Annotated in this window: 102 protein-coding genes (2 of these 102 only partly in view); 64 read left to right on the top strand and 38 right to left on the bottom strand. The window is 67.1% G+C overall.

Features of this window, described 5'->3' with window-relative positions; all coding sequences use genetic code 11:
* On the bottom strand, nucleotides 1–1,942 hold the 5' portion of the coding sequence (gene glnE / locus ACODSU_RS00765) for a bifunctional [glutamate--ammonia ligase]-adenylyl-L-tyrosine phosphorylase/[glutamate--ammonia-ligase] adenylyltransferase (protein WP_488839337.1). It extends 824 nt beyond the left edge of the window; only the first 1,942 of its 2,766 coding nucleotides appear in the window; its start codon is at nucleotides 1,940–1,942; its stop codon lies off the left edge, out of view.
* Nucleotides 1,943–2,085: 143 nt separating this feature from the next.
* Here glnE and ACODSU_RS00760 point away from each other — a divergent pair, with 143 nt between their 5' ends.
* From ACODSU_RS00760 to ACODSU_RS00745, 4 genes are all read left to right on the top strand, one after another.
* Entirely contained in the window at nucleotides 2,086–6,243 is a 4,158-nt protein-coding gene (locus ACODSU_RS00760; RefSeq protein ID WP_488839335.1) for a YhdP family protein, read from the top strand.
* Nucleotides 6,240–7,055 (top strand): carbon-nitrogen hydrolase family protein, encoded by an 816-nt coding sequence (locus ACODSU_RS00755; protein WP_488839333.1) that lies wholly within the window; start codon nucleotides 6,240–6,242, stop codon nucleotides 7,053–7,055. The genes ACODSU_RS00760 and ACODSU_RS00755 overlap by 4 nt, the downstream gene beginning before the upstream one ends.
* The gene (locus tag ACODSU_RS00750; protein ID WP_060984530.1) at nucleotides 7,034–9,118 is read left to right on the top strand and encodes an ATP-binding protein; all 2,085 of its coding nucleotides are present in this window, start codon (nucleotides 7,034–7,036) and stop codon (nucleotides 9,116–9,118) included. The genes ACODSU_RS00755 and ACODSU_RS00750 overlap by 22 nt, the downstream gene beginning before the upstream one ends.
* An 85-nt stretch (nucleotides 9,119–9,203) precedes the next feature.
* The gene (locus ACODSU_RS00745; RefSeq protein WP_110960800.1) at nucleotides 9,204–9,833 is read left to right on the top strand and encodes a response regulator transcription factor; all 630 of its coding nucleotides are present in this window, start codon (nucleotides 9,204–9,206) and stop codon (nucleotides 9,831–9,833) included.
* A 35-nt stretch (nucleotides 9,834–9,868) separates the two neighbouring features.
* Here the strand turns inward: ACODSU_RS00745 and ACODSU_RS00740 are convergent, their stop codons facing one another.
* Together ACODSU_RS00740 and ACODSU_RS00735 are read right to left on the bottom strand one after the other, a co-directional pair.
* On the bottom strand, nucleotides 9,869–10,519 hold the full coding sequence (locus ACODSU_RS00740) for a YiaD family glycine zipper/OmpA-like lipoprotein (protein ID WP_110960801.1): 651 nt from the start codon (nucleotides 10,517–10,519) through the stop codon (nucleotides 9,869–9,871).
* A gap of 204 nt (nucleotides 10,520–10,723) precedes the next feature.
* Complete coding sequence (locus ACODSU_RS00735; protein ID WP_015016247.1) at nucleotides 10,724–10,870, bottom strand: hypothetical protein; 147 nt, start codon at nucleotides 10,868–10,870, stop codon at nucleotides 10,724–10,726.
* Between ACODSU_RS00735 and mltA the strand changes: the two genes are divergently transcribed.
* Nucleotides 10,803–12,026 (top strand): murein transglycosylase A, encoded by a 1,224-nt coding sequence (gene mltA / locus ACODSU_RS00730; RefSeq protein WP_291441838.1) that lies wholly within the window; start codon nucleotides 10,803–10,805, stop codon nucleotides 12,024–12,026. The two genes, ACODSU_RS00735 and mltA, sit on opposite strands and share 68 nt — an antisense overlap.
* 80 nt (nucleotides 12,027–12,106) lie before the next feature.
* Here mltA and ACODSU_RS00725 read toward each other — a convergent pair whose 3' ends face one another.
* Complete coding sequence (locus ACODSU_RS00725; RefSeq protein ID WP_015016245.1) at nucleotides 12,107–12,589, bottom strand: Lrp/AsnC family transcriptional regulator; 483 nt, start codon at nucleotides 12,587–12,589, stop codon at nucleotides 12,107–12,109.
* Nucleotides 12,590–12,777: 188 nt separating this feature from the next.
* On the opposite strand from ACODSU_RS00725, the gene ACODSU_RS00720 reads away from it, so the two are divergent.
* From ACODSU_RS00720 to ACODSU_RS00700, 5 genes are all read left to right on the top strand, one after another.
* Nucleotides 12,778–16,347, top strand: a complete 3,570-nt coding sequence (locus ACODSU_RS00720) for an indolepyruvate ferredoxin oxidoreductase family protein (protein ID WP_488839330.1) — start codon at nucleotides 12,778–12,780, stop codon at nucleotides 16,345–16,347.
* Between the two features lie 300 nt (nucleotides 16,348–16,647).
* Nucleotides 16,648–16,983 carry a preprotein translocase subunit YajC gene (gene yajC / locus ACODSU_RS00715; protein ID WP_015016243.1) on the top strand — a complete coding sequence of 112 codons (336 nt, stop codon included), beginning with the start codon at nucleotides 16,648–16,650 and terminating at the stop codon, nucleotides 16,981–16,983.
* A 106-nt stretch (nucleotides 16,984–17,089) separates the two neighbouring features.
* Nucleotides 17,090–18,973, top strand: a complete 1,884-nt coding sequence (gene secD / locus ACODSU_RS00710) for a protein translocase subunit SecD (RefSeq protein WP_110960803.1) — start codon at nucleotides 17,090–17,092, stop codon at nucleotides 18,971–18,973.
* 92 nt (nucleotides 18,974–19,065) lie between these two features.
* Complete coding sequence (gene secF / locus ACODSU_RS00705) at nucleotides 19,066–20,016, top strand: protein translocase subunit SecF (RefSeq protein WP_015016241.1); 951 nt, start codon at nucleotides 19,066–19,068, stop codon at nucleotides 20,014–20,016.
* 17 nt (nucleotides 20,017–20,033) lie between these two features.
* The gene (locus ACODSU_RS00700) at nucleotides 20,034–22,433 is read left to right on the top strand and encodes a DUF1631 domain-containing protein (protein WP_488839328.1); all 2,400 of its coding nucleotides are present in this window, start codon (nucleotides 20,034–20,036) and stop codon (nucleotides 22,431–22,433) included.
* A 125-nt stretch (nucleotides 22,434–22,558) separates the two neighbouring features.
* Here ACODSU_RS00700 and dprA read toward each other — a convergent pair whose 3' ends face one another.
* Complete coding sequence (dprA, locus tag ACODSU_RS00695) at nucleotides 22,559–23,725, bottom strand: DNA-processing protein DprA (RefSeq protein ID WP_488839326.1); 1,167 nt, start codon at nucleotides 23,723–23,725, stop codon at nucleotides 22,559–22,561.
* A 79-nt stretch (nucleotides 23,726–23,804) separates the two neighbouring features.
* Entirely contained in the window at nucleotides 23,805–25,007 is a 1,203-nt protein-coding gene (locus tag ACODSU_RS00690; protein ID WP_488839324.1) for a LysM peptidoglycan-binding domain-containing protein, read from the bottom strand.
* A gap of 199 nt (nucleotides 25,008–25,206) precedes the next feature.
* Between ACODSU_RS00690 and def the strand changes: the two genes are divergently transcribed.
* The 12 genes from def (at nucleotide 25,207) to ACODSU_RS00630 (ending at nucleotide 35,297) form a co-directional block, all read left to right on the top strand.
* Nucleotides 25,207–25,716, top strand: a complete 510-nt coding sequence (def, locus tag ACODSU_RS00685) for a peptide deformylase (protein WP_056067873.1) — start codon at nucleotides 25,207–25,209, stop codon at nucleotides 25,714–25,716.
* A complete protein-coding gene (locus ACODSU_RS00680; protein WP_488839322.1) occupies nucleotides 25,716–26,222 on the top strand; it encodes a hypothetical protein in 507 nt (168 codons plus the stop codon). Before def ends, ACODSU_RS00680 begins: the two co-directional genes overlap by 1 nt.
* A 62-nt stretch (nucleotides 26,223–26,284) precedes the next feature.
* On the top strand, nucleotides 26,285–27,259 hold the full coding sequence (fmt, locus tag ACODSU_RS00675) for a methionyl-tRNA formyltransferase (protein WP_488839320.1): 975 nt from the start codon (nucleotides 26,285–26,287) through the stop codon (nucleotides 27,257–27,259).
* Nucleotides 27,256–28,080 carry an AzlC family ABC transporter permease gene (locus ACODSU_RS00670; protein ID WP_015016234.1) on the top strand — a complete coding sequence of 275 codons (825 nt, stop codon included), beginning with the start codon at nucleotides 27,256–27,258 and terminating at the stop codon, nucleotides 28,078–28,080. Before fmt ends, ACODSU_RS00670 begins: the two co-directional genes overlap by 4 nt.
* Nucleotides 28,077–28,412 (top strand): AzlD domain-containing protein, encoded by a 336-nt coding sequence (locus ACODSU_RS00665; RefSeq protein WP_488839317.1) that lies wholly within the window; start codon nucleotides 28,077–28,079, stop codon nucleotides 28,410–28,412. Before ACODSU_RS00670 ends, ACODSU_RS00665 begins: the two co-directional genes overlap by 4 nt.
* An 83-nt stretch (nucleotides 28,413–28,495) precedes the next feature.
* Nucleotides 28,496–29,695, top strand: coding sequence for a phosphoglycerate kinase (locus ACODSU_RS00660; RefSeq protein WP_343735527.1), 1,200 nt, complete (start codon nucleotides 28,496–28,498; stop codon nucleotides 29,693–29,695).
* A gap of 216 nt (nucleotides 29,696–29,911) precedes the next feature.
* On the top strand, nucleotides 29,912–30,598 hold the full coding sequence (locus ACODSU_RS00655; protein WP_056742898.1) for a hypothetical protein: 687 nt from the start codon (nucleotides 29,912–29,914) through the stop codon (nucleotides 30,596–30,598).
* Nucleotides 30,595–31,152: a FlgO family outer membrane protein gene (locus ACODSU_RS00650; RefSeq protein ID WP_116748286.1), complete on the top strand. Its 558-nt coding sequence runs from the start codon at nucleotides 30,595–30,597 to the stop codon at nucleotides 31,150–31,152. The genes ACODSU_RS00655 and ACODSU_RS00650 overlap by 4 nt, the downstream gene beginning before the upstream one ends.
* Nucleotides 31,153–31,339: 187 nt before the next feature.
* Nucleotides 31,340–32,164 (top strand): orotidine-5'-phosphate decarboxylase, encoded by an 825-nt coding sequence (gene pyrF, locus ACODSU_RS00645; RefSeq protein ID WP_488839314.1) that lies wholly within the window; start codon nucleotides 31,340–31,342, stop codon nucleotides 32,162–32,164.
* 106 nt (nucleotides 32,165–32,270) lie between these two features.
* Complete coding sequence (locus ACODSU_RS00640; protein ID WP_422848079.1) at nucleotides 32,271–33,167, top strand: LysR family transcriptional regulator; 897 nt, start codon at nucleotides 32,271–32,273, stop codon at nucleotides 33,165–33,167.
* A 166-nt stretch (nucleotides 33,168–33,333) separates the two neighbouring features.
* Entirely contained in the window at nucleotides 33,334–34,308 is a 975-nt protein-coding gene (locus ACODSU_RS00635) for a Bug family tripartite tricarboxylate transporter substrate binding protein (RefSeq protein ID WP_488839312.1), read from the top strand.
* Entirely contained in the window at nucleotides 34,305–35,297 is a 993-nt protein-coding gene (locus tag ACODSU_RS00630) for a M14 family metallopeptidase (RefSeq protein WP_488839310.1), read from the top strand. Before ACODSU_RS00635 ends, ACODSU_RS00630 begins: the two co-directional genes overlap by 4 nt.
* Nucleotides 35,298–35,345: 48 nt before the next feature.
* Here ACODSU_RS00630 and ACODSU_RS00625 read toward each other — a convergent pair whose 3' ends face one another.
* The gene (locus ACODSU_RS00625; protein WP_488839308.1) at nucleotides 35,346–36,317 is read right to left on the bottom strand and encodes an EamA family transporter; all 972 of its coding nucleotides are present in this window, start codon (nucleotides 36,315–36,317) and stop codon (nucleotides 35,346–35,348) included.
* Nucleotides 36,314–36,754: an acyl-CoA thioesterase gene (locus ACODSU_RS00620; protein ID WP_488839306.1), complete on the bottom strand. Its 441-nt coding sequence runs from the start codon at nucleotides 36,752–36,754 to the stop codon at nucleotides 36,314–36,316. Before ACODSU_RS00620 ends, ACODSU_RS00625 begins: the two co-directional genes overlap by 4 nt.
* 320 nt (nucleotides 36,755–37,074) lie before the next feature.
* Here ACODSU_RS00620 and ACODSU_RS00615 point away from each other — a divergent pair, with 320 nt between their 5' ends.
* Entirely contained in the window at nucleotides 37,075–39,045 is a 1,971-nt protein-coding gene (locus tag ACODSU_RS00615; protein ID WP_488839304.1) for a methyl-accepting chemotaxis protein, read from the top strand.
* Between the two features lie 101 nt (nucleotides 39,046–39,146).
* Here the strand turns inward: ACODSU_RS00615 and ACODSU_RS00610 are convergent, their stop codons facing one another.
* Together ACODSU_RS00610 and exaC are read right to left on the bottom strand one after the other, a co-directional pair.
* Nucleotides 39,147–39,524 carry a DUF779 domain-containing protein gene (locus tag ACODSU_RS00610; protein ID WP_488839302.1) on the bottom strand — a complete coding sequence of 126 codons (378 nt, stop codon included), beginning with the start codon at nucleotides 39,522–39,524 and terminating at the stop codon, nucleotides 39,147–39,149.
* Nucleotides 39,525–39,704: 180 nt separating this feature from the next.
* Nucleotides 39,705–41,228, bottom strand: a complete 1,524-nt coding sequence (gene exaC, locus ACODSU_RS00605; RefSeq protein ID WP_137749392.1) for an acetaldehyde dehydrogenase ExaC — start codon at nucleotides 41,226–41,228, stop codon at nucleotides 39,705–39,707.
* Between the two features lie 313 nt (nucleotides 41,229–41,541).
* On the opposite strand from exaC, the gene ACODSU_RS00600 reads away from it, so the two are divergent.
* A complete protein-coding gene (locus tag ACODSU_RS00600; protein WP_488839299.1) occupies nucleotides 41,542–43,500 on the top strand; it encodes a sigma-54-dependent Fis family transcriptional regulator in 1,959 nt (652 codons plus the stop codon).
* 123 nt (nucleotides 43,501–43,623) lie between these two features.
* Here ACODSU_RS00600 and ACODSU_RS00595 read toward each other — a convergent pair whose 3' ends face one another.
* Nucleotides 43,624–45,009, bottom strand: coding sequence for an ATP-binding protein (locus ACODSU_RS00595; protein WP_488839297.1), 1,386 nt, complete (start codon nucleotides 45,007–45,009; stop codon nucleotides 43,624–43,626).
* Nucleotides 45,006–45,770, bottom strand: coding sequence for an osmolarity response regulator transcription factor OmpR (gene ompR / locus ACODSU_RS00590; protein ID WP_488839295.1), 765 nt, complete (start codon nucleotides 45,768–45,770; stop codon nucleotides 45,006–45,008). The genes ACODSU_RS00595 and ompR overlap by 4 nt, the downstream gene beginning before the upstream one ends.
* 257 nt (nucleotides 45,771–46,027) lie before the next feature.
* Between ompR and ACODSU_RS00585 the strand changes: the two genes are divergently transcribed.
* Entirely contained in the window at nucleotides 46,028–46,600 is a 573-nt protein-coding gene (locus tag ACODSU_RS00585; RefSeq protein WP_488839293.1) for a hypothetical protein, read from the top strand.
* Nucleotides 46,601–46,637: 37 nt separating this feature from the next.
* Nucleotides 46,638–47,621, top strand: coding sequence for an alpha/beta hydrolase (locus tag ACODSU_RS00580; protein WP_488839291.1), 984 nt, complete (start codon nucleotides 46,638–46,640; stop codon nucleotides 47,619–47,621).
* Nucleotides 47,622–47,627: 6 nt separating this feature from the next.
* Here ACODSU_RS00580 and ACODSU_RS00575 read toward each other — a convergent pair whose 3' ends face one another.
* Nucleotides 47,628–48,329, bottom strand: coding sequence for an aspartate/glutamate racemase family protein (locus ACODSU_RS00575; RefSeq protein WP_488839289.1), 702 nt, complete (start codon nucleotides 48,327–48,329; stop codon nucleotides 47,628–47,630).
* A 76-nt stretch (nucleotides 48,330–48,405) separates the two neighbouring features.
* Nucleotides 48,406–49,332 (bottom strand): LysR family transcriptional regulator, encoded by a 927-nt coding sequence (locus ACODSU_RS00570; protein WP_476017998.1) that lies wholly within the window; start codon nucleotides 49,330–49,332, stop codon nucleotides 48,406–48,408.
* A gap of 140 nt (nucleotides 49,333–49,472) precedes the next feature.
* Here ACODSU_RS00570 and ACODSU_RS00565 point away from each other — a divergent pair, with 140 nt between their 5' ends.
* Complete coding sequence (locus ACODSU_RS00565; RefSeq protein ID WP_488839287.1) at nucleotides 49,473–50,270, top strand: SDR family oxidoreductase; 798 nt, start codon at nucleotides 49,473–49,475, stop codon at nucleotides 50,268–50,270.
* 178 nt (nucleotides 50,271–50,448) lie between these two features.
* Here the strand turns inward: ACODSU_RS00565 and ACODSU_RS00560 are convergent, their stop codons facing one another.
* On the bottom strand, nucleotides 50,449–51,432 hold the full coding sequence (locus ACODSU_RS00560) for a LysR family transcriptional regulator (protein ID WP_488839941.1): 984 nt from the start codon (nucleotides 51,430–51,432) through the stop codon (nucleotides 50,449–50,451).
* Nucleotides 51,433–51,589: 157 nt separating this feature from the next.
* Between ACODSU_RS00560 and ACODSU_RS00555 the strand changes: the two genes are divergently transcribed.
* Entirely contained in the window at nucleotides 51,590–52,501 is a 912-nt protein-coding gene (locus ACODSU_RS00555) for an oxidoreductase (protein ID WP_488839285.1), read from the top strand.
* A 100-nt stretch (nucleotides 52,502–52,601) separates the two neighbouring features.
* Here ACODSU_RS00555 and ACODSU_RS00550 read toward each other — a convergent pair whose 3' ends face one another.
* Together ACODSU_RS00550 and ACODSU_RS00545 are read right to left on the bottom strand one after the other, a co-directional pair.
* Nucleotides 52,602–53,138 carry a hypothetical protein gene (locus tag ACODSU_RS00550; RefSeq protein WP_488839283.1) on the bottom strand — a complete coding sequence of 179 codons (537 nt, stop codon included), beginning with the start codon at nucleotides 53,136–53,138 and terminating at the stop codon, nucleotides 52,602–52,604.
* A gap of 51 nt (nucleotides 53,139–53,189) precedes the next feature.
* Complete coding sequence (locus ACODSU_RS00545) at nucleotides 53,190–53,918, bottom strand: NIPSNAP family protein (protein ID WP_488839281.1); 729 nt, start codon at nucleotides 53,916–53,918, stop codon at nucleotides 53,190–53,192.
* Between the two features lie 136 nt (nucleotides 53,919–54,054).
* On the opposite strand from ACODSU_RS00545, the gene ACODSU_RS00540 reads away from it, so the two are divergent.
* Nucleotides 54,055–55,035, top strand: a complete 981-nt coding sequence (locus ACODSU_RS00540) for a helix-turn-helix transcriptional regulator (RefSeq protein WP_488839279.1) — start codon at nucleotides 54,055–54,057, stop codon at nucleotides 55,033–55,035.
* An 11-nt stretch (nucleotides 55,036–55,046) separates the two neighbouring features.
* On the opposite strand, the gene ACODSU_RS00535 is transcribed toward ACODSU_RS00540, so the two are convergent.
* Together ACODSU_RS00535 and ACODSU_RS00530 are read right to left on the bottom strand one after the other, a co-directional pair.
* Nucleotides 55,047–56,729, bottom strand: a complete 1,683-nt coding sequence (locus tag ACODSU_RS00535) for a methyl-accepting chemotaxis protein (protein WP_488839277.1) — start codon at nucleotides 56,727–56,729, stop codon at nucleotides 55,047–55,049.
* Between the two features lie 359 nt (nucleotides 56,730–57,088).
* Nucleotides 57,089–57,754: a TetR/AcrR family transcriptional regulator gene (locus ACODSU_RS00530; RefSeq protein ID WP_488839275.1), complete on the bottom strand. Its 666-nt coding sequence runs from the start codon at nucleotides 57,752–57,754 to the stop codon at nucleotides 57,089–57,091.
* A gap of 111 nt (nucleotides 57,755–57,865) precedes the next feature.
* Here ACODSU_RS00530 and ACODSU_RS00525 point away from each other — a divergent pair, with 111 nt between their 5' ends.
* The 6 genes from ACODSU_RS00525 to ACODSU_RS00500 all read left to right on the top strand — a co-directional run bounded on the left by ACODSU_RS00525 (nucleotide 57,866) and on the right by ACODSU_RS00500 (nucleotide 63,057).
* The gene (locus tag ACODSU_RS00525; protein WP_488839273.1) at nucleotides 57,866–58,294 is read left to right on the top strand and encodes a VOC family protein; all 429 of its coding nucleotides are present in this window, start codon (nucleotides 57,866–57,868) and stop codon (nucleotides 58,292–58,294) included.
* A 44-nt stretch (nucleotides 58,295–58,338) separates the two neighbouring features.
* The gene (locus tag ACODSU_RS00520) at nucleotides 58,339–58,998 is read left to right on the top strand and encodes a glutathione S-transferase family protein (RefSeq protein WP_488839271.1); all 660 of its coding nucleotides are present in this window, start codon (nucleotides 58,339–58,341) and stop codon (nucleotides 58,996–58,998) included.
* A 32-nt stretch (nucleotides 58,999–59,030) separates the two neighbouring features.
* Nucleotides 59,031–59,519, top strand: coding sequence for a DUF1579 domain-containing protein (locus ACODSU_RS00515; protein ID WP_488839269.1), 489 nt, complete (start codon nucleotides 59,031–59,033; stop codon nucleotides 59,517–59,519).
* Between the two features lie 156 nt (nucleotides 59,520–59,675).
* A complete protein-coding gene (locus tag ACODSU_RS00510; protein ID WP_488839267.1) occupies nucleotides 59,676–61,121 on the top strand; it encodes an MFS transporter in 1,446 nt (481 codons plus the stop codon).
* 227 nt (nucleotides 61,122–61,348) lie between these two features.
* Nucleotides 61,349–62,428, top strand: coding sequence for a pirin family protein (locus ACODSU_RS00505; protein WP_488839265.1), 1,080 nt, complete (start codon nucleotides 61,349–61,351; stop codon nucleotides 62,426–62,428).
* A gap of 152 nt (nucleotides 62,429–62,580) precedes the next feature.
* A complete protein-coding gene (locus ACODSU_RS00500) occupies nucleotides 62,581–63,057 on the top strand; it encodes an FKBP-type peptidyl-prolyl cis-trans isomerase (RefSeq protein ID WP_056067938.1) in 477 nt (158 codons plus the stop codon).
* Between the two features lie 136 nt (nucleotides 63,058–63,193).
* Here the strand turns inward: ACODSU_RS00500 and ACODSU_RS00495 are convergent, their stop codons facing one another.
* The 4 genes from ACODSU_RS00495 to ACODSU_RS00480 all read right to left on the bottom strand — a co-directional run bounded on the left by ACODSU_RS00495 (nucleotide 63,194) and on the right by ACODSU_RS00480 (nucleotide 66,004).
* On the bottom strand, nucleotides 63,194–63,415 hold the full coding sequence (locus ACODSU_RS00495; RefSeq protein WP_488839263.1) for a hypothetical protein: 222 nt from the start codon (nucleotides 63,413–63,415) through the stop codon (nucleotides 63,194–63,196).
* Between the two features lie 174 nt (nucleotides 63,416–63,589).
* Entirely contained in the window at nucleotides 63,590–64,564 is a 975-nt protein-coding gene (locus tag ACODSU_RS00490; protein ID WP_488839940.1) for an IS5 family transposase, read from the bottom strand.
* Between the two features lie 110 nt (nucleotides 64,565–64,674).
* A complete protein-coding gene (locus ACODSU_RS00485) occupies nucleotides 64,675–64,980 on the bottom strand; it encodes a hypothetical protein (protein WP_015016202.1) in 306 nt (101 codons plus the stop codon).
* An 85-nt stretch (nucleotides 64,981–65,065) separates the two neighbouring features.
* Nucleotides 65,066–66,004 (bottom strand): LysR family transcriptional regulator, encoded by a 939-nt coding sequence (locus tag ACODSU_RS00480; protein WP_291441876.1) that lies wholly within the window; start codon nucleotides 66,002–66,004, stop codon nucleotides 65,066–65,068.
* Nucleotides 66,005–66,121: 117 nt separating this feature from the next.
* Here ACODSU_RS00480 and ACODSU_RS00475 point away from each other — a divergent pair, with 117 nt between their 5' ends.
* Both ACODSU_RS00475 and ACODSU_RS00470 read left to right on the top strand, forming a co-directional pair.
* A complete protein-coding gene (locus ACODSU_RS00475) occupies nucleotides 66,122–66,763 on the top strand; it encodes a glutathione S-transferase family protein (protein WP_488839261.1) in 642 nt (213 codons plus the stop codon).
* Nucleotides 66,760–67,761 (top strand): pyridoxamine 5'-phosphate oxidase family protein, encoded by a 1,002-nt coding sequence (locus ACODSU_RS00470; protein WP_488839259.1) that lies wholly within the window; start codon nucleotides 66,760–66,762, stop codon nucleotides 67,759–67,761. The genes ACODSU_RS00475 and ACODSU_RS00470 overlap by 4 nt, the downstream gene beginning before the upstream one ends.
* On the opposite strand, the gene ACODSU_RS00465 is transcribed toward ACODSU_RS00470, so the two are convergent.
* The 4 genes from ACODSU_RS00465 to ACODSU_RS00450 form a co-directional block, all read right to left on the bottom strand.
* Nucleotides 67,725–68,645, bottom strand: a complete 921-nt coding sequence (locus ACODSU_RS00465; protein ID WP_488839257.1) for a TIGR03915 family putative DNA repair protein — start codon at nucleotides 68,643–68,645, stop codon at nucleotides 67,725–67,727. The two genes, ACODSU_RS00470 and ACODSU_RS00465, sit on opposite strands and share 37 nt — an antisense overlap.
* A 15-nt stretch (nucleotides 68,646–68,660) precedes the next feature.
* On the bottom strand, nucleotides 68,661–69,944 hold the full coding sequence (locus ACODSU_RS00460) for a putative DNA modification/repair radical SAM protein (protein ID WP_488839255.1): 1,284 nt from the start codon (nucleotides 69,942–69,944) through the stop codon (nucleotides 68,661–68,663).
* A 136-nt stretch (nucleotides 69,945–70,080) separates the two neighbouring features.
* Nucleotides 70,081–70,926 carry a class III extradiol dioxygenase family protein gene (locus ACODSU_RS00455; protein WP_488839253.1) on the bottom strand — a complete coding sequence of 282 codons (846 nt, stop codon included), beginning with the start codon at nucleotides 70,924–70,926 and terminating at the stop codon, nucleotides 70,081–70,083.
* 119 nt (nucleotides 70,927–71,045) lie between these two features.
* Nucleotides 71,046–71,396 carry a protocatechuate 4,5-dioxygenase subunit alpha gene (locus ACODSU_RS00450; protein ID WP_488839251.1) on the bottom strand — a complete coding sequence of 117 codons (351 nt, stop codon included), beginning with the start codon at nucleotides 71,394–71,396 and terminating at the stop codon, nucleotides 71,046–71,048.
* Nucleotides 71,397–71,469: 73 nt separating this feature from the next.
* Here ACODSU_RS00450 and ACODSU_RS00445 point away from each other — a divergent pair, with 73 nt between their 5' ends.
* Nucleotides 71,470–72,423: a LysR family transcriptional regulator gene (locus ACODSU_RS00445; RefSeq protein ID WP_488839939.1), complete on the top strand. Its 954-nt coding sequence runs from the start codon at nucleotides 71,470–71,472 to the stop codon at nucleotides 72,421–72,423.
* Here ACODSU_RS00445 and ACODSU_RS00440 read toward each other — a convergent pair.
* Nucleotides 72,406–73,281, bottom strand: a complete 876-nt coding sequence (locus ACODSU_RS00440; protein ID WP_488839249.1) for a gamma-glutamyl-gamma-aminobutyrate hydrolase family protein — start codon at nucleotides 73,279–73,281, stop codon at nucleotides 72,406–72,408. The two genes, ACODSU_RS00445 and ACODSU_RS00440, sit on opposite strands and share 18 nt — an antisense overlap.
* Before the next feature lie 293 nt (nucleotides 73,282–73,574).
* On the opposite strand from ACODSU_RS00440, the gene ACODSU_RS00435 reads away from it, so the two are divergent.
* The 3 genes from ACODSU_RS00435 (at nucleotide 73,575) to ACODSU_RS00425 (ending at nucleotide 79,622) form a co-directional block, all read left to right on the top strand.
* Nucleotides 73,575–77,144 (top strand): TonB-dependent receptor domain-containing protein, encoded by a 3,570-nt coding sequence (locus tag ACODSU_RS00435; RefSeq protein WP_488839247.1) that lies wholly within the window; start codon nucleotides 73,575–73,577, stop codon nucleotides 77,142–77,144.
* A gap of 10 nt (nucleotides 77,145–77,154) precedes the next feature.
* Nucleotides 77,155–79,137, top strand: a complete 1,983-nt coding sequence (locus ACODSU_RS00430) for a CHASE2 domain-containing protein (protein WP_488839245.1) — start codon at nucleotides 77,155–77,157, stop codon at nucleotides 79,135–79,137.
* A gap of 128 nt (nucleotides 79,138–79,265) precedes the next feature.
* Nucleotides 79,266–79,622 (top strand): HPF/RaiA family ribosome-associated protein, encoded by a 357-nt coding sequence (locus tag ACODSU_RS00425; protein ID WP_488839243.1) that lies wholly within the window; start codon nucleotides 79,266–79,268, stop codon nucleotides 79,620–79,622.
* A gap of 135 nt (nucleotides 79,623–79,757) precedes the next feature.
* Here ACODSU_RS00425 and ACODSU_RS00420 read toward each other — a convergent pair whose 3' ends face one another.
* Together ACODSU_RS00420 and ACODSU_RS00415 are read right to left on the bottom strand one after the other, a co-directional pair.
* Entirely contained in the window at nucleotides 79,758–80,723 is a 966-nt protein-coding gene (locus ACODSU_RS00420; protein WP_488839241.1) for a PDR/VanB family oxidoreductase, read from the bottom strand.
* Nucleotides 80,720–81,775, bottom strand: coding sequence for an aromatic ring-hydroxylating dioxygenase subunit alpha (locus ACODSU_RS00415; protein ID WP_015016190.1), 1,056 nt, complete (start codon nucleotides 81,773–81,775; stop codon nucleotides 80,720–80,722). Before ACODSU_RS00415 ends, ACODSU_RS00420 begins: the two co-directional genes overlap by 4 nt.
* 251 nt (nucleotides 81,776–82,026) lie before the next feature.
* On the opposite strand from ACODSU_RS00415, the gene ACODSU_RS00410 reads away from it, so the two are divergent.
* The 8 genes from ACODSU_RS00410 (at nucleotide 82,027) to ACODSU_RS00375 (ending at nucleotide 89,768) form a co-directional block, all read left to right on the top strand.
* Nucleotides 82,027–82,803 (top strand): GntR family transcriptional regulator, encoded by a 777-nt coding sequence (locus ACODSU_RS00410; RefSeq protein ID WP_488839239.1) that lies wholly within the window; start codon nucleotides 82,027–82,029, stop codon nucleotides 82,801–82,803.
* Nucleotides 82,804–82,948: 145 nt separating this feature from the next.
* Nucleotides 82,949–84,133 (top strand): ABC transporter substrate-binding protein, encoded by a 1,185-nt coding sequence (locus ACODSU_RS00405; protein WP_015016188.1) that lies wholly within the window; start codon nucleotides 82,949–82,951, stop codon nucleotides 84,131–84,133.
* A 318-nt stretch (nucleotides 84,134–84,451) separates the two neighbouring features.
* A complete protein-coding gene (locus ACODSU_RS00400; RefSeq protein ID WP_108497911.1) occupies nucleotides 84,452–85,324 on the top strand; it encodes a branched-chain amino acid ABC transporter permease in 873 nt (290 codons plus the stop codon).
* The gene (locus tag ACODSU_RS00395) at nucleotides 85,324–86,319 is read left to right on the top strand and encodes a branched-chain amino acid ABC transporter permease (protein WP_488839237.1); all 996 of its coding nucleotides are present in this window, start codon (nucleotides 85,324–85,326) and stop codon (nucleotides 86,317–86,319) included. The genes ACODSU_RS00400 and ACODSU_RS00395 overlap by 1 nt, the downstream gene beginning before the upstream one ends.
* 1 nt (nucleotide 86,320) lies before the next feature.
* Nucleotides 86,321–87,094: an ABC transporter ATP-binding protein gene (locus ACODSU_RS00390; protein WP_488839236.1), complete on the top strand. Its 774-nt coding sequence runs from the start codon at nucleotides 86,321–86,323 to the stop codon at nucleotides 87,092–87,094.
* The gene (locus ACODSU_RS00385) at nucleotides 87,087–87,812 is read left to right on the top strand and encodes an ABC transporter ATP-binding protein (protein ID WP_488839235.1); all 726 of its coding nucleotides are present in this window, start codon (nucleotides 87,087–87,089) and stop codon (nucleotides 87,810–87,812) included. Before ACODSU_RS00390 ends, ACODSU_RS00385 begins: the two co-directional genes overlap by 8 nt.
* An 8-nt stretch (nucleotides 87,813–87,820) precedes the next feature.
* Nucleotides 87,821–88,801 (top strand): tripartite tricarboxylate transporter substrate binding protein, encoded by a 981-nt coding sequence (locus ACODSU_RS00380; RefSeq protein WP_488839233.1) that lies wholly within the window; start codon nucleotides 87,821–87,823, stop codon nucleotides 88,799–88,801.
* Nucleotides 88,802–88,853: 52 nt separating this feature from the next.
* Nucleotides 88,854–89,768: a DUF1932 domain-containing protein gene (locus tag ACODSU_RS00375; protein ID WP_488839231.1), complete on the top strand. Its 915-nt coding sequence runs from the start codon at nucleotides 88,854–88,856 to the stop codon at nucleotides 89,766–89,768.
* Nucleotides 89,769–89,891: 123 nt separating this feature from the next.
* Here ACODSU_RS00375 and ACODSU_RS00370 read toward each other — a convergent pair whose 3' ends face one another.
* Nucleotides 89,892–90,857 (bottom strand): LysR substrate-binding domain-containing protein, encoded by a 966-nt coding sequence (locus tag ACODSU_RS00370; RefSeq protein WP_488839229.1) that lies wholly within the window; start codon nucleotides 90,855–90,857, stop codon nucleotides 89,892–89,894.
* A gap of 292 nt (nucleotides 90,858–91,149) precedes the next feature.
* Here ACODSU_RS00370 and ACODSU_RS00365 point away from each other — a divergent pair, with 292 nt between their 5' ends.
* From ACODSU_RS00365 to ACODSU_RS00330, 8 genes are all read left to right on the top strand, one after another.
* Complete coding sequence (locus ACODSU_RS00365; protein ID WP_488839227.1) at nucleotides 91,150–91,809, top strand: substrate-binding domain-containing protein; 660 nt, start codon at nucleotides 91,150–91,152, stop codon at nucleotides 91,807–91,809.
* A gap of 35 nt (nucleotides 91,810–91,844) precedes the next feature.
* Nucleotides 91,845–92,879 (top strand): amidohydrolase family protein, encoded by a 1,035-nt coding sequence (locus ACODSU_RS00360; protein WP_488839225.1) that lies wholly within the window; start codon nucleotides 91,845–91,847, stop codon nucleotides 92,877–92,879.
* Between the two features lies 1 nt (nucleotide 92,880).
* On the top strand, nucleotides 92,881–93,564 hold the full coding sequence (gene ligK, locus ACODSU_RS00355) for a 4-carboxy-4-hydroxy-2-oxoadipate aldolase/oxaloacetate decarboxylase (RefSeq protein ID WP_209816900.1): 684 nt from the start codon (nucleotides 92,881–92,883) through the stop codon (nucleotides 93,562–93,564).
* Between the two features lie 98 nt (nucleotides 93,565–93,662).
* Nucleotides 93,663–94,667, top strand: a complete 1,005-nt coding sequence (locus ACODSU_RS00350; protein ID WP_488839222.1) for a Bug family tripartite tricarboxylate transporter substrate binding protein — start codon at nucleotides 93,663–93,665, stop codon at nucleotides 94,665–94,667.
* Between the two features lie 34 nt (nucleotides 94,668–94,701).
* A complete protein-coding gene (locus ACODSU_RS00345) occupies nucleotides 94,702–95,631 on the top strand; it encodes an amidohydrolase family protein (protein ID WP_488839220.1) in 930 nt (309 codons plus the stop codon).
* Nucleotides 95,632–95,635: 4 nt separating this feature from the next.
* Entirely contained in the window at nucleotides 95,636–96,076 is a 441-nt protein-coding gene (ligA, locus tag ACODSU_RS00340) for a protocatechuate 4,5-dioxygenase subunit alpha (RefSeq protein ID WP_060986128.1), read from the top strand.
* 2 nt (nucleotides 96,077–96,078) lie between these two features.
* Nucleotides 96,079–96,945 (top strand): class III extradiol dioxygenase subunit beta, encoded by an 867-nt coding sequence (locus ACODSU_RS00335; RefSeq protein ID WP_015016174.1) that lies wholly within the window; start codon nucleotides 96,079–96,081, stop codon nucleotides 96,943–96,945.
* Between the two features lie 24 nt (nucleotides 96,946–96,969).
* Entirely contained in the window at nucleotides 96,970–97,923 is a 954-nt protein-coding gene (locus ACODSU_RS00330; protein ID WP_488839218.1) for a Gfo/Idh/MocA family oxidoreductase, read from the top strand.
* An 80-nt stretch (nucleotides 97,924–98,003) separates the two neighbouring features.
* Here ACODSU_RS00330 and ACODSU_RS00325 read toward each other — a convergent pair whose 3' ends face one another.
* The 3 genes from ACODSU_RS00325 to ACODSU_RS00315 form a co-directional block, all read right to left on the bottom strand.
* Nucleotides 98,004–98,603 (bottom strand): ATP-dependent Clp protease proteolytic subunit, encoded by a 600-nt coding sequence (locus ACODSU_RS00325; RefSeq protein ID WP_488839216.1) that lies wholly within the window; start codon nucleotides 98,601–98,603, stop codon nucleotides 98,004–98,006.
* A gap of 68 nt (nucleotides 98,604–98,671) precedes the next feature.
* Nucleotides 98,672–99,988: a flavin-dependent oxidoreductase gene (locus ACODSU_RS00320; RefSeq protein ID WP_488839214.1), complete on the bottom strand. Its 1,317-nt coding sequence runs from the start codon at nucleotides 99,986–99,988 to the stop codon at nucleotides 98,672–98,674.
* A gap of 123 nt (nucleotides 99,989–100,111) precedes the next feature.
* A complete protein-coding gene (locus ACODSU_RS00315) occupies nucleotides 100,112–100,465 on the bottom strand; it encodes a FlxA-like family protein (RefSeq protein ID WP_209816906.1) in 354 nt (117 codons plus the stop codon).
* Between the two features lie 136 nt (nucleotides 100,466–100,601).
* Between ACODSU_RS00315 and ACODSU_RS00310 the strand changes: the two genes are divergently transcribed.
* The 3 genes from ACODSU_RS00310 to ACODSU_RS00300 all read left to right on the top strand — a co-directional run bounded on the left by ACODSU_RS00310 (nucleotide 100,602) and on the right by ACODSU_RS00300 (nucleotide 103,174).
* Nucleotides 100,602–101,420 carry a sigma-70 family RNA polymerase sigma factor gene (locus ACODSU_RS00310; RefSeq protein ID WP_488839212.1) on the top strand — a complete coding sequence of 273 codons (819 nt, stop codon included), beginning with the start codon at nucleotides 100,602–100,604 and terminating at the stop codon, nucleotides 101,418–101,420.
* Nucleotides 101,421–101,488: 68 nt separating this feature from the next.
* The gene (locus ACODSU_RS00305; protein WP_488839210.1) at nucleotides 101,489–102,097 is read left to right on the top strand and encodes a YdeI/OmpD-associated family protein; all 609 of its coding nucleotides are present in this window, start codon (nucleotides 101,489–101,491) and stop codon (nucleotides 102,095–102,097) included.
* Nucleotides 102,098–102,154: 57 nt separating this feature from the next.
* Nucleotides 102,155–103,174, top strand: coding sequence for an aldo/keto reductase (locus ACODSU_RS00300; RefSeq protein ID WP_488839208.1), 1,020 nt, complete (start codon nucleotides 102,155–102,157; stop codon nucleotides 103,172–103,174).
* A gap of 67 nt (nucleotides 103,175–103,241) precedes the next feature.
* Here ACODSU_RS00300 and ACODSU_RS00295 read toward each other — a convergent pair whose 3' ends face one another.
* Both ACODSU_RS00295 and ACODSU_RS00290 read right to left on the bottom strand, forming a co-directional pair.
* On the bottom strand, nucleotides 103,242–104,162 hold the full coding sequence (locus tag ACODSU_RS00295; RefSeq protein ID WP_488839206.1) for an OmpA family protein: 921 nt from the start codon (nucleotides 104,160–104,162) through the stop codon (nucleotides 103,242–103,244).
* A gap of 122 nt (nucleotides 104,163–104,284) precedes the next feature.
* Nucleotides 104,285–104,662, bottom strand: a complete 378-nt coding sequence (locus ACODSU_RS00290; protein ID WP_488839204.1) for a DUF4398 domain-containing protein — start codon at nucleotides 104,660–104,662, stop codon at nucleotides 104,285–104,287.
* A 374-nt stretch (nucleotides 104,663–105,036) separates the two neighbouring features.
* Here ACODSU_RS00290 and ACODSU_RS00285 point away from each other — a divergent pair, with 374 nt between their 5' ends.
* On the top strand, nucleotides 105,037–106,140 hold the full coding sequence (locus ACODSU_RS00285) for a mechanosensitive ion channel family protein (protein WP_422848027.1): 1,104 nt from the start codon (nucleotides 105,037–105,039) through the stop codon (nucleotides 106,138–106,140).
* A gap of 107 nt (nucleotides 106,141–106,247) precedes the next feature.
* On the opposite strand, the gene gap is transcribed toward ACODSU_RS00285, so the two are convergent.
* Both gap and tkt read right to left on the bottom strand, forming a co-directional pair.
* Nucleotides 106,248–107,246 (bottom strand): type I glyceraldehyde-3-phosphate dehydrogenase, encoded by a 999-nt coding sequence (gap, locus tag ACODSU_RS00280; RefSeq protein ID WP_015016165.1) that lies wholly within the window; start codon nucleotides 107,244–107,246, stop codon nucleotides 106,248–106,250.
* Between the two features lie 88 nt (nucleotides 107,247–107,334).
* Nucleotides 107,335–109,416: a transketolase gene (gene tkt / locus ACODSU_RS00275; RefSeq protein ID WP_488839202.1), complete on the bottom strand. Its 2,082-nt coding sequence runs from the start codon at nucleotides 109,414–109,416 to the stop codon at nucleotides 107,335–107,337.
* Nucleotides 109,417–109,539: 123 nt separating this feature from the next.
* On the opposite strand from tkt, the gene speD reads away from it, so the two are divergent.
* The 3 genes in view from speD to ACODSU_RS00260 are tightly spaced (each overlapping or abutting the next) and all read left to right on the top strand, a layout consistent with a single transcriptional unit that may run on beyond the window.
* Entirely contained in the window at nucleotides 109,540–109,929 is a 390-nt protein-coding gene (speD, locus tag ACODSU_RS00270) for an adenosylmethionine decarboxylase (RefSeq protein ID WP_488839200.1), read from the top strand.
* Nucleotides 109,926–110,702, top strand: a complete 777-nt coding sequence (locus tag ACODSU_RS00265) for a nucleotidyltransferase family protein (RefSeq protein ID WP_488839198.1) — start codon at nucleotides 109,926–109,928, stop codon at nucleotides 110,700–110,702. The genes speD and ACODSU_RS00265 overlap by 4 nt, the downstream gene beginning before the upstream one ends.
* A protein-coding gene (locus ACODSU_RS00260; protein WP_488839196.1) for an aminopeptidase P N-terminal domain-containing protein crosses the window boundary here: on the top strand, nucleotides 110,699–111,632 show its 5' portion. 464 nt of this gene lie beyond the right edge of the window; 934 of the gene's 1,398 nt are visible here — the first part of the coding sequence; it begins with the start codon at nucleotides 110,699–110,701; the stop codon falls past the right edge of the window. The genes ACODSU_RS00265 and ACODSU_RS00260 overlap by 4 nt, the downstream gene beginning before the upstream one ends.

The raw sequence follows: 111,632 nt of genomic DNA, 5'->3' as shown, positions 1-111,632 counted from the left end.
TCCAGCACCACTGGCTGGTGATGCGCAGCACGCTGTCGGCCAGCGCGCTGAGGTCGTCGGCCACCTGCTCCACCGTGATGCGGCGCTCCACGTCGCGCGCCAGGGTGCGGAAGGTCTCGGCATGCTGCGCACGGCGCAGCAGGTTGAGCAGGGTTTCGTCGTCGTCCTCGCCGGTGGAGCGCAGCGACGCCAGGCGCATGCCCAGCTCGCGTTCAAAGTCGGCCACCACAAAACGTTCGGACAACAGTGAGTCGCCCACCAGCTCGTCGATCACACCGGGGTGCTGCAGCAGGTACCGCGCGGGCCACTTGGCCGCGCCCAGCAGGTGCAGCAGCTGTTCGTGCACCGACGGCCGCTCCAGCAACAGCGCCAGATAGCTCTCGCGCCGCAGCAGCGGCTCCAGCCAGTTGGCCAGGCGCACGGTCGCCTCTTCGGTGACGCGTCCTTCCTTGAGCCACTGGGCGGTGCGCTGCACCAGGCGGAACAGGCGCGCGCGCGCTTCGTCACGCAGACCGGCAACGCGCGGGTGGTTGCGCCACTCGGCCACACGCTCGCGAAAGCCCGGTGGCAGCTGCTCCAGCAGGCCTTCCAGTTCCGGGGGCGGCGGTGCCGCTGCCCGGGGGCCGCCACAGCCGCCGCCGCTGCATTGTTTTTTGCCGTTGCCACCCAGCAGGGTGTCGAACTCCTGGGCCACCAGCTCGCGGTGTGCGTCCAGCTCGTGCAGGAAGGCGCAGCAGTCCTTGTAGCCCAGGGTGCTGGCGATCCAGGCCAGATCGTCGTCGCGCGTGGGCAGCACGTGGGTCTGCTGGTCATCCAGGTACTGGATGCGGTGCTCCACCCGGCGCAGGAACACATAGGCCCGGGCCAGCGCGTCGGCGGTTTCCTGGGGCATCAGGCCCGCGTGGGCCAGGCGCTGCAGCGCATCGAGCGTGGGGCGGCGGCGCAGCTCGGGGAACTGCCCGCCGCGCACCACCTGCAGCAGCTGCACGGTGAATTCGATCTCGCGGATGCCTCCGCGCGAGAGCTTGACGTCGTTGGCGCGCTCGGGGTGCCCGGCGCTGCGTTTGGACGCATGGTCCCGGATCTGGCTGTGCAGCGAGCGCAGCGCGTCGAACACGCTGTAGTCCAGGTAGCGGCGGAACACAAACGGCAGGACCACGCCGCGCAGTGCTTGCACCTCGGGGCGGCCAATGCAGTCGCGCGGGGCCACCACACGGCTCTTGAGCCAGGCAAAACGTTCCCATTCGCGGCCCTGCACCTGCAGGTATTCCTCCAGCGCGGCCAGGGACACCGATGCGGGGCCCGAGTTGCCGTTGGGCCGCAGGGCAAGGTCCACCCGGAAGACAAAGCCATGCTCGGTGGTGTCGCCCACCAGGCTGTAGATGGCCTTGACGGCGCGCGCGAAGTATTCGTGGTTGGAGATGCGGCCCCGGCCATCGGGCATGCCAGCGGTTTCGCCATCGTGCTCATACACATAGATGAGGTCGATGTCGCTGGAAACGTTGAGCTCGCGGGCGCCCAGTTTGCCCATGCCGATGATCCACAGCTGCACGGGCTGGCCCTGCGGGCCGCGCGGTGCGCCATGGCGTTCGTCCAGCTCGCGGCGCGCCTGCTGGCAGGCGCGGTCCAGGGCCAGTTCGGCCAGTTCGGTCACGGCCCGGGTGATGTCGGCCAGGGGTGTCTGCGCCTCGCAGTCCAGCTGGATCAGCCGTTCCATGACCAGCTGGCGCAGCACGCGCAGCGCGGTGCCCGTATCGCAGCCGCGTGCGCACAGGGCGTCGTAGGCCTGGCCCATGGTCGCCAGCACAGGGACGCCCGGGGGCAGCAGCGGAAGGTCGTTGGCGTAGCGGCGGTGCAGGCGCTGGTAGAAGCGGGAATGTTCGGCCAGGGGGCCCTCGGGCAGGGGCTGGTGGCAGCGGGGGTCAGACAGAGAGGGATGCATGGCAGCCACAGCCGGATGTAGGACGGGGAGCGGGGTACTGGTGTGCGGGCCCGACGGCATACAAAAGCTCACTGGGCACTCGGGTCACGAGTGAACCCACGCCAGGGCTGCGGGTCATAATTCCTGCCACTTTCCATCTCACCATGATCGATCCCACCTCGCACCCCTCACGCCTGCTGAAAATAGTTGCAGGTTTTGCGCGGTGGTCGCTGGGCTTGTTGCTCGCGTTCTGGCTGCTGCTGACCATCGCATGGGGGGCTCTTCATGGCTGGATTGTGCCGCGAATCGGTGAGTTCCGCCCACAGTTGCAGGCGCAGGCCGCACGGGTATTGGGGGTTCCCGTGCAGATTGGCGCCATCGTGGCCCGCACCGAGGGGTTGATCCCGTCCATTGAGCTGTCTGATGTCGCGCTGCTGGATGCCTCGGGCCGCACCGCGTTGCGCCTGCCTCGGGTGGTGGTGGCGCTGTCGCCCCGTTCGTTGTTGCAGTGGGGTTTTGAGCAGCTTTACATCGAAGGCCCGGATCTGGATGTGCGCCGCGCGAGCGACGGGCGCATCTATGTGGCGGGGCTGGAATTTGCCCAGAACCAGGGCGACAGCAGCGCGGCGGCCGACTGGTTGTTCTCGCAGGGCGAGGTCTATATCAAGGGTGGCACGGTGCGCTGGACCGATGAGCAGCGCGGCGCCCCCGAGCTGGCGCTGGAAAAGGTGGACCTGGTTCTGCGCAACGGCAACTGGCACCACAACCTTCGGGTGGATGCCACACCGCCGCCGGAATGGGGCGACCGTTTCAGTCTGGTCGGTCTGTTTCGCGCGCCGCTGCTGCGCGCCCGTGATGGCAACTGGAAGCACTGGAGCGGCCAGGTGTTTGCCCATTTCACGCGGGTCGATGTGTCGCACCTGCGGCACCACGCCGATGTGGGCATCGAGGTGGCGCAAGGCCGGGGCGCGCTGCGGGCCTGGGCCGATGTGCGCAGCGGGCAGGTGGTGGGCGGCACGGCCGACCTGACGCTGGCCGATGTGAACACCACGCTGGCGGCCGATCTGCGCCCGCTGGTTCTGCCGTCCATCCAGGGCCGGCTGGGGGGGCGACGGCTCACCGGCGGCTTTGAATTCTCGACGCAGGCGCTGCAGTTCCAGACCGACGACGGCCTGACCTGGCCCGGCGGCAACTTGCGGCTGGTGCACACCGATGCCAACGGCAAGGCCCCGGCGCAAGGCGAATTGCGGGCCGACCGGCTGGACCTGGCGGCCCTGGCGCAGGTGGCCAGCCGTCTGCCGCTGGGAGCGGCCGCCCACGACGCCTTGCGCACCTACACGCCCCAGGGGCTGGTGGACGAGATCCAGGCCACCTGGAAGGGGCCGCTGGATGCGCTGCAGCAGTACCAGGTCAAGGGGCGCATCCAGGGGCTGGCGCTGGCCGGTGCCACTGATGGCGCGACCCCCGCCCACCTGGGCCTGCGGGGCGCTAATGTGGACATCGACATGACCCAGGCAGGGGGCAAGGCGGCGCTGACCATGGCGTCGGGGGCGCTGGTGCTGCCGGGGGTTTTTGAGGAGCCCGTCCTGCCGCTCGACCGGCTCAGTGCCGATGTGCGCTGGCAGGTGGACGGCGGCCGCATCGCCGTGCAGGCCAACGATGTGCAGTTTGCCAATGCCGATGCCCAGGGCGATGCCCGCGCCACCTGGCATACCAGCGACCCCTCCAAGGCGCCCCACCGGTCGCGTTTTCCGGGGGTGCTGGACCTCACTGGCACGTTGCACCGCGCTGACGGCACACGCGTGCACCGCTACCTGCCCCTGTCGATTCCCGCCGAATCCCGCCATTACGTGCGCGATGCGGTGGTCGCTGGCAGCGCCAGCAATGTGCAGTTCCGGGTCAAAGGGGACTTGCACGACCTGCCCTTCAATGACCCCAAGCAGGGCGAGTTCCGCATTGCGGCGCGCGTCAAGGACGTCACCTACGCCTACGTACCCACCGCGCTGCAACCCGCAGGCACCCTGCCCTGGCCTGCGCTGACCGATCTGGGGGGCGAGCTGATTTTTGAACGCTCGTCCATGCAGGTGCGCGGCGCTAGCGGCGGCTTTGCGGGCAGCAAGGGCTTGCGCCTGTCCAAGGTTGAGGCGCGCATTCCAGATTTGGCGCATACCGTGGTCGGCGTGAGTGCCGATGCGCGCGGCCCGCTGGCCGAGCTGCTTACGCTCATGACCACCTCGCCGCTGGGCCGCATGACGGGCAATGCGCTGGAGCAGGCCAGCGGCACGGGCAACGCCGACTTCCAGCTGCGGTTGAGCCTGCCCATCAGCGACATCAACAAATCCAAGGTGCAGGGCAGCGTCACGCTGGCGGGCAACGAGCTGCGCATCACCCCCGACACCCCTGCGCTCACCCGCGTGCGGGGCGCCGTGCAGTTCAGCGAGACCGGGTTTTCGCTGTCCAATGTGCAGGCCCAGGCGCTGGGCGGCCCCGTGCGACTGGAGGGCGGCATGCGTGCGCTGGCGGCCAATGCCCCGGCCACCGAGTCGGCCGTGCAGATCCGTGCCCAGGGCACCGCCACGGCCGAGGGGCTGCAGCAAACCCCGCAGTTGGGCATGTTGTCGCAACTGGCGCGGCGGGCCACTGGTAGCGCACCGTACACCCTGGCCCTGTCGTTTCGCCGCGGGGTGCCTGAGCTGCAGGTGAACACCAGCTTGCAGGGCCTGGCCTTGGCCTTGCCGCCCCCGTTGGGCAAGGCTGCGGACAGCAGCCTGCCCTTGCGCTTCGACAACCAGGTGGCGCGCGAATCGTTGGCGGGCTTGGCGAACAACAACGGCAACGGGAGCAATGCCCCACCGCTGCGAGACCAGATCACGCTCGACCTGGGGCCGCTCGGATCGGCCACCTATGTGCGCGACCTGAGCGGCCCCCAGCCCCGCGTGCTGCGCGGCGCCATCGGTGTGGGCCTGAGCAATGGCGAGTTCGCCCCCATGCCTTCACAAGGTGTGGCCGCCAACATCAACCAGGGCAAGCTGGACGTGGATGCGTGGGACGATGTGCTCACCCGGGCCACTGCCGCCGAGTCCACCGCGCGCAGCGCTGGAGCGACCGCCGCACCGGCGGGGCAGGCCATGGCGCAGGACTATCTGCCCACCACGCTGGCGCTGCGTGCGCGGGAACTTACTCTGCAAGGCCGCACCTTGCACAACGTGGTGGCTGGCGCGCTGCGCGAGGGCACCACCTGGCGTGCCAACCTTGATGCCACCGAACTCAATGGCTATCTGGAATACCGCCAGCCCGGATCGCCCGAGTTCAGCAACGGCCGCTTGTTTGCCCGCCTGTCGCGGGTGAACATGCCGCAAAGCGATGTGACCCAGGTCGAAGAGCTGCTCAACGAGCAACCGGGCAACTTGCCCGCGCTGGACATTGTGGTGGACGACTTTGAGCTGCGGGGCAAGCGGCTGGGGCGGGTGGAGATGGAGGCCCAGAACCGGGGCGGTGAGGGCGTGCTGCGTGAGTGGCGCCTGTCCAAGTTCAACATCACCGCGCCTGAGGCGGCATTCACCGCCAGCGGCAACTGGGCGGTGCTCAACGCCGCTGCGGCCGGCCCCCGCTCTGCAGAGCGGCGTACGGTGCTGAGCTTCAAGCTCGATATCCGCGATTCGGGCGACCTGCTGGCCCGCCTGGGCATGGCCAACGTGGTGCGGCGCGGCAAGGGCCGCATGGAGGGGCAGGTGGGCTGGATTGGTGCACCGTTCAGCCCTGACTACCGTAGCATGACCGGGCAGATCAACCTGAATGTCGAGTCCGGCCAGTTTTTGAAGGCTGACCCCGGGCTGGCCAAGCTGCTGGGCGTGCTCAGTTTGCAGTCGCTGCCGCGCCGGCTGACTCTCGATTTTCGCGATGTGTTCAGCGAAGGTTTTGCATTCGATTTTGTGCGGGGCGATTTGCGCATCGAGCGCGGCGTGGCCACCACCAACAACCTGCAGATGAAGGGCGTCAACGCAGCCGTACTGATGGAAGGCAGCGCCAACATCGACCAGGAAACGCAGGACCTGCGTGTGGTCGTGGTGCCCGAGATCAATGCCATGACCGCCTCGCTCGTGGCCACGGCCATCAACCCGGTGATTGGCCTGGGCAGCTTTTTGGCCCAGGTGTTTTTGCGTGGCCCGCTCATTGAGGCGGCCACGCAGGAGTTCCGCATCGACGGTACCTGGACCGATCCCCGGGTGGTGCGCGTGGCGCGCCGCGCACGTGAAGCGAGCCCTGCCACCGAAGCGGCGCCCCGCGCCAGCCCACCCCCCAAGACCGGAGAACCTTCATGAAAGTCGCTGCCATCCAGATGGTGTCTGGCACCGCGCTGGACGACAACCTGCGGGTTGCGCGTGAGCTGCTGGAGCAGGCTGCGCTGGGCGGCGCCGAGCTGGCGGTGTTGCCAGAGTATTTTTGTCTGATGGGATACAAGGACACCGACAAGCTCGCCTTGCGCGAGACCTCAGGCGCCGGGGTGATCCAGCAGTTTCTGGCCGACACCGCACGCGCGCTGCAGATATGGATTGTGGGGGGCACCCTGCCAATGGCCACCGATGCGCCGGACCGGGTGCGGAACACCACGCTGGTCTTTGACCCGAAGGGGACCTGCGTTGCGCGCTACGACAAGATCCATCTCTTTCGCTTCAGCAACGGCGCTGAACAGTACGACGAAGGCCGGGTCATCGACGCTGGCGATACCCCGGTGCAGTTTGACTTGCAAGCCCGCATTGGTCAGCGCTGGCGCGTGGGGTTGTCCGTGTGTTACGACCTGCGCTTTCCGGAGCTGTACCGCGCGCATGCCCGAGCGGGGGCCGACCTGCTGCTGGTGCCCAGCGCCTTCACGCACACCACGGGCCAGGCGCACTGGGATGTGTTGCTGCGTGCCCGCGCGGTAGAAAACCTGGCCTATGTGCTGGCCCCCGCCCAAGGCGGGGTGCACGCCAACGGTCGCCACACCTGGGGCCACAGCATGCTGGTGGACCCCTGGGGCAGCATCCTCGCGCAGCGCGATCAGGGTGCTGGCGTGGTGGCCGGCGAGCTGGATGTGCAGCGCCTGAGTGCCGTGCGCGCGCAGCTGCCCGCATTGACCCACCGCGTGCTGTGAAACCCACTCCCGTCAAACGCACCCTGCTGCAACGCTGGCGCGGCGCCTGGCGGCGCTGGTCGTTGTGGACCGCGCTGGTGCTGCTCGTGGTGTCCATGCTGGCCACCATGGTGTGGCTGGCCGGGCGCTACGAAGCCAGCCAGGTGCAGACGCGCCTGGAGCGCGACACGGCCGATGCAGTCTCGGACATCCGCACGGCGTTGACGCACAACCTGCAAAGCCTGCAGGCGCTGCCCAGTGACAACCCGAGCCACCTCGCCTGGGAGGTCGAGGCGTCCGACCTGCTGCGCAACCGGCGCGAGCTGGTGCGCATTGAGTTGCGCGATGCCAACCTGCGCATGCGCACCCACGTGCAGTCGCCGTACCGCCCGGTGGCCTGGGACATGCGGCTGCGTGACAGCGGCCAGTCGGATCTCACCATCGCCTGCGCCAACGCGCGTCGCCTTGGGGGGCCGGCGTATTCCAGCAGCTACTTCCAACCCCATGGCGACGGCCTGGGCTCGGAGATGATGGAGCTGTGTGTTCCGCTGTCGGCCAGCGGCCGCCCCCTGGGGTATCTCGTCGCGACCTATGCGCTGCAGGACATCCTGGCGAATCTGGTGGGGCACAACCTCACGCGCAGCCAGGAAGCCTCCTTCACCGAGGCCGACGGCACCCGGCTGGCGGTGCTGGGCGCGGCGCGTCGGGGGTCGCGCATGTTTTCCGCGCAGCACCTGCTGGACTTGCCGGGCAGCACGCTGGTGCTGCGCATGGACAGCTGGCACAGCGCGCCCAGCCTGTTCCCCAATGTGCTGACGGCCCTGGTGACGGCCATGTCGATTGCGCTGGTGACGGTGATGGTGGTGCTGGTGCGCGACAACCGCCGCCGCCTGCGCGCCGAGCGCGACCTGGCCGATGCGCTGGCCTTTCGCAAGGCGATGGAGGACTCGCTGGTGACCGGGCTGCGCGCGCGCGACCTGGAGGGGCGCATCACCTACGTCAACCCGGCCTTTTGCGAGATGGTGGGCTTCAGCCCTCAGGAGCTGCTGGGTCTGAGCATGTCGGCCCCCTACTGGCCGCCCGAGCGTGTGGAGGAATACCGCCAGCGTCAGGCCATCCGCTTTGCGGGCACGATGCCGCCGCGCGAGGGGTTTGAGTCCGAGTTCATGCGCAAGGACGGCACGCGGTTTCCCGTGCTGATCATCGAGGCGCCGCTCATCAACGCCCAAGGCCAGCACACGGGGTGGATGAGCGCGTTCCTGGACATCAGCGAGCAGCGCCGGGTCGAGGAGCTTTCCCGCGCCTCGCAGGAGCGTCTGCAGGCCACGGCACGGCTGGCCACGGTCGGCGAGATGGCCTCGTTGCTCAGCCACGAACTCAACCAGCCGCTGGCCGCCATCTCCAGTTACGCCAACGGCTCCATCAACCTGCTGGAACATGCCGCGCCCGCCAGTGTCAGCGCTGTTGCCGGTGCTTCCTCCCCCGAGCAGGATGCCCTGGAGGATGTGCGCATGGCCATGCGCCAGATCGCCCGCCAGGCCGAGCGCGCGGGCCGCGTGATCAAGAGCGTGCACGACTTTGTGCGGCGCCGCGACCAGGCCCGCGAGGCCGTGCATGCGCAGCAATTGCTCGATGCCATCCTGCCATTGGTGAGTCTGCAGGCCCGCAAGCTGGGGGTGCGCGTGAACACCTCCATCGAGCCCGGCCTGGCGCCCGCGCTGTGCGACCGCACCATGGTGGAGCAGGTGCTGCTGAACCTGGCGCGCAACGCCATGCAGGCCATGGATGACCCTGGTGTGCGCAATCGTGTGCTGGATATCCGGGTGCGGCGTGCAGCCTCCAACCCGCACAATGGCTGGATTGAATTTGCCGTCACCGACGTGGGAACCGGGATTCCTCCCGAAGTCGCGGAAAAGCTGTTCACCCCGTTTTTCACCACCCGCCCCGAAGGCATGGGCCTGGGGCTGAGCATGTGCCGCACCGTCATCGAGCAACACGGCGGTTTCCTCGGATTTGCGCCGAATGAACCCCGTGGTACGGTATTTACCTTCACGCTGCCTGTGAACAATGGCGCCACGTCCTGAGGTATATGGCATGAGCCTGTGCCGAGCCCTGGCGGTTTCATCGTGTGCGCGTGACAGATATTGCAATGGACCACTGAACTGATTTATGGAGCCCATCACCAACGCCACCGTGTACATCGTTGACGATGACGCCAGCGTGCGCGAGGCGCTGGCCTGGCTGCTGCGCTCGCGCAGGTTGCCCAGCGAGTCTTTTGATTCGGCCGAGGCCTTCGATGCCATGCTGCAAAAGCGGCCGCCCCAGCGCCAGCCCTGTTGCCTGCTGCTGGATGTGCGCATGCCCGGCATGAGCGGGCTGGCACTGTTTGACGTGCTGGCCGCGCGCGGTGACTTGGCCACCATGCCGGTGATCTTTCTCACCGGCCATGCGGACGTGCCCACCGCCGTGGACACCGTCAAGCGGGGTGCGTTCGATTTTTGCGAGAAGCCGTTCTCCGACAACGCCCTGGTGGACCGCATCGAACAGGCGCTGGCCCAGTCGTCCGAGCGGCTGGCCCAGGTGCGCGAGCGCAGCGACCTGCAAGTGCGGCTGAGCGAGCTGACCGAGCGGGAGCGCGACGTGATGGACCTGGTGGTCGCCGGTCTTCCCAACAAGCTCATCGCTGACCAGCTCGATATCAGCGTGCGCACGGTCGAGGTTCACCGCTCACGGGTTTTCGACAAAATGCAGGTCAAGTCCGCCGTGGAACTGGCGAACCTGCTGCGTGCGGGGCAGTGAGCCCGTCCCTTTGGCGAGGTTTGGTACCGGGCTGATCAACCCCGTGGTCGCTCGCCCACAAAAATCTCGACCCGCCGGTTGCGCGCACGGCCTTCAGCAGTGTCGTTGGTGGCAATGGGGTAGCGCTCGCCCATGCCTTCGATCACGATGCGGCGGCCGTCCACTCCGCGCGCCGTGAGGTAGTTGCGGGTGCTCGCAGCGCGGTCCATCGACAGCGGGTTGTTGATGGCGTCGCTGCCGGTGCTGTCCGTGTGCCCCACGATGCGCACGTCGGTGTTGGGGTTGTTGCGCAGGCCGGCAGCAAACTGGTCCAGCACCGGCGCGAAGTTGGGCTGGATGTCCGAACGGCCCACAGCAAAAGAAATATCGCTGGGGATATTGAGCTTGAGCTGGTTGTCCGCCGTCTGCGTCACGGCGATGCCGGTGCCTTGGGTGGCTTGTTCCATTTCGCGCTTCTGGCGCTCCATGTTCTGAGACCAGATGTAGGTGCCCAGTGCCCCGACCCCGGCACCCACCACGGCGCCCGTCCCGGCACTGCCGCCAGTGGCCGAGCCGATCACCGCGCCCGCCAGGGCGCCGATGCCGGCGCCTGTGGCCGTGCGGCGTTGTGTGTCGTCCATGTTGGCACATCCGGTGACGAGAACGATGGCGGCGGCCGCGCCGAGAAGTTGAATGTGTGTGCGCATGTGTGTGCTCCTTGAAGGTCGGTGACGCCGGGTGGGCGGGCTTCGCGCCCGCAGCCTTGTCGGGGTTTTGCCCTGTTCCGCGCATCGGCGCGGTGTCATCACCCGGCTCACGCCATCGTCGGGCCCAGGGTGCGCTTGCACCATCAGCCCGCTGGCCCATCGCTTGTAGGACGGGGCCGTCCTCGCTGGGGGCTCAGCGGCGGCTCAAGGCGATGGGGGAGGCTGCTTGTCGTCGTCCGAGGGCTGCGGAGCCCGGAGTTCGCCCCCCTTGCGGCCCGAGAACATGGTCCACCACACGATGGCCACCAGGACCACCAGCGCCAGCAGCGCTTCAAGCAAAATCAGCCCCATGAAATTGACACTCCTGCGCGTTGCATTGACCGCGCTGATTGTAGGAACGCTGGCTGCCTGCTCCACGCCCCCTGCCCCCGTCCCCGCACGGCCTGGGGGCACTCCCGCGCCGCTGCCGCCCAGCGCGGTGGTCCTGCCGGGGGACACGGGCCCCCTGCCACCGCCCATGGCGCAACCCAAAAGCCGATGGGTTCCGGTGCGCTGGGCCGAACTGCCGGGCTTCACCGAAGATGCGCTGCACGAAGCCTGGAACGCGTGGATCAAGAGCTGCGAGCGGCCGCAGCCGCCTTTCACGGCGCTGTGCAGTGAGGTGCGGCAACTCAGCATTGCCACGGCCGATGAGCAGCGCGCCTGGCTCATTGCGCGCCTGCAGCCCTACCGCGTCGAGGCCACCGATGGCAATCCCGATGGCCTGCTGACGGCGTATTACGAGCCCATGATGGATGCGGCCCGCCAGCCCGGCAACGGCTTCACGGTGCCGATCTACCGGGTGCCCGCCAGCCTCGGGGCGCGCAAGCCCTGGTACACGCGTCAGCAGATCGATACCCTGCCCGAGGCCCAGGCCGCGCTGGCGGGCCGGGCCATTGCGTGGCTGCGTGATCCCATCGAGTCCATGGTGCTGCACATCCAGGGCTCGGGCCGTCTGCGCATCACCGAGCCCGATGGTTCGGTCTCGCTGGTGCGGGTGGCCTACGCAGGCACCAATGACCAGCCTTACCAGAGCGTAGGCCGCTGGCTGCTGGACCAGGGCCTGACGCGCGATGCGACCTGGCCCGGCATCCGCGCCTGGGTGGCTGCCAACCCTCAGCGCACCAATGAGCTGCTGTGGAGCAATCCCCGCTACGTGTTCTTCCGCGAAGAACCCCTGAACCCGCTGGACGCCGGTTTTGGCCCGCGTGGTGCGCAGGGTGTGCCTTTGACGCCGGGCCGATCGATTGCGGTGGACCGGCAGAGCATTCCCTACGGCACCCCTGTGTGGCTGGCCTCGTCCGGCCCGCAGGTGCAGCTCAACCGCCTGGTGCTGGCGCAGGACACGGGCAGCGCCATCCTCGGTGCGGTGCGTGCGGACTATTTCACCGGCTGGGGACCGGAGGCGGGCGACATCGCAGGTCGGCTCAAGCAGAACCTGCGCCTGTGGGCGTTGTGGCCGCGTTGACTGAGAGGCGGTTTCGGCGCGGCACCGCCGCTGCCATGGAGGTGTGCTGAGCGCGCCAGGTGATCCGGCGCGCAGGCCGCTCAGCGGGGTCGGCTCAGGTGCGTCAGCGGCAGCGCCCCGCTGGCTTTCACCTCGCCCAGTGAGAAGCTGGTGTGCATGTCTTTCACATTGGGCAGGTTCAGCAGCACGTCGCGCGCAAATTGCGAAAAGCTGTCCAGGTCGCGCGCCACCACCTGCAGCTCAAAGGTGCCGGTGCCGCTGATGTAGTGGCAGGACACAACCTCGGGGATCTGGCGGATGGCTTCCTCCATCTTGCGCGTGAGGTTGCCGGTGCTGCGGTCCGCATCCAGCCGCACAAAGGCCAGAACCCCGAGGCCGATCTTGTGCCGGTCGATCTCCGCGCGGTAACCCTTGATGAAGCCTTGCTCCTCCAGCGCCCGCACGCGGCGCCAGCAGGGGGCGGCCGACAGGCCCACCCGCTGGGCCAGCTCGGCATTCGTCAGTCGGGCGTCAGCCTGCAGCTCGTTGAGGATGGCGATATCGAATTTGTCGAGAGTGTTCACAAAGCGGCTGAAAAGAGAAAGATCCTTTCTCAGAATAGCCTAAACACGGCACAGAACGCAAAGACATATCAGCGGCGCAGACATACACTTACCCGCAGATTAGTGCCGCAGCCCTAAACGGGCTGCATGGTGCTACCCCAGCGTGCCCACAAGGCGCGGACCCCACAAAAGCCATTGGAGACATAGCCATGAACGCCCCCCTGCCCGAGTCCATCCGCAAAGCGCTAGAGACGGTCACACTGGACGACAAATACACCCTGGGCGAAGGCCGCGCCTTCATGAGCGGTGTGCAAGCCCTGGTGCGCCTGCCCATGCTGCAGCGCCAGCGCGATGCGGCGGCGGGGCTCAACACGGCGGGTTTCATCAGCGGCTACCGGGGCTCGCCCCTGGGCACATATGACCAGGCACTGTGGGCGGCCAAGAAGCACCTGGCAGCCAACAACATCGTCTTCCAGCCCGGTGTGAACGAAGAACTGGGCGCCACCGCGGTGTGGGGCACGCAGCAGCTCGATCTGTACCCGCAAAGCAAGAAGTTCGACGGCGTCTTCGGCATCTGGTACGGCAAGGGCCCCGGCGTGGACCGCTGCTCGGACGTGTTCAAGCACGCCAACATGGCCGGTACCGCCAAGCATGGCGGCGTGATCGCCATCGCGGGCGACGACCACATCAGCAAGAGCAGCACGGCCGCACACCAGAGCGATCACATCTTCAAGGCCTGCGGCACGCCGGTGTTCTTCCCGAGCAGCGTGCAGGAAATTTTGGACATGGGTCTGCACGCGTTTGCCATGAGCCGCTTCTCGGGCGTGTGGTCGGGCATGAAGACTATCCAGGAGGTGGTGGAGTCGTCCAGCAGCATCAACATCGACCCCGACCGCGTGAAGATCATCCTGCCCGAGGACTTCGTGATGCCGCCCGGCGGCCTGCACATCCGCTGGCCCGACGCGCCGCTGGAGCAGGAAGCGCGCCTCATGGACTACAAGTGGTACGCGGCCCTGGCGTACATTCGCGCCAACAAGCTCAACTACAACGTCATCGAAGGCAAGCAAGACCGCTTCGGCATCATCGCCAGCGGCAAGGCCTACAACGACACCCGGCAGGCGCTGGTGGATCTGGGCCTCGATGACGACACTTGCCGCCAGCTGGGCATCCGCGTGCACAAGGTCAATGTGGTGTGGCCGCTCGAAGCCACCATCACCCGCGACTTTGCGCAAGGCCTGCAAGAGATTCTGGTGGTGGAAGAGAAACGCCAGGTCATCGAATACCAGCTCAAGGAAGAGCTGTACAACTGGCGCCCCGATGTGCGCCCCAACGTGCTGGGCAAATTCGACGAGCCCGAAGGCGACGCCACGGGCGGCGAATGGAGCATGCCCAACCCCAGCCAGAACTGGTTGCTGCGCGCCAAGGCCGACCTCACTCCTGCCATCATCGCCAAGGCCATTGCCAAGCGCCTGAAGAAGCTGGGCGTACCCTCTGACATCGTGGCCCGCATGGAAGCGCGCCTGGCCATCATCGAGGCCAGCGAGCGCGCGATGACGGAGCTGAAGGTGGACACGGGCGAACGCGCCCCCTGGTTCTGCAGCGGCTGCCCCCACAACACCAGCACCCGCGTGCCCGAGGGCTCGCGCGCTGTGGCGGGCATTGGCTGCCACTACATGGTCAACTGGATGCCCGACCGCCGCACCAGCACCTTCACGCAGATGGGTGGCGAGGGCGTGACCTGGGTCGGTCAGCAGCCCTTTACCACCGACGCGCACATCTTTGCCAACTTGGGCGACGGCACCTACTTCCACAGCGGCCTGCTGGCCATCCGCCAGAGCATTGCGGCGGGGGTGAACATCACCTACAAGGTGCTCTACAACGATGCGGTGGCCATGACTGGCGGCCAGACCGTGGGTGAGCGGCCCGAGGGGCACAGCGTGCTGCAGATCATGAACAGCCTGAAGGCCGAAGGCGTGGCCAAGCTCGTGATCGTGACGGACGAGCCGCACAAGTACGACGGCGTTGCGCTGGCCGACGGCGTGACGGTGCACCACCGCGACGAGCTGGACACCATCCAGCGCCAGTTCCGCGAGATCAAGGGCTGCACGGCCATCATTTACGACCAGACCTGCGCGACGGAAAAGCGCCGCCGTCGCAAGCGCGGCAAGCTGGCCACGCCCGACAAGACCGTGGTGATCAACGAGTTGGTGTGCGAGGGCTGCGGCGACTGCTCGACCAAGTCGAACTGCCTGAGCGTGGAGCCGGTGGAGACGGAATTCGGCCGCAAGCGCCGCATCAACCAGAGCACCTGCAACAAGGACTACTCGTGCGTCAACGGCTTCTGCCCCAGCTTTGTAACGGTGGAAGGCGGCCAGCTGAAAAAGCCCAAGAAGGAAAAGAAGGGCGACCTGTCGGCGCTGCCGTCCATTCCTGAGCCTGTGCTGCCTGTGGCCGAAACCGCCTGGGGCATCGTGGTGGGGGGCGTGGGCGGCACGGGCGTGATCACCATCGGCTCGCTGCTGGGCATGGCCGCGCACCTGGACGGCAAGGGCGTGATCACGCAAGACGCCGGTGGTTTGGCCCAGAAGGGCGGCGCCACCTGGAGCCATATCCAGATCGCCAACCGGCCCGACGCCATCTACACCACCAAGGTCGATACCGCCAAGGCCGACCTGGTGATCGGCTGCGATTCCATCGTGGCTGCGCACAAGTACACCCTGGCCGTCATGCAGCCCGGCCGCACTTTTGTGGCGCTGAACACGCACGGCACGCCCACGGCGGCGTTTGTGAACAACCCCGACTGGCAGTTCCCCGGCGGCAACTGCGATGCGGCCATCAGCGCGGCCGTGGGCGCAGGCGGTGTGGGCAGCTTTGATGCCGAGCAGGTGGCCACCCAGTTGCTGGGCGACAGCATCTACACCAACCCGCTGATGCTGGGCTACGCCTGGCAAAAGGGCCGCGTGCCGCTCACCTACGCATCGCTGATGCGCGCCATGGAATTGAACGGCGTGCAGGTCGAGAACAACAAGGCCGCCTTTGAATGGGGCCGCCGCTGCGCGCACGACCTCGCGGCCGTGCAGGCGCTGTTCCAGGCCGCGCAAGTGATTCAGTTCGTCAAGAAGCCTTCGCTGGCCGAGATGGTGGCCAAGCGTGTGGAGTTCCTGACCGGTTACCAGAACGCGGCCTACGCCTCTGAGTACCAGGCCTTCGTCGAAAAGGTGAAGGCAGCGGAAGCGAAGCTGGGCACCAGCACGAAGTTGTCCGAGGCCGTGGCCCGCTACCTGTTCAAGCTCATGGCCTACAAGGACGAGTACGAGGTGGCGCGCCTGCATACCGACAAGGCCTTCACGGACAAGATCGCCAACATGTTTGAAGGCGACTACAAGCTGGTGCACCACCTGGCACCACCCTTGACCGCCAAGAAGAACGCCAAGGGCGAGCTGGTCAAGCAGCCGTTCGGCCCCTGGATGCGCAGCGCCTTCGGCGTGCTGGCCAAGATGAAGGGGCTGCGCGGCACGGCGCTGGACATTTTCGGCAAGACCGAGGAGCGCCGCATGGAGCGCGCACTGATCGCCGAATACCGCGCCTGCATCGACGAACTGCTGGCCCGCCTGAGCGCCGACAACCTGGCCCTGGCGGTGGAAATTGCCCGCATCCCCGAAGAGATCCGGGGTTATGGCCACGTGAAGGAGCGGCACCTGAAGGCAGCGCGTCCCAAGTGGGACGGCCTGATGGCCCAGTGGCGCGCAGGCGCCCCGGTCCAGCGTCAGGTCGCTTGATCGGTCCTCTTGCCGTCAGTGCCTCCCGCAAAAGCCCGCACTTGTGCGGGCTTTTGCTATTAATAGTGTAGCTAGCGAGGCGTGAGTTCCTAGCGCATCAGCCGTTTTTGGCTTGTATTTCCGTGGGCGAGCCCTTGCGGGCCCTGCTGGCGGCAAACACCCGCTGCATGCTTGGGTCTTCCCCCTTGGGCGGCGCCCGAAGCGCCGCATACAATGCCCTGTTCTGCCCTCGGTGGGCGCTTTGGCGCTTGGTGTGGGCGGGTTGTGTGAATTTTGACCATCCGTTGTGGAGTCCAGTCCGTGTTTATTTCTTCCGCTTTCGCCCAAACCGCACCTGCCGCAGCCGCTGGCGGCGGTGACATCATGTCCTCCCTGACCGGCATGCTGCCCCTGGTGCTCATGTTTGTGGTGCTGTACTTCGTCATGATCCGCCCCCAGATGAAGCGCCAGAAAGAACACCGCGCCATGATCGACGCCATCGCCAAGGGTGATGAAGTGGCGACCGCCGGCGGCATCGTCGGCAAGGTCACTCGCCTGTCCGAAGGTTTCCTGCACATCGAGATCGCCAGTGGCGTGGAAGTGCAAATGCAGCGCAGCGCTGTGGTGCAGGTGTTGCCCAAGGGCTCCGTCAAGTAATCCGTGAACATCCCCCTGAGGCGCTGCGCGCCCCGGCTGGGCCGGGCGCGGGGGCAGGGGGCGCTGGCGCGTAGGGCGTCAGCACAACCGAGGTGAGAGCGCGATCATGAACCGTTATCCGGTCTGGAAGTACGCGATCCTGGTGATCGTGCTGCTGGTAGGGGCCTTGTACACCCTGCCCAATTTCTTTGGCGAGGCGCCTGCCGTGCAGGTGTCGTCGGCCAAGGCCACCATCAAGGTGGACACCGCCGTGCAGCAGCGGGTGGAAGAAGCCCTCAAGGCCGCTGGCGTGACGCCCGACTTTGTGGCGCTGGAGGGCAACTCGGTGCGCGCGCGTTTCGACACGCCCGACACCCAGCTCAAGGCCAAGGACGCCATCCAGAAGGCGCTGGTGCCTGACGCCAACGATCCTTCCTACATCGTGGCCCTCAATCTGGTGTCGCGCTCGCCGTTGTGGCTCAAGGCCCTGCACGCCAATCCGATGTACCTGGGGCTGGACCTGCGCGGCGGCGTGCACTTCATGCTGCAGGTGGACATGCAGGCGGCGCTGACCAAGAAGGCGGAGTCCTATGCGGGTGACATCCGCACCGCACTGCGCGACAAGAACATCCGCCATGGCGGCATCAGCCGCGACGGCCAATCCATCGACATCAAGGTGCGCGATGAAGCCACGGCCACGGCCGCGCGCAACCTGATCGCCGACCAGTTCGCCGATCTGCAGGTCACTACCACGCCCGAAGGCACCGAATTCAAGCTGCGTGCATCGATCAAGCCCGAAGCCACGCGCCGGGTGCAGGAGCAGGCGCTCAAGCAGAACATGGTCACGCTGCACAATCGCATTAACGAGCTGGGCGTGGCCGAGCCCGTGATCCAGCAGCAGGGCCTGGACCGCATCGTGGTGCAGCTGCCCGGCGTGCAGGACACCGCCAAGGCCAAGGACATCCTGGGCCGCACGGCCACGCTGGAAGTGCGCATGGTGGACGAAGGCACCGAAGCCCGCTCGGCAGAGACAGGCCGTGGCCCCGTGCCCTTCGGCTCCGAGCGCTACCTGGAACGCAACGGCCAGCCCGTCATCGTCAAGAAGCAGGTCATCCTGACCGGCGAAAACCTGACCGATGCGCAGCCGGGCTTTGACGGCCAGACCCAAGAGCCCACCGTCAATCTGACGCTGGACGCCAAGGGCTCCCGCATCTTCAAGGACATCACGCGCGAAAACGTGGGCAAGCGCATGGCCATCGTGCTGTTCGAAAAGGGCAAGGGCGAGGTGGTTACGGCACCTGTGATCCGCTCCGAAATCGGTGGCGGCCGCGTGCAGATCTCGGGCCGCATGACCACGGCCGAGGCCAATGACACCGCCCTGCTGCTGCGCGCCGGCTCGCTGGCCGCGCCCATGGAAATCATCGAGGAATACACCATCGGCCCGAGCCTGGGCGCCGACAACATCGAGCGCGGCATCCACAGCGTGGTCTGGGGCATGGTGGCCATTGCAGTGTTCATGTGCATCTACTACGCACTGTTCGGCATTTTCTCCACCGTCTCGCTGGCGGTGAACGTGCTGCTGCTGCTGGCCATCTTGTCCATGCTGCAGGCCACGCTGACCTTGCCCGGCATTGCGGCCATGGCGCTGGCGCTGGGTGTGGCGATTGACTCCAACGTGCTGATCAACGAGCGCATCCGCGAGGAATTGCGAGCCGGGGTATCGCCCCAGGCGGCCATCCACGCGGGGTACGAGCGTGCCTGGGCCACCATCCTGGACTCGAACGTGACCACCCTGATTGCGGGCCTGGCGCTGCTGGCCTTCGGCTCCGGCCCGGTGCGCGGCTTTGCGGTGGTGCACTGCATCGGCATCCTGACCAGCATGTTCTCGGCCGTGTTTTTCTCACGGGGCCTCGTGAACCTGTGGTACGGCCGCAAGAAAAAGCTCAAGAGCGTGGCCATCGGTCAGGTGTGGAAGCCTGAGTCCGACAGCGCTGTGGCCAAGACGAACTGAAGGAGGAAGACCATGGAATTCGTAGTTCCAGCATCACGTGCGCGGTGCGCACATGAGCTTTCTCTGAAAACTCCAACGAAGGAATAGGAATCATGGAGTTTTTCCGTATCCGCAAAGACATCCCTTTCATGAAGCACGCGTTGGTCTTCAACGCGATCTCCTTCATCACCTTTGCCCTGGCGGTGTTCTTCCTGCTCACGCGTGGCCTGCACCTGTCGGTGGAGTTCACGGGCGGCACCGTGATGGAAGTGGCCTACAGCCAGCCCGCCGAACTGGCCAAGGTCCGCGACACCGTGTCTGCTCTGGGTTACCCCGACGTGCAGGTGCAGAACTTTGGCACCTCGCGCGACGTGATGATCCGCCTGCCCGTGCAAAAGGGCGTGACGTCCGCGCAGCAAAGCGAGCAGGTGCTGGGCGCCCTGAAAGCGGCAGACCCTGAAGTCACTCTGCGCCGTACCGAGTTTGTGGGCCCGCAGGTGGGCGAGGAACTGGTGCACGGCGGCCTGATGGCCCTGGCCATGGTGGTCGTGGGCATCGTGATTTACCTGGCCTTCCGCTTCGAGTGGAAGTTCGGCGTGGCGGCCATCATCGCCAACCTGCACGACGTGGTGATCATCCTGGGCTTCTTTGCGTTCTTCCAGTGGGAGTTCTCGCTGTCGGTGCTCGCGGGCGTGCTCGCGGTGCTGGGCTACTCGGTGAACGAATCGGTCGTGATCTTCGACCGGATCCGCGAGGCCTTCCGCAAGTACCGCAAGATGACCACCCACGAAGTCATCGACCACGCCATCACCAGCACGATGAGCCGCACGATCATCACCCACGCCTCCACCGAGGCCATGGTGCTGTCGATGTTCTTCTTCGGTGGCCCGAGCTTGCACTACTTTGCATTGGCGCTGACGATCGGTATCCTGTTCGGTATCTATTCCTCGGTGTTCGTGGCGGCGGCCATTGCCATGTGGCTGGGGGTCAAGCGCGAAGACCTTGTCAAGCCCGCCAAAAAGGAAGGGGATCCCAACGATCCCCAAGCCGGAGCTACCGTTTGACCCGCTAATATCTGTTCATGCACACCACGCCCCCTTCTGTTCCGCAACGTCGCCTGGCCCGCCAGGCGCGTCAGCGGTTCGTAGAGGGGATCTGTGGTGGGCTGGCGGACCTCGACAAGACGGTCCAGGACTTCCTTACCGCATTGATGAACCAGACGGGCACCGCCCGTGAAATGCAGTCGCGCCGGGACGCGTGGCTGCAGTACCAGCAAAAACATGCCGCGTGGACAGAGCGCACCGGCAAGGCCTGGCAAGAGGCCCTTGCTCCCCATGTGAGCTCTACACGCGGCCAGCTGGCAGCCGGTGGCGGCGGGGGGCTCAGCCAGTTTGAGCTGCTCAGCGACGATGTCGTGGAGAACAAGATCCTCGCCTCGCGCATGGCGCTCACTGTGAACGAGCAGGTCAGCCATCAGTTCGATACCTTGCGCCAGCGCACCCAGTCGCTGGAAGGGCAGGAGCTGGACAGCAGCGATATTCTCCGACCCGATACGGTATGCCTTCTGCTGGTGGAGCAATGGGTGGAGGCGGGCCTGCCCCGCACGGACCTGCAGACCGTGGTGGACCCCCTGCAGCGCGAACTGGCGAACCTGCTGCAAAAGCACTACCAGGCGGTCAACGTGTTCTACGTGGAGCAGGGCATCACGCCGCAGACCGATCTCAAATCCAAGGTGCGCCGCACCCAGGGCGGCACTGCCACGGGCAGTGGCGGGGGCGATTCGGGCGCAGGAGGACTTGCTTCGCAGGCCCTGGCGCAGACCCGCCAGGCCATGATGGCCGCGCGGGGAGGGATGCAACCGCCTGGCATGCCCGCCGCAGGCCGGCCGATGGGCCCTCCGGGCGCACAGATGCCGCCCCCCGGATATGGCGGCTACCCCCGGCCACAACACGGAATGCCCACGGCCTTTGCCACAGGCATGACGCCCCTGGCCCGCGCACGCCAGCGCGCGCAGGGTGTGATGGGGCAGCTGCGGCGCCTTCTCACGCAGCCCGCCACTGGCTTTGACATGGTGAATGCGCCCCCTGCGTCGGCGGCGCTGGCCCATGCACTCACTGCGCACCGCGTGAATGCGGACACCTACTACAGCGGCGTTGCCACCCTGATGGAGGACTACAGCCCTGCCGCCGTGGTCCAGTTGGTGGGCGCCGTGCGGGAGCGTTCCACCGAACTCAAGAAGAAAGCGACCACCTCGGGAGAAAAGGCCATCATCGAGGTGGTGGCCCTGATGTTCCAGAGCATCCTCGCCGAAGACCGGATACCGCCTGCCGTACGAGTGTGGTTTGCCCGGCTGCAGGTGCCGGTGTTGCGCGTGGCCTTGGCCGAGCCCGAATTCTTCAGCAACCTCGACCATCCTGCGCGCAAGCTGATCGACCGCATGGGAGCCTGTGTGCTCGGTTTTGATGCGACCAGCATCAATGGCAGTGCGCTGGAAGCCGAGATTCGCCGCGTGGTGCAGGTGATCGAACAGTACCCCGAGACGGGACGCCGCGTCTTCCAGCTGGTCTATGACGAGTTCGAAAAATTCCTGGCCAAGTTCCTGACCGAAAAGCAGGTCACTTCGCGCCTGGTCAGCGTCGCCCAACAAGTCGAGCAGCGGGAAACGCTGGCGATCCAGTACACCATCGAACTGCGCACCATGTTGCGCGACATGCCGGTGCGCGACGAGATCCGCGAGTTCCTGTTCAAGACCTGGGCCGAGGTGCTGGCGCTGTCGGCCGTGCGCGATGGCCCCCAACATGCCGACACGGTGGCCTTCAAGCGTACGGCAGCAGACCTCGTCTGGGCCGCCAGCGCCAAGCCCAACCGCAGCGATCGGGCCCAGGTCATCCAGAACCTTCCCGCGCTGCTGCAGCGCCTGCGGCAGGGCCTGTCCCTGCTGGGGGTGAATGGCGAGGCGCAGGATGCGCAGGTCAAGGTGTTGACGGACACCCTGGCCGATGCCTTCCTGTCCAAGACCGCATCCATCCCGCAGGCCCACATCGACGCCATGGCCAAGCGCCTGGCCAACCTGGAAGACTTCATCAGTGACGCCACGCTGGGCGACATGCCGCTCAACGCGGACAACATCGAGATGATGCTGGGCATCGACGCCTCGTCCATCCACGTGATTGCTGACAACGGTGCTCCGGTGGACGATGCCATGGTAGCCTGGGCGCAGGATCTGCAGCCTGGCACCTGGTATACGCTGGACCACAACGGCGCATCGGCCCAGGTGCAGTACGCCTGGCAAAGCCAGCGCAAGCAGTTGCACCTGTTTGCTGCGGTGGATGGCAGCAGTTACCTGATCCAGTTGCGTCGCCTGGCGGCGTACCTGCAGGCTGGCTTGCTCGTGGCCCAGGACGAGGAAGGACTCACGCTGCGCGCCACGCGCGATGCCCTGGCCAAGCTGGACGCCAACCCGGAACGATTGCTGGACTGAGCCCTCGCAGGCGTTGCTCAGAGCCTGTGAGATCTCCTTTGAGATCGTCAACAGGCGCTTTTATCCGGGATGCGTGTTGGCATCCCTTGCGCTCCTCTGGCACCGGGCGATCCCGGAGCGATCAGCTAGCCCCTGCCGACCCGCTGAAACAACCCCCCCGGCAACCGCGCAATGCTGCCGGCGAGTTCCAGTTCCAGCAGGGCCACCTGCAAGGCCGATGCGCCCATGCCCGTGCGGGCGACCAGAGCATCCAGCCCCATGGGGTCGTAGCCCAAGGCGGCGAGCACGGGGTCTTCGGTGTCGTCCGATACAGCGACTCCCGCGGCGTTCGCGCCTTCGTGGGGCAGGCCGGACATGGTGGTGGCGGGGATCTTGAGTTCTTCCAGTACATCCTGGGCAGACTCCACCAGCTTGGCGCCTTGACGGATCAGCGCATGGCAGCCGCGTGACTGCGGTGCATGGATGGAGCCTGGAATGGCAAACACTTCACGGCCCTGCTCGGCCGCCATGCGGGCTGTGATCAGCGAGCCCGATGCCAGTGCGGCTTCCACCACCAGCGTGCCCTGCGAGAGGCCCGAAATGATGCGGTTGCGTTTGGGAAAGTTGCCGGGCAGCGGTGGAGTACCCAGGGGGTACTCGCTGACGATCAGTCCGTGTGCTGCAATGCGATGGGCCAGGTCCAGGTTCTTGCGCGGATATACGCGGTCGAGCCCGGTGCCTACCACGGCGATGGTGGCGGCCCTTGCGCAAGGGGGCGTCGCCGAGTCCAGCGCGCCTTCGTGGGCGGCAGCGTCTACCCCCAGCGCAAGCCCCGACACGATGGTCAAGCCTGCGCTGTGCAGCGCCCGGGCAAACAGGCGAGCGTTCTCTGCGCCCTGGGCGGTGGGATTGCGGCTACCGACCACAGCGAGACACCGATCACTGGGAAAAGGCTGGTGCTCCAGCAGTGATGCCGGGCCCATGAGGTAGAGCAGCAGCGGGGGGTCTTCCGTGTCCAGCAAGGCCTGCGGATAGCGCAGGTCGCCCAGGCTCACGATGGCGCGCGCGGGGGCTTGTGGCGTAGTGTTGGCAAGCCATTGGGCCGTGGCCTGCCACATGGCTTCCCACCCTTGCGGAATCTCGCGCAACGCCTTGGCCTGCGCGGCGGGCACACAGAGTTGCAGGGCGGCTTCGGTCTGCTGAAAGATGGATTGCGGCAAGCCAAAGCGTGCCAGCAGACGCCGCGCGGCCCCGTTGCCAATGCCTGGCGTCAAGGTCAGCCGCAGCCAGGCACCGAGCTCGTCGTGGTCCATGGATACCAATGCGGCGCGGCAGCCTGATTACCGCAGCGAAGGAGCCCCGCGCGGCGATAGGAACTGCCGGCCCTCAGCGTTACTTGGGGTTGACCAAGCGGTCGCCGACGCGCACACCGTTGCGGATTTCCAGCAGCAGCACATATGACACGCGCTCGAAGGTGCGGAACACCATGGCCGTGCCGTTGATTTCACTGGGCAGCTTGACCATCGCCTTCTTGTCGTCCGTCATGTCCTTGATGCGGTCACCCTTGGTCAGCAGGCTGAGCACATGGCCGGGCTCCAGTCCGTCCTGCGAACCCATGTTGATGGCCACCACCTGATTCTGTGCCGCGTAGGCCACCGCCGAGCTGCCATAAATAGATACCACACGGGCATCCACTTCCATCTCGGGGGCGCGGGGGGTGTAGCTCAGGAACGGACGCGCTGGCGCGGGGAGAAGGCGGTCACCAGCGCGTACCTCTTCCTTGGTGGCCGACAGATCCACAGTGGCGGGGATGTATTCCGCCGTGTATCCACCCTTGCCGTTCGGAATTTCTTCAAACGACTCGCCACGCACCAATTCCGCTTTGCCCAGGTACTGGGCTTCATATCCCAGCACTTCGGCCGTCACGGGGTCCTTGAGCGCCACGGCATTGCGGAAAACACGGTAGTACCGGGGTTCGCCCGCTTCTGCCAGCATGGGAGACGCGGCGTCCCCACGCACATAGACACGGTCGCCCGCCGCCATCAGCACGCGCTCTTCCGTCGTCGCGATCACGCGCGGGGCGCTCAGCAGCACTTGCTCGTCCACCACGAGCGGCTCGACCAGGAAGGGCTCGATGAGGTGCTGCTTGAGTGTGGGCAGCGCCGAATCAGCCAAACTATCGCTGCGGGTGCGGGGCGAGATGCGCACGGTCTCGGGTTCGCTGGAGCGGCTGGTGCTCAGGCGGGCATAGCCGCCTTCCTTAATAAGGTAAAGCGTCTGGCCAGGAAAGATCAGGTGCGGGTTGGGGATGGTCTTGAGGTTCATGCCCCAGAGCTCGGGCCAGCGCCATGGGCGCTTGAGGTACATGCCCGAAATGCCCCAGAGCGTGTCGCCCCGCTTGACGGTGTAGGTGTCTGGGGCGTTGGGCGCCAGCTCTTCCAGCGGCACCCCTCGCTCGGACACCTGCTGCGCGGTGGCGCGCTGGCCGCTGGAGATGGGGTAGTTCTGCGCCTGGGCCGGCATGACCAGCAGTGCGCCAGCAATGATGGTGAGCGCGCCCAGGGCGGTCCGCCGCACGCTGGTGAATGCCGTCATGTTGTTCCTTTTCTCATGCATTGGGAAACGCCCCCTCGCTGGCACCTCGGCGCACAAAGCAGGCGTGCGGCCGGGCAAATACGTTACAAAGCTTCTTAGATTCTCTGCTCAAGCCCTTGATTCGGCAACGATTATTGGCTCGCAGGGCGGCAGTAGGCCGCAAAAGTGGCGAAAATAGCGACATCTCTTACCTGCAGCCATGGCAATCCTTCCCATTCTCTGTTACCCGGACCCCCGGCTTCACAAGGTCGCCCGCCCCGTCCAGGCGGTGGACGACCGCATTCGCACGCTGGTGGCCGACATGCTGGCCACGATGTACGACGCGCACGGCATTGGCCTGGCGGCCACCCAGGTGGATGTGCATGAGCGGCTGGTGGTCATCGACGTGTCGGAGGAGCGCGATCAGCCCCTGGTGCTGATCAATCCCGAGCTGGTCTGGACCAGCGCCGAAAAGCACCTGAACGAAGAAGGCTGCCTGTCGGTGCCTGGCATTTATGACGGCGTGGAGCGTTTTGATGCCGTGCATGTGCGGGCGCTGGACGCCCAGGGCCAGTCCCGCGTGATCGAGGCCGACGGCCTGCTGGCGGTCTGTATCCAGCACGAAATGGACCACCTCATGGGCAAGGTGTTTGTGGAATACCTCTCCCCCCTCAAGCGCAACCGCATCAAGACCAAGATGGTCAAGCAGCAGCGGGAGGCGCGCGGGTGATGCGCGCAGCGCTCTGCGTCCGCCGGGGCGTCAGAGTGCTGGCGCTGGGTGCGCTGGTTGGTCTGTTGGTGGCCTGCGCGCTGCCGGCCCACGAGCAGCCGGGCGCATTGCGGGCCGAAGTGGTCGCCCGCCTGGGCCCGCCCACGGCCACGATTGCGCTGCCCTCTGGCGAGCGCTTGCTGTATTCGGAACTGCCCGCTGGGTTTGCTGCCTACAACCTCGACTTTGACACCAGCGGTCGGCTGGTGCGCAACGAGCAGGTGCTCACGCAGCAACGGTTCGAGAACCTGCCCGTGGGCACCTGGACCCGCGCCGACCTGCAAAACACCTTCGGAATGCCCTTGCGGGTCGAGCAGGTGGCGCGCTTTGATGGTGATATCTGGACCTACCGCTTCCGGCAGAACTCGGACCTGCGTCAGGCCCATGTGCACTTGGACCGCCAAGGGGTGGTGCGCCAGGTGCTGTTCACCGACGAGCTGCCCAATTTTGACAACGCGCGCGATTGATGGGATGGGCGGCCCCGCCGGGCCACCGCGTCCCGCGCCCACCTGAGCCAACATCCGTTTCCATGAGAGTCATTTTTGCCGGAACCCCCGAATTCGCCCGCGTGGCCCTGGAGCGGCTGCTGTCCGCAGGCTTCACCGTTCCCTTGGTGCTGACGCAACCGGACCGCCCTGCAGGCCGTGGCATGAAGCTGCAGGCATCGCCCGTCAAACAATGCGCGCTGGAGCATGGCATTGCCGTCGCCCAGCCCCGCAGCCTGCGCCTGGATGGCAAGTACCCCGACGATGCCGCCGCTGCGCGCGAAGCCCTGCTGGCCGCGCAGGCCGATGTGATGGTCGTGGCCGCCTACGGACTGATCCTGCCGCAGTGGACCCTGGATCTGCCCCGTCTGGGCTGCCTGAACATCCACGCGAGCCTGCTGCCGCGCTGGCGCGGCGCCGCTCCCATCCACCGTGCCATCGAGGCAGGTGATGCGGAAACGGGCGTCACCATCATGCAGATGGACGCCGGGCTGGACACGGGCGACATGCTGCTCACCGAGCGCCTGCCCATTGCCCCGAGCGATACCACCGCCACCCTCCACGACCGCCTGGCCACGCTGGGCGGACGCATGATCGTCGAGGTCCTGGAGCTGGCCGCCTGTGGGGGCCTCACTGCCGTGCCGCAACCGGCGGACGGCATCACTTATGCCCACAAGATCGAAAAGGCCGAGAGCACCATCGACTGGACACTGCCCGCCGCAGTCATTGGCCAGCGCATTCGCGCGTTCGATCCCTTCCCCGGGGCCAGTACCGAATGCAAGGGCGAGACGATCAAAATCTGGAGCTATGCAATTGATAGCATTCAAGGCATATCCGACCAGCGCCCCGGGCAGATTTTGGCTGCAGATGGCGCCGGAGTGACTGTCGCATGCGGTAGCGGCACCGCTTTGCGCCTGACCACGTTGCAGCGGGCGGGTGGCAAGCGGCTGGCGGCCGCTGATTTCTTGCGCGGCTTTGACCTGCAGCCGGGCATGGTGCTGGGCGCCAACCCTGCATGAGCGTGTCTGCTGCCCTGGGCCGGACACTGCGCCACCCCTCCTTCCGCATAGCTGCCATCGACATGGCGGGCACGTCGCTGGGCATCGCCGCCTGGGGGTTGGTCACCGGGGTGGCCATGGTCAAGAGTGGCATGTCGGTCGGCATGGCGGTGTTCATGTCGCTGCTGGTGTATGCCGGCAGTGCTCAGCTTGCTGTCATTCCGCTGCTCTCCGTGGGCGCGCCGCTGTGGGTGGTGTGGCTCACGGCCGCCTGCGTCAACCTGCGGTTTGTGATCTTCAGCAGCATGTGGCGCAGCTACTTTGCGCACCTGCCGCTGCGCCAGCGCCTGGCCGTGGGGTATTTCAGCGGGGATGTGATCTACGTGGCGTTCATGAAGCGCTTTCCGGAACCCCGACCGGCGCCGGAGCAGGTGCCGTACTTCTGGGGCGCCGCCTCCACCAACTGGCTGGCATGGCAGGTGCCGTCCATCGCCGGCATCCTGCTGGCCAACGCCGTGCCCCTGTCCTGGGGACTGGGTTTTGCGGGGGTGCTGGCATTGCTGGGCGTGTTGTTGTCCCTGCTGTTCGACCGGGCCACCTGGCTCGCCACGGGCGTTGCGGCCACTGCCGCGATTGCCGCGTTTGCCTTGCCGCTCAAGCTCAACATCCTGGTGGCGCTGGCGGCCGCCGTGGCGGCGGGACTGCTGATGGAGGCGGTGGACCGCCGCCGTCGCCAGCCTGAGCTGCTGCTGGTGCCTGCCGACAGCGTCATGCCGCCGGAAGAGCGCGAGCATGTCGAGGCGGGCGACGTGGTGCCGCTGCGCGAGGAGCGCCACCCATGAGCTGGTCCTGGATCTATTCCGTGCTGGCCACTGTGGGTCTGGCAGTGATCACGGTGGTGTCGCGCTCTTTCTTCATGATCCCGGAGCGTGAGCTGCCCCTGCCCGACTGGCTCAAGCGGGGCCTGAAATATGCCCCCCTGGCCGCGCTCACCGCCGTCATCGCGCCCGAGATCCTCATGGTGCAGGGCGAGTTGATCGACACCTTCATGGACGCTCGCCTGCCAGCCGTGCTGTTCGCCAGCGCGTATTACTTCTGGCGCCGGGGCATTCTGGGCACCATTTTGGTGGGCATGGCGGTGTACCTGCCACTGCACATCGGCTGGGGCTGGTAGGTACTGGCGGCTCCGGGCCGCGTCAGCAGGGCCGCCTAAAATGGCGCCCCTGACCCACCGGCCCCTCCAGGAAACCTCCCTCCATGAACATCCTTCGCTTCTCCGATCTGTGCGCCCAGGGCAAGGCCCGCAACCAGCGCGTTTTCATCCGCGCCGACCTGAACGTGCCGCAAGACGATGCCGGCAACATCACCGAAGACACCCGCATCCGCGCCTCCATCCCCGCCATCCGCATGGCCCTGGACGCCGGTGCCGCCGTCATGGTGACCAGCCACCTGGGCCGCCCGACCGAAGGCGAGTTCAAGCCTGAAGATTCGTTGGCTCCCGTGGCAAAGCGCATGGCCGAGCTGCTGGGCCGTGATGTGCCGTTGGTTGCCAACTGGGTGGACGGCGTACAAGTGGCCCCCGGCCAGATCGTGCTGCTGGAAAACTGCCGCCTGAACGTGGGCGAGAAGAAGAACAAGGAAGAGCTGGCCCGCAAGATGGCCGCGCTGTGCGACATCTTCGTGAACGACGCGTTTGGCACCGCCCACCGCGCCGAAGGCACGACCTATGGCATCGCCCAGTTTGCGCCCATCGCCTGCGCCGGCCCGCTGCTGTCGGCCGAGATTGACGCCCTGACCAAGGCCCTGGCCCAGCCCCAGCGCCCCCTGGCCGCCATCGTGGCGGGTTCCAAGGTGTCCACCAAGCTCACCATCCTGCAAAGCCTGGCCGACAAGGTGGACCAGCTCATCGTGGGGGGCGGCATTGCCAACACCTTCATGCTGGCGGCGGGTCTGCCCATCGGCAAGAGCCTGGCTGAGCCCGACCTGCTGGACGCCGCCAAGGCCGTGATGGCTGCCATGAAGGCGCGGGGCGCCGAAGTGCCGATTCCTACCGACGTGGTCGTGGCCAAGACCTTTGCCGCCGATGCGCCCGCCACCGTGAAGGCGGCCACCGATGTGGCGGCTGACGACATGATCCTGGACATCGGCCCCGAGACGGCGGCCCGTCTGGCCGCCCAGCTCAAGTCTGCCGGCACCATCGTCTGGAACGGCCCCGTGGGCGTGTTCGAGTTTGCCGCCTTTGAAAACGGTACCAAGCAACTCGCCAAGGCCATTGCCGAATCTTCTGCCTTCAGCATCGCGGGTGGCGGCGACACGCTGGCCGCCATTGCCAAGTACGGCATCGACAAACAGGTGGGTTACATCTCCACCGGTGGCGGCGCTTTCCTTGAAGTGCTGGAAGGCAAAAAGCTGCCCGCTTTCGACATCCTGGAGCAGCGCGCAGCCGCTTCCGTGTAAGCAAATGCAAGGCGGGCCGCTGCAAAGGTGGCTCTGCCTGCTTACACGCCTTGCATCGGCACACAACTGTGACCAAAAACAACGAACTGTGTACGCCGGAGCGTAGTTAGCGTAATTTTTTCTTGTTTTTGTTGAGGATACCGCCCAGAATTATTTTTCAATCGTGCGGGTCGCATCTGTTCGGATCCTCGCAAATTCAGTCCGTAGGAGGGAATCATGTCGTTTTCAAAGGCAATCAGCTTGGCCGTGCTGGCTGGCGCTGTGGCAACTTTGGTGGGGTGCGCACAGAGGGCGCCTATTCCCGTCGCGGAAAATTTCGAGTACACCTCGCAGCCCAAAGTCCGCTCCGCTGGCCACTGGGATCTGGTGTCGCGCGATGTGGTCAACCAGACGCTGAGCACCCTGGACAAAGCCGGCGTGGCCCCCAACACCCCTCTGCATGTTTCCCTGCCTGCCAACGCTACGCAGTTTGAAACCGCCTTCCGTGAGTTCCTGATCACCAAGCTGGTCCAGAACGGCGCCGTGGTTCAGCAGAACCTGGGCCAGGCCCTGGAAGTCTCCTACGGTATCCAGGTCGTGCGCCACAACAGCGACCGCCCGCACTTCATTCCTGGCCAGTTCACCATGCTGGCTGCGGGCCTGTTTGCTGCCTACGGCCTGCGCCATGAGCACATCGACGCCCAGCTGGCTGCAGGCCTCGGTCTGACGCTCGCCGCTGATTACGCCAACAGCATCAACTCCGGCGGCCCGACCAACACCGAGCTGATCCTGACCACCACCGTCACGCGCGGCGGCCAGTACCTGGCTCGCAAGACCGACGTGTACTACCTGGAAAACGCTGACACCCCGCTGTTCACGCGCCCCTCGTACAAGAACGTCAACATGAAGGTTGTCTCGCAATGAAAACCCCTGCACTTCTTCTGACGGTGCTGGCCGGTGCCGTGCTGGCCGGTTGCGCCAACAACGCCGCGCCTGTGCGCGTCGAGCCCACCTACCAGGAAGCCGCCAGCAGCCAGTTCATCCAGAGCAGCCGTGACGCGGTGACCAAGCTGACCACCGGTTTCGACATGAACTCATTGGGCGGCGGGCCCGTGCTCGTGGCCACTGTGGTCAACGTCAATGACTTGAGCCGCGCTGCCCCCCTGGGCCGCACGCTGTCCGAGCAGTACGCCACCAGCATGGCGGCCAGCGGTTTCAACGTGAAGGAAATCAAGCTGCGCGGCGACGTGTTCGTGCGCGAAGGCCAGGGCGAACTGCTGCTGTCGCGCGAGATCAAGGACATTGCCCGCAACCACAACGCCTCGCTGGTGCTGGTGGGTACCTACTCGGCGGCTGCCAACTACACCTACGTGAGCCTGAAGCTGGTGCGCACGGAAGACAGCCGCATTGTGCGCGGCTACGACTACGCGCTGCCCAACGACCGCGACGTGCAACGCCTGCTGGCTGTGCCACGCTGATCGCTCGTTGTCGCCAGAGGCTTGCAGAAGTCTCCAAGCCAACCCAAAAAGGCCGTCTCGACGGCCTTTTTTATTGCCCGCTGCTACCGGTCAGGTCGCCCGCAGCCTGCGCCTCATACCGCCTCCGCCAGATGATTGCGGCCATGGGCAGAGGCCTTCCGCGCCCACCCACCTAAAATCACGCCCCATGAACTTCACCGACATGCTGCGCGACGCCACGGCGCAGAACAACTCCCTGCTGTGCGTGGGCCTGGACCCCGAACCCACCCGCTTCCCTGCGGGCATGCAGGGCGATCCGCGCAAGATCTATGACTTTTGCGCCGCCATCGTGGACGCCACGGCCGACCTGGTGTGTGCCTTCAAGCCGCAGATCGCCTACTTTGCCGCGCACGGTGCCGAGGACCAGCTCGAACGCCTGATGCAGCATATGCGCGCCAACGCGCCGGAGGTGCCGGTGATCCTGGACGCCAAGCGCGGCGACATCGGCTCCACCGCCGAGCAGTACGCCAAGGAAGCCTTCGAGCGCTACGGCGCTGATGCCGTCACGCTGTCGCCCTTCATGGGCTTCGACTCCATCGAGCCCTATCTGGCGTACCACGGCAAGGGCGCGTTTTTGCTCTGCCGCACGTCCAACCCTGGTGGTGACGATCTGCAGACCCAGCGCCTGGCCAGCGTCGAGGGCCAGCCGCTTCTGTACGAACATGTGGCGCGCCTGGCGCAAGGCCCCTGGAACAAGAACGGCCAGCTCGGCCTGGTGGTGGGCGCCACCTACCCACAAGAGATCGAGCGCGTGCGCGCCATCGCGCCCACGCTGCCGCTGCTGATCCCGGGCGTGGGAGCCCAGGGCGGTGACGCCGCCGCTACCGTGCGCGCCGGGCTGCGCAACGACGGGCCGATCATCGTGAACTCGTCGCGGGCCATTCTTTACGCGTCCAAAGGCGAGGACTTTGCTGCGGCTGCGCGTGCCGAAGCCACACGCACCCGGGGCGTTCTGGAAGCTGCCCGGGGCTGAGTTCCCCACCACCCTGAACGTCGCGCACAGCCCCCTGACGGCGCTGGCGTGACCCCGGCACCCTAGATTGCCACCCGCCTGACAGCCGCCCCTCCAGGAGCCGACGATGCAGTTGAAATGGCTGGAAGACTTCATCGTACTGGCGCAGGAGCGCAGCTTCACCCGTGCCGCCGAGCTGCGGCATGTCACCCACCCCGCGTTTGGCCGCCGCATCCGCGCGCTGGAGGCATGGGCGGGCACGCCGCTGGTGGAGCGGGGCGGAGGCCCTGTCACCCTCACGCCCGCTGGCCAAAGTTTTCTGGACACCGCCGGGCAAATGGTGCGCAACCTCACCCAGTCGCATGAGGAGCTGCAAAGCCTGGCCGGGCGCCAGGCCCGCACCGTGACCCTGGCCACGGGCCGCACCTTGGCGCGCACCGTGGTGGCCGACTGGCTGGTGCGCCTGCAGCCCATTTTGCAGGGCGGCGAGCTGTGTATTCGCACCCGGGCGCTGGCCGACACGGTGGGCATGCTGGAGCGCAACGAGGCCGACTTCTCGCTCGTGTACCACCACCCGGCGCTGGCCATCCGGCTCGATGCGCGGCAGTTCACGCACCTGACGGTGGCCTCCGACCGGCTGGTGCCTGTGTCGCGCGCCACGGCGCAGGGGCAGGCGCTGCACCGGTTCGGGCCCGACGCTACGCGGGTGCCCTACCTGGCCTACGCCCCCCAGCTGGCCCTGGGGCGGCTGGTGGAAGACCACCTGGCGCACAACCCCCATGCGCCCCGGCTGCAGCGCGTGGTGGAGTGCGACTCGGCCGACGCCCACTACGAATACGTGCAAAAAGGTCTGGGCGTTGCGTGGCTGCCCTGGTCCATGGTGTTTGCCGACTGCAAGGCCCAGCGGCTGGCACTCGCGGGAGACGCCCGCATGGAGGTGCGGTTTGACGTGCGCCTGTACCGTCCCAAGCGCCGCCTGGGGCCGCTGGCCGAGGCGCTGTGGAAGGCGCTGGCGCAGCGCTGATACGCCTGCGCCCGCTGTGGCTGGCCTGCGGGTTTCCCCGTGTCGGATATTGTGAATCGGCACGACATGGTGCCGTTTTGGCACCAACGCCCAGCGGCGGACTTTTCACAATCCAGTCCATACCCCACCCGCACCATTCACCCCGCCTTTGCCAAGGAGTTCCGCCATGACCACCGTCCGTCCCCTGCGCCGTGTTGCACTGCTGTGCGGCTTGGCCGTTCTTGCTGCCCCCGCCATCGCACAAGACGCCTACCCCAGCAAGCCCATCACCATCGTGGTGGGCTACCCGCCCGGCGGCAGCACCGACCTGACCGCACGCACCGTGGCCACCGAGCTGGGTAACAAGCTTGGCGTGCCGGTGGTGATCGAGAACCTGGGCGGTGCCGGGGGCGCGATCGGCGCGCAGAAGGTCGCCAACGCGGCGCCCGACGGCTACACCCTGCTGGTGGGCGCCAACAACGAGATCGCCATCAACAAGCTCGTGACCAAGAAGGTCAAGTACGACATCAAGGACTTTACCGCCATCGGCCTCATTGCCTCCCAGCCGCTGGTGCTGGTGGCCTCCACCGGTGCGGGCGTCAAGAACATGGCGGAGTTCACGCAGAAGGTATCCAAGAACCCCGGCAAGTTCAGCTACGGCAGCTCGGGCGTGGGCACGGCGCTGCACCTGGCGGGCGAGGCCGTGAAGGAGCAAGGCAAGCTGTTCATGACGCACATCCCCTACCGGGGCGTGGCGCCGCTCACCAGCGACCTCATGGGCAACAACCTGGAGTACGGCGTGTTCGTGCTCTCCAGCGGCCTGCCGCACATCAAGAGCGGCAAGGTGATTGCGCTGGGCACCACCGAGGCCAAGCGCTCCGCCACCACACCCGACATCCCGGCGCTGGCCGAGTCGCCGCAGTACAAGAACGTGGACATCAGCGTGTGGTTTGCGCTCATGGGCCCTGCCAACCTGCCCAAGCCGGTGACCGACAAGCTCAAGAAGGCGCTGGCCGACAGCCTGCAATCGCCGGACTTCCGCAAGAAGATGGAAGCCAGCGGGTCCACCGTGGCCTCGCCCACCGTGAACATCGACCAGTTCCTGGTCACGGAAGTGGCCAAGTACAAGAAGATCGTTGAATTCGCCAAGATCGAAGAATGAGCAGCAGCCCCCTCTCTCCCACGTCCGTGCAACCCCTGGTGTTTGCGCTGCCTGCCCCCGACATCAGCGCCTGGCGTGCCGGCAACACCGGCACCGAAGGCGTGTGGCACTTCGACTCAGGCCGACCCGGCCGCCGCGTGATGGTCAGCGCCCTGGTGCACGGCAACGAGCTGTGCGGTGCCTGGGCGCTCAAAGGCCTGCTCGACGCCGGTGTGCGCCCGCAGCAGGGCACGCTCACGCTCGCGTTCTGCAACCTCGACGCCTTCGACCGCTTTGACCCCGGCAACCACGACGCCTCGCGCTTCACCGACGAAGACCTCAATCGCCAGTGGCTGGACGAGCGCATCGACGCGGCCGACACCAATGAGCGCCGCCGCGCCGCCGCGCTGCGCCCGTGGGTGGCGCAGGCCGACTGGCTGCTCGACATCCATTCCATGCACGAGCCTTCGGCGCCGCTGCTGCTCACCGGCATCCAGCCGCGCAACCTGGCGCTGGCGCGCGCCATGCGCTCGCCCGAACACATCGTGGTGGACGCCGGTCACAAGGACGGCGTGCGCATGCGCGACTACGGCCGGTTTGGCGACCTGGACGACAACGGCACCCGCTCGCTGCTCATCGAATGTGGCTTCCATGGCGACCCGGCCAGTCGCGCTGTGGCGCAGGACCAGTGCGTGCGCTTTATCGAACAGTCTGGCGCCATGAGCGCCGACGCACTGGCGCAGCAGCTGCCCGGCTGGCGCCTGCCCGATGCACCGCGCCAGTGGGCGCTGGAGGTGACCGGCCCCGTGGTCGCCACCAGCAGCGCCTTCCGGTTTGTGGCGCCGTACACGGGCCTCGAAGTGTTCGAGAAGGCGGGCACGGTGATTGGCGACAACGACGGCGTGCCGGTGGTCACTCCGTACGACGACTGTGTGCTGGTGATGCCCTCGGTGCGCCAGGCACGTGCCGGGGTGACCGTGGTGCGCTTTGCGCGGCGCCGGTTGCTGTAGGCAGTGTTGTCGTTGTTTGCTATCTAGTTGATAGCTGCTAAGGCATATTTAACTAGCACTACCGGCCATTTTGGCTTGTAGTCGGGGCCCCAGCACCACACAGGCCAGCGCGGCCACCACCAGCGCAATGCCTGCCCACTGCCAGGGCGCCACGCCCTCGTCCAGCAGCAGCCAGCCTGCGGTGAGGCCCACCACTGGCACCGCCAGGCTGAACGGCGCCACGCGGTTGGCGGGGTAGCGCTGCAGCAGGTTTGTCCACAGCGCGTAGCCCACGATGGTGGCGGCCCAGCCCAGGTAGGCCACGGCGGCCCATGACAGCAGCGGCACGCTGGCCAGCGTCTGCCACTGCAGCCAGCGCGCGGCGTCAGGGTCGAACAGGGCGGACAGCGCCATGAACGGCAGCACCGGCACCAGGCTGCTCCAGATCACAAAGGCCAACGGATCAAAGCCCGGGCTGTGCTGCTGCGCCAGCCGCGCCACGATGTTGGACGACGCCCACATCGCCGCGCCACACAGCGTGAGCAGCAGGCCCGCCAGCGTGGTGGCTGCCGCCACCCCCATGCCGGAGCCCGGGCCCACATAGTTCATCGCAAAACACACCAGCCCCAGTGCGGCCAGCCCCATGCCCACGCGCAGCGGCAGCCCCGGCCGCTCGCGCAACAGCGCAAAGCCCAGCAGCGCCGTGAAGAACACCTGGGTCTGCAGCAGCACGCTGGCCAGCCCGGCCGTCATGCCCACCTTGAGTCCCATGAACAAAAAGCCGAACTGCCCCACGCCCTGGAACAAGCCGAACAGCAGCACCCAGCGCCAGTGCATGCGCGGCGGGCGCACCAGCAGCACCAGCGGCAGCGCTGCACACAGGTAGCGCGCGGCGCCCAGCTGGAAGGGGCTGAAGCTGCGCAGCCCCCACTTCATCGCCACAAAGTTCACGCCCCAGAGGATCACCACTACCAGTGCCGCGAGCAGGTCGCGCGCACGCAGCGGGCTGGTGGCGGATGCGGCCTGTGCAGCGCCGCTCATTGCGCCGCGCGCGCTGCGTCGATGTGCGCCTTCACGCGCTGGGCCAGCGCAATGTCGCCGGGGGTCTCGGGGCTCCATTTGTCCACGGTGCGCGGCTGGTCGCTGGCATCCACGGCGGTGTACACGGCCACGCAGTGCACCACGTCCTCCAGCGGTGCGCCGTGCACGGCGCCGCTGCGCACTTCCACGGCCAGGCACATGCTGGTGTCGGTGGTGTAGGCCAGGCGCGCGTGCACCTCCACCAGGTCCCCCGGGCGGATGGCGCGCACAAAGTGGGCGCCGCCCACAAACTCGGTGATGCAGGCGCCCTTGGCCCAGGCGCTGGCGCAGGCAAACCCGGCTTCGTCCACCCAGCGCAGCACTGTGCCGCCGGGGATGCGGCCTGCCTGGGGCAGCGTGGTCTGGGACGCCAGGAAGCGCAGGGTGGTTAAGTGCATGCCGGGGCTCCAAAGGATGGGGAGGCGTTCATTATTCTCCAGCGCCCCGGCTGCCGCAGCCTCCACCCGCCTCCGAACGCAGCCCAGCGCTCGCGATGCGGCCGCGTGGGCGAAGCTCTGCGTCACTTGACCTGAGTCAAAACCCTACTGCAAACGCGTCCCTACATTGAGAACCATTCCGTTTGGCCCTCGGTGCCGGTGGACGATTTCCCCATGCGATCGTCCTCAGGTTCACAGGGGCCGCCCTCCAGTCGGCGGTGCCGACACCCGCCCGTGGGGCCTACTCTAAAGCGCACGCCGTGTGGCCTGCGCCCACTGCCATGTCATTGCTTCACCGGTTGAACCTGCTCGAAAAATTCCTCATCCTGGGGACCATCGGGCTCATGATGAGCGCCTTGCCCACCTACTTGGTGGTGCGCGACTCCCTCCACGCCATCGACCACGCGCGCCTGGAGGCGCAGGGCGTGGCCCCTGCCCAGGCGCTCACGCTGCTGGTGCAGCGCATGCAGGTGCACCGGGGCCTGTCGGTGGGCATGCTGGGGGGCGACGAGTCGCTGGCCGCGCGCCGCCCCGCCGCGCGTGATGCGGTCAACACCGCGCTGGACGACGTGAGCGCCCGCTTTGCCGCCGCCAAGGTGCCCGCTGCGCAGATGGCGGCCTGGACCCAGGCGCAGCAGACCTGGCGCACCCTGGAGCAGGCCGTGGCCGCGCGCAGCATCGAACAGGCGCAAAGCACCGCGCAGCATACCCAGCTCATCGCAACGCTGCTGCAGCTCAATGAGTCGCTGGTGCATGCCTATGGCCTGCAAATCGACCCCGAGGCCGACACCCACGCGCTGGTGCAGGCCTCGCTGGCGCAGGCCCCCATGCTGGGGGAAAAGCTGGGCATGCTGCGCGCCCAGGGCGCCAGCGCCTTGGGCAAGCGCGAGCTCACGCCCCAGGGCAAGGGTCAGCTGCTGGTGCTGCAGCAGCGCGTGGCCGAGCTGCAGGGCGACACCTTCCGGGGGCTGGACCGCGCCTTGCAGGGCAATGCCGAGCTGCAGCGCGCGCTGGGCAGCAGCGCGCAGGCCGTGCAAGGGCAGATCCAGCAGTCGCTGCAGATGGTGGAGCGCGACATCCTCAACGCCACGGAGCTGCAGCTGCCGTCCAAGGATTACTTCGACGCGTTCACCCGCACCATCGAGGCGCTGAACGCGCTCAACAACCTGTCGATGGCCAGCCTCGACCAGGCGCTGCAGGCGCGCGTGGCAGGGCTGCAGCGCAACCTGCTGTGGGTGGCGCTGGCCCTGGTGCTCACGCTGTCGGCCACCAGTGCGATGGCGCTGGTGTTCGTGCGCTCCATGACCGGGCCGCTGTCGCAGGCTGTGGCGCTGTCACGCGCCGTGGCGCAGGGGGACCTGAGCGGCGAGCCCATTGCCCATGGCACCAACGAGGTAGGCCAGTTGCTGGAGGCCTTGCAGCAGATGCGCGCACAGCTCACGCAGGTGGTGCGCAACGTGCGCAGTGGCTCCGAGAGTGTGGCCACGGCCAGCGTGCAGATTGCCCAGGGCAACACCGACCTGTCGGCCCGCACCGAAAGCCAGGCCAGCGCGCTGGAAGAAACTGCCGCGTCGATGGAGCAGCTCAACGCCACCGTGCGCCAGAACGCCGACAGCGCCCAGCAGGCCAGCCAGCTGGCCGCCAATGCCAGCACGGTGGCCGTGCAGGGCGGTGAAGTGGTGGCGCAGGTGGTGGACACCATGCACGGCATCAACGCCTCGTCGCAGAAGATCTCCGACATCATCGGCGTGATCGACTCCATCGCGTTCCAGACCAACATCCTCGCGCTCAACGCGGCCGTGGAAGCCGCCCGCGCGGGCGAGCAAGGCCGGGGCTTTGCGGTGGTAGCCAGCGAGGTGCGCAGCCTGGCCGGGCGCAGCGCCGAGGCCGCGCGCGAGATCAAGACGCTCATCAGCGCCAGCGTGGAGCGCGTGGCCCAGGGCAGCGCCCTGGTGGACCGCGCCGGCGCCACGATGAGCGAGGTGGTGGGCGCCATCCGCCGCGTGACCGACATCGTGGGCGAGATCAGCGCCGCGAGCCACGAACAATCGCTGGGCGTGGCCCAGGTGGGCGAGGCCGTCACGCAGATGGACCAGGTGACCCAGCAGAACGCGGCGCTGGTCGAGGAGATGGCCGCCGCTGCCAGCAGCCTCAAGAACCAGGCCGAAGACCTGGTGCAGGTGGTGTCGGTGTTCCGCCTGGGCGACGATGGCGGCGGGCGCACGGCCGCAGGCGTGCTACGAATTCAATAGCTGCAGCGGCATATTGCACTAGCGCTACCGGCCTGAATGACCTGAAATGCGCTGTAACGCGCATGGAGGAGCGTCATGGCAGGCCGTACAGCCCCCAACGTTCACGCCCCAGGCCCGTGCGCAATGCCCAGTTCGGCCAGCTCCGCGTCGGTGAACACCCGCGAGCGCGTGTGGAAGGCCTTGCCCTCCGGCCCCTCCAGCGAAAAGGTGCCGCCCGTGCCCTCGATCACATCGATGATGAGCTGCGTGTGTTTCCAGGTCTCGTACTGCGCGCGCCCGATGTAGAACGGGCAGCCGCCGATGTCGCCCAGATACACGTCGCCCGCGCCCATCGTGATCTCGCCGGGCAGGTAGCAGTTGGCTGCGCTGTTGTCGCAGCAGCCGCCCGATTGATGGAACATCAAATCGGGGCCGTGCTTGGTTTGCAGAAAGGCCACCAGCTCCAGCGCGGCGGGGGTGGCAATGACTTTGTCGACCATGGGTGTCTCCAGCATGCAATGCAAAAGAAGCAAAAGCGGCGCGTTGGAACAACGCGCCGCCCACAACGTTTCCTGCGGTTCACAAACCGTTCCTGGCTAGGCGTCTCCGTCGCAGACAGTGGCAGCGCCACGGCCAGACGGAGCAACGACGCCAAGGACGGTTTTTGGACCGCCACCCCATCAGAAGAAGCCGAGCTTGTTTTCGCTGTAGCTAACCAGCAGGTTCTTCGTCTGCTGGTAATGGTCCAGCATCATCTTGTGCGTCTCACGCCCGATGCCCGATTCCTTGTAGCCGCCAAATGCCGCATGCGCGGGGTACGCGTGGTAGCAGTTGGTCCACACGCGCCCGGCCTTGATCGCGCGGCCCATGCGGTAGGCCACATTGCCGTTGCGGCTCCACACGCCGGCACCCAGGCCGTACAGCGTGTCGTTGGCAATCGCCAGCGCTTCGGCCTCGTCCTTGAAGGTGGTCACGGCCAGCACGGGGCCGAAGATTTCTTCCTGGAAGATGCGCATCTTGTTGTGGCCTTTGAACAGCGTGGGCTGCACGTAGTAGCCGCCTTCCAGGTCGCCGCCCAGGTGGGCCTGGCCGCCACCGGCCAGCACTTCGGCACCCTCCTGCTTGCCCAGGTCGAGGTAGCTCAGGATCTTGGTGAGCTGTTCCTTCGATGCCTGTGCGCCCATCATGCTGTCGGTGTCCAGCGGGTTCTGGTGCTTGATGGCGGCCACACGCTTCAAGACACGCTCCATGAATTTGTCGTAGATCGATTCCTGAATGAGTGCACGCGATGGGCAGGTGCAGACCTCGCCCTGGTTGAACGCGAACAGCACCAAGCCTTCAATCGCCTTGTCCAGAAACGCATCGTCCTTGTCCATCACATCGGCAAAGAAGATGTTGGGGCTCTTGCCGCCCAGCTCCAGCGTGGCGGGGATCAGGTTGTTGGCAGCGGCCTGCGCGATCACGCGGCCGGTGCTGGTGGAGCCGGTGAACGCTATTTTTGCAATGCGCTTGCTCTGCGCCAGCGGCATGCCGGCCTCGCGGCCAAAGCCGTTGACGATGTTGAGCACACCGGGCGGCAGCAGGTCGGCAATCAGCTCCACCAGGATGAGGATGGAAATCGGCGTGGACTCTGCGGGCTTGAGCACCACGCAGTTGCCCGCACCCAGCGCGGGCGCCAGTTTCCACGCGGCCATCAGGATGGGGAAGTTCCACGGAATGATCTGGCCCACCACGCCCAGCGGCTCCTGGATGTGATACGCCACGGTGTTCTCGTCGATGTTGGAGAGGGCGCCTTCTTGCGCCCGCACGCAGCCCGCAAAGTAGCGGAAGTGGTCCACGGTGAGCGGAATGTCGGCGTTCAGCGTCTCGCGGATGGCCTTGCCGTTGTCCACGGTTTCGGCGTAGGCCAGGCGCTCCAGGTTTTCTTCGATGCGGTTGGCGATCTTGAGCAGGATGTTGGCGCGCGTGGCCGCATCGGTCTTGCCCCAGCTGTCGGCGGCGGCGTGGGCGGCGTCCAGTGCCAGTTCGATGTCTTCGGCGGTGGAGCGCGCGGCCTGGGTGTAGACCTTGCCGCTCACCGGCGTGATGACGTCAAAGTACTGGCCTTTGACGGGGGGCACGAATTTGCCGCCGATGAAGTTGTCGTAACGGGGCTTGTAGGTGATCTTGGCGCCAGCGGCGCCGGGGGCTGCGTAAACGGTCATGGTGTTGTCTCCTGCGATGGTTGTGTGCATCGGGTGGCCTCTGTAGCGCCTGTCCGATGCCAACCCCTTACTCAAAACACATGCCAGCGGGCCTGGGCGCGCGAAGTGTTGATTTCATTGGATTTTTTCGGCCGCCCAGTGCGGATACCTGTCGCAGCCGCCCGCGCCCGGGTGTCCCGGGCCGCGACACCTGTCACGAAATGGAACAGTTGGCGCTCCGCTTGCGCCCACACCCTTGCCCCGCGCCGTCGAGCCCGCCATACTGGCCCACACACCACAAGCGGGCCGCCCTGAGCCCGCACGGAGACAAAGCGTGCGCCCCAACACCTCCCCCGTCGCCCTGCGACAGGCCCGCCAGCACCTGCTGGACTCTGGCCAGTGCCCCAGCGGCCTGGTGGACGAGCGCCTGGCGCGCTCCTGGTCGCGCAGCATGGCGGCCGGCCTGCTGCCCACCGGGCGGCCCCCCGCCATCGACCACCCCAGCAGCGGCACGCTGCGCCAGGTGCTGGCCAGCAACCCCGAACTGCTGGCGCATTCGCGGCCGGTGATGGAATACCTGTTCGAGCAGGTGCGCCACAGCCAGAGCGTGGTGGTGCTGGCCGACCGGCGCGGCATGCTGATGCACACGCTGGGCGACCCGCACTTTGTGGACAAGGCCGAGCGCGTGGCGCTGACCAGCGGTGCCTCGTGGCACGAGGCCCACCGGGGTACCAATGCCATCGGCACCGCCCTGGCCGAGGCCTGCGCGGTGGAGGTGCATGGCGGCGAGCATTTTCTGGAGCGCAACAACTTTCTCACCTGCGCGGCATCGCCCATCCTGTCGGCCACGGGCGACCTGCTGGGCATCCTCGACATCTCGGGCGACTACCGCAACGGCCACGCCCATGCGCTGGGCCTGGTCAGCACGGCAGCCCGCATGATTGAAAACCGCCTGCTGGCTGCCACCTGCAAACGCAACATCCGCCTGCACCTGCACAGCGCGCCCGAGGGCATTGGCAGTGTGGCCGAGGGCATCGTGGCCGTGTCCGCCGATGGCTGGATCGTGGGCGCCAACCGCGTGGCCCTGGCGCAGCTGGGCCTGCACGCGGGCGATGTGGGCGCTACCTTGCTGGAGCGGGTGCTGGACGTGCGGCTCGATGACCTGCTCTCGCACCACAAGCGCCGCCCCCAGCAGCCGCAGGCCTTGCGCACACTGCAGGGCGCCTTGCTGTTTGCCCAGGTGCAGATGGACGCCGCCTGGGTGGCCACCCCCACACGGCCCGCTGCTATGGCCGCCGCAGTGCCCCAGCAGGACGCACTGGCGTTGCTGGACACCGGCGACGCCCGCTGGCGCACCGCCGCTGACAAGGCCCGCCGCGTGGTGGGCAAGCCGATTGCGGTGCTGGTGCAGGGCGAGTCGGGCGTGGGCAAGGAGGTGTTTGCGCGTGCGCTGCACGCCAGCGGCCCGCGCCGCGATGCGCCGTTTGTGGCCATCAACTGCGCAGCGATTCCCGAGCACCTGATCGAATCCGAACTCTTCGGCCATGTGGCCGGTGCCTTCACCGGCGCGCGCAAGGAGGGCCATCTGGGCCGCCTGCGCGAGGCGCATGGCGGCACGCTGTTCCTCGACGAAATTGGCGACATGCCGCTGGCCCTGCAGACCCGCCTGCTGCGTGTGCTGCAAGAGCGCAGCGTGACGCCCGTGGGCGCCAGCAAGGCCGTGCCGGTGGACTTTGCACTGGTCTGCGCCACGCACAACCAGCTCATGCAGGCGGCGGAGCAAGGTCGCTTTCGGCAAGACCTGTACTACCGCATCAACGGCCTTACGGTGCAGCTGCCCGCACTGCGCGAGCGCAGCGACTTTGTGGCGCTGCTGCAGCGTCTGCTGGCCGACCTGACGACGGAACAGGGCCTGGGTTTTGAGGTGCAGGTGGCGCCCGACCTGCTGGCCCGTCTGGCCGCCTACCCCTGGCCCGGCAACCTGCGCCAGCTGGCCAATGTGCTGCGCACCGCCTGCGCCATGTTGGCCGAGGGCGAAGACACCCTGGGCTGGGAGCACATGCCCGACGACCTGGTGCAGGCGCTGACGGCGGTGCCCTCCAGCCCGCGCAGCGATGCCGCAGCGGGTGCTGGTGTGGACGGCCTGCCAGCCAGCCTGAGCCTGCAGCAGCTGTCCCAGGCCGCCATCGACCAGGCGCTACAGGCCGCGCGCGGCAACATGTCGCAGGCCGCGCGCCAGCTGGGCATCAGCCGCCAGACGCTGTACCGCAAGCTGAAGATGCCGGTGGCCTGAGCGTCTGCAGGGTTCACTGAATTGCTACTGATTTGAGAGCTGCTGCCGCATATTGCACTAGCGCTTGCGGCACTTTTGGCTGAATTTTCAGGGTGCAGCGTGCCCTGGGCGTGCGCAGCGGCATCAGCCCCGCTCGCCCCGTGGCAACACCAGCCGCGCGCGCAGCCCCGCGCCCGGCGCACTGTGCAGCTCTAGCCGCCCGCCGTGGCTGCGCACCACACGCTCCACAATGGCCAGGCCCAGCCCCGCGCCCGGTGCGCCCGAACGTGCCGCGCCATCGCCGCGCGCAAAGGGCTGGCGGATGCGGTCCAGCTCTGCCGGGGCGATGCCGGGGCCCTGGTCCTGCACCTCCAGCCACACGCCGTCGGCATCGGACCCGGTACGCAGCAGCACCGGCGGTGTGCCGTGGCGCCAGGCGTTTTCCACCAGGTTGTCCAGCGCGCGGCGCAGTGCCTGGGGGCGCACCAGCACATCGGGCAGCGTGCCCAGCGCCAGCCGCACGGTGCGCCCATGGTCGGCCTGCGCCTCGGCCACGGCCTGGGCCAGGTCGTTGAGCGACGCTGGGGTGGGCGCCTCGGCCTCACCGCTGCGCGCAAACTGCAGAAACTGGCCCACGATGCCGTCCATCTCGTCGATGCTGCGCGCCATGCTCGCGGCCAGGGGCGCATCCACCTGCGCACCGGCAATCTCCACGCCCAGGCGCAGCTTGGTCAGCGGGGTGCGCAGGTCGTGCGACACACCGGCCAGCATCAGCGCCCGCTCCTGCTCGGCCGCGGCCAGGCTGTGCGCCATGTGGTTGAAGCTGCGGCCTACGGTGGCGATTTCTTCGGGCCCGTCCTCGGGCAGCGGCGCAGGGGTCTGGCCCTGCGCCAGCTGCCGGGCCGCTGCCACCACCTGCGCTAGCGGGCGGTTAATGTGCCGCTGCAGCCACCAGGCCCCCAGCAGCGCCAGCAGCATGCTGGCCAGCGTAGCGGCCAGCCAGGCGCCGGTGAATTCGCGCGTGGGGAACACGCTGGGCAGGTTCAGCCAATAGGTCTCCGCCCCCTCCGGCCCCTGATGCACCACACGCAGGGCCAGCACGCCCGTGCTGTCGCGGCGCCACACGGGTTGTGATGGCTGTGATGCTGATGTTGCCGCATCCTCAGCCCCCAAGCGACGCGACACCGCCTGCACAAACTGCCGCTCCAGGGGCGACAACAGCGCACGCCGAACAGTGCTTTCCGCCGCCACCGGCGGGGCCGACCGCACGGCCTGCTGGTTGAAGGCCTCGACGAATGCAGCGCGCTCTGCCGGGGGCAGCGCCTGCAGCCCTGCGCGCAAAGCGCCCACGTTGCGCGCCACGCCATCGGCCACCTGTGCCACGCGGGGCTGAAAGATCATCTGCCGCACCAGCACGGCCGCCACCAGCTGGCCCAGCACGATCAACACCGCCATCAGCAGCAGGTTGCGGCCCAGCAGGCTGCGCGGCCACCAGCCTCGGGTGGGCTGGGGTGTGGCGGAGGGCGTCATGGCTTGCCTCCGCCGCCGGGCGCTGCGCCATCGGGCACAAACACATAGCCCACGCCCCACACGGTGCGGATGTGGCGCGGCTGCGCGGGGTCGGCCTCGATGAGCTTGCGCAGGCGCATCACCTGCACATCGATGCTGCGGTCGGTGGCGGTGTGGTCAGGGCCATAGGCCAGTGCGATGAGCCGGTCGCGGCCCAGGGGCCGGTGCGGTTGCTGTGCCAGCGCCTGCAGCAGCGCGAATTCGCCCGTGGTCAGGGGAACGTCCTGGGCGCCGTCGCCGTCCGCGCCCCCATGGCGTTCCAGCCGGCGCTCATCCAGCCACAGCGTGAACGCGCCAAAATCGATGCGCCCGCCCGTCTGGCGCGGCCCGGTGTGCGCACCCAGCAGGCGCTGGCGGCGCACCATGGCCTGGATGCGGGCCAGCAGCTCGCGCGGGTTGAAGGGCTTGGGCAGGTAGTCGTCGGCGCCCATCTCCAGGCCCACGATACGGTCCACCGGGTCTCCGCGCGCGGTGAGCATCAGGATGGGAATGGTCTCGCCCTGCGCGCGCAGGCGGCGGCAGATCGACAGGCCATCCTCGCCCGGCATCATCACGTCGAGCACCAACACGTCAAAGCGCTCGCGCTGCAGCAGCACATCGAGCGGGCCCGCACCATCGACCATACGCACGCTGTAGCCCTGGTCGCTCAGGTAGCGCTGCAGCAGCGCACGCAGGTCGGGCTCGTCGTCTGCGACCAGGATCTTGGCCAGGGCTTCCGTCATGGGGCGGTGGAGGTGGATGGCAGTGGGTGGGTGCAGCCAAGGCTGCGTGCCAATGGTAGGGCCGAAAACACCGGGTGCCAGCGCGGGCAGGTGCCCCGGTGCATGACAACGCATGACAGGCCCCGGAGGTTTGTCATGCTTTGTCATACATCGCGCAGCGGGCGCCACAACTGGCTCATACCTGGCGGCCATAGTTCAGGCCAGCGCAGCATCCTGCTGCTCCGTACCCCCTGTTCTGTTGCAAGGAGCCCACCGCCATGTTCCCTTCCGCCCCGACACCTCCCGCCCCCGTTGCCACCTGCCGCGCCATGCTGCTGGCCGCCTTGGCCGTGACGGCGCTGCTGCTCCTGGCAGCCACCGATGCCAGCGCACGCAGCCGCCACACCGTGGAGCACAACGCCGATGGCAGCACCACCGCCCGCACCGGCGTGGTCCGCGCCGCGCCGGGCGGTGGGGGCGTGCTGCGCGGCCGCAGCGTGACCACCGACGGCCAGGGCCACGGCAGCGTGCGCAGCGGCGCCGCCGTGGTGGGCCCCAACGGCGCCACCGCTGTGCGCCAGGGCCAGAGCGCAAGGAATGCCGATGGCTCGGCCAGCCACAGCAGCGCCATGGCCGCCCAGGGCGACAGGGGCACGCTGCAGAGCACGGGCGCCGCCACGCGCAGCGCTGACGGCAGCGTGACCCAGGGCCGCACCACCACGGCCACCAGCGCCACCACCGGCAACAGCGTGCAGACCAGCAGCTCGTACAACGCGGACACCGGCCGTTCCCGCAGCGCCAGCTGCTTTGACGCCAGCGGCGCCCCAATGGCCTGCCCAGCGCGGCCCTGATCCATCACCTTCCATTCATTGAGCCAGGAGATCCCGCATGTCCCGTCCTTCCACTCCACTCTCCGCGTTCGCCTCCCTGCGCACAGGCCTGGGCGCAGCGCTGTGTGCGCTGGCCGCTGTGCTGATGACCCCGCACGCCCACGCCCAGCTGCGCGGGCTGGGACCCTTTGCCCAGTTGCGCGACACCGCTGCGGCCTTGCCCGCCGGTGTGCAGCGCCTCGCCGATGTGCCCTATGGTGCGGACCCGCTGCAGCGCATGGATGTCTACCTGCCCGCTGCTGGCAGTGCCGCCAGCAGCGCTGCGGTGGCCAGCGGTACGCGCGCGCCGGTGATCTTCATGGTGCATGGCGGCGCCTGGCGCACGGGCGACAAGGCCATGTCCCGCGTGGTGCAGGAGAAGGTGGCGCGCTGGGTGCCCAAGGGCTTTGTGTTCATCTCGGTGAACTACCGCCTGTACCCCGCCGTGAATGTGCTGCAGGAGGCGCAGGACGTGGCCATGGCGCTGGCCGCCGCGCAAAGCCGCGCCGCCAGCTGGGGCGCCGATGCATCGCGGTTCATCCTGATGGGGCACTCGGCGGGCGCGCACCTGGTGTCGCTCATCAATGCATCGCCCACCCTGGCCCAGCGCGAAGGGGCCTGGCCCTGGCTGGGCACCGTGTCGCTGGACAGTGCGGCGCTCAATGTGCCGGTGGTGATGACCGCGCCGCACTACCCGTTCTATGACGAGGTAATGGGCGCCAACCCGTTGTTCTGGGCGGCGGTGTCGCCGTACCACGCGCTGTCGGGGCCGGTGCCGCCGTTCCAGTTCGTGTGCTCCACCGAGCGCCCCGACCACCCCTGCCTGCAGGCCCAGGGCATGGCGCGCCGCGTGCGCGACCTGGGCGGCCGCGCCGAGGTGCTGCCGCAGGAGCTGACCCATGGCGAGATCAACGCGCAGCTGGGCCTGGAAAGCGCCTACACGCGGGCCGTGGAGACCTTCATGGCGTCGCTGGATGCCGTGGTGGCGCAGCGGCTCAAGTAATTGCGTTCAGTCAACCTGCACGGCCCGGCGCAGCGCCGCACGGGCCAGCAGGCGGGTGGAGTCCAGTGTGGGCAGCGGGGAGTTGGCGTCGCTCAGGATCAGCGGGATCTCGGTGCAGCCCAGCACCACTGCATCGCAGCCTTCCTCGCGCTGCATGCGGGCGATGATCTGCTGGAACAGGGCCACGCCCTCAGGGCGAATGATGCCGGGCACGAGCTCGTCCATGATGATGCGGTTGATCTCACTGCGCTCGGCCTCGGTGGGGCGCACCCATTGCAGGCCCTGGGCCTGCAGCGCATCGGGGTACACGCTGCTGTCCACCAGCCAGCGTGTGCCGGCGAGGGCCAGGCGCCGGTGCCCGCGCGCTGCCGCCTCGGCCGCCACCACCTCGGCAATGTGCAGCCAGGGCAGCGGTGAGTGGGGCAGCACGCGGTCCATGGCCTGGTGGATGGTGTTGTCGGGGCAGATCAGAAAATCGGCGCCTGCACGGGCCAGCTTGTGGGCGGAGGCCAGCATCAGGTCGGCCACGCCTTGCAGGTCATTCCGGTCCAGGCAGTCCACATAGTCGGCCAGCGACGGTGTGTGCAGCGTCACCTCGGGGTGCGCATGCGGGCGGCCCAGCAGTGCAGCGCCTTCGGTGCACAGGGTGCGGTAACACAAAGCAGCCCCTTCGGCGGAGCAGCCCACGATGCCGATGTGTTGGGGCATGAATATGGTCCAGAGCTATTGCAAAGGCCCATTATTGCCACCGCGCTGCCGTGGCTCGGGCCCCATGCTGTGCCCGTCAGTCCCCGCGCACCCTTTGCGCAAAGCCGCGCGTGCTGAACTGCTCCACCACAAAGTCCACAAACACCCGGGTGCGTGCGGGCAGCAGCTTCTTGCTGGGGTAGTACAGCGAGGTCGGCCCTGCATCGGCCCACCAGCCGGGCAGCACCCGCACCAGGTCGCCCTGCGCCAGCCAGGGCTGCGCAAACGGCATGGGCAGCACGGCCAGGCCCAGGCCCATCAGCGCGGCCTGGCACATGGCCTCGGGGTCGTCGAACACAACGCGCGGGCGCAGTTCCACGGGGGCCGCATCGCCCGCCTTGTTGCGCAGCGTGGTGACGTTGATGCGCCCGGTGCGGATGTTGCGCCGGGCAATGCCATCCCACTGCGCCAGGTCCGCCGGGTGGCGCGGCGCCCGCTTGCGGCCCTGCAGCAGTGCAGGCGCCGCCACGACCACCAGATGGATGGGGCCCAGCGTGCGCGCCACCATGTCGGGGTTCAGGTTCAGGCCGCCGCCAATGCCGGCGTCAAAGCCCTCGCCGATCAAATCCACCTGCCGGTTCTCAAAGCGCCAGTCGGGCTGGATGGCCGGGTAGCGCTGCAAGAACTCGGTGAGCAGCGGCACCAGGTATGCGCGCCCAAAGGCCTGGCCCATGCTGACCTTGAGCGTGCCCGCAGGCTGCTGCTCGGCCTCGGCCGCATGGTCTACCGCGTCGGCCAGGGCGGTGAGGGGCGGGCCCACTTGCGCCAGCAGGCGCTGCCCGCCCTCGGTGAGCGTGAGGCTGCGCGTGCTGCGCTGGAACAGCCGCACGCCCAGGCTGGCCTCCAGCCGCGCCACGTTCTTGCTCACGGCGGCGGGCGTCAGGCCCATGAGCCGCGCGGCGGCCGAAAAGCTGCCCGATAGGGCAGACTGCACAAACGATTCAAGGTGGCTGAGGGGCTGCATGCGGGGTATTTTCAACCAAGGGTTGAAAGATATACAGCCCATTCATGGCTACCAGAGTATGAGTGTTTTTCTGACACTGCAGTCTTCCCGGTTCGGTGACGAACCATTTTCTGCATGCACCTCGTTGGAGAAACAACACCATGTCTTCTGTGTCTGAAACATCCCCGGTCTCTGCTCCTACATCCTCGGGCCGCCCACTGGCGGGCAAGGTTGCGCTCGTCACCGGCGGCGCGCGCGGCATTGGCGCGGCCATCGTGCGGCGCCTGGCGCGCGATGGCGCGGCCGTGGCCTTCACCTACAGCAGCTCCGCATCACCTGCCGAGACGCTGGTGGCGGACATTGCGGCAAGCGGCGGCAAGGCCCTGGCCCTGCAGGCCGACAGCGCCGATGCCGTCGCCCTCACCCAGGCGGTGGACCGCGCCGCGCGAGAGCTGGGCCGCCTGGACATCCTCGTCAACAACGCGGGCGTCGCCATCGCGGGTGAGCTCAGCAGCTTTGCGCTGGCCGACTTTGACCACACGCTCAACGTCAACGTGCGCGCCGTGTTCGTGGCCACCCAGGCCGCCGTGCGCCACATGGGCCAGGGCGGCGCCTATGGCCGCGTCATCACCATTGGCAGCACCAACTCCGACCGCGTGCCATGGGCCGGATTCAGCGTGTATGGCATGAGCAAGGCCGCCATCGTGGGCCTGACCAAGGGCCTGGCGCGCGACCTGGGCCCGCGTGGCATCACGGTGAACAACGTGCAGCCCGGCCCCGTGAACACCGACATGAACCCCGCTGACGGCCCCATGGCGGGCGACATGCACGGCCTGATGGCCCTGAGCCGCCATGCCCACCCCGATGAGATCGCGGGCATGGTGGCGTATCTGGCCGGCCCGGAATCGGGCATGGTGACGGGGGCGAGCTTGTTGATCGACGGCGGCTTTGCGGCCTGAGAAGGTGTGAATGAACCCCTCATGCCCGCTCATCCCGCCAAAACACGCCCGCTCGTCGTTGCAAATGCTCGCCATAGCCCGCGCTATGGCTGTGCTTTGCGCCTAGACCGGCCGTGTTTTAGCGGCCTGCTCGGACACGCCGGATCCGTTCACACCTTCTGAGCTGTCAGCACGGCGCTCACTGCGTGGGCTTTCGCGCCCGGGGCTTTTTCTGCACTGCAGGGCCGTGGGTCGCCAGCTCTTTGGGCGTGAGCAGGTAGGCGGGGTTGTTGGCCACCATCTCCACCGCCAGGTCGATGAAGGCCCGCACGCGCGCTGGCAGCGCCGTGCGGCTGCCGTAGTACACGTAGAGCGCCAGGTGCTGCGCCACATGCTGGGGCAGCAGCGGCACCAGCTGGCCGTTGCGCACCAGCGGCGCGGCCGTCACGCCCACCAGCTGGCCCACCGCGTGGCCGCCCAGCACCGCACGGGCCTCCACCTCGATGTCGTTGGTGCAGAACGTGGGGTGGATGGTGCGCGCCACGATGTCGTCGCCCACCTGGAACTCCCAGGGCATGGGCTTGCCAGTGGACGCATGGCGAAAGCCGCTGCAGCGGTGCTGCGCCAGGTCGTCGATGCTGGCCGGCGCACCGTGGCGTGCGATGTAGGCAGGCGCGGCGCACACGATGAGCTGCAGCGTGAGCAGCCGCCGCGCCACCACGCCACCCTCGGGCGGGTAGCCCGAGCGGAAGCCCACATCCACGCGGTCTTCCACCCAGTTGCCGATGCGGTCGTCCAGCTGCACATCGGGCTCCACCAGCGGGTGGCGGCGGCAGAACTCGTGCAGCACCGGCCAGATCACCTCCAGCAGGATGGAGCGCGGCGCCACGATGCGCAGCGGCCCCGCCATTGCCTCGCGCCCGCGCCGTGCGCCCTGCACCGCCTGCTGCAGCGTGGCCAGGCCCGGTTGCGCCGACGCCAGGAATTGGCGCCCTTCTTCGGTCAGGCTCAGGCTGCGCGTGGTGCGGTGGAACAGCCGCACGCCCAGGTGCGATTCGAGCTGCACCAGCAGCTGGCTGGACGCCTGTGGCGTGATGCCCTGCGCGGCCGCCGCCTGGCGCAGGCTGCCCAGCTCGGCGGCCTTGACGAAGTTGGCGATGGCGCGCAGTTCATTGATGGCCATGGTGGACAGGCATTGTGCGGGGCGGCTGCGTGGTGGATTGGCAAGCATTGCTTGCGAATGAATCCAGAGATTATGGGCTAGTCGCATGGCAATGGCTTGCCTAAAGTCCACCGCCATGGGCACCGCCCATTGCTCAACACCACCTCAAGGACCAACCATGAACGCCGCACACACCACCCCCACCACAGCCACGACCACCTCCCGTTCTTCGTCCCCCCGCGTCTGGCTGATCACCGGCGCCTCGCGTGGCATCGGCGCGCGCATTGCCGAGGCTGCGCTGGCCCAGGGCGATGCCGTCATCGCCACATCACGCGATGCCGCATCGGTCGAAAAGCGCTTGGGCGCACACGATGCCCTGCTGCCCCTGGCGCTGGACGTGACCGATGAGGCCCAGGCCCGCCATGCCGTAGGCGCGGCGCTCGACCGCTTCGGCCGCATCGACGTGCTGGTCAACAACGCAGGCTACGGCCTGCTGGGCGCGGTGGAAGAGGCCACCGCCGACGAGGTGCGGCGCCTGTACGACACCAATGTGTTCGGCCTGCTGCATGTGACCCGCGCCGTGCTGCCCGCCATGCGCGCGCGCCGTGCCGGGCATGTGGTCAACATCTCCTCGCTGGGCGGCGTGCAGTCGGCCGCGGGGTTTGGCCTGTACTGCTCCACCAAGTTTGCGGTCGAGGGCATCACCGAGGCGCTGCATGCCGCGCTGGCGCCGCTGGGCATCCACGCCACCGTGGTGGAGCCGGGGTACTTCCGCACCGAGTTTCTGGACAGCGCCTCGCTGGCCGTGTCGCCCCGGGTGTTGGACGACTACGCCGAGAGCGCCGGTGCCGTGCGCGAAGCCGCCCGCCGCATCAACCTGAACCAGCCCGGCGACCCGGTGCGCCTGGCCCAGGCCGTGATGCAGCTGGTGGCCAGCCCCACGCCGCCGCTGCGCCTGCCGCTGGGCACCGACACGCTGCAAACCATTGCCGACAAACATGCCTTTGTGGCGAAAGAGACGGCGCAGTGGCGTGCGGTGGCGGCGTCCACGGACTTCCCGGTGCAGGAAGCAGCACTCCAGATGGCGTGAGTTAGCGCTCCTGCTTTGGTAGCTGATAGCGCATAACCATCAGGCACCAGGGGCTGTTTTGGCTTCAATTTTTAGCCTGGGTGCTGGGGGCTGCCTATGCTCACACCGGCCGCGCAAACTCCATCACCCAGTTCACCTCCCAGGTCGCGCCGCCGTTGTCCGAAAACGCCTGCTGCCAGCGCGGCGCGCCCGTGTGCATCTGCGACCACTCGAAGCGCACGCGCACCGGGCGGCCCTCGAACAGCTCCTCGCCTTCAAACAGGCCCACGCCATCGTGGAAGCCCCCCACCACCGGCGGCAGCAGCAGACCTGTGGCTGGGTCCAGGCCGCCCGTGAGGTTGTCCAGCCAGTAGATGCTCCAGCGCTGCGTCACGGGGTTGAACACACGCAGTGCCATGCCCACGTAGCCGGGATTCCAGGCCAGCGGTGTGAAGGTGTCGAAGTTGCCGATGCCACCGGGCAATGGGTGGGCGGTGCCCGTGGCGTCAAAAACCTCCCAGTCGTGGCAGCCCGCGAGCCTGCGCACCAGCCGCGTGTTGCGAATGCGCCAGGGGCCCATGAGAAAGTCGAAGTCGCGCGCGGCGCTGGGCGCCACGGTGGGCGACGGGATGGGAATGAGGCGGGCTGGGGTGGACATGGTGGGGCTCTGTGGTGGTTGGTGCGTCAGGGGGAGAGGTGTGCGGGTGCGTCACGCATGCAGCGCCGAGCGCGCGGTCGGCTGCAGGCGCAGCACCTCGGGCGCTGCCGCCAGCCAGGGGGCGAGACCGGGCGCCACGTCGCGCGCCCAAGCGCCGCTGTCGGCAAACGACTGCAACGCAGCCTCGTCGCCAAACAGGGCCAGGCCCAGCAGCACGGGTTCGCCTTCGCGCACCGGCAGGCGGGCAAAGGTGTTGGGGCTGTGCTCGGTGCAGAACCAGGCGATCTGGCGCGCGCCGCCGCGCAGCAGTGTGGGCACCATGCGGTGGCGGGAGAGGTCCAGCAACTGGGGTGTGGCGGGCTCCCGCAACGGGAACACGGTGACCTGCAGGACGCCAGCGGCTGCACCATGGGTGCCGGGCTGCGGCCGCGCATGCTGCGGAAGGCCGGCCGTGGCGCCGGGCCAGGCCGGGCGGAGCAGGTGCACGTTGTCCGAATCGATCATGGTCGCATTGGCGGCGTGGCGGTGTGCCGCCCAGACGGGGCCGCCATAAAAGCCCTCCAGTGCGCGGTGGCGCGCCGGCATGTCGGCAAAGCCACGCAGCCAGACGAACTGGTCGGGCCGGTCCAGGTCGCGGAACTGGCCCAGCACGCGCATGCCCTGCGCCTCCTGGGTTTCCACAAACTCCCGGTCGAACAGGTCGATGAGCACTTCGCGCTGCTGGGGGTGCAAGGTGTACTGGCGCAGCTCAACGATGGCGTGGGGATCCGTGGTGGGCATGGGGGCTCCTGAAAAGGTGGGGGGGAAAGAAGGCGAAGACAGGGTTGCAGTGTGTGCCGCTATACCTGCCAACCCATGGCAGGTATTTGCGCTATCTTTGGCCTTCTGTTTTTTTGCACCACCCCTGCCAAAGCCCATGCGCGCCAGCCGTTTGTTGTCCCTCCAGATGCTGCTGGAAACGCGCGGCCGCATGAGCGCGCAGGCGCTGGCCGAGGCGCTGGAGGTGTCGGTCCGCACACTGCACCGCGATGTGGACCAGCTCAGCGCTGCAGGCGTGCCCATCTATGCCGAGCGCGGGCGCAATGGGGGTTTTGCGCTGCTGCCAGGCTGGAAGACCACGCTCACGGGCCTCACGCCGTCCGAGGCGCAGGCCGTGTTTCTGAGCGGTCTGCCCGGCCCTGCGCAGGACCTGGGCCTGGGCGGCGATGTGGCGGGGGCGCGCCTGAAGCTGCTGGCCGCGCTGCCCGCCGCCTGGCGCGACGACGCGCAGCGCGTGAGCGCTCGTCTGCACCTGGACCCGGTGGACTGGTACCGCGAGAGCGACCCCACACCGCACCTGCCCACCGTGGCGGCCGCCGTGTGGAGCGGCCACCAGATCACCCTGCGCTACGAGGGCTGGGCGCGCACGGCAGAGCGCACCGTGAGCCCGCTGGGCCTGGTGCTGAAAGCGGGCGTGTGGTACCTGGTGGCTTTGCCTATGGGAGCCGATGCGCGCGGGCCGCGCACCTACCGGGTGTCGAACATCCTCGCTGCCACGGCGCTCGACCAACCGGCCAAGCGCCCCGCACGCTTTGACCTGCCCGGCTACTGGGCTGCGTCGATCCGGCGTTTTGAGTCAGGCCTGTACACGGGCGAGGCCACACTGTTGGCCACACCCGAAGGGCTGCGGGGCCTGCGCGCGCTCAGCAGCGCGGTGGCGCGTGCGGTGGCTGCCGCTCCACCGTCGCGCCGCAAGGATGGCCGCACACCCGTGAACATCCCCATCGAGTCGGTGGAGCATGCCTGCGGGCAGCTGATGCGGTTGTCGCCCCAGGTGGAAGTGCTGCGACCCCTAGCGTTGCGCCGCGCGCTGGTGGCGCGGGTGCAGGCCACCGCGCGGCTGTACGGCGCGCTGTAGCGGTGCCCTCACTAAGCGGCGGTGAGCACCTTGGGGAACGGGCCCCGCACGCTGAGGGGCTGCGTCTTCACGGTGCCTGGCCGCTGTTGCGGCGGGCGCTGCACATCTGCCACGGTGCGCACGGGCTCTTCCACGCGGAACACCGCCACCGATTCCACCAGGCCATGGGCCTGCTGGTTCAGCGTGTGGGCGGCGGCGGCCATCTGTTCCACCAGCGCTGCGTTTTGCTGGGTGGACTGGTCGAGCTCGGCCACTGCGTTGCCGATCTGCCCGATGCCTGCGCTCTGTTCGCGCGTGGCGGCGCTGATTTCACCGATCAGGTCGGCCACGCGGTTCACCTCGCCCACGATCTCGGTCATGGCGGAGCCTGCGGTGTGCGCCAGTGCCGACCCTGTCTCCACCTTCTCCACACTGGCCTCGATGAGCGACTTGATTTCCTTGGCCGCTTGCGCGCTGCGCTGGGCCAGCGTGCGCACTTCGCTCGCCACCACGGCAAAGCCCCGGCCCTGCTCTCCGGCCCGGGCGGCCTCTACCGCGGCATTCAGTGCCAGGATGTTGGTCTGGAACGCAATGCTGTCGATCACGCCGATGATGTCGCCAATGCGGCGTGAGCTGGTGGTGATGTCGTCCATGGTGCTGACCACCCGCGCCACCACCGTGCCGCCGTGTTCTGCGGCCGCGCGCGCGGCCGATGCAAGCTGGGCCGCTTGTTGCGCGGTGTCGGCGTTCTGCTGCACCGTGGCGGTCATTTCTTCCATGGAGGCTGCGCTTTGCTGCAGATTGCCGGACTGCTGCTCGGTGCGGTGCGAGAGGTCTGCATTGCCCGTCGCAATCTCCTGAGAGCCCGCCTCAATGGTCGTGGCCGATGCGCGCACGCGCCCCACGATGCTGGCCAGCGCGACCTGCATGTCCCCCAGCGACGCGAGCACACTGTCGGCGGGCGCCGTGGCGCTGCCGGACACGGTGCCCAGGTCGCCGGACGCAACGCGCCGTGCTGCCGCGCTGAGCTGCACCGGGTCTGCGCCCAGAGACCGCATGAGGCTGCGGTTGATGAGCGCAGCCAGCACCGTGGCCGCCAGGATCGACACCACGGTGGCCAGGATGAGCAGGAGGCGCTTGTTGCCGAACTTTTCGGCCGCGTGGCTGATTTCCTGATCTGCGGAGGCCGCCACGGCTTGCGTGTAGGCGGACGTGGTGCTGATCAGCTGCTTGAGCAGTGGCTGGCATTCGGCATTCATCTTGGCGATCGCCTCGTCCTTCTTGCCGTCCCGCGCCAGGCCCACAATGGCCAGCGCCACGGACCCGTAGCTGCGCTCGATGGTTTGCAGTTGCTCGAACAGCTCGCGCTCCCTTGCGGGCACCTGTGCGGCGTTGGCCAGGGCCTGGCGCAGTTCTGCCATCTTGGTCTGCACGCGCTCGTGCGCGGCCGTCACGGCCAAGGTCTCTGCCTGCAGGTCTGCCGCGCTGGTCAGCAGGATCAGGTTGCGGGCCGCAATGGCGCGTGCATTGGCGGCTGCCTGGATGTCGCGCGCCAGGCCACCCCGGTGGAATTCATTGCCCACGAAGCGCTGGAAGTCTTCGCGCGCGTCGCCCAGGCTGCGCAGCGACAGGAGGGCAACGGCGATCAATATCGCGATCAATACAGAAAAGGCAAACGCCAGCTTTTGGGTGACGGTTTTTTGGTGGAAAGCCATGGAAAGTCCGGGTGGGTGTCATGCACGGCCGAGGTGCCGTCTGACCGGCTGGCAAACGGGTGCCAGCCAGAGGATGGGTGATGCGCGCAGTGCGTTGTAACCGTGCGTATCAATTTGTGAATTGTCGGTCACAAGGCGCCACGGCCGTGTAGGCCCAGTTCGACAACCTGCGCCGCTACAGGGAATCCGTCCTTGTTACAAATCAGCGAATGGGTATCCGTGCTAGGGAACGAAAGGTGGGCCGCCCCGGCCCGCCCACGCGGATGCGCGCCGGAGTGAGGCGACCGATACCGCAGGCAACGGAGCCGCGAGCCAGGGCCATGCAGAGGCTGTGGGTGGGGCCTGGTGAGGCCGCACGCTTACAGCCCCCGTTCCACCATGTCCAGCAGGCGCTGGCCCAGCAGGTCCAGCATCTGCTGCGGCGTGCCGCGCAGCGGCCCGTCGATGGCAAGCAGCGCCATGCCGTGCACGGTGGACCAGGCCAGGTATTCGGCGCCTGGGCGGCGTGCGGGCGGCAGGGCGCCAGCGGTGACCAGGTCGTCCAGTGCAGCGCTCAGGTGCTGGAAGGGGTTGAGCCCTGTGGCGCCGCCCATGGCTGGGTCGGGCGTTTGCTGCACCGTGAAGCGGCCGCCGAAAGCGGTGCGAAAGAGCCCCGTCTCGGCGTGCGCGAACCGCAGGTAGCCCGCACCCACGGCGCGCACCTTGGCATGGGCCCGCTCGGTGGGCGTGCCGGTGGTGGGCACCAGGGCCAGCTCGGCCTCCATCGACCGCGCGGCGGCCGCCACAGCTGCGGCACGCACGGCACCCAGCAGGTCGTCGCGGTTGGCGAAATGGCGGTAGGCCGCATTGGGCGCCACCCCCGCACGGCGCGTGGCCTCGCGCAGCACCACGGCATCGGGCCCGCCCTGGCGCGCCAGTTCAATGCCCGCGTCCAGCAGCGCGCGGTGCAAATCCCCGTGGCGATAGGTGCTGCGTGCGGCAGGTGTGCGGGAGGGGGCGGCCTTGTTGCGGGTGCTTACGGTCATGGATCGTTCGGATGTGGACACTGTCCATTATCTTTGCTATTGTTTGTGGACGGTGTTCACAATTGCGCGTCGAGGTGTTCACTGGCCCGCCAACCCTCCCGAGGAGATCCCATGAAAGTCGAGTCCTACCTGATGTTCGAAGGCCGCTGCGATGAAGCGCTGGAGTTCTACCGCCGCGCCCTAGGCGCCCAAGTCACCATGCTCATGCGCTACAAGGACAACCCCGAGACCGCCGCTGGCGAGGGCTGCGCTGACGGCAGCGGCCCGGGCCCCAAACCCGAGATGGTCATGCACGCCTCGTTCACCGTGGGCGACACGCAGATCATGGCGTCGGACGGAATGGGCTCGGGCCATGCCAGCTTCCAGGGCATCTCGCTGGCGCTGAGCCCCGCCAATGCAGCCGATGCCAAACGCTATTTCGACGCGCTGGCCGATGGCGGCAAGGTACAGATGCCGCTGACCAAGACCTTTTTCTCGCAGGCGTTTGGCATGGTGGCCGACCGCTTTGGAGTGCCCTGGATGGTGGTGGCTCCCGAATGAGTGCGACCCCGGCCAACCACACCGATCCACACACAGGACCCCGCATGCTCGCCCTCTACGGCCACCCCTTTTCCTCCTACACCCAGAAGGTGCTGATCGCGCTGTACGAGAACGGCACGCCGTTTGAGCTGCTCAATCTCGACCCCGCCGAGCCCGTCAGCCATTCGGCCGACTGGTTGCGCCACTGGCCGCTGGCGAAGTTTCCGGTGCTGGTGGACGGCGACCGCACAGTGGTGGAAAGCAGCATCGTGATCGAGCACCTGCAGCTTGCGCACCCGGGGCCCGTGCCGCTGATTCATGCCGACCCCCGGGCGGCGCTGGACGTGCGCTTCATGGACCGCTTCTTTGACCTGCATGTCATGGCCCCGGTGCAGCACGCGGTCAACGCCGCGCTGACCGGCAACGCCGAGCGCAAGGCCGAAGGCGTGGCCTGGGCCACCGAGAAGCTGGAGAAAGCCTACGCCTGGCTGGAGGGCATGTGGGCAGGGCGCACCTGGGCGGCGGGCGAGTCGTTCTCGCTGGCCGACTGCGCTGCGGCGCCCTCGCTGTTCTATGCCGACTGGACGCACCCCATCGCAGCCACCTACCCGCAGCTGCGCGCCTACCGCGCCCGGTTGCTCGCACGCCCCTCGTTTGCACGCGCGGTGGAAGGCGGTCGCCCCTACCGCCACTACTTTCCGCTCGGAGCACCCGACCGCGACTGAGCGCGCGCCCACCACATCACCAGGAGACCCCCATGATGAACCCCGAACCCCACGCCATGCACCGCTGGCTGCAGCAGCTGCTGGGCGACTGGACCTGCGAGTCGCTGGCCGACATGGGCCCGGGCGAACCCCCCGCGCACAGCCGGGGCACTGAGCATGTGCGCGCACTGGGCGGCCTGTGGGTGCTGTGCGACGGGGCGGGCTCCATGCCCGGTGGGGGCGGCGAGGCCCGCATGCTGATGACGCTGGGCTACGACCCGGACCAGCAGGCGTTTGTCGGCACCTGGGTGGGCTCGATGATGACCCACATGTGGGTGTACCGCGGCACGCTGGATGCGGACCAGAAGGTGCTGACGCTGGAGACCGAAGGCCCCAGCTTCAAAAACGATGGCGGCACCATGCGCTACCGGGACGTGATCACCGTCGTCAGCGCCAACGAGCGCACGCTCACCTCGTTCGGCCAGCAGCCGGACGGCAGCTGGAGGCAGTTCATGCAAGCCAAGTACACGAGAACCTCCTGAGCCACTGCGCGGCTTCCCCCTGAAGGGCGACGCAACCGGAGGGCCAGCCAAGCCAGATCCACAGCCGCACTGGTATTGCACCCCGCTAGTCCTCAGTCGCCAGCGCAACGCGCATGACACACTGCGCTGCCAATCTCTCTTGATTTCCACCGTCCCATGACCCTCCGCATCGAAGGCCGCGCACGCTGGCCCGCACTCATCCTGCTGTGCCTGGGCGAGCTGATGATCGTGCTCGACACCACCATCGTGAACGTTGCGCTGCCCAGCATCAAGGCCGACCTGGGCTTCACCGAAACCTCGCTGGTATGGGTGGTCAACGCCTACATGCTCACCTTTGGCGGCTGCCTGCTGCTGGGCGGACGGCTGGGCGACCTGTATGGGCACCGGCGGCTGTTTCTGGCGGGCATCACGCTGTTCACCATCGCATCGCTGGCCTGCGGGCTGGCGAATACGCAGGGGCTGCTGGTGGCGGCACGTGCGGTGCAGGGCGTGGGCGGCGCGGTGGTGTCGGCTGTGGCGCTGTCGCTCATCATGAATCTGTTCACCGAGCCAGGCGAGCGCGCGCGGGCCATGGGCGTCTATGGCTTTGTGTGCGCCGGTGGCGGCAGCATCGGCGTGCTGCTGGGCGGGGTGCTCACCAGCGCGTTGAGCTGGCACTGGATCTTTCTGGTCAACATCCCCGTGGGCGTGGCCATCTACCTGGCCTGCCTGGCGCTGCTGCCGGGCGGCAAGGGGCAGGCGCACGGGCAGCGGCTGGACGTGGCGGGCGCCGTCACCATCACCGCGTCGCTGATGCTGGCGGTGTACGCCATCGTCAACGGCAACGCGGCGGACTGGACCTCGTTGCAGTCGCTGGGGCTGCTGGGGGCAGCGGCGGCGCTGCTGGCAGCCTTTTTGTTCATCGAGTCGCATGTGGCCGCGCCGCTGGTGCCCCTGCCGTTGCTGCGGCTGCGTAACCTGGCCATCTCCAACGTGGTGGGCGTGCTGTGGGCGGCGTCGATGTTTGCGTGGTTCTTCCTGTCGGCGCTGTACATGCAGCTGGTGCTGGGCTATGACGCCATGCAGGTGGGCCTGGCGTTCCTGCCGTCCAACCTCATCATGGCGGGCTGCTCGCTGGGGCTGTCGGCCTGGGTGGTGATGCGTTTTGGCATTTGCCGCACGCTGGGCTGGGGGCTGCTGCTGGCAGCGGTGGGCCTGGCCCTGTTTGCGCTGGCACCTACCGAGGGGCGGTTTGCCATCCATGTGCTGCCCGGCATGCTGCTGCTGGGCGTGGGCGCTGGCATCGCGCTCAACCCGCTGCTGCTGGCCGCCATGGGCGATGTGAAGCCCGAAGACTCGGGGCTGGCGTCGGGGGTGGTCAACACGGCATTCATGATGGGCGGGGCATTAGGGCTCGCCATCCTGGCCAGTCTGGCCGATGCCCGCACCGATAACCTGCGCCAGGCCGGGGCCAGTGTGCAGCAGGCGCTCAATGCGGGCTACCAGCTGGCATTCTGGGTGTCGGCGCTGTGTGCGCTGGTGGCGGCTGCGCTGGGCGGCTTCGTGTTGCGCCCGGCATCGCCGCCCTCAGCCGCTGCGCCTTCCCATCCGGGTGCCGTATGAAAAGATGATTTGCTATCTAGTTGATAGCTGCTCAGGCATGTTGCACTAGCGCATGCGGCCGATTTGGCTTGAAATGGTGGCGCAAGCTGTGTGCGCACACTGTGCGGCACTGTCCTGTACGCCGCACCGCACTGTTCCACCCAGCGCACTTCTGAAAGCAGCCTAAGGCCTTATCTTTGGCAGGCGTGCTGCCCGATAGCCGGTGGCGCAAACCCAAGGAGCCCTTGATGTCGTCCTCCCCCACCGTGTCTTCGTCTGCCGCCAGCCTGCCCGTTGTGCAGGCCCAGGCGCTGGGTCCGCTGTGGCCCACGATGGACCCGTTCCTGTTCTGCGCCCACCATGACGACGCCTATCCCGCCGGCAACGGCGCGTTTGCGCCCGCCGTGTCGCTGGAGGGCCGCCAGATCGGCAGCGACTTCAGCCGCAAGGACGGCTGGAGCATGTACCACGGCGACACCGTGCCAGGCTTTCCGGGGCACCCGCACCGGGGCTTTGAAACCGTCACCCTGGTGCGCAAGGGCCTCATCGACCATTCCGACTCGCTGGGCGCCGCCGCGCGCTTTGGCGGGGGCGATGTGCAGTGGGTCACGGCGGGCAAGGGCATCGTGCATTCAGAGATGTTCCCGCTGCTCAACGCCACCGAGCCCAACCCGCTGGAGCTGTTCCAGATCTGGCTGAACCTGCCCGCGAAGAACAAGATGGTGGAGCCACACTTCACCATGCTGTGGAACGAGCGCATTCCGCGCTTGGTGCACAACGACGACGCGGGCCGTGCCACCACGGTGACGCTGGTGGCGGGTGCCCTGCCCGGCGCGCCCGCGCCCCTGTCGCCGCCTCCCGAGTCCTGGGCTTCGCAGCCCGAGGGCGATGTGGCCATCTGGACGCTGCGCATGGACCCCGGCGCGCAGTGGACGCTGCCCGCCGCGCGCGGCCAGGGCACGCGCCGCATGCTGTACTTCTTTGTGGGCGACAGCCTGCGCGTGGGACCGCAGGACGTGGGCCAGCACGCCGCGCTGGAGCTGGTGGCTGGGCAAGACTGGCTGCTGACCAACACCGGCGCCACGCCGCTGGAATGCCTGCTGCTGCAAGGCCAGCCCATCGCCGAGCCCGTGGCGCAGTACGGCCCGTTTGTGATGAACACGCAGGCCGAGATCATGCAGGCCATGAACGACTACCGCCGCACCCAGTTCGGCGGCTGGCCCTGGCCCGACCAGGACCCGGTGCATGGCACCGAGGCGCGGCGTTTTGCGCGCTACCCCGGCCGGACGGAGGAAGAGCGCCCGGCCGAGGCCCCGGTGGGCGCATAGGGCTGCTCACCCAGCCCGGAACGGGGCGCACGACATGCCACCGGGCGCCTCGTGGACAATCCGGGGTTTCGTTCTGACCCGCGCGGCGGCTGGCGGCATACCCCTGCCAGCCCCGCGTCGATTCTTCACCGCGCTGAAAGTGCAAGACCCCTATGGCCACCACCATCACCAAAGACTCCGCCGTCACCATCACCTACAAGGTCACCACGCCCCAGGGCAAGCCGCTGGATGCCGGCCATCTGTCGTACCTGCACGGCGGCTACGAGAACATCTTCCCCAAGGTCGAGGCCGCACTCGACGGCCAGGCCGTGGGCTTCAGCACCACGCTGCAGCTGGCAGTGGAAGACGCCTTTGGCGCGCGCGATGAAAGCCTGGTGCGCACCATCCCCAAAAGCGAGTTCCCGCCCGGCGTGAAGGTCGGCGGCCAGCTGCAGGGCGTGGGCAACGACGGCCAGCCCGCCGTGTTCAACGTGGTCAAGATCAAGGGCCCCGAAGTGCACCTGGACGGCAACCACCCGCTGGCAGGCCAGGCGTTGACCTTCAGCTGCAAGGTGACCGAAGTGCGCGCCGCCAGCCCCGAAGAAGTTGCGCACCGCCATGTGCATGGTGCGCACGGCCACCACCATTGATGGCAGCTCGCCAGCCTGAGGCTGGCGGCGCATGCAGACCTTGGAAGTCCATGCCGCTGCCCAGCGTGCAGCGGCGGATGCTTAGGCACAAAAAAGCCCGCAAAGCGGGCTTTTTTGTTGGGCACAGCGTCGTGAATTACTTGGCGGCTTCAGGCTTGGCGGCGTCGGCCTTTTTCTCTGCCGCTGCCTTGGTCTTCTTGGCCTTTGTCTTCTTCGCCGCCTTCTTTTCGGCAGGGGCCGATGCGGGGGCTGCGGCGGCCTTCGCGGGAGCTGCTGGTGTTGCGGGAGCCGCAGGGGCTTGGGCAAACGACGCGGTCACAAAGAAACCAGCGAGCAGGGCAGCGAGGAGCTTGTTCATGAGAAATCCTTTCAGATCGGATAACCGCCCGACACAGCGTCGGACTTAGGGCAACGCTGAACAAGCTGTCGTAACTTGCCATGCGGCACTGAACGACGCAGTTTTTTGGAAGTTGTGGCTTCTTGTGCCGCCCATTTGGGCAGTTCGCGGGGCGTTGAGGCCCGATTCCCGCCCTTACGGGCGCACCTGTCCCAGCAAGCACCCTCGGGCAAGGTAGATGTTGGCCAGTGCCAAGGCCGTGAACGCACGCGTGGCGTTCTTTTGCAGCCCGCGATAGCGCACCTTGCCAAAGCCCCACAGCCGTTTGACCACCCCGAATACATGCTCCACGCGAGCGCGGATGCGGGACTTGTTGCGGTTCTTGGACCGCTGCGTTTCATCGACCACCCCGCACCTGCGTGTGCGCTGGTTGGTGAAGTCTTTGGCTTGGGGCGCTTTGCCCCAGATCAGAGCCTTCTGGCCGGCGTAGGCCGAGTCGCCGTACACGCGCTGTTCGTTGCCATGCAGCAGATCGGGCAGCGGGTGTTTGTCGTGCACGTTGGCCGCCGTCATCACAGCGCTGTGCGCCAGCCCGCTTTGACTGTCCACGCCAATGTGCAGCTTCATGCCGAAATACCACTGCTGGCCCTTGCGGGTCTGGTGCATCTCGGGGTCTCTGGCCTTGTCTGTGTTCTTGGTGGAGCTGGGCGCTGCGATGATGGTGGCGTCCACGATGGTGCCGGTGTTGACCTTGATGCCGCGCGCCTGCAGTTCCTTGCCCACTCGTGCGAACAGGGCTTCGCCCAACTTGTTTGCATTGAGCAGCCGACGGAACCTGAGCATCGTGGTCGCGTCGGGCACGGGTGCACAGCCCAAGTCAATGCCGACGAAGCGACGCAGACTGGCACTGTCGTAGAGGGCCTCCTCACACGCCAGGTCGGCGAGATTGAACCAATGCTGGATGAAGTGGACGCGCAGCATGCGCTGCAGTCCAATGGGAGGACGCCCATTGCCGGCCTTGGGGTAGTGCGGTGCGATTTCTTCGCACAGCGCCGCCCAGGGCACCAGCGAATCCATAGTCTTGAGGAATTCGTCGCGCCGCGTAGGCTTACGGTGTTGTTCAAAGCCCAACTGCGCGTCGGCTGCCATAGCAAGGGTCTGCTGCTTCAGGGCCCAGTAATTTACCCAGGCTGGAGCAGCAGCGGAGACTTTTTCAGCATTGCCTTAGGCGCAAAAAAGCCCGCAACGCGGGCTTTTTTTGTGGGGTGCAGCGTCGTGAATTACTTGGCGGCTTCAGGCTTGGCGGCGTCGGCCTTTTTCTCTGCCGCTGCCTTGGTCTTCTTGGCCTTTGTCTTCTTCGCCGCCTTCTTTTCGGCAGGTGCCGATGCGGGGGCTGCGGCGGGCATTGCTGCAGGCTTGGCCTCGGCGGCTGGGGCCGCAGGGGTGGCGGGCGCGGCCGGTGTGGCAGGGGTCGCTGGTGCGGCGGCCTTCGCGGGAGCTGCTGGTGTTGCGGGAGCCGCAGGGGCCTGGGCAAACGATGCGGTCACAAAGAAACCAGCGAGCAGGGCAGCGAGGAGCTTGTTCATGAGAAATCCTTTCAGATCGGATAACCGCCCGACACAGCGTCGGACTTAGCTATGCAACGGCCCTCGCCGGTGGCGCGATGACAGGTTACGAAGTCATTGGCAACAAGGCGTTACCGCGCCCCAGGCCGCGTCCGTTCAGCACCGGCTCCTTGCTCAGGCGCTCGCGTGCCCATTCCACAAACGCGCGCACCTTGGCCGGGGCCCGCCGCCCTGCGGGGTACACGATGTGCACGGGCACAGGGGGCAGTTCGTGCTCGGCGAGCACGATGCGCAGCCGCCCGGCGCGCAGGCTGGCTGCGGCCTGGTAAGCGAGGCAACGGGTCAGGCCGATGCCCGCCTCTGCGGCGGCAATGTCCACCTCGTTGCTGTTGCTGATCCAGGTGAACTGCGGCTGGCCGGTGGCGCCATCGCGAAACTTCCAGGGCGCGGGCGTGCGTGCGTCAAACGCGAAGCCGATGGCGCGGTGGTTGCTCAGGTCTGCTGGGTGGCGTGGCCTGCCGTGTTGCGCCAGGTAGGCGGGAGACGCCACCACCAGGCGGCGCAGCGCGCCCACCTGCACCGCAGTGAGGCCCGAGTCGGGCAGGGGCGCGATGCGGATGGCCACGTCCATGCCTTCATCGAGCAAATGCACCAGCCGGTTGACGAACAGCGTGCGCACCTGCACGCGCGGCTGGGCCTGCAAAAAGCCCTGCACGATGGGCGCCACATGCTGGATGCCGAACATTTGCGGCGCGGTGACGGACAGCAGGCCCTGGGCCTCGGCCTGTGCACCGCTGGCGGCCTGCTCGGCCTCGTGCAGGTCGTTCAGGATGGGGCGGCAGTCTTGCAAGAAGCGCTCGCCCGCCTCGGTCAGCCGCACCATGCGCGTGCTGCGCTGGAACAGCAGCACACCCAGCCGCGCCTCCAGCGCCGCGATGGCGCGCGTGACGGCCGTGGCGGAGCAGCCCAGCCGTCGCCCCGCCACGGCAAAGCCGCCCGCATCGGCCACGGTCACAAAACAGCGCAGGGTGTCGAGATAGTCCATGCGATCCATTATTGCGAAAGACGCAATTATGAAAAGCGTTGTCTGGTGATTCACATCGCAGCTTGCAATAGCTATCGTCGAGCCATCTTCCCTTTCACCCACCGACGAGGCTCCTCCATGTTCCCCACCACCCCGCTCCAGCTCTACCGCATGCCCATCTCGGGCCACTGCCACCGTGTGGAGCTGATGCTGTCCCTGCTCGGGCTGCCCTATGAAGTGATCGACGTGAACCTGCTGCGCGGTGAACACCAGCGCGCGGAGTTTCTGGCACTCAACCCGCTGGGCCAGGTGCCCGTGCTGGTGGACGCTGGCCAGGTGCTGGGCGACAGCAATGGCATCCTGGTGTACCTGATGCAGCGCTACGCCCCCGGCAGTGCCTGGCTGCCGCAAGACGCTGTGGGGCAGGCGCAGCTGCAGCGCTGGTTCAGCCTGGCGGCGGGCTTTCTGGCGCCGGGCATTGCCGGGCCCCGGTTTGCCACATTGACGGGCCGTGCCGTGAACGAGGTCGCGCAGGCCACCGGCAAGCGCCTGCTCGCCTTCATGGAAGAGGAGCTGCAGGGGCGGGCCTGGTTGCTCGGGGGCTCGGCGCCCAGCCTGGCGGATGTGGCCATGGTCAGCTACACCTCGCAGGCGCACTTGGCGGGGTTGCCGCTGGATGCCTACCCGCGCATTGCGGCCTGGGTGGCGCGCATGCAGGCGTTGCCGGGCTACCCGGTGCTGGCCGACCAGCTGCCCGCGGCCGAGCAGGTGGCGGCATGACCACCGCCGAGATCGCTGCATCGGTTGCGGTGCCGGTGCCCCCCGAGGCATTCCACCCTGGCGAGCAGGCCCTGCAGGCGCGCGTCGGGGTGCGCGAGCGCATGGCGGCCGTGGGGGCCATGGTGCTGCGCGACCACATGCCCGACCAGCACCGCGAGCTGTTTGAAAAGCTGCCCACCTTGCTCCTGGGGGCGCTGGATGACCAAGGCCAGCCGTGGGCCACCATGCTTGCCGGCCCGCCCGGTTTTGTGCACACCCCCGATGCGCAGCGCATGCGCATCGCCACCGCGCCGGATTCCAAGGACCCGGTGCTTGCACACCTGGCGCCTGGCGCGGCCGTGGGCGTGCTGGGGCTGGAGCCGCACACCCGGCGGCGCAACCGCATGAACGGGCGGGTGACGGCGTTTGGCGACGACGGCCTGGGCGTGCAGGTGGTGCAGAGCTTCGGCAACTGCCCCAAGTACATCCAGGTTCGCGAGCCCGGCCTGCGCGCAGCGCTGGTTGCTCCGGGCCCGTTGCAGTGGCTGGGCGCCGAGCTGAACGAAGCCGCCATCGCGCGCGTGCAGCGAGCCGACACGCTGTTCATCGCCAGTGCCTCGGCGCCGCGCCCCGGCGCCGGGCACAGCGAAGGCGTGGATGTATCGCACCGGGGCGGCGAGCCGGGCTTTGTGCAGGTGGCGCGCACGAAGGCTGGTGTGGTGCTGAGCCTGCCGGACTACCCGGGCAACCAGTTCTTCAACACCCTGGGCAACCTCACCCTGCACCCGCTGGCAGGCTTGCTGGTGGTGGACTATGAAGAGGGCGGCTTGCTGCACATTGCAGCGCAGGCCGAGGTGCTGTGGGACCGCGCAGCGCGTGCCGCCTGGCCTGGCGCACAGCGCGTGTTGCGCCTCACGGTGCTGCGCGCCCTGTGGCGGCCGCAGGTGTTGCCGTGGCGCTGGACACCGGCGGTGTCGGCCCCTCAGTTCCGGGTGATGCGCGAGGCGGCGCTGGGGTGAAAGGATCCCGCCCCTGCGGCGGGCTGCGAACGCGGCGATGATGCTGCGATGCGCCTGCGTGGCACGGTGGCCTCGGCCTCCACCATCTTTGCGCTGCGCTCGTGCGCGGTCTGCGTCAGCTCGGTGATGAGCGCGGCCTCGGGCAGGTTGTGCCAGTAGCGTGTGGGCATCTCCTTTTTCATCATGGTGAGCTTGAGCCGTGCGGGGTTGAAAATGTGGCGGTAGTAGGTGAGCCACAGCGCCTCGCCCGCATCGGGCGGCGGTGCGTCGCTGCGCTGCGCGCCGGGGCCGGTGTGCAGCTGCTGGCCGTCCCAGCGCACGCTGGCGTCGGGCGTGAGGATGGCCCAGCGCATCTGCGTGAAGCGGCGGATGAAGAAGCCCGCATTAGCCTCGGTGATGTAGTGGTCGGGCTCGAACCAGGCCATGTGCAGGGTCTGCCCATCGGGTTCCACCACAGGCCGAAAGCGCACAAAGGCGTGCATCTTGTGCATGTCGCGCCGCACGGCACGCACCATGTGGTGGGTCAACATGCGGTCGGCGTCCAGCGGGTCGTGCCGCGCGGCTTCGGCTTCATGGCCGCCTTGCGCCATGCGCCACAGCAGGCGATACATCAGTGCAAAGCGGGCGGGGTCGCGGTGCAGGATGAGCTGCTCGCACAGGTGCACAAAGTCGGGGGGGACGCGCAGCGTGGGGGCCTCGGGGGCTGGCGGCGGAAGGTTGTTTGGGCTGTGGAGGTCGGGCGCAAACAGGTCTTCAGCGGCATCGGCCTGGCAGCGCCAGTCCACGGCTTGTGGGGGCACATTGGCTTGCACCAGGGCGCGTGCGGCGGTGCGAAAGCCTTGCCAGTCGGTGGGGTGCTCCAGCGTGATGGTGTGGCGCTGCATGTGTTCCGCTCCGGCTCAAAACAGGCTGCGTTGCACTGGCGGCGGCGCCAGTTGCGCAGCCAAGTCTGCAGCCTCCAAAGCACGGCCGGGGCGGTAGTCGGCCGCCTCCACAAACGGCAGCACCTTCTTGAGCGGCACATGCAGCCGCGCCAGGTCGGCATGCCGCAGGCGGCGCACGCGGCGGGCCGCCAGCAGGCGGTCTACCGTCTGCACGCCAAAACCAGGCACGCGCAGCAGCAGTTCGCGCGGGGCGGTGTTGAGGTTGACGGGGAAGCGCTCGCGGTGCGCCAGCGCCCACGCCAGCTTGGGGTCCATGTCCAGCGCCAGCATGCCGATCTGGTTGCCTTGGCTGGGCGGCACGATCTCGTCGTGGGTGAAACCATAAAAGCGCATCAGCCAGTCAGCCTGGTACAGCCGGTGCTCACGCACCGTGGGCGGCGCGGCCAGCGGCAGGGCGCGGGCGGCATCGGGGATGGGGCTGAAGGCCGAGTAGTACACGCGCCGCAGCCGGTGCGTGCCGTACAGCCGCGCGCTGGTGGCGAGGATGGTGCGGTCATCCGTCGCATCCGCCCCCACGATCATCTGCGTGCTTTGCCCGCCGGGCGCAAACAGCGGCACGCTGGCCCGGCGCGTGGTGCGCGATTGCGGCATCGACACGATGGCCTGTGCGGCTTGCTCTTTACGTGCCGCGCGCGATTCGCCAATGTGCACGGCCATGCGGGCCATGGACCGGTCGATGGCCGCGCTGTTTTTCTCGGGCGCCAGGGCCGTGAGGCTCTCGGCGGTGGGCAGCTCGATGTTGATGGACAGGCGGTCCGCATAGCGGCCTGCGCGCTGCATCAGCTCGGGTGATGCATCGGGAATGGTCTTCAAGTGGATGTAGCCGCGAAAGTCGTGCTCCTCGCGCAGCACGCGGGCCACCTCCACCACCTGTTCCATGGTGTAGTCGGGGCTCTGGATGATGCCGCTGGAGAGAAACAAGCCCTCGATGCAATTGCGGCGGTAAAAGTCCAGCGTGAGCTGCACCACCTCATCGACAGTGAAGCGCGCCCGGGGCACGTTGCTGGTCACGCGGTTCACGCAGTACAGGCAGTCGTACTGGCAGAAGTTGGTGAGCAGAATCTTGAGCAGCGAGATGCAACGCCCGTCCGGCGCGTAGCTGTGGCAGATGCCCATGCCCTCGGTCGAGCCCATGCCGCGCCCGCCCACCGAGTTGCGCGGTGCAGCGCCGCTCGATGCACACGAGGCGTCGTACTTGGCCGCGTCGGCCAGGATGGCGAGTTTGGACTGTAAATTCACTGTATGAATTTACAGTAAATTCAGTGCCTGACGCCAGCCTGGGGTCAAGCGAGGGCAATGGATTGCTCTTGATTTGATAGCTGCAGGCGCTTGATTTACTAGCGCATACAGTCAAAAACACCCAAAACTTTCTCTTTTACACAGCTTCCAGCGCCATCACCGCCGTCGCCGTGTTCGAAATCGGGATGTGGTAGTTGCTGTGCACCCGCCGCACGCCCGCGCTGGCGGTGGCGAGGGCCCCGCGCATCGCCAGCCACATGAGCAGCTCCACGCCCTGGGTGCCGGTCTTTTCCACCAGCTCGTGCACGCTGAACTGCGTGGCCCATTCGGGGTTGGTGGTCAGGCTTTCGATGAACTGCAGGTCAAACGCCTTGTTGATGAAGCCCGCGCGCTCGCCGTCGAGCTGGTGGCTGAGGCCGCCCGACGCAATCACCGCCACCTTCTTGTCGCTGTCCCAGCTCTGGATCGCCTGGCCCACGGCCTTGCCCAGCGCGTAGCAGCGTTTGGCTGACGGCAGCGGGAACTGCACGGTGTTGATGCACACCGGCACCACCGTCACGGGGCAATCGACTTCGGGCCAGAAGAGCTTGAGCGGCAGTGTGCAGGCGTGGTCTACCAGCATCTCCTGGCAGGTGGTCACGTCAAATTCCTGGGCGATCAGCGTGTTGATGAGGTGCCACGACAGGTCCACCTCGCCCGGGAAGGGCGGCAGCGTGGGGATGCCCCAGCCTTCGTCGGCGTTGTTGTATTGCGCCGCCGCACCCACGGCAAAGGTGGGCATCTTGTCGAGGAAGAAGTTCAGGCCGTGGTCGTTGTAGAACATCACCACCACGTCTGGCTTCTTCTCCCCCAGCCACTGGCGAATGGGCGGAAAGCCGTCGAAGAAGGGCTTCCAGTAAGGCTCGTTCTGCAGGCCCTTGTGGATGGCGTTGCCGATTGCGGGGATGTGCGAGGTGCCGAGGCCGCCGATGAGTTGTGCCATTTCGTTTTCCTGATGAAGGTTGTTTTGGCGTGTGTTGTTCAGGCGGCGCCGGGCCGCCCCAAGCCGCCCGAGGCCCCCTTGGGGGGCAGCGAACCACACGCAGTGGGGAGCGTGGGGGCTCAGTCTTTTCCGGCTGCGACCAGCATGGCCTTGAATTCGTCTTTGGTCATGCCCGTCTGCTGCGCGCCGATGTCCTGCATGTCCAGCTTGAAGATGCCCGCAAACTTGGCCAGGTAGTAGGCGTTGCCGCCTGCAGCGATGAGCTGCAGCACGTTCTTCGCGCGGATGGCGGCCGCCTGCTGTTCGTTCAGGCCGTACTTGCGCATGTACGCCTCTTCGTCGGCCAAAAAGGCCTTGCGGTTGGCCTCGTCGTTGAACGAGAAGCACATCTTGTTCAGCGCATAGCCCTTGCGGGCCTGGTCGCCATCGAACGGCGTGGTGCCGGGGATGGGGGGCAGTGGGGAAGGCATGGTGTCTCCAGGTCTTGATGTAAGTCAGTGCAGTGTCGCGACGCCATTGCCAAAGATGAAGCCAGAAAACATCATCGAATGCATGAGCAAATTCGATGGATCGCAGCTGGACGGCCACCTGCTGAAACTGCTGCTGGCGGTGCTGGAGACGGGCAGCATCACGGCAGCGGCCGAGCGCCTGGGCGTCACCCAGTCGGCCGTGAGCCATCTGCTCGACAAGCTGCGCGCCATCACCGGCGACCCGCTATTTGTGAAGCGCGGGCGCGGGATCGTGCCCACCGCACGGGCCGAGGCATTGGCCCAACCTGCGCGCGACATGCTGCACCAGATGCAGCTCTTTGCCCAAGGAGCCGCGTTTGACCCGCTGCATTGGCAGACCGAGCTGACCATTGCGGCCAACGATTTTCAGCGCGATCTGCTGCTACCGGCGCTGGCGGCACGCCTGCGCAGCGCCGCACCGGGCGTCACGCTGCGCATCGTGCCCAGCGGTGCCCCCAGTGCCGAGCTGCTGCGCTCCGACGCGTGCCAGCTGGTCATCAGCCCCCGCCCGCCGGAGGGCACCGACATCGTGCAAAAGCGCTTGTTGGAGGATCAATACCGCGTGTTCTACGACCCCGCCGTGCGCAGTGCTCCGCTGTCAGAGACCGAGTACCTGGCCGCGGACCACGCCACCGTGGCCTACGAGGCGCGCCGGGGGCTGGAGCTGGACCAGCTGCTGGAGGCGCGCGGCGTGCGCCGTCGCATGGTGGTGCGTGTGCCGGGTTTTGCGGCCCTGCCCGCGTTTGTGCGGGGGACTGCGCTGCTCACTACCGCGCCGTCGCTGATGGGGCGCACCGCCTTGGCAGCGCTGGCGCATGTGCCGGTGCCAGTGGCTTGCCCCAGCCTGCCCATGTACCTGATCTGGCATGTGCGCTACCAGCAGGACGCGGCGCACCGCTGGTTGCGGGCACAGCTGCAAGACGTGCTGTTTGCGGTGTTGCCGCCGGGCAGTGGTGCACCGGCGTCTGCGTCAGTTGCGCTGCCGTGACAGTGCTTGACGCAGCCGCCGCGCGGCCCGCTCCCGCAGCGAGGGCGCGGGGCGCGCCGCAGGTCGCGGGTGGGCCTTGGCTTGTTCGCAAGCCGCCAGAAAGTCATTCAGGATGGCGGTGTCGTCCAGCGTGTCCGAGCCCTGCTTGTGGAATTCCGGGTGCCATTGCGTGGCCGCGATGTAGCCGCGCCCTGGTGCCGGCTTGAGGCGAATCGCCTCGGGCACGCCATCGGGTTCGCTCAGGGCCTCGACCACGAACTCCGGCGCCACCCGCTTGATGCCCTGGTGGTGGATGCTGTTGACCCGGGCGCGTGGCATGTTGGGGTACAGCTTGGCCAGGTGCGAGTCCGGCAGGATCTGGATGTCGTGGAAGTGCTGGTCGTAGGTGGTGGCGTTGCGGTGCTGCTGCGCGCCGGGGTGCTGGGTCTCGATGTCCTGGTACAGCGCGCCGCCAAAGGCCACGTTGATGAGCTGCAGGCCCCGGCACACGCCAAAGATGGGCTTGCCCACCTGGGCAAAGGCTTTGACCACGGCCAAGTCGTACAGGTCGCGCACACGGTCGCCCACCCACTCCTCGCGCAAGGGCTCCTCGCCATAGTTGCCCGGCCAAACGTCGGCGCCCCCGTGCATCACGATGCCGTCCAGCCATTCGGCGTAGTGGTCCAGCGTCACGTCGCCACGCGCGGTCTCGCCCGTGGGGCACGGCACCATTACCACCATGGCACCGGCCGACATCAGCCAGTGGGCGATGGACTGCTCGACATATTGCAGCGTCTTGCCCGTGAACAGCGGGCGTGCAGGGTCGGCGTGTTGAAAGCAGGCGGACAGGCCAATCTTGAGGCGGGGGGCAGCAGGCATGGGGGAAAGCTCCGGGCAGCGCTTGTGCGCGTCATTTCTGCAGTTGTAGCACTGCGCCCCCTGTGGCGTCTGTAGGAAAGGGCCGTGCGGAGCCGCGCGTCGCCTCCATGGGATGGCGGGGCGCGTAAAGCGTCACAACCTGCAACGAAATGTGGCTTTCTTCATGAAATGTGTCCGCATCGCGCTGGGGTGACGGCGGATTTTGTGAGGGTGCTGGCCATAATTTCGGCACACCCGGTGCCAGGGAGGGGCGCCGGGTGGCGCGATGCACGCCTTCCCCGAAAGCAGAAAAAATGCCCCATCCAACATTCCGTTTGTCCGCCTTGGCCGCGCTGGTGGCCGCGACAGCCGCCGCCTGTCCGCTGCTGGCCAAGGCCACCGTGCCCGCTGGTGCCGCGGCCGAGATCATCAGTCTGCAAGGTACCGGTGACCAGCGTGCGGCCTCCGCAGCCGACTGGGGGCCTGCCAAGCTGGCCCAGGCCCTGGCCCAGGGCGACTTTGTGCGCACGCGGCAGGCCGCCAAGATGGCGCTGCTGTTTGCGGACGACACCCAGCTGCGCCTGCATCAAAACACGGTGCTGCAGGTCAAGGGCGTGGCCACTCCGGCGCAGCCGGTGACCACCTTGCTGCTCAATGCCGGCCGTGCGTGGACGCAGACCAAGCGCGCCGACGGCAGCCGCCTGAACCTGGAGACACCGGCCGCGACGGCGGCCATCCGGGGCACCGACTGGGACATCAGTGTGGAGGACGACGGCCGCACGTTGATCACCGTGCTCTCGGGCACGGTGGAGTTTTCCAACGCGCAGGGCTCGGTGTCGGTCGGCGCCAACGAGGCGGCGCTGGCCGAAGTGGGCAAGGCCCCGGTCAAGCTGGTGCTGAGCCAGCCGCGCGACCGCATCCAGTGGGTCAACGCGTTGCGGGCCGACCCGGTGCCCCACCTGTCGGCCGAGGCCGTGCCTGCAGCACTGGTGCCCGTGCGGGATGCCCTGGCAGCGCGCGACCTCGCCGCAGCCCGTGCGGCACTGGCGCAGGCGCGCACCATGGCCGCGCCCGCCTGGGTGGATGTGTTCGATGCGGCCGTGGCCCTGCAGGCGGGCGACCTGCTGGCCGCGCGCGGATCGCTGGCACGGCAGGTGGCTGCCGCCAACGCCGCGCCGCTGCCCGCGTGGCTCATGCAGTCCGACGTGTTGCTCATGGAGGGCGATGGGGCTGCTGCGGCCGACACGCTGCGCGCTGCGCTCCAGCGCTGGCCCGCCCACCCGGCGCTGGTGGCGCAACTGGCACGGGTGCAGATATTGAGTGACCGTGTGGACGAAGCAGCTGCCACCCTGGCCCCCGCGCAAGGCACGGCCCACCCAGACCTGGCGCTGGTCCGCGCCGAGCTGGCCAGGCGTCGGGGCGATGCGCCCGGCACACTGGCGGCCTATGCCGAGGCCCAAACGTTCGCACCGGGCGATGCACGCGCCTGGCAAGGCCTGGGCAGTGCACATGCCGAGCGCGAAGACCCGCGCCCCGCCCGCGAGAACCTGCGGCGCGCGCTGCAGCTGTCGCCGCAATCGCCCGGCGCCTGGGGCGAGCTGGGCACGCTGGAAACTTTTGTGAACAAGTTCACCGAGGCGGGTCAGGCCTTTGCCACCGCGCTGGGCGACAACCCGGCGGACTATGTGGCGCTCACAGGCCAGGGCTTGCTGCACCTCAAGCAAGGGCAGCCGGATGCCGCGTTGGATGCGTTCTTGCGGGCGGGCGTGATGGAGCCCCGCTATGCCCGCGCCAAGACCTGGACCGCCGTGGCGTACTACCAGCTGGGCCGCCACCAGGACGCGCTGACCACCTTGCAGCAGGCCACCGTGCTCGACGACAAGGACCCGGTGCCCTACATGCTGCTGGCGCAGATCCACACCGATCTGTTCCAGCCCGGCGAAGCGGTGGAGGCCGCGCGCGCTGCCGTGGCGCGCATGCCGTACCTCAAGTCGCTCAACCAGGTGGCCAACGACCAGAAGGGCAGTGCCAACCTGGGCGCATCGCTGGCGTTCTTTGGCATGGAAGACTGGGCGCTGGAGATGGCGCAGCAGAGCTTCTACCCCTACTGGGGCGGCAGCCATCTGTTCATGGCGGACCGTTATGCGGGCGAGTTCAACAAGAACTCGGCGCTGTTTCAGGGCTTTCTGACCGACCCCATGGCGTTTGGCGGCAGCCAGCTTTTTTCGCCGCTGCTGCAGCAGCCCGGCAGCCACGGATCGGTGGGCGTGACACTGGACCGCGAGTTCTACCGCATGCGTGCGCCAGCCGTCACCCTCAATGGACTGGACAACAGCCATGTGCCGGTGTCGTGGTTCTTCAAAGCACAGACGGCTTCTGTGACCGACTTTCCGTTTGATCTGCTCAACAATCAGGCACCGGCAGTGCGCGGAGGCTATGGTGATCTGCGGGGCCGTGCGATGACCGCAGGGGTCGGCATGCAGCCCACCGAGCGCATCAACTTTTTTGCCTATGTAAACCAGTCCGACGCCCGTATGCGCAGCCAAAACCTGTTTGAAACGTCTTTCGACAACACGAACACCCAGGGCGCACTGGGAATGGCGTACCGCTGGGGCCCCACGGAGCAGACGTGGCTGAAGGTGGGACGCAGCGTGCAAAAGCTCACTCTGCAGGGATATCCCACTGTGTTTATCGAGCCGCCCTTTGTGACGCTGATGGGCGTGGGGAGCGAGCCCAAGAAGCAGTTCAACGATCTGCAAATTCGCCACACCGTGGACACCGCCCCAGGCAGTCGTTGGAGTGCGACGCTGGAGCATGTGAGGGAGCGTCAGAACAACCTGATCGACGGTGTGGCCGCTGTAGGTGCGGATATTCCGGGAGTCGGTCCCTACCGGGATGTGCTGGCGGTGGCAGGGTACAACCATGTGGATCGCCGCTACACCGGCCTCACCCTGGCCACCACGCAGCGTCTGGACCCAGCGTTGACCTTGGACGCCGCGCTGGGGCTGCAGCAAATCCGCCACCGCGTGGATGGCCTCACGCAGAGCTATCTGGTGGGACTGGATGCCCTGAGCGAAGACCAGGCCCGCCGCGCGGACACCGAGCGCGTGGTCACGCCGCGCCTGGGTGCGGTGTGGCAGCCTGCGGCGGGTACCACGCTGCGCGTGGCGTACCAGGACTGGCTTCGGCCTCTGAGCGTCTCCACCCTCGCCAGCGTGGAGACCGCAGGCATTCCCGTCGAAGACCGGCTGGTCGAAGCCGGTGGCCGCCACAAGCGCACGGTGGCGCAACTGGGTATGGAGGTGGGGGCCAACACCTTCGTGGGCCTGCGCGCCGACCATCTGCGGGTAAACAACCCCGGCACCGTTGGGGTGGATCTGCGCACCCCCAGCCTGCCGTTCCTCGAAGAAATGCGCAACGCGCAACTGGTCAATCTGTCCACCAGCGATCTGCTCGAAGACACGCCAAGCTTTGAGCGGGGCACGCTGCAGACCCTGGGTGGCACCGTCAACCACATGTTCAGCCGCCGCTGGTCGGGCTACGCCAAGTACCTGTACCAGCACAGCGAAAGCCGCACGATCGATGGCGGTGCCGAGGTGGTGGGGCGCATTCCCTACATTCCGCGCCACACCGTCGCGCTGGGCGCCACCTGGGCCAGCGCGCAGCGGCTGTACTTGAGCGCGCGTGCGGTGTACCGCTCGGAGCGGTTTGAGGACAAGGAGAACCTCACGCGCCGCGCGCCGGGCTGGGGGGTGGACCTGATGGGCTTCTGGGAAACGCAGGACAAGCGCTGGGTGGTGGGCGTTGCGGCCTTGAACCTGTGGGCGCCCAAGTCCGACCGGCAAAAAGCCCGCTATGTTCTGGATGCGCGCTACCGTTTCTGATCGGGCAGCAATGCCGCAGGCCCGGCAGCGCCAGCGGTGGCTCTCGCTGGCGGCGGGCGTGCTGGCGCTGCTGCTGGTGGGGGCCGCCACGCTCAGCCGCACCTGGCACGTGCTGGAGTTCAAGACCTTTGACGTGATGACGGCGCTGGCGGCCCCCCACCGCACGACCGCGCCGGTGGTGGTTCTCGCGATCGACGAGCCCACGTTTCAGGAGCTGCAGCAGACCTGGCCGTTTCCGCGCAGCGTGCATGCGGCGCTGCTGGAGCGGCTGCGCGCCGACGGCGCCCTGGCCGTGGGGCTGGACATTGTTTTTGCCGACCCCACCACCGAGGCCGAGGATGCCGCACTGGACCGCGCCATTGCCCAGGCGGTGCAAGGCTTGCCGGTGGTGCTGGCCTCCACCCGCGAAAAGATCGACAGCGCCAATGCCGCGCTGTGGATGGACATTCAGCCGCTGCAGCGGCTTCTGGATGCGGGCGCCGATGCGGGCGATGCCGGGGTGGAGCCGGACGACGACTTTGTGGTGCGCCGCGCCCCCGCCGCGCGCGAGGGCTTTGCACTGCGGCTGGCTCAGCGCGCAGCGGAGGCACTAGGGCAGCGGCCCGCACTGCACCACTTCGACTGGATCGGCTACCGGGGACCGCGTGGCACGTTTGACACGCGCTCGTACTACCAGGCGCTGGAGCCGGGGCTGCTGCCTGCGGGGTTCTTCAAGGGCAAGATCGTGCTGGTGGGGCGCTCGGTGCGCACCGCCACCGAGCTGTCGCACTCGCAGGCCGACCTGTTCAACTCGCCGTTTGGCACGGCGGGCGGTGAGCGGCTTTTCCCGGGGGTGGAGCTGCAGGCCACGCTGCTGGACAACTACCTCACCGGCGGCGGGCTGCGCAGCGTGTCGGACGCATGGACCCTGGTGATCACCGTGCTGCTGCTGCCTGTGCTGCTCTGGGCCAGCCGACGGCTGCACCCGGCGGGCGCGGCGGCGCTGACGGCGGCGCTGGTGGTGGCCATGGGCGCCGTGTCGTGGGGGCTGTTTGCCGGCCTGCGCCTGTGGTGGCCGCCGCTGCTGCCGGCGGTGGCGGCGGTTGCCATTTATGGAGCGGCCGCGCTGGTGGGCTATGCCGTGGTGCGCCAGCGCGCGCGCCACACGCGGGCGATGTTTGCGCAGTACGTGCCACCCGCGGTGGTCTCTCGCCTCATTGCGCAGCCCGAGCTGATGCGCCTGGGTGGCGAGGCGCGCGAGGTCACGCTCATGTTCACCGACCTGGCCAACTTCACCACGCTGTCCGAGCAGCTCAGTGCCGAGCAGACGGTGGAGGTGCTCACCGGCTACTTCAACGCCATGACGCCGATCGTGCACGCCACGGGCGGCACTGTGGACAAGTTCATTGGCGACGCGGTGATGGCCTTCTGGGGTGCGCCGCTGGACGACCCGCGGCATGCCGAACACGCCGTGGCCGCCGCCATCGCCATGCAGCAGGCCATGCAGGCGCTGGTGGCCGACCTGCGTGCGCGCGGCCTGCCACCCATCCACATGCGCATCGGGCTGCACACGGGGCGCGTGGTGGTGGGCAATGTGGGCTCGGACCAGCGCTTTTCGTACACGGCGATTGGTGACGCAGTGAACCTGGCGGCTCGGCTGGAGGGCGCCAACAAGGCGTTTGGCACCGGCATCCTGCTGTCGGCCGCCACTGCAGCGCAGCTGCCGCCTACGGTGACGTTGCGTGCGCTGGACGATGTGATCGTCAAGGGCAAGAGCGAGCCCGTGCGCGTGTTCACGCCATGCGAGGATGCTGCGGTGCGCGATGCCAGCCTGGCCGCGTTGAACGCCTTCCATGCGCGCGACTGGCCCGGGGCCGAGGCACAGCTGGCAACGGTGCTGGAGCGGCTGCCCGGAGACCCGGCCGCTACCCGCCTGCTGGCGCGTGTGAATGAAGCGCGGGGGTTGCCTGCCGATGCGCCCTGGCAGGCCGCCGTGGCGCTCGACAAACTGTAAGAGCCTGTGGACCATCCCCCGCGACATCGTCACCAGGCTCTCTACATCCTTTGACATGTATTCACCGGGGATATGGATGCCGGTGCCATGATGGGGCCTTCGCAACTTCATCAGGAAGGACCCTCCCCATGCAAGTACAAGTCAATACCGATGACCACATCCACGGCGGCGATTCCCTGGCCCGCTGGATCACGGACGAGTGCAAGAGCCGGCTGTCGCGCTTTCAGGACCATGTGACACGGCTGGAGGTGTTCCTGAGCGATCTGGATGCCGGCAAGTCGGGCGCCAATGACAAGCGCTGTCGCATCGAGGCGCGCGTCACCGGCCGCCAGCCTGTGACCGTGACCGATGAAGCCGACAAGATGGCCAATGCCTTCATCGGCGCGGCCGACAAACTGGCCCGCGCCCTCGACACCGACCTGGGCCGCGTGAAAGACCGCAATGGCCGCGAGACCATCCGCGCAGCGGCTGCGGAACAGGAATAGTCAGAATCTTTGAGCCGAATTGGCTCCAAGCGCACGATTCATATGCGCTGGTAGCTATCAATTCAGGAACAAATGAAAAAGGCGCTGCAGCCCAAAGCCTGCAGCGCCTTTTTGCTGGATTGGGGCTGTTGGCGCCTACAGATCCAGCACCAGCAGCTTGCTGCGCGCGCGCGAGCAGCACGGCATGAACTGCTCGTTGGCCGCCTTTTCCTCATCGGTCAGGTACATGTCGCGGTGGTCCACCTCGCCTTCCAGCACGCGCGTGAGGCAGGTGCCACACACGCCCTGCTCGCACGAGGTCAGGATGTCGATGCCCTCCTTGCGCAGCGCCTCCACCACCGACACATCGGGCGCAATGGGGTAGACCTTGCCGGTGCTCGCAATGCGCACCTCAAAGCCCTGGTCGCCCGAGGTGTCCTGCGCCGGGGCGCCAAAGTATTCCAGGTGGATGTGGTCCTGCGCCCAGCCCAAGGTCTTGGCGGTGGTCACCACATGGTCGATGAAGCCGGCCGGGCCGCACACATACAGCCGCTTGTCGGGGCTGGGGGCTGCCAGCACGGCGGCGGTGTCCAGCTTCTGCTCAGGGGCGCCTGCATCGAAGTGAAAGTGGGCATGGGGCGCAATCGCCGATGCGGCAATCTCGGCGGCAAACGCCGTGCGTTCGGCAGAGCGGGTGCAGTAGTGCAGCGCAAAGTCGGCACCGGTGCGCGCCAGCCGGTCGGCCATGCACAGCAGCGGCGTCACACCGATGCCGCCAGCCAGCAGCAGCGTGCGCTGTGCGGGGTGCAGCGCAAAGTGGTTGCGCGGCGTGCTGATGGTGATCACATCGCCTTCGTGCACGCTGTCGTGCATGGCGACCGAGCCGCCGCGCGATGCCGGGTCGCGCAACACGGCGATGCGGTAGCGGTGCGACTCGTGGGAGGCGTTGCACAGCGAGTATTGGCGCACCAGGCCGCCCGGCAGGTGCACATCGATGTGCGAACCCGCGCTGAACGGTGGCAGTGCGGCACCGTCCAGTCGCGCCAGCTCATAGCTGGCGATGCCCTCGGCCTCGACCCGCTTCTGGACGACGCGGACCTGCAGCGTCTCCTGCGCGGTCATGCGGCCACCGCCTGGGCTGCGGCCGGAGCACGCTCGGCAGCCAGCAGGCGGTCCAGAATCTTGCGCGACTGCACGCCGCCCGCATCGATGTTGAGCATGAGCAGCTTGCGGTCAGGGTAGCGCAGCAGGTTCTCCTGCTGCAGTTCCAGCATCTGCTGGTCTTCGGCAAAGATCTTGCCCTGGCCGTCGCGGATCTGGGTGGTGAGCGACGGGTCCTGCGGTTTGAAGTTGCGCGCCATGCCCCAGAAGTAGTGGATCGACGTTTCGGTCTCGGGCGTGATGAAGTCCACCACGATGCTCGACGCCTTCTTGTCGGCCGGTGCGTTGTAGCCGCCGTGGCCAGCCAGCGCCACGCCCACCTCGATCAGCACATGGCTGGGGGGCGTGAAGTGGCAGATCTGCCAGCGGTCCACCAGCTGGTCATCGGGCAGGCCGTTCATGCGCAGCGCCATCTTCCAGAACGGGGGGGCTTCAATGCCTTCCATGAAGCGGCTGGTGATCACCTCGTCGCCCTCCACGCGGGTCTTGCAGGGCACCTCGTCGATTTCTTTCTGGCCGATGCTGGTGGAGTGCACATAGGTCTCGTGCGTCAGGTCCATCAGGTTGTCGATCATCAGGCGGTAGTCGCAGGCAATGTGGTACAGCCCTCCGCCGTAGGCCCACTCGGGGTTGTTGGCCCAGGGCAGGTGGTGGATGGTGGCGGGGTCGGCCTTGTCGGCGTCGCCAGGCCACACCCAGATGAAGCCGTAGCGCTCCACCACCGGAAAGCTGCGCGCCTTGGGGAACCCTTGCACGCGCTGGCCAGGCATGGACACCGACTTGCCGGTGCATTCCACCCGCAGGCCGTGGTAGCCGCATTGCAGATGGCCTTCGCACACCGTGCCCAGCGACAGCGGCGCGCCCCGGTGGGGGCAGAAGTCGTCCAGCGCGGCGACCTGATCGGGCGCGGGACGGTAGAACACGATCTTCTCGCCGCAGATGGTGCGGCCCAGGGGCTTGTCCGCGATCTCGTCGGGCGTGCAGGCTACGTACCAGGCGTTCTTGGGATACATGGTTGTCTCTCTCCGTGGGTGGAAGGTGTTGTCGCAGTCTTGGTATACAGCCCGGGTTCAGATCGCGGCTGGCGTAGCGCAATTGTGCGGAAAAGGAGATTTTCTGTATACATAAGAAAGCAGTAAAACAGCTATCTCAGTTCTTTATATCTCGTAAGCTGTTGTTTTGTAATGGTGCTTCACGAGAATGGGTGGAAGCTGTCCTGATTTCTGTATACATTGTGGTGGCTCAATTCAATCCATCACCCGCCATGAACCTGTCCGACCCCCTGAGCATCGCTCCACCGGCCGAGGCTGCCGAGGCGGGCGCCTCGCAGGCCGTCAAGGCACAACTGCGCCTGCGCGAGATGATCCTGGCGGGCGAGCTGCCCGGCGGTGCCCGCATCGCCGAGCTGACGCTCGTCGAGAAGCTGGGCGTATCGCGCACGCCGATCCGCGCCGCGCTGATGCGGCTGGAGCAGGAGGGGCTGCTGCACCGGCTGCCCGGTGGCGGCTACGCCGTGCGCACGTTCTCTGAAACCGATGTGGCCGATGCGATTGAGCTGCGTGGCACTATGGAAGGCTTGGCCGCGCGCCTGGCGGCCGAGCGGGGCGTGGCCCCCGCGCTGCTGGCCGAGGCCCATGCGTGCCTGGACGCCATCGACGCCACGCTGGCCCCCTCCACGCTGGATGACGAGGGTTTCTCGCGCTATGTGGAGCTGAATGCGCGGTTCCACCTGCTGCTCAGTCGCATGGTGGGCAGCGACGTGGTGGCGCGCGAGCTGGACCGCGTCAAGGGCCTGCCGTTTGCGTCGCCCTCGGCGTTTGTGGTGGTGCAGACGCATTCGGCCCAGGCGCGCGACATGCTGGTGGTGGCGCAGGACCAGCACCGCCAGGCGCTGGACGCCATCGAGCGGCGCGAAGGCGCGCGGGCCGAGGCCATCCTGCGCGAGCACTCGCGCATCACCCGGCGCAACCTGCTGGCGGCGGTGCAGGCGTCGCAGGTGCAGGGCTTGCCCGGTGTACAGCTGATCCGCGAGCGGGCATAACGGCCGGTGCAAGCGTCCAGAGTGTCTTGAGTTATTGCATTTGGTAATACCTGAATGCTCGAATTTGCGCTTGTGAAATAACCCAGCCCACGCCAAACTCCCGCCAGCATTTTCTGTATACAACGACTTTCCACAGGAGACAACGATGCAAAAACGCCACCTTCTTCGTGCCTCGGCCGCTGCCGCCATTGCGCTCTCCACCGGTCTGGCCGTGCTGCCCGCCGTGGCGCAGGACAACGTGTTCAAGATCGGCCTGATCCTGCCCATGACCGGCCAGCAAGCCACCACCGGCCGCCAGATCGAAGCCGCGGCGCGCCTGTACATGGCCCAGAACGGCGACACCGTGGCCGGCAAGAAGGTGCAGCTCATCATCAAGGACGACACCAGCCTGCCCGACGTGACCCGTCGCCTCGCCCAGGAGCTGGTCGTCAACGAAAAGGTCAACGTGCTGGCTGGCATGGGCATCACGCCCTCGGCCATGGCCACCGCCCCGCTGGCCACGCAGTCCAAGACACCCCTGGTGGTGATGGCCGCCGCCACCTCCAGCATCACCGAGGCATCGCCCTACGTGGTGCGCACCAGCTTCACGCTGCCGCAGGTGTCGGTGGCCCTGGCCGACTGGGCACCCAAGAACGGCATCAAAAAGGTGGTCACGCTGGTGAGCGACTACGGCCCCGGCATCGATGCCGAAAAGTTCTTCAACCAGCGCCTCACTTTCAACGGCGGCCAGGTGACCGAAGCCCTGCGCGTGCCGCTGCGCAACCCCGACTTCGCCCCCTTCCTGCAGAAGGTGCGTGACGCCAAGCCGGATGCGCTGTTCGTCTTTGTGCCTTCGGGCGCAGGCGCTGCGGTGATGAAGCAGTTCCTGGAGCGCGGCATGGACAAGGCCGGCATCAAGCTCATCGGCACCGGCGACGTGACGGATGACGATCAACTGAACGACATGGGCGACGGCGCGCTGGGCGTGGTCACCTCGCACCACTACTCGGCCGCGCACCCCTCGCCCATGAACAAGAAGTTTGTGGAAGCCTTCGAGAAGGCCAACAAGGGCCTGCGCCCCAACTTCATGGCCGTGGGTGGCTATGACGGCATGCGCGTGATTTACGAAGCGCTCAAGACCACCAAGGGTGCCGGCGGCGGTGACGCCCTGCTGGCCGCCATGAAGGGCCAGATCTTCGAAAGCCCGCGCGGCAAGGTGTTCATCGATGCGCAGACCCGCGACATCGTGCAGGACGTGTACCTGCGCAAGGTGGAGCGTGTGAACGGCCAGCTGTACAACGTGGAGTTCGACGTGATCAAGGACGTCAAGGACCCCGGCAAGACTAAATAAGCCCCCCTGAGCCGCGACCCGCTCGGTGTGTCCGCCAGATGCGGCCACTCTTCGTTGCCGTCCAAGCCTGCGCAGGCAGGCTCGGAGCCGCGGCACTCAGCCCCCAAGGGGGACGCCGCCAGCGCGGCGGGGCGGCCCTTGCGCGGCGGCCGCTGGTCTGGGCCGCGCCAGTATTTACGGGCAGGCTCCCTCTCGATCCGTTCGGGCGGAGCCTGTCGAAACCGGTGGCCGCAGGTTGAACGTCCGGCTTTGGTGATTCGTCGCACTTCCACAGCCCTGAGCAGGGTGGTGCACTTTTGTCTTCAATGAAGTGATTTCATGCTGACCATTCTTTTCGACGGCGTTGCCTACGGCATGCTGCTGTTCATCCTGGCAGTAGGCCTGGCCGTGACCATGGGGCTGATGAACTTCATCAACCTCGCGCACGGGGCCTTTGCCATGGCGGGGGGCTACATCACCGTGCTGCTCATGCAGCGGCTGGATGTGCCCTTCCTCGTCTGCCTGCCCATCGCCTTTGTCGGTACGGCCGTGCTGGGCGGCGTGCTGGAGCGCACGCTGTACCGGCCGCTGTACCACAAGGCCCACCTGGACCAGGTGTTGTTCTCCATCGGTCTGGTGTTCATGGCCGTGGCCAGTGTGGACTACTTTGTGGGCTCCACGCAGCAGATCATGCAGCTGCCCGAATGGCTCAAGGGCCGGACCGAGATCGGCAGCGGCGCATTCACCCTGGGCATGGGCCACTACCGCCTGTTCATCATCGCGGTGTGTGCGGCGCTCACCGTGGGCCTGCAATACGTGCTCACCAAAACCCGCTTCGGCAGCCGCCTGCGCGCCAGTGTGGACGATCAGCGCGTGGCTGCAGGCATGGGCATCAATGTGAACATCGTGTTCCTGTCCACCTTCGCTTTTGGCTCCGGCCTGGCAGGCCTGGGCGGTGCGCTGGGCGCTGAAGTGCTGGGGCTCGACCCGAGCTTTCCGCTCAAGTTCATGATCTACTTTTTGATCGTGGTGGCCGTGGGCGGCACCTCGTCCATCACCGGCCCGCTGCTGGCCGCCTTGCTGCTCGGCATTGCCGACGTGGCGGGCAAGTACTACATCCCCAAGCTGGGCGCCTTCATCGTGTACAGCCTCATGATCCTGATCCTCATCTGGCGCCCGCAGGGCCTCTTTGTGCGCAAGGGGGGCAAGTGATGGCGAACCCGCAAAACACCCTGCTGCAGGCCCGGCGCTTTCGCTGGTGGGAGCCCGTGCTGTGGCTGCTGGCCTTTGCCGCGCCGCTGGCGTTGCCCAGCCATGCGCTCATCATCAACGAGATCGCCATCGTGGCGCTGTTCGCGATTTCGCTGGACCTCATCCTGGGCTACACCGGCATCGTGTCGCTGGGCCATGCGGCTTTCTTCGGGCTGGGAGGCTACGCGGCCGCGCTGTTTGCCAAGCATGTGATGCCCGACCCGCTGGTGGGCCTGGCCGTGGGCATTGGCGCGGCCACCGTGCTGGGCGCCGTGGCGTCGCTCACCATCATGCGCGGCACCGATCTCACCCGCCTCATGGTCACGCTGGGCGTGGGACTGGTGATGCTGGAGCTGGCCAACAAGCTCGACTGGCTGACCGGTGGCGCCGACGGCCTGCAGGGCGTGATGATGGGGCCGGTGCTTGGCCAGTTCGAGTTTGACCTGTACGGCCGCACGGCCGCGTGGTATTCGCTCACCGTGCTGCTGGTGTTCTTCCTGCTCGCGCGGCGCATCGTGCAGTCGCCTTTTGGTGCCACGCTCAAGGCCATCCGCGACAACCGGCTGCGCGCCATGGCCATCGGTATCCCCGTGACGGCCAAGCTGGCGCAGGTGTACACGCTGGCCGCTGCGCTGGCCGGTGCCGCGGGCGCACTGCTCACGCAGACCACGGGCTTTGCCTCGCTCGACCTGTTCGAGTTTCACCGCTCGGCCGACGTGATGCTGATCCTGGTGATCGGCGGCGTGGGCTGGCTGTACGGCGGCATCCTCGGCGCCATTGGCTTCAAGCTGCTGCAGGACGTGATCTCGTCCATCACACCGCAGTACTGGACCTTCTGGGTGGGCTTGTTCCTGGTGGTGCTGGTACTGGTCGGGCGTGACCGTCTGTTCCGCCCCTGGACCTGGTTTGGCGCCGGTCGCAAGGCCGGGGCCGCCTCCAAAGTAGGAGGCTATTGATATGAACACGACAACCTCCACCACCGTGCTGTCGGCGCAAGGCCTGGTCAAACGTTTTGGCGGCATCACGGCCACCAACAACGTCACGCTGAACCTGCAAAAGGGCGCACGCCATGCGCTCATCGGCCCCAACGGCGCAGGCAAGACGACGCTCATCAACCTGCTGACGGGCGTGCTGGAGCCCACCGAAGGCTTCATCACGCTCGAAGGGCAAGACATTACGCGCCTGGCGCCACACCAGCGCGTGCAACGCGGCATGGTGCGCACCTTCCAGATCAACCAGCTGTTCGACACGCTCACGCCGCTCGAAACCTTGGCGCTCACCGTTTCGCAGCACCAGGGCCTGGGCGGCAAGTGGTGGCAGCCGCTGGGCGCGCGCAAAGCGGTCAATGAGCGCTGTGAACAACTGCTGGAGCAGTTCCACCTCACGTCCGTGATGGCCGAGGAAACGCGCGTGCTGGCCTACGGCAAGCGCCGCCTGCTGGAGATTGCGATTGCGCTGGCCTGCGAGCCGCGCGTGCTGCTGCTCGACGAACCCGTGGCCGGTGTGCCCGCCGGCGAGCGTGAGGAACTGCTGCAGACCGTGGCGGCCCTGCCCGCCGATGTCTCGGTGCTTTTGATCGAACACGATATGGACCTGGTTTTCAGCTTTGCCAACCGCATGACGGTGCTGGTCAACGGCACCGTGCTCACCGAGGGCGACCCGGACACGATTGCGAACGACCCGCAGGTGAAGGCCGTGTATCTGGGCCATGGGGAGGACGCCCATGTCTGAGCTGCTACGCATTGAAGGCCTGAGCGCAGGCTACGGCGAAGCCGTGGTGCTGCAAGGTATTTCTCTGGCCCTGCCCGAAGGCGACACGCTGGCCCTGCTGGGCCGCAACGGCACGGGCAAGACCACGCTCATCAACACGCTGGCCGGCGCCACGCGCCAGCACGCGGGCACGGTGAGCCTGGGCGGCGTGGCCCTGCATAAGCTGCCGCCGCATGAGCGTGCGGCAGCCGGCATCGGCTGGGTGCCGCAAGAGCGCAACATCTTCAAGTCGCTGACCGTGCACGAGAACCTCACGGCCGTGGCCCGCCCGGGCCGCAAAGGCTCCACCGCGCGGCCGTGGACGCCCGAGCGTGTGTACGAAATGTTCCCCCGCCTGGCCGAGCGCCGGGCGAACCTGGGTACGCAGCTCTCCGGCGGCGAGCAGCAGATGCTGGCCGTGGGCCGCGCGCTGGTGCTCAACCCGCGCCTGCTGCTGCTCGACGAGCCGCTCGAAGGCCTCGCGCCCATCATCGTGGAAGAGCTGCTGCGCGCCATCCGCCGCATCACGCGCGAAGAGGGCCTGTCGGCCATCATCGTGGAGCAGCATCCGCAGGCCATCCTGGCCATCTCGGACCACGCCGCTGTGCTGGACCGGGGCACCGTGGTGCACACCGGCAGTGCGGCCGAACTGAGCGCGCAGCCCGAGCTGCTGGACCGCCTGCTGGGCGTGGCCAGGTAGCACGCACCATGGGCAGCGCCATGCACCGCAGAACCCTCCTGGCATGGCTGGCCGCGTCGTTCGGTGGCGCCGCCAGCGCGCAGGCCGCTTTTCCCTCACGCCCGCTGCGCATCGTCGTGCCCAATGCGGCGGGCGGCGCGGCCGACATCACGGCGCGCACGGTGGGCCAGAAGATCGCCGGCCCGCTGGGGCAAAGCGTCGTGATCGAAAACAAGCCCAGCGCGGGCGGTGTGGTGGCGGGCGAGCAGGTGGCCCGCGCCGAGCCCGATGGCCACACGCTGCTGCTGGTGAGCAGTGGCACGGCGGTGAGTGCGGCGCTGTTCCAGTCGCTGCCGTTCGACACGCTCAAGGACTTTGCGCCCGTCTCCCTGCTGGCCACGTTTGACCTGGCTGTGGTGGTGAAAGAAGGCGGGCGTTTTGCCACCCTGGCCGAGTTGTTGGCCTACGGCCGCGCGCACCCCGGCAAGCTCAACATCGGCACGCCGCAGATTGGCACCACGCAGAACCTGGCGGCCGAGCTGTTCAAGGTGACGGCGGGCATCGATGCGCAGGTGGTGCCCTTCAACGGCACGCCGCCGGTCATCACGGCCCTGCGGGGCGGCGAGATCGACGTGATGATCGACATCCTGGGTGGCCTCATGCCGCAGATCGGCGCCAAGGCCCTGCGGCCGCTGGCCGTGATGGGCGCGCAGCGGGCGCCGCAGCTGCCCGATGTGCCCACGGTGCGCGAGAGCGGCGGGCCACTCGCGGGCTTCAACGTCACGTCGTGGAACGGCCTGGCCGTGCCTGCCAAGACGCCCGCCGCCGTGGTGGAGCGCCTCTCGCGCGAGGTGCAAGCCGCGCTGGCCCAACCCGATGTGAAAAAGCGCCTGCTGGAACTGAATCTGAATGCCCAGGGCAGCACCCCCGCGCAGCTGGGCGAGCACCTGGCCGCCGATGTGCGCCGCTGGAGCGACGTGATCGCCAAGGCCAAGATCGCGCGCCAGTGAGCGCTGCCGCTGCGGCTCGTTGGCGGTGGTGAAAGGCGGAAAGGAACATCGAATGAACATCACACACATCGGCCTCGTGGGCTACGGTGAGGTGGGCAAGATCTTCAGCGCAGGCTTGCGCGTGCAGCCCGGCGTGGCCTCCGTCGCTGCGTGGGACCTGAAGCTGGCCGACCCCGCGCACCGCGACGACCTGCAGAAGCACGCAGCGCAGGCGGGTGTGGTGGCGGTGGATGCGATGCAGGCGCTGTGCGCGCGCTGCGACTGCATCATCTCAGCCGTCACCGCGTCGAACACGCTGGCCGTGGCGCAGGAGGCGGCGCAGCACATCCGCCCCGGCACCGTGTTCCTGGACATCAACTCCGCATCGCCCGGCACCAAGCAGCAAGCGGCGGCGCTCATCGAGGCGCGGGGCGCGCACTATGTCGAGGCGGGGGTGATGACGTCCGTGCCGCCCTACGGCATCCGCGTGCCCATGCTGCTGGGCGGCGCGCAAGCTGCCGCACTGGCCGAGGTGCTGACCGGCTGGGGCATGGATGCCCAACCCGTGAGCGAGCAACTGGGCGTGACCAGCGCCATCAAGATGTGCCGCAGCATCATGATCAAGGGCCTGGAGGCCTTGGTCATCGAAAGCTACGCCACCGCCCGCCACTACGGCGTGGAAGACCATGTACTGCCCACGCTGGCCGAGACCTTCCCGTCCATCGACTGGCACGAGCAAGGCCGCTACTTCTTCAGCCGCGTGGTGCAACACGGCCAGCGCCGCGCCGAGGAAATGCGCGAGTCCGCCCACACAGTGCGCGAGGCCGGCATGGAACCCCTGATGGCCTCCGCCATCGCCGCCAAGCAGCAATGGGTGGCCGAGCTGGCACGCGAAGGCGTGTTTCAGGGCCTGCCCAAGGACGCACGCTGGCAGGACTATGCGGACCGGTTGTTGGAAAGCTTGCCATCCCCAGCTGCTGGGGACTGACGCCTCAGCCCCTTTGATTCGTCTCTGCTCCATGCAACTGGCGCGGCCGAATACCAGGGACGCCGAGCAAGGGCCGCCCCGCAGCGATGGCGTCGTCCCCCTGGGGGGAAGGCGCGCAGCGCCTCAGGGGGGAGACCTGTACAACGCCTGCAGCGTCGTCCGAATCAGCTCCGCCATCGCCTGCTGCGTCAGCGTGGCCGGGCGTTGCGAGCTGACGGCCATGAACAGCTTGCTGCGCAGGCGCGTGTTGCCGCTGGCTTCCGCATCCTCTCCATCGCTGCCCGCGCCGTGGATGGGCCGGGTGCTGAACACCTCCGATTTGCCCGACGTGGTGACTGCATTCATGGGCAGCACCGCGCAGCCCGCGCCATCGGCCACCAGGTCCAGGATGGCGGCTACGCCGTCGATCTCCAGGCTGATCTGCGGGCGCTTGCCACGCGCGGCCAGTTCCGACTCCACCAGCATCCGGATCGAGTTGGGGCGGGTGGGAATCACCAGTGGAAATCGCGGTAGCTCGTCCAGCTGCAGGGGCGTGCGGGCCAGGGCATCAGCCTCTGCCTCGCTCTGGCCGGGGGCGCGGCGCTGCACCAGAAACAGGTCTTCCTCCAGCAGCGCCGTGGTCTCGATGCCCGGCGCGGGCGTGGTGTTGTAGAGCAGCGCAATGTCGAGCAGCCCGGTGGTCAGCGATTCGCGCATGGCCACCGACAGCCCCTCGCTGATGGCCAGCGCAGCGTCCGGCATCTTCACGCGGAACGCGCGCGTCAGCGGCACCGTCAGCACCTTGGCGATGCTGGGCGGCAGGCCAATCGCCACGCGCCCGGCCAGCGCACCGCGCACGCGGCCCAGCTCTTCCCGTGCGCGCTCCACCTGGTGCAGGATGCCGCGCCCGTGCTCCAGCAGCAGCTTGCCCGCCTCGGTGGGCGTGGCGCCCCGGCCGTTGCGCACCAGCAGGTTCTGGCGCAGCTCCACCTCCAGCAGGCGCACTTGGCGGCTCAGGGCGGGCTGGGCAATGTCCAGCACCACCGAGGCGCGGGTAAAGCTGCCCAGTTCGGCCACCCGCACAAAGTATTCGATCTGCTTGAGGTCCATGGGCAAGGCTCTCTGCTATTTGCAATAGCTGTGGGTCAACGATCACGGAATGATATATCTGGTAGTGCCGGTGCCGCCTTCATGTTTGGGCCGCCGCTGCCCACAATCGGCGGCATGTATACAACTGCACGCACCGCCTGGGCCACCCGCAGCCCGGCAGGAGACAACGCATGACGCAGCCTGCCCAGACTCACGCAAACAAGAATGCATCTCAGGCCCACGCTCGGGGGCAAATTGGTTGCACAACCCCTGATTTGCGTGAGGCTTTACTGTGATCCGAGGCATTTCTTCCATGGCCACGCGCCAGGTGCTGGCCGACCTGGTGGCCGGTTTTGCACAGCAGTCGGGCACGCAGGCCGCCATCGAATCGGTGGGCGGGGTGGACGCCGCCAAGCGCGTGGCAGCCGGTGAGGCGTTCGACGTGGTCATCCTCGCATCCGACGCCATCGACAAGCTCATGGCTGCGGGCCATCTGGTGCCCGGCAGTAAGGTGGACTGGGTGCACTCTGGCGTGGCCGTGGCCGTGCCAGCGGGTGCGCCGCTGCCCGACCTGTCGAGCGAAGACGTCGTGCGCGCTGCCGTGCTGGCCGCGCCCAGCATCAGCCTGTCCACCGGCCCCAGCGGAGTGGCGCTGAGCAAACTGTTCGAGCGCTGGGGCATTGCCGAGCAGATCGCCCCGCGCATGGTGCAGGCGCCCCCCGGTGTGCCCGTGGGCTCGCTGGTGGCCAAGGGCGAAGTGGCGCTGGGCTTCCAGCAACTGAGCGAGCTGCTGCACGTGCAGGGCATCCAGATCGTGGGCCCGCTGCCACCGGCCATCCAGATCACCACCACGTTTTCCGCAGGCGTTGGCGTGCATTCGCAGCAGGCGGATGCAGCACGTGCGTTGCTGGCTTACCTGGCTTCTCCCGCTGCGGCGGACGCCAAGCAAAAGCAGGGCATGACCCCCGCCTGACCGATCACAAGAACACCTTCCAGGAGCACCCAAAAATGAGCCTCATCATCGACTGCCACGGCCACTACACCACGGCCCCCAAGGCGCTGGAAAACTGGCGCAATGCGCAGATCGCCGGCATCAAAGACCCGGCAGCCATGCCCAAAGTGGCTGATCTGAAGATCAGCGACGACGAGCTGCGCGAGTCCATCGAGACCAACCAGCTCAAGCTGATGAAAGAGCGCGGCAGCGACATCACGCTGTTCAGCCCCCGCGCCAGCTTCATGGCCCACCACATTGGCGACTTCAATGTGTCCAGCACCTGGGCGGCCATCTGCAACGAACTCTGCTACCGCGTCTCCACGCTGTTCCCCGAGCACTTCGTGCCCGTGGCCATGCTGCCGCAATCGCCCGGTGTCGATCCCGCCACCTGCATCCCCGAGCTGGAAAAGTGCGTGCACGAATACGGCGCGGTGGGCATCAACCTGAACCCCGATCCCTCGGGGGGGCACTGGACCAGCCCCCCGCTGACCGACAAGCACTGGTACCCCATCTACGAAAAGATGGTGGAGTACGACCTGCCCGCCATGATCCACGTGAGCACCAGCTGCAACGCGTGCTTCCACACCACCGGCGCGCACTACCTGAACGCTGACACCACGGCCTTCATGCAGCTCATCCAGGGCGATCTGTTCAAGGATTTCCCCACGCTCAAGTTCCTGATCCCGCACGGTGGCGGCGCAGTGCCCTACCACTGGGGCCGCTTCCGGGGCCTGGCGCAGGAGATGAAGAAGCCCCTGCTGCAAGAGCACCTGCTGAACAACGTGTTCTTTGACACCTGCGTGTACCACCAGCCCGGCATCGACCTGCTGAACACGGTGATCCCGGTGAAGAACGTGCTGTTTGCCAGCGAAATGATCGGCGCGGTGCGCGGCATCGACCCCACCACCGGCCACTACTACGACGACACCAAGCGCTACATCGAGGCGTCCACCATCCTGAGCGCCGACGACAAACACCAGATCTACGAAGCCAACACGCGCCGCGTGTTCTCCCGACTCGATTCACGCCTGAAGGAAAAGGGGCTCTGACATGTTTGAACTTGGCGTTGTCTACCGCAACATCACCCGCGCCGACCGCGCAGCGGCCGACGGCCTGGCCGCCCTCGGCTCGGCCACCGTGCACGAGGCCATGGGCCGCGTGGGCCTGCTCAAGCCCTACATGCGCCCCATCTACAGTGGCCAGCAGGTCAGCGGCACGGCCGTCACCGTGCTGCTGCAGCCCGGCGACAACTGGATGATGCATGTGGCGGCCGAGCAGATCCAGCCCGGCGACATCGTGGTGGCTGCCGTCACCTCGGAGTGCACCGACGGCTACTTTGGCGACCTGCTGGCCACCAGCTTCCAGGCACGGGGCGCGCGCGCCCTCATCATCGACGCCGGTGTGCGCGACGTGAAGACGCTGCAGGAGATGAACTTCCCCGTGTGGAGCAAGGCCATCAGCAGCAAGGGCACCATCAAGGCCACGCTGGGCTCGGTCAACATCCCTGTGGTGTGCGCTGGTGCGCTGGTCACGCCGGGCGACGTGATCGTGGCCGACGACGATGGCGTGGTGTGTGTGCCCGCCGCCCGTGCAGTCGAGACGCTGGCCGCCGCGCAAAAGCGCGAGAGCTTTGAAGGCGAGAAGCGCGCCAAGCTCGCCAGCGGCGTGCTGGGCCTCGACATGTACAACATGCGCCCCGGCCTGGAGAAGGCGGGCCTCAAGTACATCGACTGAGCGGTTTTTCAGCCTTTTGGGCTGCAAGCGCTAGTGAATAATGCGCTTGCAGCTATGCAATTTATAGCAAACAGTTTCTTCAGAAGCTTCTTCTTTCCATGCGTTGTTCCGTGCCTCCCGTTTCCCTTTCCCGCCGTGCAGGCCTGGCCCTGGGCCTGGCGGCTGCGCTGGGCTGTGTGCCCCAGCTCGCCGCGGCGCAGGCGTTTCCGTCCAAGCCCGTGCGCATCATCACGCCCTTCCCGGTGGGTGGTGGGCCGGACGGCGTGGCCCGCCTAGTGGCCGACAAGTTGTCCAAAAGCTGGGGTCAGCCCGTGGTGGTCGAGAACCGCCCCGGTGGCAATGGCTTCATCGCCATCGACGCGTTCAAGCGCGGCGCCAAGGACGGGCATGACCTGATCGTGCTCGACAACGTGCACCTGGCCGCCTACCCCAGCCTGTTCAAGAAGCTGCCTTACGACACGGCCAAGGACTTCGACACACTGCTGCCGCTGTTCAAGACCTACTTCTTCTTCACCGTGGCCGCCAACAGCAAGTACAAGGCCGTGAGCGACATCGTGGCCGACGCCAAGGCCAACCCTGGCAAGCTCAACTACGGCTCCTGGTCCATCGGCAACCCGGTGCACCTGGGCTCCGAGCTGTTTGAAAGCGCCACCGGCACGCAGATGGAGCACGTGCTCTACAAAGAGACCACGCAGCTCTACACCTCGGTCTCCACCGGCGAGCTGTCGTTTGCGCTGGGCAGTGCTGCCACCGCCGGGCCGCTGCAGCGCGCGGGCAAGCTGCGCTTTCTGGCCGTCACCGCGCCGCAGCGCCTGGCCAGCTTTCCGGACGTGCCCACCGTGGGCGAATCGGGCGGCCCCAAGGGCTTTGAGGTGACGGGCTGGAACGCCATTGCCGTGCCGCCCGGCCTGCCCGCTGCCGTGACCGACAAGATCCGCAAGGACATCGAGCAAGCCCTGTCGGGCGCCGATGTGCAGGAGAAGTTCAAGAGCTTTGGCTACGAGCCCTTCCCCACCACCCGCGCGCAGTTCACCCAGTTCGTCAAGGACGAGAGCCAGCGCTTTGGCGAGGTGATCAAGAAGGCCAACGTGTCCCTCGACTGACCCGCCCCCACCCAGCAACCAAGGACCCATGCCCATGAGCGAATTCACCAAGACCCCCGGCTGGCTGGACTGGTACGCCGGCCCCAGCAAACCCCGTTTCCAGGTGCCTGCAGGCGCGGTGGACGCGCACTGCCACGTGTTCGGCCCCGGGGCAGAGTTCCCCTACGCGCCCGAGCGCAAGTACACCCCCTGCGACGCCAGCAAGCACCAGCTGTACGCGCTGCGCGACCACCTGGGCTTTGCGCGCAACGTGGTGGTGCAGGCCACCTGCCACGGCGCGGACAACCGCGCCATGGTCGATGCGCTGGTGCACTCGGGTGGCAAGGCGCGCGGCGTCGCCACCGTGCGCCGTTCGGTGACCGACGAGGAACTGCAGGCCATGCACGACGCCGGCGTGCGCGGCGTGCGCTTCAACTTCGTCAAGCGCCTGGTGGACTTCACGCCCAAGGACGAGCTGATGGAGATTGCCGCGCGCATCGCCAAGCTCGGCTGGCACGTGGTGATCTACTTCGAGGCCGTGGACCTTCCCGAGCTGTGGGACTTCTTCACTGCGCTGCCCACCACCGTGGTGGTGGACCACATGGGCCGCCCCGATGTGAGCAAGCCGGTGGACGGACCGGAGTTTGAGCTGTTCCTGAAGTTCATGCGCCAGCACCCCAATGTGTGGAGCAAGGTGAGCTGCCCTGAGCGCCTCAGCGTCACCGGACCCAAGGCGCTGAATGGTGAGCAGAACGCGTACCAGGATGTGGTGCCCTTTGCCCGCAAGGTGGTCGCAGAGTTCCCCGACCGCGTGCTGTGGGGCACCGACTGGCCGCACCCCAACCTCAAGGACCACATGCCCGACGACGGCCTGCTGGTGGACTTCATCCCGCACATCGCCCCCACGGCGGAGCTGCAGCACAAGCTGCTGGTGGACAACCCCATGCGCCTGTACTGGCCCGAAGAAGTGACCCAGAAAGGCTGACGCCATGCCACTCGACAAACCCTACCTGGACGTGCCCGGCACGACCATCTTCGACGCGGAGCAAAGCCGCAAGGGCTACTGGCTCAACCAGTTCTGCATGAGCCTGATGAAGGCCGAGAACCGCGCACGCTTCAAGGCCAACGAACGCGCCTATCTGGACGAGTGGGCGATGACCGAAGAGCAGAAGCAGGCCGTGCTGGCACGCGACCTGAACTGGTGCATCCGCCTGGGCGGCAACATCTACTTTCTGGCCAAGATCGGGGCCACCGACGGCAAGAGCTTCCAGCAGATGGCGGGCAGCATGACCGGCATGACCGAAGAGGAATACCGCAACATGATGATCAGCGGCGGCCGCTCGGCCAATGGCAACCGCGTGATCGGCGAAGACGGCGACGCACAGGCGCACCGGCAGCCGCAAGGTGCGGCGGGCAAGAAAGGAAACTGACCATGGCCAAGATCACCGCCTCCGTGTTCACGTCGCACGTGCCTGCCATCGGCGCTGCGCTGGACCTGGGCAAGACACAAGAAGATTACTGGAAGCCGCTGTTCGCGGGCTACGACTTCTCCAAGCAGTGGATGAAGGACAACAAGCCCGACGTGATCTTCCTGGTCTACAACGACCACGCCACGGCGTTCAGCCTGGAGATGATTCCCACGTTCGCCATCGGCACGGCCGCGCAGTTCCAGCCCGCCGACGAGGGCTGGGGTCCCCGCCCCGTGCCCGTGGTGCAGGGCCACCCGGACCTGGCCGCGCACATCGCGCAGTCGGTCATCCAGCAGGACTTTGACCTCACCATCGTCAACAAGATGGATGTGGACCACGGCCTCACCGTGCCGCTGTCGCTGATGTGCGGCGAGCAAGACCCCAAGACGGGAGCCTGGCCCTGCCCGGTGATCCCGTTTGCCGTCAACGTGGTGCAGTACCCCGTGCCCAGCGGCCGCCGCTGCTACAACCTGGGCCAGGCCATCCGCAAGGCGGTGGAGAGCTACGACGAAGACCTGAACGTGCACATCTGGGGCACCGGCGGCATGAGCCACCAGCTGCAGGGCCCGCGTGCCGGCCTCATCAACAAGGAGTTCGACAACGCCTTCCTCGACAAGCTCATCAGCGATCCCGAGGCCGCCGCCAGCATCCCGCACATCGACTACGTGCGCGAGGCGGGCAGCGAAGGCATCGAGCTGGTGATGTGGCTCATCGCGCGCGGCGCCATGGCCGATGTGGCCGGTGGCAAGCCGCCGAAGGTGGCGCACCGCTTCTACCATGTGCCCGCGTCCAACACCGCCGTGGGCCACCTGATTCTTGAGAACACCTAAAAAACACGCCAAAGGACACACACCATGACCATCAAAGTCGCACTCGCAGGCGCTGGCGCCTTCGGCATCAAGCACCTGGACGGCATCAAGAACATTGACGGCGTTGAAGTCGTCTCCCTCATCAGCCGCGACCTGGCCAAGACCCAGGAAGTGGCCGACAAGTACGGCATCAAGCACGTCACCACCGACCTGGCCGACAGCCTGGCCATCAAGGAAGTGGACGCCGTGATCCTGTGCACGCCCACGCAGATGCACGCCAGCCAGACCATTGCCTGTCTGGAAGCGGGCAAGCATGTGCAGGTCGAGATCCCGCTGTGCGACGTGCTGGCCGATGGGGAGAAGGTTGTCGCCCTGCAAAAGCAGACCGGCCTGGTGGCCATGTGCGGCCACACCCGCCGCTTCAACCCCAGCCACCAGTACGTGCACCAAAAGATCACGGCCGGCGAGTTCAACATCCAGCAGATGGATGTGCAGACCTACTTCTTCCGCCGCACCAACATGAACGCGCTGGGCCAGCCCCGCAGCTGGACGGACCACCTGCTGTGGCACCACGCTGCCCATACGGTGGACCTGTTCGCCTACCAGGCGGGCAGCCCTATCGTGAAGGCCAACGCCATCCAGGGCCCCATCCACAAGGACCTGGGCATTGCCATGGACATGAGCATCCAGCTGCAGGCGGCCAACGGCGCCATCTGCACACTGTCGCTCAGCTTCAACAACGACGGCCCGCTGGGCACCTTCTTCCGCTACATCGGCGACACCGCCACCTACATCGCCCGCTACGACGACTTGGTGAACGGCAAGGAAGAGAAGATCGACGTGAGCCAGGTGGATGTGTCGATGAACGGCATCGAGCTGCAGGACCGCGAGTTCTTCGCCGCGATCAAGGAAGGCCGTGAGCCCAACGCCAGCGTGGCCCAGGTGTTGCCGTGCTACCAGGTGCTGCACAACCTGGAGCAGCAGCTCAACGCAGGCTGATTGCAAGCAAAAATGGCTGCTGGCGCTTATCCATCAGGCGCTGGCAGCTATTCATGTGATAGTTATTGGGGTGTGCGGCCTCACCCCTTCAATGCCGTCTTGTGCTCGATGACGCGCGAGACCAGGCCGTAGTCCACCGCCTCCTCGGCCGACATCCAGCGGTCCCGCTCGATGTCTTCCAGCACCACCTCCAGTGGCTTGCCTGTCTGGCGGGCAATGGTGCCCGCAATTCGCTCACGCGCTTTCACCATCTCGCGCGCCTGGATGGCGATGTCGCTGGCCGGGCCACCCGCGCCGCCGCTGGGCTGGTGGATCAGAAAGCGGGTGTTGGGCAGGCACACCCGCCGCTCACGCGGCGCTGCCAGGTACAGGTGCGTGGCAGCGCTGCCCACCCAGCCGGTGCCGATCATGTTCACCGGTGCAGAAATGAAGCGCACCAGGTCGTGGATCGTGTCGCCCGACTCCAGGTGCCCGCCGGGCGAGCTCACCAGCATGTCGATGGGCTCGGCGCTCTCTGCGTCCAGCGCAATCAGCCGCCGCGACACATCGGCGGCCACGGTGTCGGTGATGGTGCCGAAGACCAGCAGGGTGCGCGCCTTGAAGGCCTTTTCTTCCAGGTACGAGGTGCGCGGCTCGGCGCCCTGGGCGGAGGATGGGGTGTGGGTGTCTGGCGTGTCCATGGGGCCAAGTCCTTGAAAAGAGTCACAGGACTGCCTTGACGAACGAGACACGCCGGGCGTGACAGCCCTCAGCCTGCGGCTACGCGCTGACCCGGTGCAATGGTGGGCGGTGCCGCGTTCAGCGTCTCGATGGCAAACCCCGCCGCCGCCTTGTAGCGGGCCATGAAGCCCTCGCGTTCCTCGCGCGGCAGCACGTCGTCGATGTGGTCGAACACCCCGCCGCAGCGCTCGTCCACCAGCCCCAGCAGGCCAAAGGGGCCAGAACCTCGGTTGCGCAGCACCAGCGCAGAGATGTCCTTGCACAGCTTGTCGTCGTAGGCGCGCAGCGCCTGCGGGCCCACGCCATGCGCAATCAGCTGCGCGCCCAGCACGCGCGCATCCACGATGGCCTGGCTGGCCCCGTTGGAGCCCACGGGGTACATCACATGCGCCGCGTCGCCCAGCAGCGCCACGCGGCCGTCTACCCAGGTGGGCACCGGGTCGCGGTCGATCATGGGGTATTCAAAAATGTCCTTGGCACCGCGCAGCATGGCGGGCACGTCCAGCCAGCTGTAGTTCCAGCCGTCAAAGTGGTGGATGAACTCCTCCAGCGCCACGCGCCGGTTCCAGTCGCCGTGCTGCCAGCCGCCCTGGTTGTCCACCGTGATCTCGGCAATCCAGTTGATGGTGGCCAGCCCTGTGGTCGGGTCGGGTGGCGTGATGGGGTAGAACACCACGCGGTGGCGCAGCGAGCCCACGCCCACAAACGACGCGCCCGTACGCACCGGCACCCCCGGCGTGGTGCCCCGCCACATGATGGCGCCACCCCACTGGATGGGGGGCTGCGTGGGGTGCATTTGCGCCCGCACGGCCGAGTGCAGGCCGTCGGCCGCAATCAGCAGCGAGCCCGCTACTTCGCGTTGCGTGCCGTCGCGTGTTTCGACGATGGCGGTGACGCCATTCGCATCCTGCCGGTAGCCCACCACACGTTGCCCCAGCTGCACGGCGTTGTCGCCCAGGCGGGCTTTGACGGCGTGGTACAGCATCATCTGCAGCTGACCCCGGTGCACCGAATACTGCGGCCAGTGGTAGCCCGCCTCCAGGCCGCGCGGCTCGGCATACACCTCGTTCCCGTTGCGGCCCACCAGCGCCCATTCGCGCGCCTGCAGGCCAATGGTGTCCAGCACGTCGTTGCCAAACCCCAGGTCGTGCAGCTCGCGCACGGCGTTGGGCTGCAGGTTGATGCCCACGCCCAGCGGCTGCAGTTCCGGTACCGTTTCAAAGACGATGCAGGGCACGCCGATCTGGTGCAGGGTGAGGGCGGTGGCCATGCCACCAATGCCGCCACCGGCGATCAGCACGGGGTGGGCGGAAGAAGGGTGTGAAGTAGTGGGTGCGCCAGACATGCCGAGATTGTCCATGCAATGGCGGGTGGAGCTTGTCGCGGACGCCGCAGTCCCATGCGGCGCCGGGCGCATGCCGGGGGCGGTGTGCTGCAGGTTGGCAGCCTTCTCCCCAAGCCCTACTGCTCAGGCGTAGGTATCGACGTTGTTGCCCAGCCCAGCAGATGGAGTCTTTGCCGCCTGGGTCTTCTTTTGCTGCGCGGCATTGGCCGCCGCCTCTTCGGCCTTCGCCACCTGGGACAGTTGTTGCTCTTGCTGTTGCGCGCGCTGTATCGCCGTAATCTGGGCTTGCACCATCTGGATCTGCGCCTGCAGCAGCTTGGCCTTCTCTTGTTTGGCCTTGGCGTCCATATCGGAACTGACCACGCCCTTGAGTTCCTCCGTCAGTTCACGCAGCTGCTTTTGCAGCTTGGCGATGTCGCTGCTGCCGCTGGAGGAAGAAGGTTTGACGGGGGATGAGGTGGTGCTGGCAACTTGCATCCCTGGTTATCGGCAAGGCGCAGGGAAAGTTGACGGGACCGCTCGCAAAGGGGGCGATTGAACTGAATGCCGCCTACCCATCCGAGCCATGGTCTACCGATGTGCGGCTTGCCGCAGCCTGTGGCACCATGCTCCGATGCAGAACGATGAACACCTGATGGCGCTGGTGAACGCCAACCGCAGTACCCTGCTGCGCGCCGCTACGCGCCTGCTGGGTTCTGCCGAGGCCGAGGACGCCGTGCAGGACGCCTACGTGCGTGCGCTGGAGGCCCAGGCCCCGGCGCTCAATGCGGCCCAGGCGTGGCTGTTGACGGTGGTGCGCAACCTGGCCATCGACCGCCTGCGGCGGCGCCAGTGGATGGCCCAATGGCTGACCGAAGCCACGCGGACCGCGCATGGCGATGTTGCCGGTTCGGTCGTGCCCTCGGCAGAGGCCGATGCCGCGCTGGCGCAGCAAGCCACGCTCGCATTGCGGCGGCTGGCGGCGTGCGTCACGCCCATGGAGGGCGCCGCAGTGCTGCTGCATGCAGTGTTCGATGCCAGCCATGCCGAGCTGGCACAGACCACCGGCCGGACGGAAGCGGCCAGCCGCCAGCAATTGCGCCGCGCATTGCAGCGCCTGCGGCAAGCCGAAGCGCAGGCCCGCCACGGTGATGGACGCGATGAACCCAGTGACGGCGACCCGGCGGTGCTGCGCCTTTATTTGCAGTCGCTGCAATTGCGGGACCCGCAGGCGCTGTGGGCCCTGCTGCACCAGCCGCCCGTGAGTGCGATGGCGACGCAGCGCTCCGTGCAATCCGTACCACCGCGTGCCTCGCGAGCACCGGCCACGGTGGGTGGGGTGGTTCAGGTGGGCGGGCAACTGGGTTTGGTGCTCACGCTCGACGGCGTGACACTGTGCGTGTTGCCCCTGGGGCCCTGCGCCGAGCTGGCCCAAGACGTCGTGGTGGCCTAGCCGACCCACCGGCACAGCAGCAAGAGCCAGCCCGCCCGGCAGCACACAGGAAGGACGTTCGCAACACCATGGCCTCCCAGACCACCCCTACCTTCTTCGCCACCCCCCAGGCATTCCGCGAGTGGCTGGAGCGCCATGCGGCCAGCGCGCCGGAGTTGCTGGTTGGTTTTCACAAAGTGGGCTCGGGCCGCCCCAGCATGGGCTGGTCGGAGTCGGTGGACGAAGCCCTGTGCTTTGGCTGGATCGATGGCATCCGGCGGCGCATTGACGAGCACACGTATTCGATCCGCTTCACGCCGCGCAAGCCGTCGTCGATCTGGAGTGCGGTCAACATCGCCAAGGTGGAGCAGTTGCAGGCGGCAGGCCGCATGACGCCTGCGGGGCTGGCCGCTTTCGCGCACCGCAAGGCCGACAAGTCGGCCATTTACTCACACGAGCAGGCGGGGGTGGCCGAGCTGCCGGTGGCGCTGCAGCGTGCATTCCAGCGCAACAAAGCCGCGTGGCGGTACTTTCAGGAATCCACACCGCCCAGCTACCGCAAGGTGATGCTGCACTGGGTCACATCCGCCAAACGCGATGCGACCCGGGAGGCCCGGTTTGCGCAGCTGATGGCCGCCTGCGCAGCGGGTGAGCGCATTGAGTTGTGGGCGAAGCGGCCGTCCAGTACCAAGGCTTAGTCCGGCCCCAAGCCCGAGCCACCCGGTAGGTTGCCGCGCTTGCCGTAAGCTCGCGGAATGCAACAAAGAAACCTTGGACCTTTCTCCGTCTCGGCCATCGGCCTGGGCTGCATGAACCTCTCGCACGCCTATGGCGCGCCGGTGTCTGCCGAGCAGGGCGAGCGCGTGCTGCTGGCCGCGCTGGATGCGGGCGTGACGTTGTTCGACACCGCCACGCTCTATGGCTTTGGCGCCAACGAAACCTTGGTGGGCCGTGTGCTGAAGCAGCACCGCAGCCGTTTCACCCTGGCCAGCAAATGCGGCATGCAGGGCGTCGATGTGAACGGCGACGGCAAGCTGGTGCGCGTGATCGATGGCCGGCCCGCCACGCTGCGCCAGACCTGCGAAGACAGCCTGCGCCGCCTGCAGACCGATGTGATCGACCTGTACTACCTGCACCGCTGGGACAAGAAGGTGCCCATCGAAGACAGCGTGGGTGCTTTGGCCGACCTGGTGCGCGCGGGCAAGATCCGCAGCATTGGCCTGTCGGAGGTGTCTGCCGCCACCCTGCGCAAGGCCCACGCGGTGCATCCGATTGTGGCGGTGCAGACCGAGTATTCGCTCTGGACGCGCAACCCCGAGATTGCTGTGCTGGACGCCTGCCGAGAACTGGGCGCCGCGTTTGTGGCGTTCAGCCCCGTGGCGCGGGGCTTTCTGTGTGGCGATCTGCGCGATGTGAGTACGCTGGATGCCAAGGATATCCGCCGCGCCATGCCCCGTTTTGCGCCCGACGCCTATGCGGCCAACCTGGCGCTGCTCGACGGCTACCAGGCCATTGCGCGCGATGTGGGCTGCACGCCCGCCCAGCTGGCGCTGGCATGGCTACTGCACAAGGCCGAGCACATCATCCCCATCCCCGGCACCACCAGCGTGGCGCATTTGCAGGACGACTTGGGCGCCGCCAATGTGCGGCTGCATGCCGCCACCATGGCGCGGCTGGACGCGCTGATCAACGAGCGAACGGTGGTGGGTAGCCGCTACAACGCGCAGAGCGCGAGTGAAGTCGATACCGAGACGTTTGAAGACCGCGCAGCGTGAGCGGCGCGGTCTGGGGGGACATCAGCACCGCAGCTTCACTGCGGCCTGAGAGGGCGTGTGCCAGGCGTCAACGCCCGCGCAGGTTCCCCTTGTCATCTGCAATCACGATCTCCACACGGCGGTTCATGGCGCGGCCTTCGGGTGATGCGTTGTCGGCCACCGGGTGGGCCTTGCCATAGCCGCGCGCGGTGATGCGGCTGCTGTCCACCCCGCGCTGCACCAGCGCATCGCGCACGGCCTGCGCGCGGCGGTCTGACAGGTCCTGGTTGTAGCTGTCGCTACCCACGCTGTCGGTGTAGCCCTCGATCAGCAGCTTGCGGTCCGGAAACTGCTTGAGGAAGTTGGCCAGCTTGTCCAGACGTGGGGCCGCCTGGGCTGACAGCTCGGCCTTGTTGAAGGCAAACAGCACATCGCCCAAGGTCACCAGCAGGCCGCGCTCGGTTTGCTGGGCTTCCATGTCGCGCAGCTGGGCTTCGAGTGCGCGCACACGGTCTTGCGCGGCGTTGGCCTGGGCCATGGCGGCGGTGGCTTGTGCCTGCTGTTGTGCGGCGCGCTGCTCGGCGCTCATGGCCTGCTGCTGTGCCTGTTGTGCGCGCAGGCGGGCGGCATCGGCCTCCTGGGTGCGGGCTTGCAGGCGGATGCGATCCGCTTCGCTGCCGGCCTGCTTGATATTGGCATCGAGCTGGCGTGCCCGGGCCGTGTTGGTGGCGATCTCGGCACGTTGGCGGGCGATGTACGCCAAGTGGTTGGTCTCAGACGTGTCCTTGTCATCGGCCCACACGCGGTCGGCCTGGGCCAGGGCATCGGTGGCCTGCTTGAGTTCGAGCTGGGCGTACTGGTTGACGGCCGGGTCGCCTGCCGCAGTGCTCACGGCAGTGCGGGCTTCTTCGAGGGCGGGCGACGGGGTGGTACTGGCGCAGGCGGCCAGCAGGCCCAAAGCAATCAGGCTGGTGCACAGGGCGGTGGTGCGGTGAAAAAAGCGTGGCATGGTCGGGTGTTCCTTGGGTGTTGGAGTGAATTCAATCGCGGTGCCATCGGGGGCCTTGGCGCCGGTGGGCAAGAGGCGCAGCCGCCAGGCGAGGCGCACTCGGCACAGCGCAGGGCGCTGGACTAGCGGGGCGATCGGCGGTTGATTTCTTCCTGCAGTGCGCGGATGCTGTCCTGCACCTGGGCCAGGGTGGCGGCATTGCCCGCAGCGTCGGCGCGGGTCTCGGCCACGCGGGCATCCACCTCGGCCTCTGCGGCGAGGCGGCGCGCGGCCACATAGTCCTTTTCTGCCATGGCCTTCTCGGCCTGGATGAGCTTCTCGCGGGCCTGCTGCAGCTGCACGGGGGCGCTGGTGGCCACTGCCGGTGCCGCCGCCACGCGGTTGACGGTGGTGCGGGTGACCGCCATCTGTTCGGTGGGGGCTGGGGTGGACGAACAGGCGGCCAGTGCGCCCAGTGCGAGTGCCGCTGTGGCAGTGCGGATCAGTGCAGTTGATTGCATGGTGTATGGGACTCCTCTGGAGGTTATTGGAGACGCCGCACCCGTGTGTGGGGTGGGCAACCAGGGGGTTCTGGTGTTGATGCATTGTTGGGGCCCGCTCGGCGAGCGGGCGTAGGTCCTGCCTCTGTATCGCTGTCGGGCACGTCTTACGAACATTTGCACGCCGGGCGCTGACACTGTGAGTGCGACGGATATGAAGGCGCGCTGGGGAACTCTCGCTTTGCAGGGGTCTCGATCAAGGGCAACACGCGCGCTCACCGCGTTGTTCCCAGGCTGCGCCATCTGCTGCCGATGCCTTTGCGCGGGCTGTTTGCGTACACCGTACGCCCGCTTTCCACCCATCCCCCTTGCACAACGAAGAGGAGAGTTACTGCATGCCGCCATCCACGTTTTTCACCTGGGTCCAGGAGACCACTTTTGCGGGGGTGCCGCTATGGAGCCTGTGTGTAGCCCTGGCAGCGGCGGTCGCTACCTATGCCGCCATCCTTGTGGTGCTGCACCTGCTGACCCGCCGCGCCAAGGGGTGGGCCACGCAGTCACACAGCGGCATGGCACTGACCCTGGTGGACGTGCTGGAAGGCACGAGCCGCACGCTAATGCTGGTGGTGGCACTGCTGGTGGGCGCAAGCCTGCTGGACCTGCCGGGCCGCTGGGAGAGCCGTCTGAGCCAGCTGTGGTTTGTGGCCGTGGCGCTGCAGATGGGGCTGTGGGGCATGCGCGCGATTGGCATCGGCGTGCGCCGCTATGTGGAGCGGCACTCGTCCAGCGGCATGACGCAGGTCAGCGCCTCGGCCACGCTCATGTCGTGGGGGCTGCGCACGCTGCTGTGGAGTGTGGTGCTGCTGGCCATCTTGTCGAATGTGGGCGTGAACATCACGGCCTTCATCGCCAGCCTGGGGGTGGGCGGTATTGCCGTGGCGCTGGCGGTGCAGAACATCCTGGGCGACTTGTTTGCCTCGCTAGCGATTGCGGTGGACAAGCCTTTTGAGGTGGGCGACTTCATCGTGGTGGGCAACGTGTCGGGCACGGTGCAGGTGATCGGTCTCAAGACCACGCGCATCCGCAGCTTGCAGGGCGAGCAGATCGTGATGTCCAACACCGACCTGCTCAAGCAGACCATCAGCAACTTCCGCATGCTGGAGCGGCGGCGCATCGTGTTCACCTTTGGCGTGGCCTATGACACCACCCCCGAGCAGGCGGAGGCGATTCCAGGCGTGGTGCGCAAGCTCATCGAGTCGCACCCGGAGCTGCGCTTTGACCGTGCGCATTTCAAGGCGCTGGGCACCAACTCGCTGGACTACGAGGTGGTCTATATCGTCGAAGACCCGGCCTACAACCTCTACATGGACCTGCAGCAGTCCATCAACCTGGGGCTGCTGCGCGAGTTCAAGGCCATGGGGGTGGAGTTCGCATTCCCCACCCGCACGGTGCACATTGCCAGCGCACCGCCGCAGGCACCTGCTGCTGCGGTGTCCTGATTGCGCAGGCGGGTACTGCGTAGGCAAAAAAAGCCGGCAGCCTTTGCAGGCGGCCGGCTTGAACAGGGTAGTTGCCTCTAGCGCTTTTTCAACTTCTCAAAGAAAGCTTACTTGGCGACCACGCGCACCATTTCCAGGCACTTGTTCGAGTAGCCCCATTCGTTGTCGTACCAGCTCACGACCTTCACGAAGGTGCCGTCCAGCGCGATGCCGGCGTCCGCGTCAAAGATCGAAGTACGGGTGTCGCCACGGAAGTCGGTGGCCACCACCTTGTCTTCGGTGTAGCCCAGCACGCCCTTCAGCGCGCCTTCGGACTGGGCCTTCATCTCGGCCTTGATTTCTTCGTAGGTGGCGGCCTTTTCCAGCTCCACTGTCAGGTCCACCACCGACACGTCGGAGGTGGGCACGCGGAAGGACATGCCGGTCAGCTTCTTGTTGAGGGCTGGGATCACCACGCCCACGGCCTTGGCAGCGCCAGTGCTCGAAGGAATGATGTTTTCCAGAATGCCACGGCCACCGCGCCAATCCTTGTTCGACGGGCCGTCCACGGTCTTTTGCGTGGCGGTGGCGGCGTGCACGGTGGTCATGAGGCCGCGCTTGATGCCCCACTTGTCGTTCAGCACCTTGGCCACGGGGGCCAGGCAGTTGGTGGTGCACGATGCGTTGGAGATGATGGCCTGGCCCGCGTAGGTGTCGTGGTTCACGCCGAACACGAACATGGGGGTGTCGTCCTTGGAGGGGGCCGACAGCACGACCTTCTTGGCGCCTGCGTCGATGTGCTTCTGTGCCGTGACCTTGTCCAGGAACAGGCCGGTGGATTCGATCACGATGTCGGCGCCGACTTCGTTCCACTTCAGGTTGGCTGGGTCGCGTTCTTGCGTGAGGCGGATCTTCTTGCCGTTGACGATCAGTGTGTTGCCTTCCACGGCCACGGTGCCGTCGAAGCGGCCGTGCACCGAGTCGTACTGCAGCATGTAGGCCAGGTAGTCGGGCTCCAGCAGGTCGTTGATGCCCACGACTTCGATGTCGCTGAAGTTCTGGATGGCCGAGCGCAGCACGTTGCGGCCGATGCGGCCGAAGCCGTTGATACCAATCTTGATCGTCATAGGGAGCCTCTTCAAAGTTGCAAAGTCGAAATCGGGAATCTGCCGCTGCGCGCCCGCTGGCAGCGGGGCACAGCGGGCAGAAGAAGTTTTAGCGGGCCTTCTTGGCGGGCTTCAGGCGCGCAGCACCGGTGGCCACCAGCACGGCATCGGCCACGTTCTCTTCGGTGAAGCCGAAGTGCTTGAACAGCACGGGCGCGGGGGCCGATTCGCCGTAGGTGTCGATGCCCACCACGGCGGCGCAGCCGTATTTCCACCAGCCGTCGGTCACGCCCATTTCCACGGCCACGCGCGGCACGCCGGCGGGCAGCACGCTGCTCTTGTACTTGGCGTCTTCGCGGTCGAAGGTGGTGGTGCTGGGCATGGAGACCACGCGCACCGGCACCTTCTTGTCGGCCAGCAGGCGCTGGGCCTTCAGGGCCAGCTGCACTTCGGAGCCGGTGGCGATGATCACGGCCACGGGCTTCTTCTTGAGGCCCACATCGGCAGGCTCGCTCAGCACGTAGGCGCCGCGCGAGATGTCGCCCAGGTCGCGCTTGGGCGCGTACGGAAGGTTCTGGCGCGACAGGGCCAGCACGGTGGGCTTGTTGCGGTTGGACAGGGCCACGCTCCAGGCCACGGCGGTTTCGGCCGTGTCGGCAGGGCGCCACACATCGAGGTTGGGGATCAGGCGCAGGCTGGCCACATGCTCGATGGACTGGTGCGTGGGGCCGTCTTCGCCCAGGCCGATGGAGTCGTGCGTGAACACGTGGATCACGCGCTGCTTCATCAGCGCGGCCATGCGGATGGCGTTGCGGCTGTAGTCGCTGAAGGTCAGGAAGGTGCCGCCGTAGGGGATGAAGCCGCCGTGCAGTGCCACGCCGTTCATGATGGCGGCCATGCCGAACTCGCGCACGCCGTAGTTGATGTGGCGGCCACCGATCTTCTGGCCTTCAGCCACTTCGGTCTTGACCACGTTGCCCTGCATGTCGAAGCGCAGGTTGGGCGTGCTCTTGGTGTTGGTGAGGTTGGAGCCGGTCAGGTCGGCACTGCCGCCCAACAGTTCGGGCAGGGCGGCGGTGAAGGCTTCCAGCGCCAGCTGGCTGGCCTTGCGGCTGGCCACGGTTTCGCCCTTGGTGTGGGCGGCCACCACGGTGTCCACGGCCACCTGGGCAAAGTTCGCGGGCAGGTCGCCCTTCATGCGGCGGGTGAATTCGGCGGCCAGCTCGGGGAAAGCTGTGCTGTAGGCGGCAAAGCGGTCGTTCCAGGCGGCTTCGGCTTGCTGGCCGCTGGCCTTGGCGTCCCAGCCGGCGTACACGTCTTCGGGGATGGCGAAGGGCTCGGCCGTCCAGCCCAGGGCTTCGCGGGTGAGCTTGATTTCTTCTGCGCCCAGGGGCTCGCCGTGGGCCTTGGAGGTGTTGGCGCGGTTGGGGCTGCCCTTGCCGATGTGCGTCTTGCAGATGACCAGCGTGGGGCGCTCGGTCTGCTTCTTGGCTTCGGCAATCGCGTCCGCCACCTTGTCGGCGTCGTGGCCGTCGATGGGGCCGATCACGTTCCAGCCGGCGGACACAAAACGCAGGGCGGTGTTGTCGGCAAACCAGGGCGTCACCTGGCCGTCGATGGAGATGCCGTTGTCGTCGTACAGGGCGATCAGCTTGTTCAGCTTCCAGGCGCCGGCCAGCGAAATCGCTTCCTGGCTGATGCCTTCCATCAGACAGCCGTCACCCAGGAACACGTAGGTGTTGTGGTCCACCACCGCGTGGCCTTCGCGGTTGAACTCGGCGGCCAGCAGCTTCTCGGCCAGCGCAAAGCCCACGGCGTTGGTGATGCCCTGGCCCAGCGGGCCGGTGGTGGTTTCCACGCCGGGGGTGATGCCCACTTCGGGGTGGCCGGCGGTCTTGCTGTGCAGCTGGCGGAAGTTCTTCAGCTCGCTCATGGGCAGGTCGTAGCCCGTGAGGTGCAGCAGCGAATAAATCAGCATCGAACCGTGGCCGTTGCTCAGCACAAAACGGTCGCGGTCAAACCACTGGGGGTTGGTGGGGTTGTGCTTGAGGTGGCGAGCCCACAGGCCCACGGCCATGTCGGCCATGCCCATGGGGGCGCCGGGGTGGCCGGAGTTGGCTTGTTGAACGGCGTCCATGGCCAATGCGCGGATCGCATTTGCCATCTGTTGGGATTGCTGGGTGTTGGCCATGGGGGAGTGGTTCAGGGTGGGAGGTTCAGGGGAAACCCGGCATTTTACCGGCGCGGCTTTCACCCGCCTGAATCGGCCAGCCGCGCGCTGGGTGCAGGGCGTCAATGCACTACAGTGCGGGCCATGCAAGGACTGCACCTCACTGCCGATCTCCAGGGCTGCCGCTGCGCCAGTGCCTGGCTGCTGGACGCCACCGCCCTGGGTCGGGCCTGTACCGATGCGGTGCGCGCCGCCGGGCTGCAGGCTGTGGGGCAGTTGTTTCATGAGTTTCCGGCCACGGCGCATGGCCCTGGTGGGGTGACAGCTACTGTTTTGCTAGCAGAGTCCCACCTGTGTGTGCACACCTGGCCTGAGCAGCGCGCGGTGACGCTGGATGTGTATGTGTGCAACTTCGGCACCGACCATTCGGCCAAGGCGCACGCGCTGATGGACACGCTGCTGGCCTTGTTCCAGCCCACGGCCGTGGATCGCCACGCGCTGCAGCGGGGTGCGGTGAGCGGGGTGGCGGCATGAGTCCTGTTCACCACCAGGTGCCCGCCCTGCTGCTGGCCGCCGGCCGGGGCGAACGCATGCGCCCGCTGACCGACACCACGCCCAAACCCCTGCTGCAGGTGCAGGGCCAGCCGCTGCTGCAGTGGCACTTGCAGGCCTTGCTGGACGCGGGTGTCGAGAGGGCGGTGATCAACACCGCATGGCTGGGCGAACAGATCAGCGGGTATTTTTTTAGCGTTTTTACCTCCAAGCGCAGGAAGAATATGCCTGAGCAGCTATCAATTTCATACTCCCACGAAGGAGTGGACTTTGGTGGCGCCCTGGAAACTGCGGGTGGCATTGCCCGTGCGTTGCCCCAGCTCGGCCCGGTGTTCTGGCTGGCGGCGGGCGATGTGTTTGCGCCCGACTTTGTGTTCGACCGCGCGGCGGTGGCTGCCTTCGAGGCCAGTGACCATCTGGCCCACCTGTGGCTGGTGCCCAACCCCGCCCACAACCCGCGGGGCGACTTCGGCCTGTCGGCCGACGGCCTGGCGCTGAACCTGCCCTCCGACGACCCCGCACCGCGCTACACCTACAGCACCATCGCCCTGCTGCGCGCCGAGCTGTTTGCAGCGCCCTGGAGTGACATTCCGCCGGGCAATCCGGAAGGCATCAAAGCCCCGCTGGCGCCGCTGCTGCGCCGGGCGATGGACAATGGCCGCGTCAGTGCGCAGCTCTACACCGGCCGTTGGACCGATGTGGGCACGCCCGAGCGGCTGGCCGAACTCAATTTCTATTCTCACGACGCGCCATGAACACCACCGTGCCTGCCTCCGTCTATGCCCAGCGCCGTGCGCACCTGGCTGCCCAGCTGGGCCCAGGGGGCATCGCCATCATCCCCACGGCGCTGGAGCGCCCGCGCAACCGCGACAGCGACTTTCTGTTCCGCCACGACAGCTACTTCTATTACCTGACCGGCTTTACCGAGCCCGGCGCCTGCCTGGTGCTGGCCCACGATGGGCGCAGCACGCTGTTCTGCCAGCCCAAGGACCTGGAGCGCGAGATCTGGGACGGCTACCGCCTGGGCCCGGCCGCTGCGCCCGCAGCATTGGGCGTGGACGCCGCGCTTTCGATGGCGGAGCTGGACAGCAAGCTGCCGCGCCTGCTCGAAAACACGGCCTGCGTCTGGTACCCGTTTGCCACGCACAGCGGCTTGGCTGCGCGCGTCGAGGGCTGGCTCAACGTGGTGCGCGGGCGGGTGCGCTACGGCGCCATCTGCCCTGCCGAGCAGAACGACCTGTGCACCTTGCTCGACGAGATGCGCCTGTTCAAGGATGCGCATGAGCAGGACATCATGCGCCGCGCCAGCGCCATCAGTGCGCAGGCCCACATCCGCGCCATGCACCGCTCGGCCCGCATGCTGCGCGCCGGTGAGGATGTGCGCGAATACCACCTGGATGCCGAGCTGCTGCATGCGTTCCGCGACGCGGGCTCGCAGTATCCGGCCTACAGCTCCATCGTGGCCGCGGGGGCCAACGCCTGCGTGCTGCACTACCGCGCCGATGCAGCGCCTGTGCGCGACGGCGAGCTGGTGCTGATCGACGCAGGCTGCGAGCTGGACAGCTACGCCAGCGACATCACCCGCACCTTCCCGGCCAACGGCAAATTCACGGGTCCTCAGCGCGCGCTGTACGACCTGGTGCTGGCCAGCCAGGATGCGGCCGTGGCTGCCACCAAGGCAGGCG

It is taken from the genome of Acidovorax sp. FG48, assembly GCF_057809085.1.
This window is presented reverse-complemented; position numbering and strand designations above follow the sequence as displayed.

Bases quoted from the DNA above. Each gene is read 5' to 3' on its own strand.
- ACODSU_RS00315 (WP_209816906.1), bottom strand. From the start codon at position 100,465: ATGCAAGTTGCCAGCACCACCTCATCCCCCGTCAAACCTTCTTCCTCC.
- ACODSU_RS00635 (WP_488839312.1), top strand. From the start codon at position 33,334: ATGACCACCGTCCGTCCCCTGCGCCGTGTTGCACTGCTGTGCGGCTTG.
- ACODSU_RS00320 (WP_488839214.1), bottom strand. From the start codon at position 99,988: ATGTCTGGCGCACCCACTACTTCACACCCTTCTTCCGCCCACCCCGTG.
- ACODSU_RS00265 (WP_488839198.1), top strand. From the start codon at position 109,926: ATGAGTCCTGTTCACCACCAGGTGCCCGCCCTGCTGCTGGCCGCCGGC.
- ACODSU_RS00700 (WP_488839328.1), top strand. From the start codon at position 20,034: ATGCACACCACGCCCCCTTCTGTTCCGCAACGTCGCCTGGCCCGCCAG.
- ACODSU_RS00650 (WP_116748286.1), top strand. From the start codon at position 30,595: ATGAAAACCCCTGCACTTCTTCTGACGGTGCTGGCCGGTGCCGTGCTG.
- ACODSU_RS00610 (WP_488839302.1), bottom strand. From the start codon at position 39,524: ATGGTCGACAAAGTCATTGCCACCCCCGCCGCGCTGGAGCTGGTGGCC.
- ACODSU_RS00640 (WP_422848079.1), top strand. From the start codon at position 32,271: ATGCAGTTGAAATGGCTGGAAGACTTCATCGTACTGGCGCAGGAGCGC.
- ACODSU_RS00620 (WP_488839306.1), bottom strand. From the start codon at position 36,754: ATGCACTTAACCACCCTGCGCTTCCTGGCGTCCCAGACCACGCTGCCC.
- ACODSU_RS00570 (WP_476017998.1), bottom strand. From the start codon at position 49,332: ATGCAGCCCCTCAGCCACCTTGAATCGTTTGTGCAGTCTGCCCTATCG.
- ACODSU_RS00380 (WP_488839233.1), top strand. From the start codon at position 87,821: ATGGGCAGCGCCATGCACCGCAGAACCCTCCTGGCATGGCTGGCCGCG.
- ACODSU_RS00335 (WP_015016174.1), top strand. From the start codon at position 96,079: ATGGCCAAGATCACCGCCTCCGTGTTCACGTCGCACGTGCCTGCCATC.
- ACODSU_RS00310 (WP_488839212.1), top strand. From the start codon at position 100,602: ATGCAGAACGATGAACACCTGATGGCGCTGGTGAACGCCAACCGCAGT.
- exaC (WP_137749392.1), bottom strand. From the start codon at position 41,228: ATGACCGTTTACGCAGCCCCCGGCGCCGCTGGCGCCAAGATCACCTAC.
- ACODSU_RS00370 (WP_488839229.1), bottom strand. From the start codon at position 90,857: ATGGACCTCAAGCAGATCGAATACTTTGTGCGGGTGGCCGAACTGGGC.
- ACODSU_RS00740 (WP_110960801.1), bottom strand. From the start codon at position 10,519: ATGCGCACACACATTCAACTTCTCGGCGCGGCCGCCGCCATCGTTCTC.
- ACODSU_RS00485 (WP_015016202.1), bottom strand. From the start codon at position 64,980: ATGAACAAGCTCCTCGCTGCCCTGCTCGCTGGTTTCTTTGTGACCGCA.
- ACODSU_RS00415 (WP_015016190.1), bottom strand. From the start codon at position 81,775: ATGTATCCCAAGAACGCCTGGTACGTAGCCTGCACGCCCGACGAGATC.
- ACODSU_RS00630 (WP_488839310.1), top strand. From the start codon at position 34,305: ATGAGCAGCAGCCCCCTCTCTCCCACGTCCGTGCAACCCCTGGTGTTT.
- ACODSU_RS00305 (WP_488839210.1), top strand. From the start codon at position 101,489: ATGGCCTCCCAGACCACCCCTACCTTCTTCGCCACCCCCCAGGCATTC.
- ACODSU_RS00360 (WP_488839225.1), top strand. From the start codon at position 91,845: ATGAGCCTCATCATCGACTGCCACGGCCACTACACCACGGCCCCCAAG.
- ACODSU_RS00735 (WP_015016247.1), bottom strand. From the start codon at position 10,870: ATGGGGCTGATTTTGCTTGAAGCGCTGCTGGCGCTGGTGGTCCTGGTG.
- ACODSU_RS00350 (WP_488839222.1), top strand. From the start codon at position 93,663: ATGCGTTGTTCCGTGCCTCCCGTTTCCCTTTCCCGCCGTGCAGGCCTG.
- ACODSU_RS00525 (WP_488839273.1), top strand. From the start codon at position 57,866: ATGAAAGTCGAGTCCTACCTGATGTTCGAAGGCCGCTGCGATGAAGCG.
- def (WP_056067873.1), top strand. From the start codon at position 25,207: ATGGCAATCCTTCCCATTCTCTGTTACCCGGACCCCCGGCTTCACAAG.
- ACODSU_RS00680 (WP_488839322.1), top strand. From the start codon at position 25,716: ATGCGCGCAGCGCTCTGCGTCCGCCGGGGCGTCAGAGTGCTGGCGCTG.
- ACODSU_RS00400 (WP_108497911.1), top strand. From the start codon at position 84,452: ATGCTGACCATTCTTTTCGACGGCGTTGCCTACGGCATGCTGCTGTTC.
- ACODSU_RS00495 (WP_488839263.1), bottom strand. From the start codon at position 63,415: ATGAACAAGCTCCTCGCTGCCCTGCTCGCTGGTTTCTTTGTGACCGCG.
- dprA (WP_488839326.1), bottom strand. From the start codon at position 23,725: ATGGACCACGACGAGCTCGGTGCCTGGCTGCGGCTGACCTTGACGCCA.
- ACODSU_RS00565 (WP_488839287.1), top strand. From the start codon at position 49,473: ATGTCTTCTGTGTCTGAAACATCCCCGGTCTCTGCTCCTACATCCTCG.
- ACODSU_RS00660 (WP_343735527.1), top strand. From the start codon at position 28,496: ATGAACATCCTTCGCTTCTCCGATCTGTGCGCCCAGGGCAAGGCCCGC.
- ligA (WP_060986128.1), top strand. From the start codon at position 95,636: ATGCCACTCGACAAACCCTACCTGGACGTGCCCGGCACGACCATCTTC.
- ACODSU_RS00515 (WP_488839269.1), top strand. From the start codon at position 59,031: ATGATGAACCCCGAACCCCACGCCATGCACCGCTGGCTGCAGCAGCTG.
- fmt (WP_488839320.1), top strand. From the start codon at position 26,285: ATGAGAGTCATTTTTGCCGGAACCCCCGAATTCGCCCGCGTGGCCCTG.
- secF (WP_015016241.1), top strand. From the start codon at position 19,066: ATGGAGTTTTTCCGTATCCGCAAAGACATCCCTTTCATGAAGCACGCG.
- ACODSU_RS00690 (WP_488839324.1), bottom strand. From the start codon at position 25,007: ATGACGGCATTCACCAGCGTGCGGCGGACCGCCCTGGGCGCGCTCACC.
- ACODSU_RS00430 (WP_488839245.1), top strand. From the start codon at position 77,155: ATGCCGCAGGCCCGGCAGCGCCAGCGGTGGCTCTCGCTGGCGGCGGGC.
- ACODSU_RS00555 (WP_488839285.1), top strand. From the start codon at position 51,590: ATGAACGCCGCACACACCACCCCCACCACAGCCACGACCACCTCCCGT.
- ACODSU_RS00530 (WP_488839275.1), bottom strand. From the start codon at position 57,754: ATGACCGTAAGCACCCGCAACAAGGCCGCCCCCTCCCGCACACCTGCC.
- ACODSU_RS00410 (WP_488839239.1), top strand. From the start codon at position 82,027: ATGAACCTGTCCGACCCCCTGAGCATCGCTCCACCGGCCGAGGCTGCC.
- ACODSU_RS00510 (WP_488839267.1), top strand. From the start codon at position 59,676: ATGACCCTCCGCATCGAAGGCCGCGCACGCTGGCCCGCACTCATCCTG.
- ACODSU_RS00550 (WP_488839283.1), bottom strand. From the start codon at position 53,138: ATGTCCACCCCAGCCCGCCTCATTCCCATCCCGTCGCCCACCGTGGCG.
- gap (WP_015016165.1), bottom strand. From the start codon at position 107,246: ATGACGATCAAGATTGGTATCAACGGCTTCGGCCGCATCGGCCGCAAC.
- ACODSU_RS00575 (WP_488839289.1), bottom strand. From the start codon at position 48,329: ATGCCCCAACACATCGGCATCGTGGGCTGCTCCGCCGAAGGGGCTGCT.
- ACODSU_RS00390 (WP_488839236.1), top strand. From the start codon at position 86,321: ATGAACACGACAACCTCCACCACCGTGCTGTCGGCGCAAGGCCTGGTC.
- pyrF (WP_488839314.1), top strand. From the start codon at position 31,340: ATGAACTTCACCGACATGCTGCGCGACGCCACGGCGCAGAACAACTCC.
- ACODSU_RS00300 (WP_488839208.1), top strand. From the start codon at position 102,155: ATGCAACAAAGAAACCTTGGACCTTTCTCCGTCTCGGCCATCGGCCTG.
- ACODSU_RS00435 (WP_488839247.1), top strand. From the start codon at position 73,575: ATGCCCCATCCAACATTCCGTTTGTCCGCCTTGGCCGCGCTGGTGGCC.
- ACODSU_RS00755 (WP_488839333.1), top strand. From the start codon at position 6,240: ATGAAAGTCGCTGCCATCCAGATGGTGTCTGGCACCGCGCTGGACGAC.
- ACODSU_RS00470 (WP_488839259.1), top strand. From the start codon at position 66,760: ATGACCACCGCCGAGATCGCTGCATCGGTTGCGGTGCCGGTGCCCCCC.
- ACODSU_RS00580 (WP_488839291.1), top strand. From the start codon at position 46,638: ATGTCCCGTCCTTCCACTCCACTCTCCGCGTTCGCCTCCCTGCGCACA.
- tkt (WP_488839202.1), bottom strand. From the start codon at position 109,416: ATGGCCAACACCCAGCAATCCCAACAGATGGCAAATGCGATCCGCGCA.
- ACODSU_RS00465 (WP_488839257.1), bottom strand. From the start codon at position 68,645: ATGCAGCGCCACACCATCACGCTGGAGCACCCCACCGACTGGCAAGGC.
- ACODSU_RS00655 (WP_056742898.1), top strand. From the start codon at position 29,912: ATGTCGTTTTCAAAGGCAATCAGCTTGGCCGTGCTGGCTGGCGCTGTG.
- ACODSU_RS00285 (WP_422848027.1), top strand. From the start codon at position 105,037: ATGCCGCCATCCACGTTTTTCACCTGGGTCCAGGAGACCACTTTTGCG.
- ACODSU_RS00720 (WP_488839330.1), top strand. From the start codon at position 12,778: ATGAACGCCCCCCTGCCCGAGTCCATCCGCAAAGCGCTAGAGACGGTC.
- ompR (WP_488839295.1), bottom strand. From the start codon at position 45,770: ATGACGGAAGCCCTGGCCAAGATCCTGGTCGCAGACGACGAGCCCGAC.
- ACODSU_RS00475 (WP_488839261.1), top strand. From the start codon at position 66,122: ATGTTCCCCACCACCCCGCTCCAGCTCTACCGCATGCCCATCTCGGGC.
- ACODSU_RS00535 (WP_488839277.1), bottom strand. From the start codon at position 56,729: ATGGCTTTCCACCAAAAAACCGTCACCCAAAAGCTGGCGTTTGCCTTT.
- ACODSU_RS00375 (WP_488839231.1), top strand. From the start codon at position 88,854: ATGAACATCACACACATCGGCCTCGTGGGCTACGGTGAGGTGGGCAAG.
- secD (WP_110960803.1), top strand. From the start codon at position 17,090: ATGAACCGTTATCCGGTCTGGAAGTACGCGATCCTGGTGATCGTGCTG.
- ACODSU_RS00500 (WP_056067938.1), top strand. From the start codon at position 62,581: ATGGCCACCACCATCACCAAAGACTCCGCCGTCACCATCACCTACAAG.
- ACODSU_RS00585 (WP_488839293.1), top strand. From the start codon at position 46,028: ATGTTCCCTTCCGCCCCGACACCTCCCGCCCCCGTTGCCACCTGCCGC.
- ACODSU_RS00385 (WP_488839235.1), top strand. From the start codon at position 87,087: ATGTCTGAGCTGCTACGCATTGAAGGCCTGAGCGCAGGCTACGGCGAA.
- ACODSU_RS00325 (WP_488839216.1), bottom strand. From the start codon at position 98,603: ATGGACACGCCAGACACCCACACCCCATCCTCCGCCCAGGGCGCCGAG.
- ACODSU_RS00665 (WP_488839317.1), top strand. From the start codon at position 28,077: ATGAGCTGGTCCTGGATCTATTCCGTGCTGGCCACTGTGGGTCTGGCA.
- mltA (WP_291441838.1), top strand. From the start codon at position 10,803: ATGGTCCACCACACGATGGCCACCAGGACCACCAGCGCCAGCAGCGCT.
- ACODSU_RS00405 (WP_015016188.1), top strand. From the start codon at position 82,949: ATGCAAAAACGCCACCTTCTTCGTGCCTCGGCCGCTGCCGCCATTGCG.
- ACODSU_RS00295 (WP_488839206.1), bottom strand. From the start codon at position 104,162: ATGCCACGCTTTTTTCACCGCACCACCGCCCTGTGCACCAGCCTGATT.
- ACODSU_RS00670 (WP_015016234.1), top strand. From the start codon at position 27,256: ATGAGCGTGTCTGCTGCCCTGGGCCGGACACTGCGCCACCCCTCCTTC.
- ACODSU_RS00595 (WP_488839297.1), bottom strand. From the start codon at position 45,009: ATGACGCCCTCCGCCACACCCCAGCCCACCCGAGGCTGGTGGCCGCGC.
- speD (WP_488839200.1), top strand. From the start codon at position 109,540: ATGCAAGGACTGCACCTCACTGCCGATCTCCAGGGCTGCCGCTGCGCC.
- ligK (WP_209816900.1), top strand. From the start codon at position 92,881: ATGTTTGAACTTGGCGTTGTCTACCGCAACATCACCCGCGCCGACCGC.
- ACODSU_RS00540 (WP_488839279.1), top strand. From the start codon at position 54,055: ATGCGCGCCAGCCGTTTGTTGTCCCTCCAGATGCTGCTGGAAACGCGC.
- ACODSU_RS00480 (WP_291441876.1), bottom strand. From the start codon at position 66,004: ATGGACTATCTCGACACCCTGCGCTGTTTTGTGACCGTGGCCGATGCG.
- ACODSU_RS00395 (WP_488839237.1), top strand. From the start codon at position 85,324: ATGGCGAACCCGCAAAACACCCTGCTGCAGGCCCGGCGCTTTCGCTGG.
- ACODSU_RS00760 (WP_488839335.1), top strand. From the start codon at position 2,086: ATGATCGATCCCACCTCGCACCCCTCACGCCTGCTGAAAATAGTTGCA.
- ACODSU_RS00545 (WP_488839281.1), bottom strand. From the start codon at position 53,918: ATGCCCACCACGGATCCCCACGCCATCGTTGAGCTGCGCCAGTACACC.
- ACODSU_RS00365 (WP_488839227.1), top strand. From the start codon at position 91,150: ATGGCCACGCGCCAGGTGCTGGCCGACCTGGTGGCCGGTTTTGCACAG.
- ACODSU_RS00440 (WP_488839249.1), bottom strand. From the start codon at position 73,281: ATGCCTGCTGCCCCCCGCCTCAAGATTGGCCTGTCCGCCTGCTTTCAA.
- ACODSU_RS00455 (WP_488839253.1), bottom strand. From the start codon at position 70,926: ATGGCACAACTCATCGGCGGCCTCGGCACCTCGCACATCCCCGCAATC.
- ACODSU_RS00505 (WP_488839265.1), top strand. From the start codon at position 61,349: ATGTCGTCCTCCCCCACCGTGTCTTCGTCTGCCGCCAGCCTGCCCGTT.
- ACODSU_RS00345 (WP_488839220.1), top strand. From the start codon at position 94,702: ATGAGCGAATTCACCAAGACCCCCGGCTGGCTGGACTGGTACGCCGGC.
- ACODSU_RS00290 (WP_488839204.1), bottom strand. From the start codon at position 104,662: ATGCAATCAACTGCACTGATCCGCACTGCCACAGCGGCACTCGCACTG.
- ACODSU_RS00450 (WP_488839251.1), bottom strand. From the start codon at position 71,396: ATGCCTTCCCCACTGCCCCCCATCCCCGGCACCACGCCGTTCGATGGC.
- ACODSU_RS00425 (WP_488839243.1), top strand. From the start codon at position 79,266: ATGCAAGTACAAGTCAATACCGATGACCACATCCACGGCGGCGATTCC.
- ACODSU_RS00330 (WP_488839218.1), top strand. From the start codon at position 96,970: ATGACCATCAAAGTCGCACTCGCAGGCGCTGGCGCCTTCGGCATCAAG.
- ACODSU_RS00560 (WP_488839941.1), bottom strand. From the start codon at position 51,432: ATGGCCATCAATGAACTGCGCGCCATCGCCAACTTCGTCAAGGCCGCC.
- ACODSU_RS00520 (WP_488839271.1), top strand. From the start codon at position 58,339: ATGCTCGCCCTCTACGGCCACCCCTTTTCCTCCTACACCCAGAAGGTG.
- ACODSU_RS00625 (WP_488839308.1), bottom strand. From the start codon at position 36,317: ATGAGCGGCGCTGCACAGGCCGCATCCGCCACCAGCCCGCTGCGTGCG.
- ACODSU_RS00420 (WP_488839241.1), bottom strand. From the start codon at position 80,723: ATGACCGCGCAGGAGACGCTGCAGGTCCGCGTCGTCCAGAAGCGGGTC.
- ACODSU_RS00745 (WP_110960800.1), top strand. From the start codon at position 9,204: ATGGAGCCCATCACCAACGCCACCGTGTACATCGTTGACGATGACGCC.
- ACODSU_RS00615 (WP_488839304.1), top strand. From the start codon at position 37,075: ATGTCATTGCTTCACCGGTTGAACCTGCTCGAAAAATTCCTCATCCTG.